At 71.6% G+C, this 113,914-nt stretch carries 97 protein-coding genes, 1 tRNA gene, 3 rRNA genes and 1 riboswitch (2 of these 102 only partly in view); of the genes, 42 read left to right on the forward strand and 59 right to left on the reverse strand.

Annotation, left to right across the window (positions count from 1 at the left end; genetic code table 11):
* The 3 genes from mtrB to mtnA form a co-directional block, all read right to left on the reverse strand.
* Positions 1–1,942 carry the 5' portion of an MtrAB system histidine kinase MtrB gene (mtrB, locus tag ACSU6M_RS13585; protein WP_437069893.1) on the reverse strand. 92 nt of this gene lie to the left of the window's left edge, so the window shows 1,942 of its 2,034 coding nt (coding positions 1–1,942); the start codon lies at positions 1,940–1,942; the stop codon falls past the left edge of the window.
* A gap of 1 nt (position 1,943) precedes the next feature.
* Positions 1,944–2,633 carry a two-component system response regulator MtrA gene (gene mtrA, locus ACSU6M_RS13590; RefSeq protein WP_198948386.1) on the reverse strand — a complete coding sequence of 230 codons (690 nt, stop codon included), beginning with the start codon at positions 2,631–2,633 and terminating at the stop codon, positions 1,944–1,946.
* Between the two features lie 225 nt (positions 2,634–2,858).
* A complete protein-coding gene (gene mtnA / locus ACSU6M_RS13595; protein WP_437069894.1) occupies positions 2,859–4,001 on the reverse strand; it encodes an S-methyl-5-thioribose-1-phosphate isomerase in 1,143 nt (380 codons plus the stop codon).
* Between the two features lie 140 nt (positions 4,002–4,141).
* On the opposite strand from mtnA, the gene ACSU6M_RS13600 reads away from it, so the two are divergent.
* The 5 genes from ACSU6M_RS13600 to ACSU6M_RS13620 are packed head-to-tail and all read left to right on the forward strand — an operon-like array spanning position 4,142 to position 9,824.
* Positions 4,142–5,416 (forward strand): glycerophosphoryl diester phosphodiesterase membrane domain-containing protein, encoded by a 1,275-nt coding sequence (locus ACSU6M_RS13600; RefSeq protein ID WP_437069895.1) that lies wholly within the window; start codon positions 4,142–4,144, stop codon positions 5,414–5,416.
* A gap of 4 nt (positions 5,417–5,420) precedes the next feature.
* The gene (locus ACSU6M_RS13605) at positions 5,421–6,332 is read left to right on the forward strand and encodes a DUF4129 domain-containing protein (RefSeq protein WP_437069896.1); all 912 of its coding nucleotides are present in this window, start codon (positions 5,421–5,423) and stop codon (positions 6,330–6,332) included.
* The gene (locus ACSU6M_RS13610; protein WP_437069897.1) at positions 6,329–7,525 is read left to right on the forward strand and encodes a DUF4350 domain-containing protein; all 1,197 of its coding nucleotides are present in this window, start codon (positions 6,329–6,331) and stop codon (positions 7,523–7,525) included. Before ACSU6M_RS13605 ends, ACSU6M_RS13610 begins: the two co-directional genes overlap by 4 nt.
* The gene (locus ACSU6M_RS13615; protein WP_437069898.1) at positions 7,525–8,514 is read left to right on the forward strand and encodes an AAA family ATPase; all 990 of its coding nucleotides are present in this window, start codon (positions 7,525–7,527) and stop codon (positions 8,512–8,514) included. The genes ACSU6M_RS13610 and ACSU6M_RS13615 overlap by 1 nt, the downstream gene beginning before the upstream one ends.
* Positions 8,514–9,824, forward strand: coding sequence for a DUF58 domain-containing protein (locus ACSU6M_RS13620; protein ID WP_437069899.1), 1,311 nt, complete (start codon positions 8,514–8,516; stop codon positions 9,822–9,824). The genes ACSU6M_RS13615 and ACSU6M_RS13620 overlap by 1 nt, the downstream gene beginning before the upstream one ends.
* Before the next feature lie 105 nt (positions 9,825–9,929).
* On the opposite strand, the gene rrf is transcribed toward ACSU6M_RS13620, so the two are convergent.
* The 4 genes from rrf to ACSU6M_RS13640 all read right to left on the reverse strand — a co-directional run bounded on the left by rrf (position 9,930) and on the right by ACSU6M_RS13640 (position 16,661).
* A 5S ribosomal RNA gene (gene rrf / locus ACSU6M_RS13625) occupies positions 9,930–10,046 on the reverse strand.
* Between the two features lie 87 nt (positions 10,047–10,133).
* Positions 10,134–13,256 (reverse strand): 23S ribosomal RNA (locus ACSU6M_RS13630).
* Between the two features lie 304 nt (positions 13,257–13,560).
* Positions 13,561–15,087, reverse strand: a 16S ribosomal RNA gene (locus ACSU6M_RS13635).
* The 16S, 23S and 5S rRNA genes sit together here, the layout of an rRNA operon.
* Before the next feature lie 566 nt (positions 15,088–15,653).
* Complete coding sequence (locus ACSU6M_RS13640) at positions 15,654–16,661, reverse strand: stage II sporulation protein M (RefSeq protein ID WP_437069901.1); 1,008 nt, start codon at positions 16,659–16,661, stop codon at positions 15,654–15,656.
* Positions 16,662–16,782: 121 nt separating this feature from the next.
* Here ACSU6M_RS13640 and ACSU6M_RS13645 point away from each other — a divergent pair, with 121 nt between their 5' ends.
* Positions 16,783–17,877 carry an RDD family protein gene (locus tag ACSU6M_RS13645; RefSeq protein ID WP_437069903.1) on the forward strand — a complete coding sequence of 365 codons (1,095 nt, stop codon included), beginning with the start codon at positions 16,783–16,785 and terminating at the stop codon, positions 17,875–17,877.
* A gap of 71 nt (positions 17,878–17,948) precedes the next feature.
* On the opposite strand, the gene ACSU6M_RS13650 is transcribed toward ACSU6M_RS13645, so the two are convergent.
* A complete protein-coding gene (locus ACSU6M_RS13650; protein ID WP_437069905.1) occupies positions 17,949–18,563 on the reverse strand; it encodes a hypothetical protein in 615 nt (204 codons plus the stop codon).
* Between the two features lie 175 nt (positions 18,564–18,738).
* Positions 18,739–20,196: an adenosylhomocysteinase gene (ahcY, locus tag ACSU6M_RS13655; RefSeq protein WP_437069907.1), complete on the reverse strand. Its 1,458-nt coding sequence runs from the start codon at positions 20,194–20,196 to the stop codon at positions 18,739–18,741.
* Positions 20,197–20,525: 329 nt separating this feature from the next.
* Between ahcY and lepB the strand changes: the two genes are divergently transcribed.
* Positions 20,526–21,221: a signal peptidase I gene (gene lepB, locus ACSU6M_RS13660; protein WP_437069909.1), complete on the forward strand. Its 696-nt coding sequence runs from the start codon at positions 20,526–20,528 to the stop codon at positions 21,219–21,221.
* A gap of 260 nt (positions 21,222–21,481) precedes the next feature.
* On the opposite strand, the gene ACSU6M_RS13665 is transcribed toward lepB, so the two are convergent.
* The 6 genes from ACSU6M_RS13665 to ACSU6M_RS13690 all read right to left on the reverse strand — a co-directional run bounded on the left by ACSU6M_RS13665 (position 21,482) and on the right by ACSU6M_RS13690 (position 27,472).
* Positions 21,482–22,459 carry a cation diffusion facilitator family transporter gene (locus tag ACSU6M_RS13665; RefSeq protein WP_437069911.1) on the reverse strand — a complete coding sequence of 326 codons (978 nt, stop codon included), beginning with the start codon at positions 22,457–22,459 and terminating at the stop codon, positions 21,482–21,484.
* Positions 22,460–22,603: 144 nt separating this feature from the next.
* Entirely contained in the window at positions 22,604–23,755 is a 1,152-nt protein-coding gene (gene manA / locus ACSU6M_RS13670) for a mannose-6-phosphate isomerase, class I (RefSeq protein ID WP_437069913.1), read from the reverse strand.
* 86 nt (positions 23,756–23,841) lie between these two features.
* Positions 23,842–24,972: an SIS domain-containing protein gene (locus tag ACSU6M_RS13675; protein WP_437069915.1), complete on the reverse strand. Its 1,131-nt coding sequence runs from the start codon at positions 24,970–24,972 to the stop codon at positions 23,842–23,844.
* Between the two features lie 71 nt (positions 24,973–25,043).
* Entirely contained in the window at positions 25,044–25,214 is a 171-nt protein-coding gene (locus tag ACSU6M_RS13680) for a Trm112 family protein (protein WP_007382472.1), read from the reverse strand.
* A gap of 335 nt (positions 25,215–25,549) precedes the next feature.
* On the reverse strand, positions 25,550–26,914 hold the full coding sequence (locus tag ACSU6M_RS13685) for a phosphomannomutase/phosphoglucomutase (RefSeq protein WP_437069918.1): 1,365 nt from the start codon (positions 26,912–26,914) through the stop codon (positions 25,550–25,552).
* A 138-nt stretch (positions 26,915–27,052) separates the two neighbouring features.
* Positions 27,053–27,472, reverse strand: coding sequence for a DUF3499 domain-containing protein (locus ACSU6M_RS13690; protein WP_437069920.1), 420 nt, complete (start codon positions 27,470–27,472; stop codon positions 27,053–27,055).
* A gap of 296 nt (positions 27,473–27,768) precedes the next feature.
* On the opposite strand from ACSU6M_RS13690, the gene ACSU6M_RS13695 reads away from it, so the two are divergent.
* Positions 27,769–28,218 (forward strand): metallopeptidase family protein, encoded by a 450-nt coding sequence (locus ACSU6M_RS13695; protein ID WP_437069922.1) that lies wholly within the window; start codon positions 27,769–27,771, stop codon positions 28,216–28,218.
* 3 nt (positions 28,219–28,221) lie between these two features.
* On the opposite strand, the gene ACSU6M_RS13700 is transcribed toward ACSU6M_RS13695, so the two are convergent.
* From ACSU6M_RS13700 to ACSU6M_RS13710, 3 genes are all read right to left on the reverse strand, one after another.
* Positions 28,222–29,694, reverse strand: a complete 1,473-nt coding sequence (locus tag ACSU6M_RS13700) for a DUF5719 family protein (RefSeq protein ID WP_437069924.1) — start codon at positions 29,692–29,694, stop codon at positions 28,222–28,224.
* Positions 29,691–33,266 carry a glycosyltransferase gene (locus tag ACSU6M_RS13705; RefSeq protein ID WP_437069926.1) on the reverse strand — a complete coding sequence of 1,192 codons (3,576 nt, stop codon included), beginning with the start codon at positions 33,264–33,266 and terminating at the stop codon, positions 29,691–29,693. Before ACSU6M_RS13705 ends, ACSU6M_RS13700 begins: the two co-directional genes overlap by 4 nt.
* Positions 33,267–33,451: 185 nt before the next feature.
* Positions 33,452–33,715 carry a WhiB family transcriptional regulator gene (locus ACSU6M_RS13710; protein ID WP_003975777.1) on the reverse strand — a complete coding sequence of 88 codons (264 nt, stop codon included), beginning with the start codon at positions 33,713–33,715 and terminating at the stop codon, positions 33,452–33,454.
* A gap of 718 nt (positions 33,716–34,433) precedes the next feature.
* On the opposite strand from ACSU6M_RS13710, the gene ACSU6M_RS13715 reads away from it, so the two are divergent.
* The 4 genes from ACSU6M_RS13715 to ACSU6M_RS13730 all read left to right on the forward strand — a co-directional run bounded on the left by ACSU6M_RS13715 (position 34,434) and on the right by ACSU6M_RS13730 (position 38,322).
* A complete protein-coding gene (locus ACSU6M_RS13715; RefSeq protein WP_437069928.1) occupies positions 34,434–34,928 on the forward strand; it encodes a cysteine dioxygenase in 495 nt (164 codons plus the stop codon).
* A 33-nt stretch (positions 34,929–34,961) separates the two neighbouring features.
* Complete coding sequence (cofD, locus tag ACSU6M_RS13720) at positions 34,962–35,921, forward strand: 2-phospho-L-lactate transferase (protein WP_437069930.1); 960 nt, start codon at positions 34,962–34,964, stop codon at positions 35,919–35,921.
* Complete coding sequence (locus ACSU6M_RS13725; RefSeq protein ID WP_437069932.1) at positions 35,918–37,219, forward strand: coenzyme F420-0:L-glutamate ligase; 1,302 nt, start codon at positions 35,918–35,920, stop codon at positions 37,217–37,219. Before cofD ends, ACSU6M_RS13725 begins: the two co-directional genes overlap by 4 nt.
* A gap of 95 nt (positions 37,220–37,314) precedes the next feature.
* The gene (locus ACSU6M_RS13730; protein ID WP_437069934.1) at positions 37,315–38,322 is read left to right on the forward strand and encodes a DNA-3-methyladenine glycosylase family protein; all 1,008 of its coding nucleotides are present in this window, start codon (positions 37,315–37,317) and stop codon (positions 38,320–38,322) included.
* A 628-nt stretch (positions 38,323–38,950) separates the two neighbouring features.
* Here the strand turns inward: ACSU6M_RS13730 and ACSU6M_RS13735 are convergent.
* Together ACSU6M_RS13735 and ACSU6M_RS13740 are read right to left on the reverse strand one after the other, a co-directional pair.
* Positions 38,951–40,033, reverse strand: coding sequence for a sugar phosphate nucleotidyltransferase (locus ACSU6M_RS13735; RefSeq protein ID WP_437069936.1), 1,083 nt, complete (start codon positions 40,031–40,033; stop codon positions 38,951–38,953).
* A 102-nt stretch (positions 40,034–40,135) separates the two neighbouring features.
* Positions 40,136–41,578: a peptidoglycan recognition protein family protein gene (locus ACSU6M_RS13740; protein WP_437069938.1), complete on the reverse strand. Its 1,443-nt coding sequence runs from the start codon at positions 41,576–41,578 to the stop codon at positions 40,136–40,138.
* A 151-nt stretch (positions 41,579–41,729) separates the two neighbouring features.
* Between ACSU6M_RS13740 and ACSU6M_RS13745 the strand changes: the two genes are divergently transcribed.
* The 4 genes from ACSU6M_RS13745 to ACSU6M_RS13760 all read left to right on the forward strand — a co-directional run bounded on the left by ACSU6M_RS13745 (position 41,730) and on the right by ACSU6M_RS13760 (position 47,757).
* Positions 41,730–42,488: a TIGR03089 family protein gene (locus ACSU6M_RS13745; RefSeq protein ID WP_437069940.1), complete on the forward strand. Its 759-nt coding sequence runs from the start codon at positions 41,730–41,732 to the stop codon at positions 42,486–42,488.
* A 337-nt stretch (positions 42,489–42,825) separates the two neighbouring features.
* The gene (locus ACSU6M_RS13750; protein ID WP_437069942.1) at positions 42,826–44,040 is read left to right on the forward strand and encodes an LCP family protein; all 1,215 of its coding nucleotides are present in this window, start codon (positions 42,826–42,828) and stop codon (positions 44,038–44,040) included.
* 254 nt (positions 44,041–44,294) lie between these two features.
* Positions 44,295–46,040, forward strand: coding sequence for an LCP family glycopolymer transferase (locus ACSU6M_RS13755; RefSeq protein ID WP_437069944.1), 1,746 nt, complete (start codon positions 44,295–44,297; stop codon positions 46,038–46,040).
* Between the two features lie 175 nt (positions 46,041–46,215).
* Positions 46,216–47,757, forward strand: a complete 1,542-nt coding sequence (locus ACSU6M_RS13760; RefSeq protein WP_437075125.1) for an LCP family protein — start codon at positions 46,216–46,218, stop codon at positions 47,755–47,757.
* A gap of 60 nt (positions 47,758–47,817) precedes the next feature.
* Here ACSU6M_RS13760 and ACSU6M_RS13765 read toward each other — a convergent pair whose 3' ends face one another.
* On the reverse strand, positions 47,818–48,855 hold the full coding sequence (locus ACSU6M_RS13765) for a glycosyltransferase family 2 protein (RefSeq protein WP_437069946.1): 1,038 nt from the start codon (positions 48,853–48,855) through the stop codon (positions 47,818–47,820).
* Between the two features lie 144 nt (positions 48,856–48,999).
* On the opposite strand from ACSU6M_RS13765, the gene ACSU6M_RS13770 reads away from it, so the two are divergent.
* Entirely contained in the window at positions 49,000–50,454 is a 1,455-nt protein-coding gene (locus ACSU6M_RS13770; RefSeq protein WP_437069948.1) for an LCP family protein, read from the forward strand.
* Positions 50,455–50,487: 33 nt separating this feature from the next.
* Here the strand turns inward: ACSU6M_RS13770 and ACSU6M_RS13775 are convergent, their stop codons facing one another.
* Positions 50,488–51,777: an LCP family protein gene (locus tag ACSU6M_RS13775; RefSeq protein ID WP_437069950.1), complete on the reverse strand. Its 1,290-nt coding sequence runs from the start codon at positions 51,775–51,777 to the stop codon at positions 50,488–50,490.
* A 119-nt stretch (positions 51,778–51,896) separates the two neighbouring features.
* Here ACSU6M_RS13775 and ACSU6M_RS13780 point away from each other — a divergent pair, with 119 nt between their 5' ends.
* Entirely contained in the window at positions 51,897–52,454 is a 558-nt protein-coding gene (locus tag ACSU6M_RS13780; RefSeq protein WP_437069952.1) for an acyl-CoA thioesterase, read from the forward strand.
* Between the two features lie 16 nt (positions 52,455–52,470).
* Here the strand turns inward: ACSU6M_RS13780 and ACSU6M_RS13785 are convergent, their stop codons facing one another.
* On the reverse strand, positions 52,471–52,917 hold the full coding sequence (locus ACSU6M_RS13785) for an ATP-binding protein (protein ID WP_437069954.1): 447 nt from the start codon (positions 52,915–52,917) through the stop codon (positions 52,471–52,473).
* A 224-nt stretch (positions 52,918–53,141) separates the two neighbouring features.
* Between ACSU6M_RS13785 and ACSU6M_RS13790 the strand changes: the two genes are divergently transcribed.
* The 9 genes from ACSU6M_RS13790 (at position 53,142) to ACSU6M_RS13830 (ending at position 58,102) form a co-directional block, all read left to right on the forward strand.
* Positions 53,142–53,993, forward strand: a complete 852-nt coding sequence (locus tag ACSU6M_RS13790; protein WP_437069956.1) for a helix-turn-helix domain-containing protein — start codon at positions 53,142–53,144, stop codon at positions 53,991–53,993.
* Between the two features lie 11 nt (positions 53,994–54,004).
* Positions 54,005–54,193: a DUF397 domain-containing protein gene (locus ACSU6M_RS13795; RefSeq protein ID WP_437069958.1), complete on the forward strand. Its 189-nt coding sequence runs from the start codon at positions 54,005–54,007 to the stop codon at positions 54,191–54,193.
* Between the two features lie 141 nt (positions 54,194–54,334).
* Positions 54,335–54,541, forward strand: coding sequence for a hypothetical protein (locus ACSU6M_RS13800; RefSeq protein ID WP_437069959.1), 207 nt, complete (start codon positions 54,335–54,337; stop codon positions 54,539–54,541).
* The gene (locus ACSU6M_RS13805; protein WP_437069961.1) at positions 54,525–55,046 is read left to right on the forward strand and encodes a DUF6879 family protein; all 522 of its coding nucleotides are present in this window, start codon (positions 54,525–54,527) and stop codon (positions 55,044–55,046) included. The genes ACSU6M_RS13800 and ACSU6M_RS13805 overlap by 17 nt, the downstream gene beginning before the upstream one ends.
* Positions 55,036–55,869, forward strand: a complete 834-nt coding sequence (locus tag ACSU6M_RS13810) for a helix-turn-helix domain-containing protein (RefSeq protein WP_437069963.1) — start codon at positions 55,036–55,038, stop codon at positions 55,867–55,869. Before ACSU6M_RS13805 ends, ACSU6M_RS13810 begins: the two co-directional genes overlap by 11 nt.
* Positions 55,870–56,143: 274 nt before the next feature.
* Positions 56,144–56,365 (forward strand): DUF397 domain-containing protein, encoded by a 222-nt coding sequence (locus ACSU6M_RS13815; protein WP_437069965.1) that lies wholly within the window; start codon positions 56,144–56,146, stop codon positions 56,363–56,365.
* A gap of 77 nt (positions 56,366–56,442) precedes the next feature.
* A complete protein-coding gene (locus ACSU6M_RS13820; protein WP_437069966.1) occupies positions 56,443–56,910 on the forward strand; it encodes a hypothetical protein in 468 nt (155 codons plus the stop codon).
* Between the two features lie 24 nt (positions 56,911–56,934).
* Entirely contained in the window at positions 56,935–57,576 is a 642-nt protein-coding gene (locus ACSU6M_RS13825) for a DUF5753 domain-containing protein (protein WP_437069968.1), read from the forward strand.
* Positions 57,557–58,102, forward strand: a complete 546-nt coding sequence (locus ACSU6M_RS13830; protein WP_437069970.1) for a DUF6879 family protein — start codon at positions 57,557–57,559, stop codon at positions 58,100–58,102. Before ACSU6M_RS13825 ends, ACSU6M_RS13830 begins: the two co-directional genes overlap by 20 nt.
* A 64-nt stretch (positions 58,103–58,166) precedes the next feature.
* Here the strand turns inward: ACSU6M_RS13830 and ACSU6M_RS13835 are convergent, their stop codons facing one another.
* Complete coding sequence (locus tag ACSU6M_RS13835) at positions 58,167–59,324, reverse strand: acyl-CoA dehydrogenase (protein ID WP_437069972.1); 1,158 nt, start codon at positions 59,322–59,324, stop codon at positions 58,167–58,169.
* A 203-nt stretch (positions 59,325–59,527) separates the two neighbouring features.
* Between ACSU6M_RS13835 and ACSU6M_RS13840 the strand changes: the two genes are divergently transcribed.
* Positions 59,528–60,871, forward strand: coding sequence for a UDP-glucose dehydrogenase family protein (locus ACSU6M_RS13840; protein ID WP_437069974.1), 1,344 nt, complete (start codon positions 59,528–59,530; stop codon positions 60,869–60,871).
* Positions 60,872–61,028: 157 nt separating this feature from the next.
* Here ACSU6M_RS13840 and ACSU6M_RS13845 read toward each other — a convergent pair whose 3' ends face one another.
* Positions 61,029–61,529 carry a CGNR zinc finger domain-containing protein gene (locus ACSU6M_RS13845; protein ID WP_437069975.1) on the reverse strand — a complete coding sequence of 167 codons (501 nt, stop codon included), beginning with the start codon at positions 61,527–61,529 and terminating at the stop codon, positions 61,029–61,031.
* Positions 61,530–61,646: 117 nt separating this feature from the next.
* On the opposite strand from ACSU6M_RS13845, the gene ACSU6M_RS13850 reads away from it, so the two are divergent.
* Positions 61,647–62,006, forward strand: a complete 360-nt coding sequence (locus ACSU6M_RS13850) for a VOC family protein (protein WP_437069977.1) — start codon at positions 61,647–61,649, stop codon at positions 62,004–62,006.
* A gap of 12 nt (positions 62,007–62,018) precedes the next feature.
* Here the strand turns inward: ACSU6M_RS13850 and ACSU6M_RS13855 are convergent, their stop codons facing one another.
* Together ACSU6M_RS13855 and ACSU6M_RS13860 are read right to left on the reverse strand one after the other, a co-directional pair.
* Complete coding sequence (locus ACSU6M_RS13855; protein ID WP_437069979.1) at positions 62,019–63,089, reverse strand: dipeptidase; 1,071 nt, start codon at positions 63,087–63,089, stop codon at positions 62,019–62,021.
* A 553-nt stretch (positions 63,090–63,642) separates the two neighbouring features.
* Positions 63,643–64,002 (reverse strand): MerR family transcriptional regulator, encoded by a 360-nt coding sequence (locus ACSU6M_RS13860; protein WP_437069981.1) that lies wholly within the window; start codon positions 64,000–64,002, stop codon positions 63,643–63,645.
* A 62-nt stretch (positions 64,003–64,064) separates the two neighbouring features.
* Here ACSU6M_RS13860 and ACSU6M_RS13865 point away from each other — a divergent pair, with 62 nt between their 5' ends.
* Entirely contained in the window at positions 64,065–65,195 is a 1,131-nt protein-coding gene (locus tag ACSU6M_RS13865; protein ID WP_437069983.1) for an alkene reductase, read from the forward strand.
* Here the strand turns inward: ACSU6M_RS13865 and ACSU6M_RS13870 are convergent.
* Genes ACSU6M_RS13870 through ACSU6M_RS13880 form a run of 3 tightly spaced genes read right to left on the reverse strand, consistent with a single transcriptional unit; the run spans position 65,144 to position 68,009 of the window.
* Entirely contained in the window at positions 65,144–66,334 is a 1,191-nt protein-coding gene (locus tag ACSU6M_RS13870; protein ID WP_437069985.1) for a dipeptidase, read from the reverse strand. The genes ACSU6M_RS13865 and ACSU6M_RS13870 overlap by 52 nt on opposite strands.
* Positions 66,331–66,852, reverse strand: coding sequence for a 5-(carboxyamino)imidazole ribonucleotide mutase (gene purE, locus ACSU6M_RS13875; RefSeq protein WP_437069987.1), 522 nt, complete (start codon positions 66,850–66,852; stop codon positions 66,331–66,333). The genes ACSU6M_RS13870 and purE overlap by 4 nt, the downstream gene beginning before the upstream one ends.
* Entirely contained in the window at positions 66,849–68,009 is a 1,161-nt protein-coding gene (locus tag ACSU6M_RS13880; RefSeq protein ID WP_437069989.1) for a 5-(carboxyamino)imidazole ribonucleotide synthase, read from the reverse strand. The genes purE and ACSU6M_RS13880 overlap by 4 nt, the downstream gene beginning before the upstream one ends.
* Positions 68,010–68,132: 123 nt before the next feature.
* Between ACSU6M_RS13880 and ACSU6M_RS13885 the strand changes: the two genes are divergently transcribed.
* The gene (locus ACSU6M_RS13885) at positions 68,133–68,654 is read left to right on the forward strand and encodes a GtrA family protein (protein WP_437069991.1); all 522 of its coding nucleotides are present in this window, start codon (positions 68,133–68,135) and stop codon (positions 68,652–68,654) included.
* Between the two features lie 6 nt (positions 68,655–68,660).
* On the opposite strand, the gene ACSU6M_RS13890 is transcribed toward ACSU6M_RS13885, so the two are convergent.
* Both ACSU6M_RS13890 and ACSU6M_RS13895 read right to left on the reverse strand, forming a co-directional pair.
* Positions 68,661–69,929: an ATP-binding protein gene (locus tag ACSU6M_RS13890; protein ID WP_437069993.1), complete on the reverse strand. Its 1,269-nt coding sequence runs from the start codon at positions 69,927–69,929 to the stop codon at positions 68,661–68,663.
* Between the two features lie 40 nt (positions 69,930–69,969).
* The gene (locus ACSU6M_RS13895) at positions 69,970–70,647 is read right to left on the reverse strand and encodes a response regulator transcription factor (RefSeq protein ID WP_086169818.1); all 678 of its coding nucleotides are present in this window, start codon (positions 70,645–70,647) and stop codon (positions 69,970–69,972) included.
* Between the two features lie 517 nt (positions 70,648–71,164).
* Between ACSU6M_RS13895 and ACSU6M_RS13900 the strand changes: the two genes are divergently transcribed.
* Positions 71,165–72,676: a peptide MFS transporter gene (locus ACSU6M_RS13900; protein WP_437069996.1), complete on the forward strand. Its 1,512-nt coding sequence runs from the start codon at positions 71,165–71,167 to the stop codon at positions 72,674–72,676.
* 100 nt (positions 72,677–72,776) lie between these two features.
* On the opposite strand, the gene ACSU6M_RS13905 is transcribed toward ACSU6M_RS13900, so the two are convergent.
* The 6 genes from ACSU6M_RS13905 to ACSU6M_RS13930 all read right to left on the reverse strand — a co-directional run bounded on the left by ACSU6M_RS13905 (position 72,777) and on the right by ACSU6M_RS13930 (position 77,867).
* Complete coding sequence (locus ACSU6M_RS13905) at positions 72,777–74,114, reverse strand: hypothetical protein (RefSeq protein WP_437069998.1); 1,338 nt, start codon at positions 74,112–74,114, stop codon at positions 72,777–72,779.
* Complete coding sequence (locus ACSU6M_RS13910) at positions 74,111–75,097, reverse strand: hypothetical protein (protein ID WP_437075127.1); 987 nt, start codon at positions 75,095–75,097, stop codon at positions 74,111–74,113. The genes ACSU6M_RS13905 and ACSU6M_RS13910 overlap by 4 nt, the downstream gene beginning before the upstream one ends.
* Before the next feature lie 46 nt (positions 75,098–75,143).
* Positions 75,144–75,983: a hypothetical protein gene (locus tag ACSU6M_RS13915; RefSeq protein WP_437070000.1), complete on the reverse strand. Its 840-nt coding sequence runs from the start codon at positions 75,981–75,983 to the stop codon at positions 75,144–75,146.
* Positions 75,984–76,014: 31 nt separating this feature from the next.
* A complete protein-coding gene (locus tag ACSU6M_RS13920) occupies positions 76,015–76,719 on the reverse strand; it encodes an LPXTG cell wall anchor domain-containing protein (protein ID WP_437070002.1) in 705 nt (234 codons plus the stop codon).
* Positions 76,720–76,874: 155 nt separating this feature from the next.
* A complete protein-coding gene (locus ACSU6M_RS13925; protein ID WP_437070004.1) occupies positions 76,875–77,351 on the reverse strand; it encodes an ATP-binding protein in 477 nt (158 codons plus the stop codon).
* A 138-nt stretch (positions 77,352–77,489) separates the two neighbouring features.
* On the reverse strand, positions 77,490–77,867 hold the full coding sequence (locus tag ACSU6M_RS13930; RefSeq protein WP_437070006.1) for an STAS domain-containing protein: 378 nt from the start codon (positions 77,865–77,867) through the stop codon (positions 77,490–77,492).
* A 250-nt stretch (positions 77,868–78,117) separates the two neighbouring features.
* On the opposite strand from ACSU6M_RS13930, the gene ACSU6M_RS13935 reads away from it, so the two are divergent.
* Together ACSU6M_RS13935 and ACSU6M_RS13940 are read left to right on the forward strand one after the other, a co-directional pair.
* Positions 78,118–79,023: an RNA polymerase sigma factor SigF gene (locus tag ACSU6M_RS13935; RefSeq protein ID WP_437070008.1), complete on the forward strand. Its 906-nt coding sequence runs from the start codon at positions 78,118–78,120 to the stop codon at positions 79,021–79,023.
* A 207-nt stretch (positions 79,024–79,230) separates the two neighbouring features.
* Positions 79,231–81,102 (forward strand): ricin-type beta-trefoil lectin domain protein, encoded by a 1,872-nt coding sequence (locus tag ACSU6M_RS13940; RefSeq protein WP_437070010.1) that lies wholly within the window; start codon positions 79,231–79,233, stop codon positions 81,100–81,102.
* A 6-nt stretch (positions 81,103–81,108) separates the two neighbouring features.
* Here the strand turns inward: ACSU6M_RS13940 and hutI are convergent, their stop codons facing one another.
* The 4 genes from hutI to hutU are packed head-to-tail and all read right to left on the reverse strand — an operon-like array spanning position 81,109 to position 86,550.
* Positions 81,109–82,284 (reverse strand): imidazolonepropionase, encoded by a 1,176-nt coding sequence (gene hutI / locus ACSU6M_RS13945; RefSeq protein WP_437070012.1) that lies wholly within the window; start codon positions 82,282–82,284, stop codon positions 81,109–81,111.
* Between the two features lie 53 nt (positions 82,285–82,337).
* Positions 82,338–83,675 (reverse strand): formimidoylglutamate deiminase, encoded by a 1,338-nt coding sequence (locus ACSU6M_RS13950; RefSeq protein WP_437070014.1) that lies wholly within the window; start codon positions 83,673–83,675, stop codon positions 82,338–82,340.
* Complete coding sequence (locus tag ACSU6M_RS13955) at positions 83,672–84,889, reverse strand: allantoate amidohydrolase (RefSeq protein ID WP_437070016.1); 1,218 nt, start codon at positions 84,887–84,889, stop codon at positions 83,672–83,674. Before ACSU6M_RS13955 ends, ACSU6M_RS13950 begins: the two co-directional genes overlap by 4 nt.
* Entirely contained in the window at positions 84,886–86,550 is a 1,665-nt protein-coding gene (hutU, locus tag ACSU6M_RS13960; protein ID WP_437070018.1) for a urocanate hydratase, read from the reverse strand. Before hutU ends, ACSU6M_RS13955 begins: the two co-directional genes overlap by 4 nt.
* Before the next feature lie 229 nt (positions 86,551–86,779).
* On the opposite strand from hutU, the gene ACSU6M_RS13965 reads away from it, so the two are divergent.
* Positions 86,780–88,153: a diaminopimelate decarboxylase gene (locus ACSU6M_RS13965; RefSeq protein ID WP_437075129.1), complete on the forward strand. Its 1,374-nt coding sequence runs from the start codon at positions 86,780–86,782 to the stop codon at positions 88,151–88,153.
* 46 nt (positions 88,154–88,199) lie between these two features.
* On the opposite strand, the gene ACSU6M_RS13970 is transcribed toward ACSU6M_RS13965, so the two are convergent.
* Entirely contained in the window at positions 88,200–88,724 is a 525-nt protein-coding gene (locus ACSU6M_RS13970; RefSeq protein ID WP_437070020.1) for a hypothetical protein, read from the reverse strand.
* 99 nt (positions 88,725–88,823) lie between these two features.
* A complete protein-coding gene (locus tag ACSU6M_RS13975) occupies positions 88,824–89,666 on the reverse strand; it encodes a MurR/RpiR family transcriptional regulator (protein WP_437070022.1) in 843 nt (280 codons plus the stop codon).
* Positions 89,667–89,854: 188 nt separating this feature from the next.
* On the opposite strand from ACSU6M_RS13975, the gene ACSU6M_RS13980 reads away from it, so the two are divergent.
* On the forward strand, positions 89,855–90,292 hold the full coding sequence (locus ACSU6M_RS13980) for a hypothetical protein (protein ID WP_437070023.1): 438 nt from the start codon (positions 89,855–89,857) through the stop codon (positions 90,290–90,292).
* Between the two features lie 513 nt (positions 90,293–90,805).
* On the opposite strand, the gene ACSU6M_RS13985 is transcribed toward ACSU6M_RS13980, so the two are convergent.
* Positions 90,806–92,194 carry a cystathionine beta-synthase gene (locus tag ACSU6M_RS13985; RefSeq protein ID WP_437070025.1) on the reverse strand — a complete coding sequence of 463 codons (1,389 nt, stop codon included), beginning with the start codon at positions 92,192–92,194 and terminating at the stop codon, positions 90,806–90,808.
* 149 nt (positions 92,195–92,343) lie between these two features.
* Here ACSU6M_RS13985 and ACSU6M_RS13990 point away from each other — a divergent pair, with 149 nt between their 5' ends.
* From ACSU6M_RS13990 to ACSU6M_RS14000, 3 genes are all read left to right on the forward strand, one after another.
* The gene (locus ACSU6M_RS13990; RefSeq protein WP_437070027.1) at positions 92,344–93,372 is read left to right on the forward strand and encodes an SGNH/GDSL hydrolase family protein; all 1,029 of its coding nucleotides are present in this window, start codon (positions 92,344–92,346) and stop codon (positions 93,370–93,372) included.
* Between the two features lie 235 nt (positions 93,373–93,607).
* The gene (locus ACSU6M_RS13995) at positions 93,608–94,828 is read left to right on the forward strand and encodes an acetyl-CoA C-acetyltransferase (protein WP_437070029.1); all 1,221 of its coding nucleotides are present in this window, start codon (positions 93,608–93,610) and stop codon (positions 94,826–94,828) included.
* Positions 94,829–95,101: 273 nt separating this feature from the next.
* Entirely contained in the window at positions 95,102–95,881 is a 780-nt protein-coding gene (locus ACSU6M_RS14000; protein WP_437070031.1) for a hypothetical protein, read from the forward strand.
* A 79-nt stretch (positions 95,882–95,960) separates the two neighbouring features.
* Here ACSU6M_RS14000 and ACSU6M_RS14005 read toward each other — a convergent pair whose 3' ends face one another.
* Positions 95,961–96,272 (reverse strand): hypothetical protein, encoded by a 312-nt coding sequence (locus tag ACSU6M_RS14005; RefSeq protein ID WP_437070033.1) that lies wholly within the window; start codon positions 96,270–96,272, stop codon positions 95,961–95,963.
* A 124-nt stretch (positions 96,273–96,396) separates the two neighbouring features.
* On the opposite strand from ACSU6M_RS14005, the gene ACSU6M_RS14010 reads away from it, so the two are divergent.
* Positions 96,397–96,624: a DUF4287 domain-containing protein gene (locus ACSU6M_RS14010; protein WP_437070035.1), complete on the forward strand. Its 228-nt coding sequence runs from the start codon at positions 96,397–96,399 to the stop codon at positions 96,622–96,624.
* Positions 96,625–96,726: 102 nt separating this feature from the next.
* On the opposite strand, the gene ACSU6M_RS14015 is transcribed toward ACSU6M_RS14010, so the two are convergent.
* Positions 96,727–97,620, reverse strand: a complete 894-nt coding sequence (locus tag ACSU6M_RS14015; RefSeq protein ID WP_437070037.1) for a Bax inhibitor-1/YccA family protein — start codon at positions 97,618–97,620, stop codon at positions 96,727–96,729.
* Between the two features lie 262 nt (positions 97,621–97,882).
* A tRNA-Leu gene (locus ACSU6M_RS14020) sits at positions 97,883–97,965 on the reverse strand.
* A 402-nt stretch (positions 97,966–98,367) separates the two neighbouring features.
* Between ACSU6M_RS14020 and ACSU6M_RS14025 the strand changes: the two genes are divergently transcribed.
* Together ACSU6M_RS14025 and ACSU6M_RS14030 are read left to right on the forward strand one after the other, a co-directional pair.
* Positions 98,368–99,138: an ABC transporter ATP-binding protein gene (locus ACSU6M_RS14025; protein WP_437070038.1), complete on the forward strand. Its 771-nt coding sequence runs from the start codon at positions 98,368–98,370 to the stop codon at positions 99,136–99,138.
* Positions 99,138–101,666 carry an ABC transporter permease gene (locus ACSU6M_RS14030; protein ID WP_437070039.1) on the forward strand — a complete coding sequence of 843 codons (2,529 nt, stop codon included), beginning with the start codon at positions 99,138–99,140 and terminating at the stop codon, positions 101,664–101,666. Before ACSU6M_RS14025 ends, ACSU6M_RS14030 begins: the two co-directional genes overlap by 1 nt.
* Before the next feature lie 55 nt (positions 101,667–101,721).
* On the opposite strand, the gene ACSU6M_RS14035 is transcribed toward ACSU6M_RS14030, so the two are convergent.
* The 11 genes from ACSU6M_RS14035 to ACSU6M_RS14085 all read right to left on the reverse strand — a co-directional run.
* Positions 101,722–103,008, reverse strand: a complete 1,287-nt coding sequence (locus ACSU6M_RS14035; RefSeq protein WP_437070040.1) for a class I SAM-dependent methyltransferase — start codon at positions 103,006–103,008, stop codon at positions 101,722–101,724.
* Between the two features lie 244 nt (positions 103,009–103,252).
* The gene (locus tag ACSU6M_RS14040; RefSeq protein ID WP_437070041.1) at positions 103,253–104,641 is read right to left on the reverse strand and encodes an NAD(P)/FAD-dependent oxidoreductase; all 1,389 of its coding nucleotides are present in this window, start codon (positions 104,639–104,641) and stop codon (positions 103,253–103,255) included.
* A gap of 484 nt (positions 104,642–105,125) precedes the next feature.
* Positions 105,126–106,013: a DUF2382 domain-containing protein gene (locus tag ACSU6M_RS14045; protein ID WP_437070042.1), complete on the reverse strand. Its 888-nt coding sequence runs from the start codon at positions 106,011–106,013 to the stop codon at positions 105,126–105,128.
* A 131-nt stretch (positions 106,014–106,144) separates the two neighbouring features.
* The gene (locus tag ACSU6M_RS14050; RefSeq protein WP_437070043.1) at positions 106,145–107,086 is read right to left on the reverse strand and encodes a Ppx/GppA phosphatase family protein; all 942 of its coding nucleotides are present in this window, start codon (positions 107,084–107,086) and stop codon (positions 106,145–106,147) included.
* Positions 107,083–107,613, reverse strand: a complete 531-nt coding sequence (locus ACSU6M_RS14055; protein WP_437070044.1) for a DUF501 domain-containing protein — start codon at positions 107,611–107,613, stop codon at positions 107,083–107,085. Before ACSU6M_RS14055 ends, ACSU6M_RS14050 begins: the two co-directional genes overlap by 4 nt.
* Before the next feature lie 52 nt (positions 107,614–107,665).
* Positions 107,666–108,142 carry an FtsB family cell division protein gene (locus tag ACSU6M_RS14060; protein WP_437070045.1) on the reverse strand — a complete coding sequence of 159 codons (477 nt, stop codon included), beginning with the start codon at positions 108,140–108,142 and terminating at the stop codon, positions 107,666–107,668.
* A 115-nt stretch (positions 108,143–108,257) separates the two neighbouring features.
* Positions 108,258–109,538, reverse strand: a complete 1,281-nt coding sequence (eno, locus tag ACSU6M_RS14065; protein WP_437070046.1) for a phosphopyruvate hydratase — start codon at positions 109,536–109,538, stop codon at positions 108,258–108,260.
* Between the two features lie 225 nt (positions 109,539–109,763).
* On the reverse strand, positions 109,764–110,447 hold the full coding sequence (locus tag ACSU6M_RS14070; RefSeq protein WP_437070047.1) for a transglycosylase family protein: 684 nt from the start codon (positions 110,445–110,447) through the stop codon (positions 109,764–109,766).
* 5 nt (positions 110,448–110,452) lie between these two features.
* A riboswitch (cyclic di-AMP (ydaO/yuaA leader) is annotated at positions 110,453–110,620 on the reverse strand.
* A 183-nt stretch (positions 110,621–110,803) separates the two neighbouring features.
* On the reverse strand, positions 110,804–111,817 hold the full coding sequence (locus ACSU6M_RS14075) for a transglycosylase family protein (RefSeq protein WP_437070048.1): 1,014 nt from the start codon (positions 111,815–111,817) through the stop codon (positions 110,804–110,806).
* A 364-nt stretch (positions 111,818–112,181) separates the two neighbouring features.
* Positions 112,182–113,507 (reverse strand): cytochrome P450 family protein, encoded by a 1,326-nt coding sequence (locus ACSU6M_RS14080; RefSeq protein WP_437070049.1) that lies wholly within the window; start codon positions 113,505–113,507, stop codon positions 112,182–112,184.
* A gap of 212 nt (positions 113,508–113,719) precedes the next feature.
* Positions 113,720–113,914, reverse strand: the final stretch of a protein-coding gene (locus tag ACSU6M_RS14085; RefSeq protein WP_437070050.1) for a nucleoside triphosphate pyrophosphohydrolase. The gene runs 837 nt beyond the window's last position; only the last 195 of its 1,032 coding nucleotides appear in the window; its start codon lies beyond the right edge, outside the window; the stop codon is at positions 113,720–113,722.

Genomic DNA, 113,914 nt, shown 5'->3' on the forward strand with positions numbered 1-113,914 from the left:
GCGCCCCGCCCGCGGACCGGGGCACCACGCGCGTGCCGTTGCCGGGCAGCGCGGTGGGATCGGCCGCGGGCACCGCCGTGGCCGGCCGGGTGGCTATCCGGTTCAGCGGGGCGGGGCCGGGCGGCTGCTGGGCGGGCACCGTGGCGCTCTTCTCGCCGCGCGGCGCACCCGCCGCGTCCAGCCCGCGGTTGCGCCGCGAGTCCTTGGGCTCCAGCGGTATCGGCGAGCCCCGCAGCGGTTCGTCCGCCGTACGCGGCAGCGTCAGCCGGAACTGCGACCCGCCGCCCGGCTCGCCCCACGCCTGCAGCCAGCCGCCGTGCAGCCGGGCGTCCTCCAGCGCGATGGACAGCCCGAGCCCCGTACCGCCGGTGGTACGCGCGCGTGCCGGGTCCGCCCGCCAGAACCGGTTGAAGACCCGCGTGGCCTCCCCCGGCTTGAGTCCTACGCCGTAGTCGCGCACCGCGACCGCGACCGCCCCGCCCGCCGCGGCGAGCTTGACCACGACGTCCTTGCCCTCGCCGTGCTCCACGGCGTTGACGACGAGATTGCGCAGCACCCGCTCCACGCGCCGGGCGTCCGCCTCGGCGACCACGGGCTGCTGGTCGCCCACGACGCGGATCTCGCTGCCCTTGCGCTCCGCGAGCGGTGCCGCCCCGCTGACCACCCGCCGCACGACCTCCCTGAGGTCGATCGGCTCGGCCTCCAGCGCCGCCGCGCCCGCGTCGAACCGGCTGATCTCCAGCAGGTCCGCCAGCAGCGACTCGAACCGGTCCAGCTGGTCGGCGAGCAGCTCGGCCGACCGCGCGGTCACCGGATCGAAGTCCTCACGCGCCTCATGGATGACGTCGGCGGCCATCCGCACGGTCGTCAGCGGCGTGCGCAGCTCGTGCGACACGTCCGACACGAACCGCCGCTGCATCCGTGACAGATCCTCCAGCTGCTGGATCTTCAGCGAGAGGTTCTGCGCCATCTTGTTGAATGCCTCGCCCAGACGCGCGATGTCGTCCTCGCCGGTGACCTTCATCCGCTCCTGGAGCCGCCCGGCCGACAGCCGCTCGGCGACCCCGGCCGCCATCCGCACCGGCGTGACCACCTGGCGCACCACCAGCCACGCGATCGCCCCGAGGAGGACGACGACGAAGACCCCGGCGGTCGCCAACGTGCCCTTGACCAGGCTCAGCGACTTCTCCTCCTGCGTGAGCGGGAAGAGGTAGTACAGCTGGTAGGGGTCGCCGTTGGGGTCGTTGACCTCCTTGCCGATGACGAGCGCGGGCTGGGACTCCTTGCCGCGTTCGCTGTAGAAGACCCGCGTGTACTTCTGGGCGGCCTCGCCGTCCCCGATGCGCTCGCGCAGGTCCTCGGGAATGCTCTTGTCGGGCTTCACACCGCCTGAGGCGCGCGGACTGCGCCCGCTGCCGCCGTCGTCGCCGACGGGCATGGTCACCACGTCGAAGGCGCCCTGACCGCCGCTGGAGAGCGAACCGACGAGGTTGCTCATCCACTGGATGACGTTCTGCTCCGGCCGGCCGTCCGCGCCCGGCGCCTCCTCGGCGCTGGCGGCCTCCTCGGCCTTCTGCTTGGCCACCGTGAACCCGCCGGTGGCCTGGCTCTGCGCGGCCTTCACCTTGGCGTCCAGCAGGCCGTTGCGCACCTGCCCGATCACCACGAAGCCGAGCAGCAGCACCACGCCCAGCGACATCAGCAGTGTCGTGACGACCACCTTGAGCTGGATGTTGCGCCGCCACAGCCGCATCACCGGCAGCAGCGGACGGCGCACCCAGCGCATGAACAGCCGCAGGACCGGGCTGCCCTGCACTCCGCCCCGCAGCAGCCCGCCCTCAAGGAACCGTGCCCAGTGCGAGGCCGCCGCCCTCCGGCCGACAGGCCGCCTCGGACGGGCCCCGGACCGGCCGGGAGCCGAAGCGGCACTGTCCCGGGTCATGTCAGCTCGGCCCGGCCTTGTAACCGACACCACGGACGGTCACCACGATCTCCGGCCGCTCCGGGTCCTTCTCGACCTTGGAGCGCAGCCTCTGCACATGCACGTTCACCAGACGGGTGTCCGCCGCGTGCCGGTAGCCCCACACCTGCTCCAGGAGGACCTCGCGCGTGAACACCTGCCACGGCTTGCGCGCCAGCGCCACCAGCAGATCGAACTCCAGCGGCGTCAGCGCGATCGACTGCCCGTCCCGCTTCACCGAGTGCCCGGCCACGTCGATGACCAGGTCGCCGATGGCGAGCTGCTCCGGCGCCGGCTCCTCCGACCTGCGCAGCCGCGCCCGGATGCGGGCCACCAGCTCCTTCGGCTTGAACGGCTTGACGATGTAGTCGTCCGCCCCGGACTCCAGCCCCACCACCACATCGACGGTGTCGCTCTTGGCCGTCAGCATCACGATCGGCACCCCGGACTCCGCCCTGATCAGACGGCAGACCTCGATGCCGTCCCGCCCGGGCAGCATCAGGTCCAGCAGCACCAGATCCGGCTTGGTCTCACGGAATGCGGCCAGCGCCTTGTCGCCGTCGGCTACGAAAGACGGCTCAAACCCTTCCCCGCGCAGCACGATGCCCAGCATCTCGGCCAGTGCGCTGTCGTCGTCGACGACAAGGACTCGTCCCTTCATAAACGACATCATCCCATTCTCATAACGGCGACAGAGACGCTGGTGAGCGAGGTCACTGACCAGTGACGATAGTCGTACGAGGCCGTCACTGTCTGCCCGCGCCCGCCGACGCCGCTGTCGGCCCCGGATGTCGGCTGGGCGGGCGTCGCCACCCGGCCTACAGCTGACACCCTCCAGCCGACCCGCACACCGCCCCACGCCACCGCGCCCAGCGCCGTCCGGCCCCCGGCTGCGGCCCTAGCCGATCGGCACGTGACGGGACCTCGCGCACAGCTCGGCCAGCCCTTCGCCGGTCACCGGCGACACGACCCCCTCCTCGGTGACGATCGCCGTCACCAGCTCCGGCGGTGTCACATCGAACGCCGGGTTGTACGCCTGGGTCCCCAGGGGCGCCACCGCGATCCCGCCGCCCGCTCCGGCCCCCGGCACCTGGGGCGCCACGACCTCGGTCACCTCGAAGCCGGCCCGCTGCTCGACCTCGATCGACGCCCCGTCCGGCGTCCCCGGATCCACCGTCGTCACCGGCGCCACCACGATGAACGGCACATGGTGATACCGCGCGAGCACCGCGAGCGGATAGCTCCCCACCTTGTTCGCCACCGAACCGTCCGCCGCGATCCGATCCGCCCCGATCAGCACCGCGTCCACCTCACCGGCCGCGAACAGCGAACCCGCCGCGTTGTCCGTGAGCAAGGTGTACGCCATGCCGTTGCGCGCCGCCTCGTACGCCGTCAGGCGAGCCCCTTGCAGCAGCGGCCGCGTCTCGTCCACCCACAGCCGCCGCAGCCGCCCCTGCCGGTGCGCGGCCAGCGCCACCGCGAACGCCGTCCCCTCACCGCCCGACACCAGTGCCCCGGTGTTGCAGTGCGTGAGGATCCGGTGCCCACCGCCCGGCAGCAGCTCGTCCAGCAGCGCCAGCCCGTGCTCGGCCATCCTGGCGCTCGCCTCGGCGTCCTCCCGGTGCAGCTGCCGCGCCGCCGCGAGGGCGGCCACCGCGGCCTGATCCGGACCTCCACCACGGGCGAGCGCCGCCCGATGCGCGGCCTGGGCCCGCCGCACGCCCACGGACAGGTTCACCGCCGTCGGCCGGGCACCGGCCAGCGACGCCGCGGCCTCGTCCACGTCGAAGCCCCGGGCGGCGGCGAGCGCGACCCCGTAGGCGCCCGCGATCCCCAGCAGCGGCGCCCCGCGCACGGCGAGCGAACGGATCGCCTCCACCAGCGCGGGCGCGTCCGTGCACACCAGCTCCACCTCCTCGGCGGGCAGCCGGGTCTGATCGAGGAGGACCACGACGGGCCCCTCGGGCGGCTCCTCCCAACGGATGACAGGTATTCCGGTCGGCCGGCCGTCCTCGCCGGATCGCGCGTACTGATCAGCCATGCGGTCAGTCTGCCCCGTATCCGGCGGACAATTGAAGGTGCACAGCCCCTACCGCGGCCGGTCCCTCCCGCAAGGCCCCATGGCACGATGTTGGCCAACCCGCCGCCGCGACCGCGGACGGGCACCGTGAAGGAGCGACGATGAACGACACTCCGGGCTGGGCCTCGCCCGGATCCGCCCCCTCCGACGGACAACCCGGCGCGTCCGGCTCCCCCGAGCCCGCCGACCGCCCGTCCCCCGCGCAGCCGGGCGACCAGCCATCGGCACCCGGCGCGAAGTGGTCGCAGCAGCAACCGCCACCCGGCCAGTGGTCCGCACCCACGGGCGGCCCCGGCCAGACCCCACCGCCCCCGCCGCCCGGCCCGAACCGGGGCACCCCGCCCCCCGGCGGCCCGGCCGGATACGGCGGCTGGGGCACCCCCTGGGGCGGCCCCCCGCCCGCCGCCAAGCCCGGCGTGATCCCGCTGCGCCCCCTCGGCGTCGGCGAGATCCTCGACGGCGCCGTCTCCACCATGCGCACCTACTGGCGCACGGTCCTCGGCATCTCCCTGACCGTCGCGGTCCTCACCGAGATCGTCAGCATCCTGCTCCAGGGCTTCGTCCTGGACGACACCACCGGCACCGACAACCTCGGTGACCCCGACGCCAGCCTCGAAGAGGCCACCCGCGCCCTGGGCGAGGCACTGCTCGGCACCGCCCTGCTGTCCCTGGTGACCCTGATCGGCACCGTGGCGGTCACCGCCCTGCTCACCGCCGTCACCAGCCGAGCCGTGCTCGGCAGGCCCGTCACCGCCAAGGAGGCATGGCGGGACGCCCGCCCGCAGGTCTTCAAACTGCTGGGTCTGCTCCTGCTCCTCCCGCTCATCGCCGCCGGCATCTTCGCCGTCGGCCTGCTCCCGGGCGTCCTGGTCCGCGTCGCCGGCTCCCCCGATGCCGGAGCCGCCCTGGTCTTCCTCGGACTCGCCGGCGCCGGCGTCGTCGTGATCTGGCTGATGATCCGCTTCTCCCTCGCCTCGCCCGCGCTGATGCTGGAGAAGCAGGGCATCAAGAAGGCCATGAGCCGCTCCGCCAAGCTCGTGCGCGGCTCCTGGTGGCGCGTCTTCGGCATCCAGCTGCTGGCCCTGATCATCGCGAGCGTCGTCGCCATGGTCATCGCCATCCCCTTCGCCCTGATCGCCATGCTCGTCAGCGGAGACGGTCTCGGCGCCTTCCTCACCGGCGACGCCGAGATCGGCTGGACCTACCTCATCGTCAGCGGGATCGGCGCGGTCATCGGCTCCATGATCACCTTCCCGATCACGGCCGGAGTCATCGTGCTTCTCTACATCGACCAGCGCATCCGCCGCGAGGCCCTCGACCTCGACCTGGCCCGCGCCGCAGGCGTCCAGGACTACGGCACCAGCGCCGGGAGCTGATGCCGTGAGCCCGACGGGGGGAGTCCTCACAGCGGCGCTGCAGAACCTGCCACGTACCGCCGACACCATGGCGACGGCCGCCCTGCACGCCACCGACACCGCGGCACAGGCCCTGCGCCACCTCACCGGCACCGCGGTCCGCACCGCCCAGGCCGTGCTGCGCCCCGGCGACCCCTTCGCGCTGCCTCGCGCCGCCGAAGCCCCGTCGCCAGGCCCCGGCAGCGCCCACCCCCTGCTCTTCCTGGCGCCCACGGGCGACACCGAGCCGCCCCTGACCGTCCCGCGCGACCCCGCGCGGGAGGCGGCCCGGCGCGAACTGTCCAAGCGCATGTACCACGAGAACGAACCGAGCCTGCTGGAACGCGCCTTCGACGCCTTCTGGGACTGGCTCGGCAGCGCTTTCGAAGCCGCCGGCGGACTGGCCCCCGGCGGCACGGTCGGCCTCCTCGTCATCGTCCTGGCCGTCCTCGCCGTACTCGGCGCCCTGTGGTGGCGCCTCGGCACCCCGCGGCGCGGCCCCGTCTCCGCCCCCGCCCTGTTCGACGAGCGCCCCCGAAGCGCCGCCGAACACCGCGCCGCCGCCGAGGCACACGCCGCCCAGGGCCACTTCGCCCAAGCCGTCCAGGAACGCATGCGGGCCATCGTCCGCTCCCTGGAGGAACGCGCCCTGCTCGACATCCGCCCCGGCCGCACCGCCGACGAAGCGGCCGCCGACGCGGGCCGCGCCCTGCCCGCCCACACCGACCGACTGCACGCCGCCGCCCGCGACTTCGACGACGTCACATACGGCGGCCGCACGGCGAGCCCGGAGTCGTACCAGCGCATCACCGCACTCGACCGCGACCTGGAACGGACCAAGCCCCGGCTCACCGAGACCGGCCCGGCCGACAACTCCCGCCCCGGAGCCGCCGGATGACGCCCGACGCCCCGCTCCCGGCCACCTCGACCTCCCCCACCGCACGCCAGGTGTGGACGCGCGCGCGAGGCATCGCCCTGGCACTCGCGGTCCTCGTCGCCGGAGCCCTGGTCCTCGCCCTCGTCCGCTCCGACACCCGGCACGGCGCCCTCGACCCCCGCTCCGCGGACCCCCAGGGCAGCCGAGCCGTCGCCGAACTCCTCGCCGACCGCGGCGTGGACACCCGTACCGTCACCACCCTCGACGAGGCACGGGCCGCAGCCGCCCCCGACACCACTCTCCTGGTCGCCGTCCCCGACCTGCTGACCGACCGTCAACGAGCCCTGCTGCGCTCCACCGTCACCGCCTCCGGTGGCCGCACCGTCCTCGTCGCCCCCGGCGCCGCGTCCACCGAAGGACTCGCCCCCGGAGTCACCGCGGACCCCGCAGCCGGCCTCGACACCACGCTCGACCCCGAGTGCACGCTCCCCGCGGCCCGGCGCGCGGGCGACGCCGACACCGGCGGCATCCGCTACACCGTCACCCACCCGAACGCCGACACCTGCTACCCCAGCGACGGCCTGCCCACCCTCGTCCGGCTCCCCGACACCTCCGGGGACGGCGACACCGTCGTCATCGGCGCCACCGACATCTTCGTCAACGACCACCTCGACGAGCAGGGCAACGCCTCGCTCGCCCTCCAACTCCTTGGCTCCCGCCCCCATCTGGTCTGGTACCTCCCCTCACTGTCCGACAGCTCGGCCACCGCCAACGGCGACGAACGCGGCTTCTTCGACCTGATCCCCTCCGGCTGGCTCTGGGGCACCCTGCAGCTCTTCCTCGCCGCGGCCCTCGCCGCCCTGTGGCGGGCACGCCGACTCGGCCCACTCGTGCCCGAACGACTCCCCGTCGCGATCCGCGCCTCCGAGACCGTCGAAGGCCGCGCCCGCCTCTACCGCAAGGCCAACGCCCGCGACCGCGCGGCCGCCGCTCTCCGCTCCACCACCCGCACCCGCCTCGCTCCCCTCGTAGGCATCCCCGTCGCCCAGGCACACGCGCCCGAAGCCCTGCTGCCCGCCCTGTCCGCCCACCTCCACCGGGACGGACAACCCCTGCACACCCTCCTCTTCGGCCCGCCGCCCGGCGACGACGCCGCACTCATCGCACTCACCGACCAACTCGACGCCCTCGAAAGCGAGGTACGCCGTCCATGATGGACCCGACCACTGACAATGCCGGGCACACCGGGCACCCGGGCGATCCACGGGCCGCCCTGGAAGCCCTGCGCGCCGAGATCGCCAAGGCCGTGGTCGGCCAGGACCCCGCCGTCACCGGCCTCGTCGTCGCCCTTCTCTGCCGCGGACACGTTCTCCTCGAAGGAGTCCCTGGAGTCGCCAAAACGTTGCTCGTCCGCGCCCTGGCATCCACCCTGGAACTCGACACCAAGCGGGTCCAGTTCACCCCCGACCTCATGCCGAGCGACGTCACGGGCTCCCTCGTCTACGACGCCCGCACCGCCGAGTTCTCCTTCCAGCCCGGCCCGGTCTTCACCAACCTCCTCCTCGCCGACGAGATCAACCGCACCCCGCCGAAGACCCAGTCGTCCCTGCTGGAAGCCATGGAGGAACGCCAGGTCACGGTCGACGGCACCCCCCGCCCGCTCCCCGAGCCCTTCCTGGTCGCCGCGACCCAGAACCCGGTCGAGTACGAGGGCACCTACCCTCTCCCCGAGGCCCAACTGGACCGCTTCCTCCTCAAACTGACCATCCCCCTGCCCTCCCGGCAGGACGAGATCGCCGTCCTCACCCGCCACGCCTCCGGCTTCAACCCGCGCGACCTCAAGTCCGCCGGCGTACGCCCCGTGGCGACCGCCGCCGACCTGGAAGCCGCCCGCGCCGCCGTCGCCAAGACGACCGTCTCCCCCGAGATCACCGCCTACGTCGTCGACATCTGCCGCGCCACCCGCGAGTCGCCCTCCCTCACCCTGGGCGTCTCCCCCCGCGGCGCCACCGCCCTCCTCGCCACCGCGCGCGCGTGGGCATGGCTCACCGGCCGCGACTACGTCATCCCCGACGACGTCAAGGCCCTCGCCCTGCCCACCCTCCGCCACCGCGTGCAGCTGCGCCCGGAGGCCGAGATGGAGGGCGTGACCGCCGACTCGGTCATCACCGCGATCCTGTCCCACGTCCCCGTCCCCCGCTGATGGCACTCACCGGACGCGCCGCCCTCCTCGCGGCCCTCGGCTCCCTCCCCGTCGGCATCTGGGAACCCAGTTGGACCGGCATTCTCGCCGTGAGCGCTCCCCTGGCCCTGGCCTGCGCCTGCGACGCCGCGCTGGCCGCCCCCGTACGCCGCCTCCGCCTGACCCGCTCCGGCGACACGACCGTCCGTCTGGGCGAGACGGCCGACGTCACCCTGACGATCACCAACCCGTCCCGCCGCCCCCTGCGCGCCCGCCTCCGCGACGCCTGGCCCCCCAGCAGCTGGCACCCGGGCACCGAGGTCGACGCCTCCCGCCACGACGTCCGGATCCCGCCCGGCGAACGCCGCCGCGTCACCACCCGCCTACGCCCCACCCGCCGCGGCGACCGCCACGCCGACCGCGTCACGATCCGCTCCTACGGCCCCCTCGGCCTCCTCACCCGCCAAGGCACCCACGTCGTCCCCTGGACGGTCCGTGTGCTCCCACCGTTCACCAGCCGCAAGCACCTGCCGTCGAAACTCGCCCGCCTGCGCGAACTCGACGGCCGCACCAGCGTCCTGCAACGCGGCGAGGGCACCGAATTCGACAGCCTGCGCGAATACGTCCCCGGCGACGACACCCGCTCCATCGACTGGCGAGCCACCGCCCGCCAGTCCACCGTCGCCGTCCGCACCTGGCGCCCCGAACGCGACCGCCACATCCTTCTCGTCCTCGACACCGGCCGCACCTCCGCGGCCCGCGTCGGCGACGCCCCACGCCTCGACGCCTCCCTGGACGCCGCCCTCCTCCTGGCCGCCCTGGCCTCCCGAGCCGGCGACCGCGTCGACCTCCTGGCCTACGACCGCCGCATCCGCGCTCTCGTCCAGGGCCGAACGGCCGGAGACCTCCTCCCGTCCCTGGTCGACGCCATGGCCGCGCTGGAACCCGAACTCGTCGAGACGGACGCCCGCGGCCTCACGGCAACGGCTCTACGGTCCGCCCCGCGCCGCTCGCTGATCGTCCTGCTCACCACTCTCGACGCCGCCCCCATCGAAGAGGGCCTCCTGCCGGTCCTGGGCCAACTCACCCAGCGCCACACGGTCCTCCTGGCCTCGGTGGCGGACCCCCACATCGCCCAGATGTCGAAGGCCCGCGGAAATACCGAGGCGGTCTACGAAGCTGCGGCGGCCGCCCAGGCCCAGTCCGAGCGGAACCGCACCACAGAACAGCTCCGCCGCCGGGGCGTAACGGTCGTGGACGCCACGCCGGAAGAACTCGCACCAGCACTGGCCGACGCCTACCTGGCCCTCAAAACAGCCGGCCGTCTGTAGGGAGGGGCCCTCAAAAAGGGCCCCTTTCCAGAACAGGAGCGCAGAACTGCCCTGAAACGCAGAAAAGGCCCACACCATAAGGTGTGGGCCTCTTCTTGAATAATTGTTCGGCGGCGTCCTACTCTCCCACAGGGTCCCCCCTGCAGTACCATCGGCGCTGTAAGGCTTAGCTTCCGGGTTCGGAATGTAACCGGGCGTTTCCCCTACGCTATGACCACCGAAACACTATGAAACTGTCAACCGGAGCCGTAGCCATGACTACAACGGTTGTTCGTGGTTTCAGAACCAACACAGTGGACGCGAGCAACTGAGGACAAGCCCTCGGCCTATTAGTACCGGTCAACTCCACACGTTACCGTGCTTCCATATCCGGCCTATCAACCCAGTCGTCTACTGGGAGCCTTACCCCATCAAGTGGGTGGGAGTCCTCATCTCGAAGCAGGCTTCCCGCTTAGATGCTTTCAGCGGTTATCCCTCCCGAACGTAGCCAACCAGCCATGCCCTTGGCAGAACAACTGGCACACCAGAGGTTCGTCCGTCCCGGTCCTCTCGTACTAGGGACAGCCCTTCTCAAGACTCCTACGCGCACAGCGGATAGGGACCGAACTGTCTCACGACGTTCTAAACCCAGCTCGCGTACCGCTTTAATGGGCGAACAGCCCAACCCTTGGGACCGACTCCAGCCCCAGGATGCGACGAGCCGACATCGAGGTGCCAAACCATCCCGTCGATATGGACTCTTGGGGAAGATCAGCCTGTTATCCCCGGGGTACCTTTTATCCGTTGAGCGACGGCGCTTCCACAAGCCACCGCCGGATCACTAGTCCCGACTTTCGTCCCTGCTCGACCCGTCGGTCTCACAGTCAAGCTCCCTTGTGCACTTACACTCAACACCTGATTGCCAACCAGGCTGAGGGAACCTTTGGGCGCCTCCGTTACCCTTTGGGAGGCAACCGCCCCAGTTAAACTACCCATCAGACACTGTCCCTGATCCGGATCACGGACCCAGGTTAGACATCCAGCACGACCAGACTGGTATTTCAACGACGACTCCACCTGAACTGGCGTCCAAGCTTCACAGTCTCCCAGCTATCCTACACAAGCCGAACCGAACACCAATATCAAACTGTAGTAAAGGTCCCGGGGTCTTTCCGTCCTGCTGCGCGAAACGAGCATCTTTACTCGTAGTGCAATTTCACCGGGCCTATGGTTGAGACAGTCGAGAAGTCGTTACGCCATTCGTGCAGGTCGGAACTTACCCGACAAGGAATTTCGCTACCTTAGGATGGTTATAGTTACCACCGCCGTTTACTGGCGCTTAAGTTCTCAGCTTCGCCTGGACGAATCCAAGCTAACCGGTCCCCTTAACGTTCCAGCACCGGGCAGGCGTCAGTCCGTATACATCGCCTTACGGCTTCGCACGGACCTGTGTTTTTAGTAAACAGTCGCTTCTCGCTGGTCTCTGCGGCCACCCCCAGCTCACGGAGTAAATCCGATCACCAGGAATGGCCCCCCTTCTCCCGAAGTTACGGGGGCATTTTGCCGAGTTCCTTAACCATAGTTCACCCGAACGCCTCGGTATTCTCTACCTGACCACCTGAGTCGGTTTAGGGTACGGGCCGCCATGAAACTCGCTAGAGGCTTTTCTCGACAGCATAGGATCATCCACTTCACCACAATCGGCTCGGCATCAGGTCTCAGACTGTATGCAAGGCGGATTTGCCTACCTTGCGTCCTACACCCTTACCCCGGGACAACCACCGCCCGGGATGGACTACCTTCCTGCGTCACCCCATCACTCACCTACTACCAGCTCGGGTCACCGGCTCCACCACTCCCCTTCACCCGAAGGATCCGGGGCGGCTTCACGGGCTTAGCATCACTGGATTCGATGTTTGACGCTTCACAGCGGGTACCGGAATATCAACCGGTTATCCATCGACTACGCCTGTCGGCCTCGCCTTAGGTCCCGACTTACCCTGGGCAGATCAGCTTGACCCAGGAACCCTTAGTCAATCGGCGCAAACGTTTCTCACGTTTGTATCGCTACTCATGCCTGCATTCTCACTCGTCAACCGTCCACGACTACCTTCCGGTGCCGCTTCACCCGGCAGACGACGCTCCCCTACCCATCAACACACCCGTTGGGGCTATATGTGTCAATGACACGACTTCGGCGGTACGCTTGAGCCCCGCTACATTGTCGGCGCGGAATCACTAGACCAGTGAGCTATTACGCACTCTTTCAAGGGTGGCTGCTTCTAAGCCAACCTCCTGGTTGTCTGTGCGACTCCACATCCTTTCCCACTTAGCGTACGCTTAGGGGCCTTAGTCGATGCTCTGGGCTGTTTCCCTCTCGACCATGGAGCTTATCCCCCACAGTCTCACTGCCGCGCTCTCACTTACCGGCATTCGGAGTTTGGCTAAGGTCAGTAACCCGGTAGGGCCCATCGCCTATCCAGTGCTCTACCTCCGGCAAGAAACACACGACGCTGCACCTAAATGCATTTCGGGGAGAACCAGCTATCACGGAGTTTGATTGGCCTTTCACCCCTAACCACAGGTCATCCCCCAGGTTTTCAACCCTGGTGGGTTCGGTCCTCCACGAAGTCTTACCTCCGCTTCAACCTGCCCATGGCTAGATCACTCCGCTTCGGGTCTTGAGCGTGCTACTAAAAACGCCCTATTCGGACTCGCTTTCGCTACGGCTTCCCCACCCGGGTTAACCTCGCAACACACCGCAAACTCGCAGGCTCATTCTTCAAAAGGCACGCAGTCACGAGAATGGAGCAAGCTCCATTCCGACGCTCCCACGGCTTGTAGGCACACGGTTTCAGGTACTATTTCACTCCCCTCCCGGGGTACTTTTCACCATTCCCTCACGGTACTATCCGCTATCGGTCACCAGGGAATATTTAGGCTTAGCGGGTGGTCCCGCCAGATTCACACGGGATTTCTCGGGCCCCGTGCTACTTGGGTGTCTCTCAAACGAGCCGCTGACGTTTCGACTACGGGGGTCTTACCCTCTACGCCGGACCTTTCGCATGTCCTTCGCCTACATCAACGGTTTCTGACTCGTCCTGTCGCCGGCAGACGACAGAAGAGAGATCCCACAACCCCGTATGCGCAACCCCTGCCGGGTCTCACACGCATACGGTTTGGCCTCATCCGGTTTCGCTCGCCACTACTCCCGGAATCACGGTTGTTTTCTCTTCCTGAGGGTACTGAGATGTTTCACTTCCCCTCGTTCCCTCCACACTGCCTATGTGTTCAGCAGTGGGTGACAGCCCATGACGACTGCCGGGTTTCCCCATTCGGAAACCCCCGGATCAAAGCCTGGTTGACGACTCCCCGGGGACTATCGCGGCCTCCCACGTCCTTCATCGGTTCCTGGTGCCAAGGCATCCACCGTGCGCCCTTAAAAACTTGGCCACAGATGCTCGCGTCCACTGTGCAGTTCTCAAACAACGACCAACCACCCGTCACAACCCACCGAAGCAGATTTTTACCGGGGCCGGCATCACGAGGGGGTTCATTCCCTCAGATACCCAACAGCGTGCCCGACCAGACTCTGTCCGGAGATCGTGCGTTCCACGCTCTTGCGAGCAGTACTAGCAGCCTCCGACCCAGAACCAGGCCGAGTAGTCAACGTTCCACCCATGAGCAACCAGTGCGAGACGTTCGCTCGCATGCTGGCCTCTGGACAACCTTGCGGCTGCCTAGAAGTGCTCCTTAGAAAGGAGGTGATCCAGCCGCACCTTCCGGTACGGCTACCTTGTTACGACTTCGTCCCAATCGCCAGTCCCACCTTCGACAGCTCCCTCCCACAAGGGGTTGGGCCACCGGCTTCGGGTGTTACCGACTTTCGTGACGTGACGGGCGGTGTGTACAAGGCCCGGGAACGTATTCACCGCAGCAATGCTGATCTGCGATTACTAGCGACTCCGACTTCATGGGGTCGAGTTGCAGACCCCAATCCGAACTGAGACCGGCTTTTTGAGATTCGCTCCACCTCGCGGTATCGCAGCTCTTTGTACCGGCCATTGTAGCACGTGTGCAGCCCAAGACATAAGGGGCATGATGACTTGACGTCGTCCCCACCTTCCTCCGAGTTGACCCCGGCGGTCTCCCGTGAGTCCCCAGCACCACAAGGGCCTGCTGGCAACACGGGACAAGGGTTGCGCTCGTTGCGGGACTTAACCCAACATCTCACGACACGAGCTGACGACAGCCATGCACCACCTGTACACCGACCACAAGGGGGCACCTATCTCTAGGTGTTTCCGGTGTATGTCAAGCCTTGGTAAGGTTCTTCGCGTTGCGTCGAATTAAGCCACATGCTCCGCCGCTTGTGCGGGCCCCCGTCAATTCCTTTGAGTTTTAGCCTTGCGGCCGTACTCCCCAGGCGGGGCACTTAATGCGTTAGCTGCGGCACGGACAACGTGGAATGTTGCCCACACCTAGTGCCCACCGTTTACGGCGTGGACTACCAGGGTATCTAATCCTGTTCGCTCCCCACGCTTTCGCTCCTCAGCGTCAGTATCGGCCCAGAGATCCGCCTTCGCCACCGGTGTTCCTCCTGATATCTGCGCATTTCACCGCTACACCAGGAATTCCGATCTCCCCTACCGAACTCTAGCCTGCCCGTATCGAATGCAGACCCGGGGTTAAGCCCCGGGCTTTCACATCCGACGCGACAAGCCGCCTACGAGCTCTTTACGCCCAATAATTCCGGACAACGCTTGCGCCCTACGTATTACCGCGGCTGCTGGCACGTAGTTAGCCGGCGCTTCTTCTGCAGGTACCGTCACTTTCGCTTCTTCCCTGCTGAAAGAGGTTTACAACCCGAAGGCCGTCATCCCTCACGCGGCGTCGCTGCATCAGGCTTGCGCCCATTGTGCAATATTCCCCACTGCTGCCTCCCGTAGGAGTCTGGGCCGTGTCTCAGTCCCAGTGTGGCCGGTCGCCCTCTCAGGCCGGCTACCCGTCGTCGCCTTGGTGAGCCGTTACCTCACCAACAAGCTGATAGGCCGCGGGCTCATCCTGCACCGCCGGAGCTTTCCAGCCTCCAAGATGCCTTGGAGGCTCGTATCCGGTATTAGACCCCGTTTCCAGGGCTTGTCCCAGAGTGCAGGGCAGATTGCCCACGTGTTACTCACCCGTTCGCCACTAATCCCCTCCCGAAGGAGGTTCATCGTTCGACTTGCATGTGTTAAGCACGCCGCCAGCGTTCGTCCTGAGCCAGGATCAAACTCTCCGTGAATGTTTACCGGTGATCCGGTGCAACACCACGAGAGCGGAACGTCAGGAGGAATAGTCCTGACGTTCACAGCGTCCTCGCTGTGTTTTTTCAAAGGAACCTCGTCCCAGCTGATGCTGGAGACGGGGTATCAACATATCTGGCGTTGACTTTTGGCACGCTGTTGAGTTCTCAAGGAACGGACGCTTCCTTTGTACTCACCCTCTCGGGCTTTCCTCCGGGCGCTTCCCTTCGGTCTTGCGTTTCCGACTCTATCAGATCTTTTCTCGATCCGATTTCCTCGGTGCTTTCCAGGTTCCCGCTTCCGCGTTTCCCTTTCCGGCGGTTCCGACTTTATCAGAAGCTTCGGGCCGGACTGACCGGCCATCCATTTCCGATTTCATCGGGGGGGGTGGCTTCATTCATATCGATGAGATCGACATTTCAAGAAGCTCGTAGATACTAACCCGTCGCCGACCGGTCCATGTCCAGTCCAGGCAACTGTTCGAATCTACCTCCCCGTGGACTCCGTGTCAACGGCTCCCGCGGGGCGAAGAGGAGACTAGCAGCTCAGCAGACCTTTCCGCACATCAGGCGGCGGTCGGCACGGCGGCGCTGCGTTCGGTGGCGTCGAGGTCCCCTGTCGCGCCCTCGCGGGCGGCGCGGCCGCCGAGGACGTAGACGTACAGGAGGAACGCCAGCTCGGCGGCGATGCCGATGGCGATGCGGGCCCAGGTGGGCAGTCCCGACGGGGTGACGAAGCCTTCGATGGCACCGGAGATGAAGAGGACCAGGGCCAGGCCGATGGCCATGCCCACGGCGGCGCGGCCTTCTTCCGCGAGCGCGGTGCGGCGGGTGCGGGGGCCGGGGTCGATGAGGGTCCAGCCGAGGCGCAGACCGGTGCCGGCGGCGACGAAGACCGCGGTCAGTTCGAGGAGCCCGTGCGGGAGGACAAGGCCGAGGAAGACGTCGAGCCGGCCCGCCGAGGACATCAGGCCGATGCCGACGCCGAGGTTGAGCATGTTGAGGAAGAGGATCCACAGGACGGGCAGGCCCAGGAAGATGCCCAGGACCAGGCACATCGCGGCGGCCTGGGCGTTGTTCGTCCAGACCTGGGCGGCGAAGGACGTCGCCGGGTGGCTGGAGTAGTACGTCTCGTACTCGCCTCCCGGCCGGGTCAGCTCGCGGAGTTCGCCGGGGGCTCCGATCGTCGCCTGGACGTCGGGGTGGGTGCCGATCCACCAGCCCAGGAGGGCGGCGACCAGGGTGGAGAGGATGGCCGTGGGTATCCACCAGTGGCGGGAGCGGTAGACGGCCGCGGGGAAGCCGTGGAGGAGGAATGCCGTCACGTCGCGCCACGAGGCGCGGCGGGTGCCGGTGACGGCGCTGCGCGCGCGGGCCACCAGTTGGCTGAGACGGCCCGTGAGCTGCGGGTCGGGGGCGCTGGACTGGAGCAGCGAGAGATGCGTCGCGGTGCGCTGGTAGAGGGCGACCAGTTCGTCGACCTCGGCGCCGGTGAGGCTGCGTCGGCGCCGGAGCAGGGCGTCGAGGCGGTCCCACTCCGCGCGGTGGGCGGAGACGAAGACGTCGAGGTCCATCGGTGTGCCTGCTCCTCGTCAGCGGCTCGTCGCGGATGTCAGCTTGTCGTACCGGGGCGCGATGTGACCTCAGCTTGGCAGACTGGCGGTTCTCGGGGCAGGTCAGGGAAGGACGGCGGGCGTGAGTGAGCTGGTGACGGGCGAGGCGGTGGCTCTGGAGCTGCGCCCGGCGAAGCTGCCGAGCAGGGCGCTGGCCGTGCTGCTCGACCTGATCGCGGTCGGGGCCGCCTACACCGCCGTGTCGATCACCCTGGCGGTGGCCACCGCCTCGCTGGACGACGCCGCGCAGATGGCCGTGTCCATCGCGTCGTTCCTGCTCGTGCTGGTGGGCGGGCCGATCGCGGTGGAGACGCTCAGCCATGGGCGGTCGCTCGGGAAGATGGCGTGCGGTCTGCGGGTCGTACGGGACGACGGCGGGCCGATCCGGTTCCGGCACGCGCTGGTGCGCGGTGCGGTGGGTGTGGTCGAGATCCTGGGGACCTTCGGCGTGGTCGCCTGCATCGCCTCGCTCGTGTCGGCGCGTGGGCGGCGGCTCGGTGATGTCTTCGCCGGGACTCTGGTCGTGCGGGAACGGGTGCCCGTGGCGCGGAGCGGTTATGTGCCGCCGCCTCCGCCCTGGCTGGCGGGACGTTTCTCCGGGCTCGATCTCTCCGCGGTGCCGGACGGGCTGTGGCTGGCCGTCCGCCAGTACCTGACGCGGATGCAGCAGCTGGACCCGCAGGTCGGCGCGGGCATGGCGGGACGGCTCGCGGCGGATCTCGCGGCGCGGACCGGGACTCCGGTGCCGCAGGGCGTTCCGCCGGCCGCCTATCTGGCGGCGGTCCTGCAGGAGCGGCAGGTGCGGGAGGCGCAACGGGCTTTCGGGACGGCCGCGACTTCCGGGGCGTGGGTGCCGGGAGGGTATGGGTCCGGGAACGGGCAGGGCGGTCCGGCCGGGGCGTATGGGGCTCCGGTGCCGACGGCCGGTTCGTACGGGCCTCAGGCCCCGCCCGCCGGTTCGTACACGCCTCCCGTCCCGCCCGCAGACTCATACGGGTCTTCGGTCCCGCCCGCCGGCCCGTACATGCCCCCCGTTCCGCCCGCCGGCCCGTACGGTTCCGGGCCAGGGCCTGCGGCCGCGCCTGTGTCGGCGGCTGCGCAGCCCGTGCGGGAGAGTCCCGAGCGTGGCGGAGCGTCGGGGGACCGGCCTGCCGGGGGTTTCGTACCGCCGGCGTGATCTGGGCGGCCGCGGCGGTCTCCCCCGAGGGCTGCTCGCAGCCCTTGCCGGGTGAGCCCGGCTGGGGCGGCTCAGTCGAACCGCGAGGGTGGGCTCTCCAGGTCCTCCAGCTCGATGCCGGGTGCCGCCAGGACCACGTCACCGGCGATGTGAACGGCGTGCTGTTCGCCTGTGTCCAGGGCTGTGACCTGGTATTCGTCCACGGTCAGGGGGCCGTTGTCAGTGGCGTGTGCTTCTCTGTCCACCAGGGCCCAGGACTGGTCCACGGTGCGGGGGGCGAGGACCGGGTCCGTGAAGGTGACGAGGCGTACGCGGGTGGCTTGTCCGGAGGGGGTGAGGCGCAGAAGACGGGCCGTGGCGACGAGGAACGCGGGGGACGTGCCGGTGAAGGCGTGGGCGCGCACATTGCCTTCCGTGGCATGGATGCCGGTGGGGTCCGTGCGGACCCAGGTGACGCCGTCGAGGGCGGCGCCGCGCACCTGCCAGCCGCCCGCGTGGAGTTCCAGGCGGATGGGGCGGCCCAGCTCGTCGAGGGCCAGGTCGACGGAGCCGTGGTGGTCTCCCGCCGGAGTGGTCAGCTGGGAGACGTAGCGCCAGCCGGAGGGGCCGGGGGCGCAGTGGAAGTGTTCGAGTGCGAGGGGGGTGTGATCGTGCGGATCGTGGAGCGAATAGCGGCCGCGGGGCATGGGGGTCCTGGGTTCTGACTGCTCGGGCTGCGGTGCCTCGCCGAGGCGGCCGGCCCGGTCCGGGAAAGGGGCAGGCCCCCGGCACGGGGGTGCGGGGGCCTGCCTCCGAGGACGGACCTGGCGCCGCGGTGTGCGTCAGTGCACGGACGCACACGCGGCGGACAGGGTGCCGGTCTCAGTAGCGGTAGTGGTCCGGCTTGTACGGGCCGTCGACCTCGACGCCGATGTAGGCGGCCTGCTCCGGGCGCAGCTTGGTGAGCTTGACGCCGAGCGCGTCCAGGTGGAGGCGGGCGACCTTCTCGTCCAGGTGCTTGGGCAGGGTGTACACGCCGATCGGGTACTCGGCCTGCTTGGTGAACAGCTCGATCTGGGCCAGGGTCTGGTCCGCGAAGGAGTTGGACATCACGAAGGACGGGTGGCCGGTGGCGTTGCCCAGGTTCAGCAGGCGGCCCTCGGAGAGGATGATGATCTTCTTGCCGTCCGGGAAGGTCCAGGTGTGGACCTGCGGCTTGATCTCGTCCTTGACGATGCCGGGGACCTTGGCGAGGCCGGCCATGTCGATCTCGTTGTCGAAGTGGCCGATGTTGCCGACGATGGCCTGGTGCTTCATCTTGGCCATGTCGCCGGCCATGATGATGTCCTTGTTGCCGGTCGTGGTGATGAAGATGTCGGCGGTCTCGACGACCTCGTCCAGGGTGGTGACCTGGTAGCCGTCCATCGCGGCCTGCAGGGCGCAGATCGGGTCGATCTCGGTGATGATCACGCGGGCGCCCTGGCCGCGCAGGGACTCGGCGCAGCCCTTGCCGACGTCGCCGTAGCCGCAGACGACGGCGGTCTTGCCGCCGATCAGGGTGTCGGTGGCGCGGTTGATGCCGTCGACGAGGGAGTGGCGGCAGCCGTACTTGTTGTCGAACTTCGACTTGGTGACGGCGTCGTTGACGTTGATCGCCGGGAAGAGGAGGACGCCGTCGCGCTGCATCTCGTAGAGACGGTGGACGCCGGTCGTGGTCTCCTCGGTCACGCCGCGGATCTCCGAGGCGAGCTGGGTCCACTTCTGCGAGCCCTCGGAGATGGTGCGGTGGAGGAGCTCGAGGATGACGCGGTGCTCCTCGTTCTCGGCGGTGTCGACCGAGGGGACCTTGCCGTCCTTCTCGTACTCGACGCCCTTGTGGACGAGGAGGGTGGCGTCACCACCGTCGTCCAGGATCATGTTGGGGCCGCCGGTGGGGGTGTTCGGCCAGGTCAGGGCCTGCTCCGTGCACCACCAGTACTCCTCCAGGGTCTCGCCCTTCCAGGCGAAGACCGGGACGCCCTGGGGGTTGTCCGGGGTGCCGTTCGGGCCGACGGCGATGGCGGCGGCCGCGTGGTCCTGGGTGGAGAAGATGTTGCAGGAGGCCCAGCGGACCTGCGCGCCGAGGGCGACCAGGGTCTCGATCAGGACGGCGGTCTGCACGGTCATGTGCAGGGAGCCGGTGATGCGGGCGCCCTTCAGGGGCTGCGCCTCGGCGTACTCCTTGCGGATCGCCATCAGGCCGGGCATCTCGTGCTCGGCGAGGGTGATCTCCTTGCGGCCGAACTCGGCCAGGGAGAGGTCGGCGACCTTGAAGTCCTGTCGGTTGTCGACAGTCGTCATGCGAGCTGCTCCTCGGGGTTGGGTCGAGGTCTGGGTACGGCTGGTCTGCGCGGCGGCGGACAAGGATGTCCGAACGGGACACGGTCATGCCCCCGTGCGCGCAGCGCAGTCCGTCGGAGGCCCTCTCTCCCTCGGTCGGTCCGCTGGGGACCGCCCGACCGCCATCAGCAGCGACGTCTGGCTCCACTCCAAGCTACACCGGGGACCCCGGCCGACCCCAGTCCGTCCTCGATCACATCGAGCCGATCGCGAGCCCGGCCCGAGTCGGGGTGTGGTCCCGTGAGCGCTACTCTCGGCCGCCGTACGAGCGGTCTGTGGAGGGGTGGGGCATGGGTTCGGTGCGGCGACTGTCGGTGACCGGATGGATTCTCGGGGTGACCGGGCTGGTCCTGGTGGCCGGGGGTCTGGGCTGGTCGTGGGGCGGGCAGGAGAGGTTCACGGTGGGCGGGGACGCCATGGAGCCGACCTACGCCGCCGGCGACCGGGTGGTCGTCGAGGAGGTGCCGGGCGGGGAGATAGGCCGGGGCGATGTGGTGATCTACTCGGCGCCGGAGGTGCAGGGGTTCGACGATCCGGTGATCAAGCGGGTCGTCGGGCTGGGCGGTGACCGTGTCGTGTGCTGTGTGGGCGCCGGGACGGGGCAGCGGCTGCTGGTCGACGGGCGGCCGTTGGCGGAGCCGTATGTGGCGGACGGGATCGTGGACGGGCGGGTTCCGGGCGGTGGGAACGAGCCGTACGAGGTGACGGTGCCCGAGGGGCGGCTGTTCGTGCTCGGGGATCAGCGGGCGAACTCGAACGACTCGCGCAGTTATGGGGGCGGTGGCGCCGAGGGGACCGTGCCTGTGGAGGCGGTGCTGGGGCGCGTGGTGGACGAGCGGGCGGTTCCGGTGGGCTCGATCGTGCTCGCGGGGGCCGGGGTGGTGGCCGCCGTCCTGGGGCTGCTGCTCGGTCTGCGGGCGAGGGGGATGCGGCGGCGGGCCGGGGTGCCCGCTCCGGTGTGGCCGACGGGGCCGCAGGGGGTGTGAGGAGAACGCGGCGGGCCCGCCGAGAGGATCGGCGGGCCCGTCGGTGTCGTACTGCGGCCGGCCCGTGAGGCGTCGTACGACGGCTGGTCCGTGCGGCCCGTGGGTGTCGTACGGGATGGGGCGGACGGCCGGCTGTCCCCACCGGCGGCCGGCCGTGGCCGCGGTGACCCCTGGTGGCCGTGGCCGTGGTGCCCCAGTGGCCCGTGGCCGCAGGCCGGCGGTGACCCCCGGGGGCCGTGGCCGCCGGCCGGCGTCCGTCGTCAGTGGGCGGTGGACGGAGTGGGGCCGCCCGGGCTGGCGTCGCGGTCGGCGCCCTTGGCGGCCTCGGCCTCGCTGTAGATGTCGGGCTCGAGGTAGATGACGCGGGCGATGGGGACGGCGGCGCGGATGCGGGCCTCGGCGGCGTCGATGGCGCGGGCGACCTCGGCGGCGGTGTTGTCGTGGCGCACGGCGATCTTCGCGGCGACGAGGAGCTCCTCGGGGCCGAGGTGGAGCGTGCGCATGTGGATGAGGCCGGTGACGTCGTCGCCGTCGACGACGGCGTTCTCGATCTTGCGGACCTCTTCCAGTCCGGCGGCCTCGCCGAGGAGCAGCGACTTGGTCTCGGCGGCCAGGACGATGGCGATGACGATGAGCAGGACGCCGATGCAGAGGGTGCCGATGCCGTCCCAGACGCCGTCACCAGTGATGAGCGCAAGGCCGACGCCGCCGAGGGCGAGGATCAGGCCGACGAGGGCGCCGAGGTCCTCCAGGAGGACGACGGGCAGCTCGGGGGCCTTGGCGTGGCGGACGAACTCCTTCCAGGACTTGTTGCCGCGCAGGGCGTTGGACTCCTGGATGGCCGTACGGAAGGAGAAGGTCTCGGCGATGATCGCGAAGACCAGGACGCCGACCGGCCAGTACCAGTGCTCGATCTCGTGCGGGTGCTTGATCTTCTCGTAGCCCTCGTAGATGGCGAACATACCGCCGACGGAGAAGAGGACGATGGAGACCAGGAAGGCGTAGATGTAGCGCTCACGGCCGTAGCCGAAGGGGTGCTGCGGGGTGGCCTCGCGCTGGGCCTTCTTGCCGCCGAGCAGGAGCAGGCCCTGGTTGCCGGAGTCGGCGAGGGAGTGCACCGACTCGGCGAGCATCGAGGACGAGCCACTGAAGATGAACGCCACGAACTTCGCTGCCGCGATCGAGAGATTGGCGAGCAGTGCCGCCACGATCGCCTTGGTACCGCCTGACGCGCTCATGTGTTCGCGTTGTCCCTTCTTACGCAGCCGTGGGCATCGCCCGCGGCTTTGCCCGTCCTTTGCGGTGGGTCATTGTTGCAGCCCGCTCGGGCAGCGGCGCGCCAGGCTGTGGATGACGTCCGGTCAGGCGGCGCGCGCGGGCGGTCAGACGACCACGGTCGCGCGGAACAGCGTGCCCGCGCCGGACGCCTCGGCCGTTTCACCCGCGGGGACGAACACGGAGGCGCCGGGCGTGAGTTCGTGCTCGCCGACGCGGATCGCGCCGGCCGTGCAGAGCAGGATCTGCGGGGTGGCGCGGGTCAGGTCGTGGGTGGCGCCGCCGGGCGGGAGGACGTACCGGGAGAGCCGGAACTCGTCGATGGGGGTCTCGTAGACCTCCTCGCCGTCGGGGGCGGCCTCGGGGCGCAGCACGCCGGGGTCGGCGGCCTCGAAGCGGACGATCCGGAGAAGTTCGGGGACGTCGACGTGTTTGGGCGTCAGACCGCAGCGAAGCACATTGTCCGAGTTGGCCATGATCTCGACGCCGAGGCCGCTGAGGTAGGCGTGCGGGATGCCGGCGCCGAGGTAGAGGGCCTCGCCGGGCTGGAGGCGGACGTGGTTGAGCAGCATCGCGGCGAGGACGCCGGGGTCGCCCGGGTAGTGGTGGGCGATGCCGGCGTACGGCGTGTAGGCGCCGCCGAGGCGGGTGCAGGCGGCGGTGACCTCCGCGACCGTACGGGCCATCTCCTGCGGGTCGGCGCTCAGCACGGCGGTGAGCATCTCGCGCAGGGCGGCGTCCTCGGGGTGGGCGTGCAGCAGATCGACGTACGGCTTGAGGGAGTCGACGCCGAGGCCGTCGAGCAGGTCGGCGGTGCGCACCGGGTCCCGGAAGCCGCACAGGCCCTCGAACTCGGTGAGGGCGCAGATCAGTTCAGGCTTGTGATGGGGGTCCTTGTAGTTGCGGTGCGGGGCGTCCAGGGGGACCCCGCGGCGCTCCTCGTCGGCGTACCCCGCGCGCGCCTGCTCCAGGTCCGGGTGGACCTGGAGGGACAGCGGTGCCCCGGCGGCGAGGATCTTGAACAGGAAGGGCAGCCGCGGCCCGAACCTGGCGACGGTCGCCTCGCCCAGCTCCCGCGCGGGGTCCGCGTCGATGACCTCGACGAGCGTGCCGCGGCCGGTGCGCGAGGGCGCGCCGGGGTGGGCGCCCATCCACAGCTCCGCCTGCGGCTCACCGGTCGGTTCGACACCGAGCAGCTCGGGGATCGCGGTGGTGGAGCCCCAGGCGTAGGGGCGGACGGTGTTGTCGAGGCGGTCCATGCGCGTTCTGTCTGCTCTCTCTTCGTACGACGCGTGGGACGCGGAGCGGCTTTCCGCGTACGACGGTCAGGGCGTCCTGGGTTACATCAGGCTCCCGAGGCGAGCGCCAGGTAAACGGCGGCGAAATCCGTGATGGCGATCAGTTCCGCGAGGGTCTCCAGTTCGTCGCCGGACTCCGGTTCCAGCTCGCTGATCGGCGTGTCGTGGCTGAGGGCCAGGTCACGGGCGGCGGGGGCGGCGGTGAGGCTGCCGATCGGGCGGTCGCGCAGCAGCACCACGCGCGCGTGCAGGGCCGGGGGCTCCTCCACGCGGTCGCGGAAGAAGTCCTCCGGGTCGGCGCCGGCGGCCAGCGGGCCTGCCAGCAGGGCGCTGTGCGAGGCGAGCGCCTCGGGCAGTTCGGCGACGACCGCGGGGACGCCGGACAGTTCGGCGAGGGCGGCGGCGAAGCGGCGGCCGGCCGGGCCCGCGGAGGTGCCCTCGGTCCAGATCAGGGGCAGGGCGTCGGCGAGTTCGGCGGCGAGGGTCTTGGCGGGGTTGCTGTACGTGGCGATGGCCGGGCCGCAGCGTTCGGCGACCTGGTCGAGGCGGTCGGCGACCTTCTCCAGGGCGTCGGCGGGGGCGTCGACCAGGCCGACGCGGTCCAGCAGGGCGAGCAGCGGGGTGAGCAGGGCCCACAGCACTCCGGGGGCGGAGGCGGTGAGAGGCGGCTCGTCCTGTTCGTAGGGGGCGGTCGCCATGGGCACGAAGAGGCCGTGCGCCTTCGCCACGGCGTCGCTGAGCGGGGTGCCGGCGGGGGCGACGGCGACGACCGTGCAGCCGCGGCGGTATGCCTGCTCGGCGAGGAGGGACAGGCCCGGTTCGGTGCCGTCGGGGGTGGCGATGAGCAGCAGGTCGACGGAGCCGGTCCAGCCGGGCAGTTCCCAGCGCAGGGCGCCGGCCGCGGGGGCGACGCCGGTGGGCGCCAGGCGGATGACCGGGCTGCCGGCGCCGGCGAGGGTGCCGAGGAGGTCGGCGGCGCAGATGGCCGCGGCGCCGGGGCCAGCGATCAGTACGGCGCGGGGGCGGCCGTCGGGCGTCAGCCGGCCCACGCCGGCCTCGGCGGCGTGCCGGGCGGCGGTACGGACGCGGGCGCCGGCCTCGGCGGCGCCGCGCAGCAGCAGGCGCCTGTCGGCCTCCGCCAGGGCGTCCGGGGTGTCGAGCAGCGATTCGTCGAGCATGGGCGGGGGCCTCCGTCGCCGGGGTCGGTGCGTGGGCGCTGCGCTGGCCTGCGGGGCTGGGACGGGGGCCGTTACGCCGGGCGGCGGGCCTCGTCCACGAGGAGGACGGGGATGCCGTCGCGGACCGGGTACGCCAGGCCGCAGTCCTGACCGGTGCAGATCAGCTCCGTGTCCTGCTCCTTGAGCGGGGCGTGGCAGGCCGGGCAGGCGAGGATCTCCAGGAGGCCGGCTTCGAGCGGCATGGGGGCGTCCCTTCGGGGCGGTTGCTGTGTGTGCGTATGTGCCTGGTCAGCGTACCGCCGGAGGGGGTGCGGTGCGGGGGTACGGCGGGATGGGCGAGGTGGTGGGGGCGCGGGTGGCTGCTGCCGGCCGGGGGCGTTCGCAGGTGCAGGTGGGTGGGGCCGACGGGGGACGGGCGCGCGGCCCGGCGCGACGGGGTGCCGCTGCGCGTGGCGGCATCGGCGGGACCCATCTCCACGCCGGCCGCACGTCCCTGAAGGGGCGCGGGGAACTGCGCGACCGGCCACACGCCACCCGCACCCGCGCAGCCCCCGTGGCGCCACCCCGTGGGCGGACCTCAGCCCCGGATGATCGCCAGGGCCTCGTCGCGGACCTTGGTCATCGTCGCCTCGTCGCGGGCCTCCGCGTTCAGCCGCAGCAGCGGTTCCGTGTTGGAGGGGCGGACGTTGAACCACCAGTCGGCGGAGGCGACGGTGAGGCCGTCGAGGTCGTCCACGGACACGCCGTCGCGGCCTTCGTACGCGGAGCGGATCGCGGCGAGGCGGCCCGCCTGGTCGTCGACCGTGGAGTTGATCTCGCCGGAGCCCGCGTAGCGGTCGTAGGCGGAGACGAGGGCGGACAGGGGGCCGTCCTGGCCGCCGAGGGCCGCGAGGACGTGCAGCGCGGCCAGCATGCCCGTGTCGGCGTTCCAGAAGTCGCGGAAGTAGTAGTGGGCGGAGTGCTCGCCGCCGAAGATCGCGCCGGTGCGGGCCATCTCGGCCTTGATGAAGGAGTGGCCGACGCGGGTGCGGACGGGCGTGCCGCCGTTCTCCTCGACGACCTCGGGGACGGTCCAGGAGGTGATGAGGTTGTGGATGACCGTGCCCCGGCCGCCGTTCCTGGCGAGCTCGCGCGCGGCGACGAGGGCGGTGACGGCCGACGGCGAGACGGGGTCGCCGTTCTCGTCGACGACGAAGCACCGGTCGGCGTCGCCGTCGAAGGCGATGCCGAGGTCGGCGCCCTCCTCGCGGACGCGCGCCTGGAGGTCGACGAGGTTGGCCGGGTCCAGCGGGTTGGCCTCGTGGTTGGGGAAGGTGCCGTCCAGCTCGAAGTACATCGGCACCAGGGTCAGGGGCAGGCCCTCGAAGACGGTGGGCACGGTGTGGCCGCCCATGCCGTTGCCCGCGTCGACGACGACCTTCAGCGGGCGGATGGAGGTCAGGTCGACGAGGGAGCGCAGGTGGGCCGCGTACTCCTGCAACGTCTCGCGTCGCGTGACGGTTCCCGGCTTCCCGGCCGGCTCCGGTGCGCCCGACTCGCTCCACCGCTCGACGAGTTCGCGGATGTCGGCGAGACCGGTGTCCTGGCCGATCGGGGCGGCGCCCGCGCGGCACAGCTTGATTCCGTTGTACTGCGCGGGGTTGTGCGACGCGGTGAACATCGCGCCGGGCAGGTTCAGCGCGCCCGAGGCGTAGTACAGCTGGTCCGTGGAGCACAGCCCGATCTCGGTGACGTCGACGCCGAGCGCGGCCGCGCCGCGTGCGAAGGCTTCCGCGAGGCCGGGCGACGAGGGCCGCATGTCGTGCCCGACGACGATCGCGTCCGCCCCGGTCACCTGGGCGAAGGCGGCTCCGAAGAGCTCGGCGAGGGACTCGTCCCACTGGTCGGGGACGACCCCGCGCACGTCGTACGCCTTCACGATCTGCGACAGATCAGCAACCACGGCCAGCCTTCCTGAAAGTCCTGTCGGTCACCTCAAACTACCCGTACCGCAGGACGGCGCGCTGTGCGCTCCCGTCGCCGGACGCCCGGCGGGAGACAGCGGTTCAGAAGGGGTCGGTCAAGTGCGGGCGGGGCGGCGTCAGTTGTCCGGCGAGCGCAGGACCCGCAGGTGGCCGCGGCGGGCGACCTCCATCGGGTCGGCCGCGCGGGCGCCACCGGCCTGGGCGGCGCGCTCCTGCGGACGGGCCGCCTCGCGCACGGCGTTGGCGAGGGCCTCCAGGTCGTCGCCGCTGGGGCGGGCCGGGGCGGAGCCGTCGAGCAGGCGGACGACCTCCCAGCCGCGCGGGGCGGTGAGGCGCTCGGAGTGCTCGGCGCACAGGTCGTAGCAGTGGGGCTCGGCGTAGGTGGCGAGCGGGCCGAGGACCGCGGTCGAGTCGGCGTAGACGTACGTCAGCGTCGCGACGGCGGGTCGGCCGCAGGCGGTGCGCGAACAGCGACGTACAGGGCTCACGACGTTGGACGGTACCGCACTCTTGAGCGGGCCGCGACGACTCTCCACCAGGTCACCCCACCGTGTCGTGTTACGAAACGTCCCACAAGACCCATCTGTCATACCCCGCTGACCTGCACCGACATGCATATTCAGCGAATCCCGCAGCATCGGGTCCGGTCACCAGTCGGCACAAACCCCGTCATTTGCCTTGGCTTCGACGGTCTCGTAGAGATACGGAATCGAGCCCAAGCTTGGCTGGAATGGTCACTTGGCGACACGCCGAGCGGTGTGGCCGGATGCGGTCCGCGGCGGCGCGTGGGCGCCGGGCGCCCCGCGCGGGCGGGGACTACGCTTCGTCAGTGATGGACACCCCCGTACCGCCCCGTGCCACCGGCCCCGGGCCCCGCCGCCGCGACCGTCACGGCCGGGGCATGCGCGGCCCGATCGCGCCACCGCAGGTGCCGCTCGCGGCGAGCCGTGCCGAGTTGTTCGCGGATCTGGTGCAGGACTCCGTGGAACGGCTGGAGCGCCGCTGGCCGCAGCTCGCCGAGATCGACTTCCTGGTGCTGGAGGTGCCGCGGCCGGCCGCTCCCGGTGAGGGCTGGCAGGACGAGCCGGTGCCGCTGGGCGGCACGATTCCCGCGCGCGAGGGACGCCGCGCGCGCGTGGTGGTCTACCGGCGGCCGGTGGAGATCCGCACCAAGGGGCGCGACGAGCGCGCCGCCCTGGTGCACGAGGTCGTGGTCGAGCAGGTCGCCGAGCTGCTGGGGCTCACCCCGGAGACGGTGGACCCGCGCTACGGCGAGGACTGACCCTCAGCGCTGCAGCACCGACAGGTCCTGTTCCGCCTCCGGTACGGCGACCGTGCCGCGGTCGTCCGACAGGGTCTGCACGGTGAACGCGGGCAGGTCGTCCTGGGGCGCCCGCAGGGTCCGGGAGGCGTAGACGGGGCCGCCCGACACCGTCTCCACGGTCAGGGCGTAGGTGCCCTTGAGGCCGTCCGGCACGGGCAGCTCGACGTCCTGGGTGGTCCCGGCCTTCAGGCTGTACGTCTCGGTCACGGGTGTGCCGCCCTCGGTGCCGGCCGACGCGGTCACCTCGACCTTGGCCTCGCCCTCGGGCGCGGTCAGCGACAGGGTGGTGCCCTTGGCGGTGTTGGCGAGGACACTCGCGCGCGTGCCGACGGGGCGGGCGGCGGTGACGAACGCCGTCTCCTGGTCCTCGCCCTTGCCGCGGACGACCTGTACGGCGGCGACGACCGGCGCGGAGCGGTCCGTCGGGGTCAGCACCAGCGAGCCGGCCTCCCCGCGCGTGATGTCGCCGAGGTCGACGGCGGCGGTCATGCCCGCCTTCACATGCAGGGTCTCCTGCCCGGCGGGGGTGATCAGGCCGGACGGGGAGGCGAGGCGGACCTTGAGGTCGGCGTCGGCGCCCTCGGGGGCGAAGGCGGTCAGGCGCACCGAGGTGGCGTCCTTGGGGATGCCGGGCACGACGAGGCCGGCGGCGGGGTCGGCGGACGCGGCGAGCCAGTCGCCGCCGAGCTTGTCGTCCAGGGCGAGCAGCGCGGCGCCGACCCGGCCGCCGCGCACCTTGACGTGCACGGTCAGGTCCTGGTGCGCGCCGTCGACGACGGGGGGCAGCCGGACCGGCTCGGTCGACCGGGGGTCGACCGTGATGCCCTCGGCCTCGGCCTTGTGCACCGCGCCGTCCGGGCCGTAGACCTCGATGTCGACCTCGGCCGCGGTGTCGTCGGGGTTGGTGAGGTGGACGTAGTCCGTGCGGCCCGCGGCGGTGCTGGCGCCGGGGAACCAGAACTCGGTGTCCGGTTCGGTGCAGTTGACGCCCTGGAGGCCGCGGCCGAGGCCGGCGGTGACCTCGGTGGTCTGCTGGACGGTCCAGCCGGGCGCGGCCTTGCCGTCGGCGGTGCCGATCAGCGCGGGCGCCTGGGCGCCGGAGGTGTCGCCGCTGACGGGCGTGCCGGGTTCGCCGGGCCGCACGACGGGTTCCTTCCCGCCCTTGCCGAATGCCTTCCCGCTCGCGGGCAGCAGCTGTGCCGCGCCGTCCTTGCCGGTGCCCTGGGTGACGGGCGTGAACGACGTGTACGTCGTCTCGGCGAGGTCGGAGCCGCTGGGCTGCGGGCACAGCAGGGTGGAGCGCTCCACCGGCAGATAGGCGGCCGCGCGGGCGGTGCCGCTGCCGGGGGCGTCGGGGGCGGTGAGCGCGCCCAGGCCGGTGACGGCGGCGAGCGCGGCCGTGGCGGCGATCAGGGACAGGGTCGTGCGGTTCACTGCTGGCTCCCGTCGGGGCGCTCACTGCCGGTGTGGTGCGGGTGCGCGGGGTCGTACGCCTGGTCGTAGCCCTGGGGGTAGCCCTGGTCGTACGGCGCGGTCTGCGGGGTGCCGCCGTAGGCGTACGGGTCGTACTGGCCGGCCTGGTAGGGGTCGGTCCGGTAGGCGCCGGTGTAGGCGCCCTGCTGGTACTGGCCGGCGTACGGGTCGGCGGTCTCCCAGCCGTCGTAGGGCTGCTGCTCGGGCACGGTCGGCGCGGTCTCGGGCGGGGCGGCCGGGAACTCGTCGACGGGGGCGGGTTCTTCGGCCTCGGCCTGGGCGCGCAGGCGGCGGGCGCGGCGGCCCTCGCCGGCGGCTGCCTGGGCGGGGACCGGCGGCTCCTCGGGCAGGTCGTCGTCGATGTCGCGGCGGCGGCCGGGCAGGGCGAGGACGACGAGGACGAGGGCGAGGAAGCCCTGGGCCCACAGCCAGGCGGTGTGGCCGAGGGGGTCCTCGTAGGTGACGTCCAGGCGGCCGCCCTCGGCGGGCAGTTCGAAGCCCTGGGCCCAGCCGTCGACGGTGGTGCGGGTGAGGGGGGTGCCGTCGAGGGTGGCGGTCCAGCCCTCGGCGGCGGTGTCGGCCAGGCGCAGGACGCGGCCGTCGGGGCCCTCGGGCACGGTGGTGTGGATCTCGACCGGGCCGGCGGCGACGGGCACCGGCTCGCCGCCCTTGGGCGGGACGATCGTCGCGCGCGCGACCTCCCGGTCGACCTGCCACAGCGCGGTGCCGTTCTCCTCGCTGCGCCGGCTCAGACCGGGCGTGGCGTCCAGGACGCGGCTCACCTCGCGCGGGGAGCCCTTGCGGACGAGGACGTAGCAGACCGCGAAGTCGCCGAGCTGGTCGGCCTGGTCGGCGCCGGAGCCAGCGACGAGGTTGGCGACGACCTTGTCCAGGCCGGGGTTGGACCCCTGGGCGGCGGCGAGTTCGGCGTCACCGAGGCGGACGCCGGAGCCGCGGACCAGGGTGTAGGAGACGTGGGCGGCGGAGTCGCTGTCGATGACCAGGGTGCGCGGCAGGGCGCAGTCGGGGCCGTCCTCGGCGACGAACGCGGGCACGTGCGTGGGGGACCGGCGCTCCAGCGGGCCGTCGGCGCCGCGGATCATCCAGCCGGCGGCGACCAGCAGGGGGCCCGCGGCGGAGGCGAAGGCGATCAGCGCGGCGACGGGCTGGCGCCAGCCGAAGCTCTGCTCGGCCACGCGTGCGCGTGCCCCGTCGGCGCCGAGGACGGCGGCCCCGAGCAGGGCGAGGCCGTAGACGAGGGTGGCCGGGCCGGCCCAGGCGGAGCGGTTGGCCAGGACGGCGATGGCCAGACCGACCAGGGCGATGACCCAGGCGGTCAGGATGGCGGGGCGGCGCTCGGCGCGCAGCAGGGCGGCCAGTGCGGCGAGGACGATGCCGATCAGCATCAGCCCGTCCACGGTGCCGGGCCCGCCGGGGCTCGCGCCGAGCAGGTCGAGCGCGGAGGCGGTGGAGGCGCCGTGGTCGAGGCCGGCCTCGGTGAGGAAGCCGAACGGCAGCAGGGTCAGCGACCAGGGGGCGAGGACCAGCAGGGGCGTGCCGAGCTGGGCGAGCAGGCGCAGGCCCTGGGCCACGATGTCGTGTCGGCGCACCCCGAGCAGGAGGAGGCCGAGGACGAGGGCGGCGGGCCACACGACCGGCGTGAACGCGGTGGCGACGGTCAGCAGCAGGGCGTAGGCCCAGGTGGCGCGCCAGCTGCCGCGCGTGCCGGAGGCGAGGCCGCCGGCCGCGATGCCGGCGCGCGCGATGAGCGGCAGCAGCACGGCGAGGACGGCGGTGCCGAGGCGGCCGCCGGCGAGGGCGCCGGTGACGGCGGGCAGGAAGGCGTAGGCGACGGCGGCCCAGGCGCGCAGCAGCCGGGAGGTCACCAGCGGGCGGGAGGCGAAGTAGGCGCTGAGGCCGGCCAGCGGCACGGAGGCGACCAGCAGGACGGTGACGGCGAGCCCGGTGGAGCCGAGCAGCAGCGAGGACAGCAGGGCCACGATCGCCAGATACGGAGGTGCCGTGGGCGTGCCTCCGGCGCCGACCGGGTGCCAGGAGTCGAGGTATCGCGACCAGAGCTCACCGGCCGTCGCGGGCACGGGCAGCAGGGCGCCGCCGGCGAGCGCGCCGCCGCCGAGCAGGGCGCGGCAGGCGACCAGCGAGACGAGCAGCAGCACCAGGAACAGCACCGGGCCGGGCTTGCGGGCGATGCGCTTGAGCCGGGCGAACTGCTCGATCTCCAGGAAGTCGGCGTCGTCGCCGGGTCCGGACTCGACCGCGCCGCCGTGCCGTCCGGCGCCGGGGGCGGAGTCGGTGTCGGAGCCGCCCAGGAGGTTTCCGGCGACCTGTTCGACGGTGACGCGGACGGTCGCGCCGGGCGGCGGGAAGAGCGCTCTGAGTTCGCCCTTGTCGATCCGGGGACGGCCGCGGGTGCGCCGGCCGGCGATGATCCGCTCGGGCCGCAGCAGGACGCCGAGCAGGCCGCGGATCTCGTCGACGGCCTGTCCGGGGACCTTGCCGACGAGGTAGGCGAGGGTGCGCAGCAGGGTGCCGAGGACGATCCGGAGCAGGACCCAGGGAAGGGCGGCGGTGCGGGTGTTGACGAGCAGGGTGTAGACGGCGCCGGCCTTGTCGACCTTGTGCGGGGAGGCGCTGGTGCGGCCCGCGCAGTCGACGGTGCGACGCTCGCGGGAGGCGGCCTCGGCGTGTCGTACGACGGCGTCGGGGGCGACGAGGACGCGGTGGCCGGCGGCGTGGGCGCGCCAGCACAGGTCGACGTCGTCGCGCATCAGGGGCAGACGGCGGTCGAAGCCGCCGAGCTGTTCGAAGACGTCGCGGCGGATGAGCATGCCGGCGGTGGACACCGACAGCGCGGGCCGGACGTGGTCGTGCTGGCCCTGGTCCTGTTCGCGGCGGTCCAGGCCGGTCCAGCGGCGGCCGGAGTTGGCGATGGAGACGCCGACCTCCAGCAGCTGCCGCTTGTCGTACCAGCCGCGCAGCTTGGGGCCGACCACGGCCACGTCGTCGCGGCCGAGCTCCAGTTCGTTCTCCACGACGCGCAGCAGCTGGGCGAGGGCGTCGGGTTCGGGCGCGCAGTCGTCGTGCAGCAGCCACAGCCATTGGACGGGCTCGCCGTGCGGCAGCTCGGGCAGGTCGTAGGTGTCGTCGCGCCACTGGCGGGTGACCGGGTCCCAGCCGCTGGGCCGCTTCAGGTAGGGCAGGTCCTCGGGGGTGAGCCACGGGGCGGTGCGGTGGGCCTCCTCGACGGCCTGGCCGAAGCCGGTGCGGCGGGCGAGGTGGAGCACGCGGTCGGGGCCGAGGGCCTCGGTGAGCCGGGCCGCGGAGTCGTCGGCGCTGCCGGTGTCGGCGGCCACGGCGTACTGGACGGGGCGCTCCTGGCCGAGCAGGCCGGCGAGTGCGTCGGGCAGCCAGCGGGCACCGTCGTGGGCGACGATCACCGCGGTCACGACATGACGCGGGAACTCTGGTGTGGCAGCGCCGTTCTGCGCCGCCGTGTGGCTGTGCACGGACATCGAGGTACGGGCCCCGGTTCGCTTGGACTGCGGTGGACGCCTCCGTTCCCCTTGGGGGTGGCGAGGCGTCTCGGACGAGCGCCCACACTATCGGCTGGCCATGACGGCGGCCCGCCGCCTGTGGACAACCCACCTGCGACGGGCCGTTGGGACCGCGTCCTCGTACGCGCGTTTGACGCCTCGGTTCAGACGGCGGCCTTCTTCAGGCGGCGGCGCTCCCGCTCGGACAGGCCGCCCCAGATGCCGAAGCGTTCGTCGTTGGCGAGGGCGTACTCAAGGCATTCGGAGCGGACTTCGCAGGCGAGGCAGACCTTCTTGGCCTCGCGGGTGGAGCCGCCCTTCTCGGGAAAGAAGGACTCGGGGTCGGTCTGGGCGCACAGCGCGCGCTCCTGCCAGCCGAGTTCCTCGTCCGCGTCGTCGACCAGCAGTTGCTGCACCAGCTCGGTCATGTGCGCCCCTCGTCTGTCTTTCGCGTCCCCGTGATGTAGCCGTTACCGATTTCGGCTGAACGACACGAGTGAAATTACAAGTGTGCTGCTCCGGGCGAGTCAAGCCGAGATCTGCTATTGGGCCCCTTATTCACTCTGCGGAACCAAGGCCATGCGGAAAGTGTTCAAATCGCCATAAACCTTGACAGCACGCAAGGGCACCCAGGGGCCTCCGGCCCCGCACACACCTGTACGGAGAAGGACGGCCGGACGTTCGATCTCGTTCCGACACGCGGACCGAAGCGAACCGGATCACAGTCGGATCACGGGATCGCAACGGGGCCCGCGCGCCCGGTTGTGCGCCATGTGTCCCGAGGGACCGCTGAACAAACCTTTCACCACTCAGATGAACCGGATGAGGTGAAACGTGTCCCACATACCGGGCGTCGAGTTGACAGTGAAGGTGTGAACCGCTGTGCTTGTGGGCATGCTCGCGAACTTGGCACTCACCTCGACCCGCTCCGCCGGGTCCCCCGGTGCTGCCCCCGTTCGCCGTAGCTGTTGCTGTTGTCCCAGCTGTTGAGCCCGACGCGCGCTCCGGCTGCCCCCTGAGTCCACCGCGACTCGGCTGCTTGTTCCCGCCGCCCGCACCCTGGGCACCCCTGTCCCCCCGCGACCCGGGCGGACGGCCCGCGACACCCAGCCATCCCCCACACTTCCGCCGAGGAACCACCCACCCATGAACAGCGACAGCGACCTCCAGATCGCCGGCGACCTCCTCGAAGTCCCGCACCTGCTCCAGCCCCCGCGCGAACACCCGGCCACCGTCGCCGAGTTCGTGGGCCTCGCCCGCTCCATCGCCGCCGACCGCTCCCAGTGGGAGCACCTGGTCGAGTACGACGCCACCACGCGCTGGTACCACCGGCTGCGCACCGGCCCCGGCTACGAGGTGTGGCTGCTGTCCTGGCTGCCCGGACAGGGCAGCGGGGCGCACGACCACGGCCCCTCCTCCGGGGTGCTGACCGTCCTGGACGGCACGCTCACCGAGCGCACGCAGCGCGGCACGCGCGCGTTGACCGCCGGTACCCAGCGGGTGTTCGCGCCGGGCTACGTCCACGAGGTCGTCAACGACGCCCTGGAACCGGCCGTCAGCCTCCACATCTACACACCGGGCCTGACCGAGATGCCCATGCACACCTCCCTCGCCTGCGAGGCGCGCCCGGTGACCGCCTGACGCGTTGTCGGACCCGCCTGCCAGACTTGGCCCATGCGCATTGTGGTTCTGGCAGGCGGCATCGGCGGTGCCCGTTTCCTGCGCGGTCTGAAGCGGGCCGCGCCGGACGCGGACATCACGGTCATCGGCAACACCGGGGACGACATCCACCTCTTCGGGCTGAAGGTCTGCCCGGACCTCGACACGGTGATGTACACGCTCGGCGGCGGCATCAACGAGGAACAGGGCTGGGGACGGGCGGACGAGACCTTCCACCTCAAGGAGGAGCTGGCGGCCTACGGCGTCGGCCCCGACTGGTTCGGGCTCGGCGACCGGGACTTCGCCACGCACATCGTGCGGACCCAGATGATGGGCGCCGGCTACCCGCTCAGCGCGGTCACCGAGGCCCTGTGCGACCGCTGGCAGCCCGGCGTGCGCCTCCTCCCCATGACCGACGACCGCGTGGAGACCCATGTGGCGGTCGAGCTGGACGGCGAGCGCAAGGCGATCCACTTCCAGGAGTACTGGGTCCGGCTGCGCGCCTCGGTCCCCGCCCACGCGGTCGTCCCCGTCGGCGCCGAAGGGGCCAAGCCCGCGCCGGGTGTCCTGGAGGCCCTCGCCGAGGCGGACGTGATCCTCTTCCCGCCGTCCAACCCGGTGGTGTCGATCGGCACGATCCTCGCCGTGCCCGGCATCCGTGAGGCCATCGCCGACGCGGGCGTGCCGGTGGTCGGCCTCTCCCCCATCGTCGGGGACGCGCCGGTGCGCGGCATGGCCGACAAGGTGCTCGCCGCGGTGGGCGTGGAGTCCACGGCCGCGGCGGTCGCCGAGCACTACGGCTCGGGCCTGCTGGACGGCTGGCTCGTGGACACCGTCGACGCGGCCTCCGTGGAGCGCGTGGAGAAGGCCGGGATCCGCTGCCGTGCCGTACCGCTGATGATGACCGACCTCGACGCGGCCGCGCGGATGGCCCAGGAGGCACTGACGCTGGCCGAGGAGGTGCGGGCCGCGTGACCGCGCAGGGCTACCGCGTCTGGGCCGTGCCCGGCCTGCCCGAGATCGGGCCCGGCGACGACCTCGCCAAGCTGATCGCCACGGCCGAGCCGGACCTGCGGGACGGGGACGTCGTCCTCGTCACCTCCAAGATCGTCTCCAAGGCGGAGGGCCGGATCGTCGAGGCCGCCGACCGGGAGGCGGCGATCGACGCGGAGACGGTCCGCGTGGTGGCCCGCCGCGGCACGCTCCGCATCGTCGAGAACCGCCACGGCCTGGTCATGGCCGCCGCCGGGGTGGACGCCTCCAACACCGCCCCCGGCACCGTCCTGCTGCTGCCCGAGGACCCCGACGCCTCCGCCCGCGCGATCCGCGAGGGCCTGCGCACGCTCCTCGGCGTCAACGTCGGTGTCGTCGTGACCGACACGTTCGGGCGACCCTGGCGCTCGGGGCTCACGGACGTGGCGATCGGCGCCGCCGGCGTGCGCGTCCTGGACGATCTGCGCGGGGGCACCGACGCCCACGGCAACCCGCTCGTCGCGACCGTCGTGGCCACCGCGGACGAACTGGCCGCGGCCGGCGACCTGGTCAAGGGCAAGACGGCCGGCCGCCCCGTGGCCGTGGTCCGGGGGCTGCCGCACACCACCTCACCCGAGGACGGCGAAGGCGCCCGCGCCCTGGTGCGCGGCGCCCGCGACGACATGTTCCGCCTCGGCACCTCGGAGGCGATCCGCCAGGCGGTCACCCAGCGCCGCACGGTCCGCGCCTTCACCGACACCCCCGTCGACCCCGGCGCGGTACGCCGCGCGGTCGCCGCCGCCGTCACCGCACCCGCCCCGCACCACACCACCCCCTGGCGCTTCGTCCTCCTGGAGTCCGCCGAGTCCCGCACCCGTCTCCTCGACGCCATGCGCGACGCCTGGATCACCGACCTGCGCCGGGACGGCAGGACGGAGGAGTCCATCGCCAAGCGCCTCCGCCGCGGCGACGTCCTGCGCAACGCGCCCTACCTCGCCGTCCCCTGCCTCGTCATGGACGGCTCCCACACCTACGGCGACCCCCGCCGCGACGGCGCCGAGCGCGAGATGTTCGTCGTCGCCACCGGCGCCGGCGTACAGAACTTCCTGGTCGCCCTCGCCGGGGAACGGCTGGGCTCGGCATGGGTGTCCTCGACGATGTTCTGCCGGGACGTCGTACGGGACGTCCTCGACCTCCCGTCCCACTGGGACCCGATGGGCGCCGTCGCCATCGGTCACCCCGCGGAGGAACCCCGGCCGCGCGCCGAGCGGGACGCGGGAGCGTTCATCGAAGTGCGGTGAGCGATGTGTCGTACATCTATGCCCGAGAGGGGGGTGACGGGGCGCGCGGGCTCGTACGCTCGTAGAACCCGACCGGCTTCCCAGGGACCCCACTCGTGGCAGGACGCTTCGCTCCCCGACCCACGCGCACGACGGTGCGCGGCGGCCATGTCGCCCTGCCCGCCGCCGGGGTCCCACGCCCCGCCGAGGCACCGGCCCGCGTACGGACCTACGTCCCACCCCACCCCCTCGACCTCGGTCTGGTCCTGGGACCCCTGCGGCGCGGTCCCGCCGACCCCACCTTCCGCGCCCTGCCCGACGGTTCCGTCTGGCGCGCGAGCCGGACGCCCGCCGGGCCGGGCACGCTGCGGGTGTCGGCGCGGGCCGGTGAGGTGCGGGGCGAGGCGTGGGGGCCGGGGGCCGAGTGGCTCCTCGACCGGCTGCCGGACCTGCTCGGCGCCGCGGACGACCCCGACGCGTTCGCACCGCGGCACCGGCTGCTGGCGATGGCCCGGCACCGGCGTCCGGGGCTGCGGCTGACCCGGACCGGGCTTGTCCTGGAGTCCCTCATCCCCTCCGTCCTCGAACAGAAGGTCACCGCCGACGAGGCGTACCGGGCGTGGCGGCTGCTCGTCCGCCGGTTCGGCGAACCGGCACCGGGGCCTGCGGCCGGCGGGCGGCTGTACGTCATGCCCGCGCCGCGGACCTGGGCGCTGATCCCCTCCTGGGAGTGGCACCGGGCCGGCGTCGACGACAAGCGTGCCTCGACGATCCTGCGGGCCGTCCGCGTCGCCCCGCGGCTGGAGGAGGCCGTCTCCCTGGCCCCTTCCGCCGCGCAGGCCCGGCTGGAGCTGGTGCCGGGCATCGGGCCGTGGACCTCGGCGGAAACCGTACAGCGCAGTCACGGTGCGCCGGACGCGGTGACCGTCGGGGACCTTCATCTTCCGGGCATCGTCGGGTGGGCCCTGGCGAACGACCGCCACGCCGACGACGCGGAGATGCTGCGGCTGCTGGAGCCGTATGCCGGGCAGCGGCATCGCGCGGCCCGGCTGATTCTGCTCAGCGGCAAGATTCCCGCGCGGCGGGCTCCTCGCATGCCGAAGGGCGACATCGGGCGCCTGTAGCTGCGCAGGCCCGCCGTCTCGCCGTGACCGGTTCCGCCGTACGCGGCTGCGGGTGGTACGTGGCTGGTCGCGCAGTTCCCCGCGCCCCTGACTACGTACACCTGCCCGACGCCAGGAAGGACCGCCCGCACCCGCCCACGACGAAAAGCCCCCACGCACCGTGGGCGGCGGTCAGCCGCCGCCGGCGAGAAGCCACCACACACCGTGGGCTGGAAAGCCGCGGACGGCGGGAAGGCACCACGCACCACGGACCGGTCAGCCGCCGACAGCGAGAAGCCACCACACACCACGGGCCCGGAAAGCCGCCGACGGCGAGAAGCAGCCACCGCCGGTGGGCGTCGGTCAGCCGCCGACGGCGAGAAGGCACCACGCACCGTGGGCCCGGTCAGCCGCCAACGGCGGGAAGGGGACGTGCCGGGGGGTGTCCGCCCGCAGCGGCCGGCGTCCGTCAGGCAGCCACCCTAAGTCCCGAGAGCACCGCCGGACCGAGGACGGACACCCCCCGGCGCGGCCCCGACCCACCCACCACCCGGCATGCGCTACGCCCGCCCCCACCGGACACCAGCAGGCCGCCGCAGGCATCCACCCACCCACCCGCACCCGCACCCGGACACGAGGCCCGCAGGCGCTACTGGTCGGAGGAGAAGCGCAGGGCGGCGGCCGGGATGCGCGCGTCGCACCAGACCCGCGCACCGTCACGGAGTTCGTTGTCGGCCCCGACGACCGCCCCGTCGCCGACGACGGCGCCGGTGAGGACCGAGCGCGTGCCGACGCGGGCGCGGGTGCCGATGAGGGAGTCGGTGATGACCGCGCCGGGCTCGATCACCGCACCCGGCAGGATCGTCGAGCCGAACACCCGCGCGCCCTCCGCCACGAACGCGCCCTCGCCCACCACCGTGCCGCCCGACAGCTTGGCGTCCGGCGCCACCCTGGCCGTGGGAAGGACGAGACGGTCACCGCAGCGCCCCGGCACCGCGGGCGACGGCGCCCGGCCGAGGACCAGGTCCGCAGAGCCCCGTACGAACGCCGCCGGCGTGCCCAGGTCCAGCCAGTACGTGCTGTCGACCATGCCCTGGAGGTGCGCCCCCGCAGCCAGCAGATCCGGGAACGTCTCCCGCTCCACCGACACCGGCCGCCCCGCCGGAATCGCGTCGATGACCGAGCGCCGGAAGACGTACGCGCCCGCGTTGATCTGGTCGGTGACGATCTCCTCCGGCGTCTGCGGCTTCTCCAGGAAGGCCAGGACGCGGCCCGTCTCGTCCGTGGGGACCAGCCCGTACGCCCGCGGATCCGTCACCTTCGTCAGGTGCAGCGAGACATCCGCGCCGGTCCGCTCGTGCGTGTCCACCAGCGCCCGGATGTCCAGCCCCGTGAGGATGTCGCCGTTGAAGACCAGCACCGGGTCGTCCGGCCCCGAGTGCAGCCGCGAGGCCACGTTGCGCAGCGCGCCGCCCGTGCCGAGCGGCTCCTCCTCGGTGACGTACTCGATGCGCAGCCCCAGCGACGCCCCGTCGCCGAAGTACGGCTCGAAGACCTCCGCCAGATACGACGTCGCCAGCACGATGTGCTCGACCCCCGCCGCCCGCGCCCTCGCCAGCTGGTGCGTGAGGAACGGCACGCCCGCCGCCCTGACCATCGGCTTGGGTGTGTGCACGGTGAGCGGACGCAGCCGGGTGCCCTTGCCGCCGACCAGGAGGATCGCTTCTGTCACCTGTCGTCTCTGCTTCCTGCCGGGACCGGCCGAACTGTCTTTCGGCCGGCCAGTGTATGCAGACCCTGTCTCTCGGCAGACGCCCCGGCAGTCGCGCCCGGTTCAGCGGCCCTGGTACTCCGCCGCCTTCCAGCGGGCCGTGCCGAGCTTGCCGTACAGCTGCCCTCCCGGACACAGCGTGGCGTAACCGTCCCGGTGACCGGAGATCGCGTTGAGTCGTACGTTCCTGCCTTTCGGGTAGCGGTTCCCGCCGCCGGACTTGAGATAGGTCTTGCCGCGGGGATTCACCCCGTAGATGCCGAGTTTCCAGGCCGTCAGCCGGGCGATGGCCTGCACCGCGGAGGCGGACGGCTTGGAGTGGTTGAACGTGCCCAGGACGGCGATCCCCGTGCTGTTGGTGTTGAAACCGAGAGTGTGGGCGCCCAGGACCGGCTTGGCCACCCCACCGGCACGGCCCTCGTAGATGTTTCCGCACCTGTCGACGAGGAAGTTGTAGCCGATGTCCCGCCAGCCCATGCTCTTGACGTGGTAGCGGTAGATACTGCGGATGACGGACGGGGCCTGCGAGCAGCGGTAGGTGTTGCCGGTCGCGGTGTGGTGCACGAAGGCCGCCTTGACCCGCTTGGTGTAACCGAACTTCTTCTCGCGCAGCTTCTCGTCGGCGCCCCAGCCGCGCCGGGTGACGATTCTGGGCCGCGGGCCGATCTTGGGTTTGGCGTACGCCTTGAGGTCCCCGTCCTCCGCCGTGTCGTCGGACTCCGACTCCGCCCGCAGCAGCGCCGCCAGTTCGGCCTGTGTCGCGGCGCGGCCGAGGGCGGGGATCTCGGTCGCCCCGAGCGGGGCGAGCCCGGCGTTGGCGCGGGAGGCGGCGGCGACCTCGGGGCTGAGCGGCCCGGTCTGCGGTGCGTCGGCGGGGACGGCGCCCCGCGTGGGCGTGTCGTCGGCACGGCCGGGATCGACCAGCTCCACCCGCAGTCCGGAGGGCAGCGCGGCCTCGGCCCCGGCGGTTCGGTCCCCCTCCTCCCGATGGCCGGCGCTCTCCCCCGCGCCGACGCCTTGCACGCGGATCTCCACCCCGTCCGACTCCCCGACCCACAGCGGAGCGGTGGCGCCGCGGATCCCGCGGGAGGTGCGCTCGGCGGAGTCGAGGTCGGGCGCGTGTTCGGCGTAGTGCGTCTCGACGTCCTGCCAGCCGGTCCACTCCCCGGTGGCGGTGAGGCGGGTGCGGACCTGGACGCGGCCGTGCAGTTCGGCGGCGGGGTCGTCCCAGACGACGCCGACCAGGGAGAAGCGCCGTACGTCCCGTGGGGGCAGCCCTTGTACGGCGCTGGAGCCGAGGGCACGGTGGCTGGCGAGCGGGAGCAGCGGCAGGGACTGGGTCTCCCCGGGGACGGCACCGTCCGTTCTCCCGGTCAGGGATCTGTCGTCGGCCCGCCCCACGGCCGGCGCCGGTCGGGCCGTCGCCGTGGTGGCGGGCAGGGTCAGCGGCAGGGCGAGAGCGGCCGCACAGGTGACGCCGATCGAGGAGGCAAGGAATCCACGCATGCCCCTGATCCTGGACATGAGCGGATAAATCTGTCCATCTGGGAATTGACGGACCGTCTGCCGCCGTTGCGCCGAACCGGTGGCGGCGGTGGGCCGAACCGGTGGCGGTGCCGCCCGGCGGGGGCGAGCGGGCCCGCGTACGCTTGCGCGGGTGAATGCGACCGACCGCACCCCTGCCGACCTGCTGCGTTCCGCGCTCGCCGAGGACCCCGCGCGACCGCTGGTGACCTTCTACGACGACGCGACCGGTGAACGCGTCGAACTGTCCGTGGCCACGTTCGCCAATTGGGTGGCCAAGACCGCCAATCTCCTCCAGGACGGGATGTCCGCCGAACCCGGTGAGCGGGTGGCGCTGCTGCTGCCCGCGCACTGGCAGACGGCGGTGTGGCTGCTGGCCTGTTCCTCGGTCGGGGTGATCGCCGACGTCGAGGGCGATCCCGCGCGGGCGGACCATGTGGTGGCCGGGCCGGGGCGGTTCGACGACGGGCTCGCGTGCGGCGGCGAGCGCTATGCGCTGTCGCTGGCGCCGCTGGGCCGGCGGTTCCTGGAGGGGCCTCCGGCGGGGTACGCCGACTACGCGGTGGACGTGCCGAGTTTCGGGGACCGGTTCGCCCCGTACGCGCCGGTGGATCCGGAGGCGCCCGCGCTGGTCGTCGCCGGGGCGGAGTTCACCGGCGCGGAGGTCGTGGAGCGGGCCCGGTCCGAGGCGGCGGCGCTGGGGCTGACGGGTCCCGGCTCGCGGCTGCTGTCCGGGCTGCCGTACGCCACCTGGGAGGGGCTGAGCGCGGGCTTGTACGGGCCGCTCGCCTCCGGCGGTTCCGTGGTGCTGTGCCGGAATCTCGACCAGGCCACGGAGGAGACGGTGGCCAAGCGCATCGAGAGCGAGCGGGTGACGGCCACGGCCAGGTGACCCAGGGGCAACGGCACCCGTGCCCGGGTGATCCACGGGCACGGGTGCCGCGTCCCCGCCCTACGGGCCCCCGCGGCATCACGCCATCCCCGCCCTACGGGCCCCCGCGGCACCAGGCCACCCCCGCCCTACGGTCCCCCGCCGCACCAGGCCACCCCCGCCCACAGGCCCCCGCCGCACCAGGCCACCCCCGCCCCACGGAACCCCCGCCGCACCAGGCCACCCACCCGGCACTGTCCCCCGTTCGGCCTACCCCCACCCCCCGCCCCGCCCCCATCCACGGCATCGTCGTAACGGCAGGACGACACGCCCGTACGCCGTGAGGGGGTGGCTCGACGTGACCGACACCGCAGACCCGCGTTGCGCCCGTCCGGGTGTGACGGGCGCCGGGGCGTCGGCGTCGGGGACCGGGCTCATACGCCGGCGCAGAAGGCGATGGCTGCACGGCACGGCGCTGGCCGCGGCCCTGGTCTCGCTCGCCGCCCTCGGCACCGGCTGGGCCGTGTACGCCAAGCTCGACGGGAACATCACGGCCGACGAGGCCGCCGCCGCGGAGCTCGCCCGCTACGAGAAGGACCGCCCGACGGCGCTGGTGAAGGACGCGCGGAATCTGCTGCTGATCGGCTCGGACTCCCGCGCGGGCGCCGGCAACGGCAAGTACGGGCGCGATCCGGGCACCGAACGCTCGGACACCACGATCCTGCTGCATCTGTCGGCGGGGCGGCGCAGCGCCACCGCGGTGTCCCTGCCCCGCGACCTGATGGTGGACGTGCCGTCCTGTCTGCGGCCCGACGGCACCCGCACCGAGCCGATGTTCGCGATGTTCAACCACGCCTTCGAGACCGGCGGCTCGGCGTGCACGATCCGGACGGTGGAGAAGCTGACGGGGATCCGGATCGATCACCACATGGTGGTCGACTTCAGCGGGTTCAAGAAGATGGTCGACGCGGTGGACGGCGTGGAGATCTGCCTCGCCGAGCCGATCCGCGACAAGCCCGCCAAGCTGCGGCTGCCCGCCGGGCGCGTGAAGCTCGACGGGGAGCAGGCGCTCGGCTATGTGCGGGCCCGCAAGTCTCTGGGCAACGGCAGCGACACCGACCGCATGGACCGCCAGCAGCGCTTCCTCGGGGCGCTCGTCAACAAGGTGCGCAGCAGTGACGTCCTGCTGAACCCGGCGAAGCTGTATCCGGTGCTGGACGCGGCGACGTCCTCGCTGACCACCGACCCGTCGCTGGCGAGTCTGCGCGGTTTGTACCACCTTGTACGCGGGCTGCGCGGGATCCCCACGGAACAGGTGCAGTTCCTGACGGTTCCGAGGGAGTCGTACGTCTACAACGCCAATCGCGACCAGCTCGTGGAGCCCGCCGCGGAGACGCTTTTCGCCCGCCTCCGGGCGGACCTGCCGATCGCCGTCGCCCGGCAGGCCCCGGATTCCACCGCACAGGGCGGTACGGATCCGGGGTCGGCCGAGCACGCTGCGTACGGAAGTGACGATCCCTCCCGTGCCCCCATGTTCCGCGGAAACACCGCCGCTCAGGACGACTGCGGGTAAAGCGAAGCCCAAGACGGCGGGCGCGGGCGAACGCACGTTCAAAGAAATGGGTGGTATTGCCCGGTTGTAGGTACGTGGAATTTGTCACCGCCGTCGCCCCACGCTGAACTGGGCGGATAGTGTGAGCGCTTCCGGTGCCCCCGGCCCGGAGGTCCGACGAGGTCCTCCTCCGGGGTCGCGCACTGTTTGTACGAGACCCGAGCGCCTTTGAGGGGGAAGGCGCCGCGTGGCCCCGACGGAGGATTCGGACAACCGTGGACGCGCAAGGCCGTGGGCGGGCGGACAACATCGACCCCGCAGACCAGTGGGTGCTCAATCCGAACACCGGCGAATACGAATTGCGACTGGGTGATTCCCCAGCGCAGTCGCCTGCGGGCGTTCCCGGACCGCGCAGCGCCGCGCGCCGCGCCGAGGGCGCGGTCCGCTCCCGTACCGCCGCGCCGCGCCGCGGCACACCCGAGGCGCCCGCCCGGGACGTACCGTCGCCGCGCCGGCGCCGCGGGGCGCCCGAGGAGCCGCCGCCGGGACGGCGGGGACGGCGCCCGGCGAAGAAGGCGGGCAAGGCCAAGAAGATCGTGATGTGGACCGGCGGCAGCATGGCGCTGGTCGTGCTCGTCGCCGGTGTGGGCGGCTACCTCTACCTCAAGCACCTCGAGGGCAATGTCGACACGACCGACATCGGCACCGCGGGCTCCAGCCACTTCCGCAAGGACGAGGCGTTCAACATCCTGCTGATCGGCACGGACAAGCGCACCGGCGAGGGCAACGAGAGCTACGGCGACAAGGAGAACACCACCGGTCACGCCGACACCACGCTGCTGCTGCACGTGGCCAAGGACCGCACGAACGCCACCGTGCTGAGCATTCCGCGTGACATGAAGGTGGACATCCCGGACTGCGACACCAAGCAGGAGGACGGCTCCTTCGCGACCATTCCGGGCGTCGAGGACGAGCGCTTCGGCTACAGCCTCGGCGTCGCCGGCCGGGACGCGGGCTGCACCATGCGCACGGTCCACGAACTGACCGGCATCAAGCCGGACCACTTCATGATGGCCGACTTCAACGCCATCAAGACGCTGACCACGGCCGTGGACGGCGTCGACGTGTGTGTCGAGAAGGCCGTGAACGACAAGAAGTCCGGCCTGGTGCTGCCCGCGGGCCCCTCCACGGTCGAGGGCGAGCAGGCCCTGGCGTTCGTCCGCACCCGGCACGCCTGGGGCAACGAGGGCGACCTGGACCGCATCAAGGTGCAGCAGCAGTTCCTGGCGTCCCTGATGCGCAAGATGTCCTCCAGCGACACGCTGACCAACCCCAAGAAGCTGGTGAAGCTGGCGGAGGCGGCGACCGAGGCACTGACCGTCGACAAGGCCATCGGCAAGGTCGGCACGCTCAAGGACATCGCGCTGGAGATCAAGAAGGTCCCGACGAAGAACATCTCCTTCACCACCGTGCCGGTGAAGGACAACCCCAACGAGACCATCAAGGTGACCGTGGTCCCGGACGAGGTGAAGGCGCCGCCGATCTTCGAGGCCATCAAGAACGACGTCTCCTTCACCGAGGTCAAGCAGAAGCAGAAGAAGGAGAGGGCGGCCGTCGCGGCCCGTCTGAAGGGCACCAAGGCGCCCGCCTCCGAGGTGCGGGTGCAGATCCTCAACGGCAGCGGCAAGGACGGCGCCGCGCAGAGCACGCTCAGCTGGCTCCAGTTGGAGAAGGGCGTCAGCAAGTCGGAGAACGGCGGCAACGCGCCGGCCGGCCTGGCGAAGACCACGCTGGAGTACGCGCCCGAGCAGGCCGACCAGGCCCGCGCGCTCGCTGCGATGATGGGGCTGTCCGGTGCCGCGATGAAGCCGGGCGAGAGTGTGACCAACGCCCAGGGCCTGCCGACGATGACACTGACCCTGGGCCGGGACTTCAAGGGGGCGGGCATCCCGCTGACGGGCCCCGCGAAGATCGACGTGGCGGACAAGACCACGGCAGACAAGGTTCAGTGCGCCAGCTGAGCGTACGCAGGAGACCGAGCGGGCCTGCCGCGCGTCCTAAAGGGCGAGCGGCAGGCCCGTTCGGCGGCCCAGGGGTGGGGAGGACTCAGAGGTGACGCAGAACAGCGTGCAGGAGGGGACGGCCGAACAGGCCCGGCACGCTCACCGCGACGACGGAGGCGACGACACGCCGTCCGTGGACGCGGCGGGCGACCGCAGACGCGGCAGACGCCGCGCCCCGCGCAGACACCGGGTGCTGAGGTGGTCGGCGGGCACGCTGGCGGTGCTCATCGTGGGCACGGCCGGGGCGGGTTACCTCTACTACCAGCACCTGAACAACAACATCGACAAGGGCAAGCGCAACTCCGGCGACTCCAAGGCGACCAGGACCGCGCCGAACGCCGCCGGGCAGACGCCGCTGAACATCCTGCTCATCGGCTCCGACAGCCGTAACTCCGACGAGAACGTGGCACTGGGCGGCAGCAAGGACAACCGCGGCAACCCCCCGCTGGGCGATGTGCAGATGCTGATCCATCTGTCCGCGGACCGCGAGAGCGCCGCCGTGGTGAGCATCCCGCGCGACACCCGCGTCGACATACCCAAGTGCACGGACCCTGAGACGGGCACGGAGTACGCGGCGACCAACGACATCATCAACCAGTCGCTGGCGCACGGCGGCGCGGGCTGCACCCTGGCCACCTGGCAGAACCTCACCGGCGTCTACATCGACCACTGGATGACGATCGACTTCGCCGGCGTGGTCGACATGGCCGACGCCGTCGGCGGCGTCGAGGTGTGCGTGAACCAGAACGTGCACGACCGTCCGCTGCCCGGTGTGCCCGGCGGTTCGGGCCTGAAGCTGACCAAGGGCCCGCACCGGATCAAGGGCGAGGACGCGCTGCGCTGGCTGCGGACGCGGCACGCCTTCGGCAGCGACATCCAGCGGGCCAAGGCCCAGCACATGTACATGTCGTCCATGATCCGCGAGCTGCGGAAGCAGAACGTGTTCACCGACACCGGCCGCCTGATGGACCTGGCCGAGGCGGCGACCGACGCGCTGACGGTGTCCGAGGAGATCGGCACGGTCAAGAAGCTCTACGACCTGGGCATGGAGCTGAAGTCCGTACCGCCGGAGCGGATCACCATGATGACCATGCCGTGGGCCGAGGACCCCCAGAACCGCAACCATGTGGTCCCCAAGGGCGACGCAGCCGAGCGGGTCTGGGAGATGCTCCGCGACGACGTGCCCTTCGACAAGAACGGCACCGAGAAGCCGGCGACGCGGAAGCCGAAGGAAGTCCTGTCCTCCGACCCGGCCGCCCCGGCCGGCGAGATCGGTGTGCTGGTGCAGAACGCCACCCGCTCCGAGACGCTCGGCGTGGTCGACGGCCGGGCGGGCGCACTCGCGCAGGCCCTGGTGCAGAAGGGGTTCACGCTGGCGGCGGCGGACACCTCGGGGTCGTACGCCGAGGAGCTGACCGTGGTGCGCTACCCCAGCGCGGACCTGCAGGGCGACGCCCAGCGGGTCGCCAAGTCGCTGGGCATCCCGCTGAGTTCGGTCAAGCGCTCGCCCGAGGTCTCCGGGGTGACGGTGGTGGTGGGTGCCGACTGGCGCTCGGGCACGGCCTATCCGAAGAAGACCCCGCCGAAGGCCGGTGACCTCCCCGCGGACGCCGACGCGCTCAACGGCGCGGACAGCGGTAAGTGCATGGACGTCTACGAGCCCTACCGCTTCTGACGGCGGCCCGCCCGGCGGTGGTCCCTACTGCGGGGAGCGCACCACCGCCGGCGCCGATCTTCAGCGGGTGCCGGCCTCCGCCTTCACGGCCGGGCGCCGGCTCGCGATCACCTTGCGGGCCAGCGACCTGGGGCTGGTCAGGAAGCCCCAGCCCCACGACATGTGCATGGTGGCGAGGGCCACGGGGATCTGCAGCCGCGCCTTGAGCGGCAGCCCCTTGCCCGCCGGCACCGAGCCCGCGACGATCGCCCCGAGATACCCGCCGGGGATCACGAAGCCCCACGGCGTCAGCGCCGCGCCCACCACGATCCCTGCCGCGATCGCGCACACCGCCACCGGCGGCGCGAGATAGCGCAGGTTGATGGAGCCGGAGTGGTAGCGGGCCACGACGTGCCGCCAGCGCCCGTAGTCCTTGTACTGCTTGGCCAGCGCCTTCACGCTCGGCCGCGGCCGGTACGACACCCGCAGCTCGGGCGAGAACCAGATCAGCCCGCCCGCCTCACGGATACGGAAGTTCAGCTCCCAGTCCTGGGCGCGGATGAACTCCTCGTTGTACCCGCCCTGCTGCTCCAGCGCCTCGCGCCGGAAGACCCCGAGGTACACGGTCTCGGCGGGACCGGCCTGGCCTCCGGTGTGGAAGGCGGCGTTGCCGACGCCGATCTTCGAGGTCATCGCGGCCGCGACCGCGTGCTCCCAGTCGTTCTCGCCCTCGGCGTGCATGATGCCGCCGACGTTCTGCGCGCCGGTCTCCTCCAGGAGCCGTACGGCCGTCGCGATGTAGTCCGGCGAGAGCATGCCGTGGCCGTCGACGCGGACGACGACCGGATGCCGGGACGCCTTGATCGCCGCGTTCAGCGCGGCCGGGGTGCGGCCGCTCGGGTTGGGCACGGTGTGCACGCGAGGGTCCTCGCGCACCAGCTCGGCCGCGATCTCGTCGGTACGGTCCGTGGACGGACCGAGGGCGATCACGACCTCCATCTCGCCGGCGTACTCCTGCGCGAGGATCGCCTGGACGGCGTGACGCAGATGCCGCTCCTCGTTGAGGACGGGCATGATCACAGAAACGGCGGGGAGCTGCACGTCGGAGTTGGCATTCATAGGGGGCTCACGTTACCGCGAACGGGGGACACCGGTGCGCCCCGGCCGTGGTGCCGCCCCGGACCGCAGATCGTATGGGCCTACGGTGCTCACGATCCGCGTACGGCCTCGCCCGGAGGTGTCCCTCTCGCCCGGAGGTGTCCCTTGCCCACGCCGCCCAGGTCCCCCGGCCGGCCACAGCCCCGCCCGCGGCCGCCCCGCCGCGCACCCCGCACCAGACGGCCCCGCTGGGCCATGCGGGTGGCCACGAGCCTGTCGGTGGTGGTGCTCGCCGCCGCGGGCATCGGGCACACCGTCGTCACCAGCCTCGACGCGGACATCGCCCGCGTGGACCCGTTCAAGGACATGAAGAACCGGCCGCGCGCCGGGCACGGCACGAACATCCTGCTCGTCGGCACCGACGGCCGCGACCGGATCACCGAGGACGAGCGCCGCAGGTACCGGCTCGGCGGGGCCCCCTGCCACTGCACCGACACGATCATGATCGTGCATATCTCGGAGGACCGGGAGCGGGCCAGCGTCGTCAGCCTCCCCCGCGACTCCTACGCCGAGCTGCCCGCCCACACCGACCGCACCACCGGCGAACGGCACGACCCGCACCCGGTGAAACTGAACGCGGCTTACGCCGAGGGCGGGCCGCAGCTGACCGTGCGCACGGTCGAGCAGATGACCCGAGTGAAGATCGACCACTATCTGGAGGTCGACTTCACCAGCTTCATGAAGACGGTGGACGTGCTGGGCGGGGTGCGCATCTGCACGGCCGACCGCCTCACGGACTCCTACACCGGCCTCGACCTGCCCCCCGGTGAGCACGATCTGAGCGGCGGCCAGGCCCTCCAGTACGTCCGCGCCCGCCATGTCGACGGCGCCTCCGACCTCGGCCGGATGCAGCGCCAGCAGCGCTTCCTGGCCGCGCTGGTGGAGCGGGCGACCTCCTCCGGGGTCCTGCTGAACCCGCTGAAGTTCCGTGACGTCACCCGCGCGGTGCTCGGCTCGGTCCGCGCGGACCGGGGCTTCGGCACCGACGAGCTGCTCGACCTGGGCCGCGCCATGCGCAACTTCTCCCCCTCCTCCTCGGAGTTCGCCACCGTCCCCATCGGGCGGATGGGCTACGCCGTGGAGGGCATCGGTTCCACCCTGAAATGGGACCCGGTCAAGTCGGCCCGGCTGTTCCAGTCCCTGCGCGACGACAAGCCGCTGGCCGCGCACCGCCCCCGCACCGCCCCCGCGGCCCTGGTGCCGGTCGCCCCCCAGCAGATCCGCGTCCAGGTCGAGAACGGCACCGCCACCCCCGGCCTCGGCCGCCGTGTCGACGCGGCCCTCGCCGCGACCGGCTTCCGCACCACCCGCCAGCCGGCCAACGCCGCCCGGCCCGACGTCAAGCGCACGATCGTCGCCCACGACCCCCGCTGGGACCGCTCCGCCCAGTCCCTCGCCACCGCCCTCCCCGGCAGCGAACTCCGCCCCGTCCCCGGCCAGGGCCCCACCCTCAAGGTCATCGTCGGCACCGACTGGACCAAGGTCCGCAAGGTCCGAGCGGAGAACGCCCGGCAAGGGGAGTTCGGGGTGGTGCGGGGGGACGAGGTGGGGTGTTCGTAGCCTGCGGGCCGCCATCGGCGGCGGCCCCGTCGCTCAGTCGCCCGAGACGGTGACCTTCTCGTCGTTCTTGAGCTGCTCGACCAGCGTCTTGACCTTGTCCTTGTCCCAGAGCAGGTTGCCGCCGGTGGAGCCGGCCAGGGGCATGTTCATGGACTTGCCGTCGCCGCCGCTGACGCCCTTCATGGCCCAGAACATGTCGGCGAGGTCGAACAGGCCCATGTCCTTGTCGACGATGAGGGAGTCCAGGCCCGCGCCCATGGTCGGGTAGAGCTTGAAGGGATTGAGGACGGTGCCGGGGGTGGCGACCTGGTTGGCGAGGGCGGAGAGGAACTTCTGCTGGTTCTTGGTGCGGTCCAGGTCGGAGCCGGCCAGCGCGTAGCGGGTGCGGACGAAGGCGAGGGCCTCCTGGCCGTTGAGGGTCTGCTTGCCCTTCTTGAAGTCCGCGCCGGACTTGGTGTCCTTGATGTCCTGCGGGATGTCCATCTCGACGCCGCCGACCGCGTCGACGATGTTCGCGAACCCGGCGAAGCCGATCTCGACGTAGTGGTCGATGTGCAGGCCGGTGTTGTACTCGACGGTCCGCACCAGCAGCTCGGGGCCGTCCTCGGCGTACGCGGCGTTCAGCTTCACGTGTCTGCCGGTGCCCTCGTAGAGCTTGCCGGACTCGGAGCCCTTGTAGCTGGGGATCTCCACGTCCGAGTCACGGGGCAGGGAGATCAGCGTGGGGGCGCCGTCGCCGGTGTGCAGGATCATCATCGAGTCCGTGCGCTTGCCCTCGGAGGAACCGGTGTGCAGTTCCTTCTTCTGCTCCGAGGTCATGCCGGCGCGGCTGTCGGAGCCGACGATGAGGTAGTTCGTGCCCTCGCCCGCCTCCGGCCGCTCGATGACCTTGGAGAGGTCGACCTCGCGGTTGAGCTTGGAGTCGGCCCAGAAGTACGTGCCGACCGCTGTGACGACCAGCACGGTCGTGACCGTGATCGCGGTCCACTTGATACGGCGGCGCCAGTCGGGCCGCGGGCCGCCGGTGTGACCCGTCCCACCCGGACCGCCCGGACCGCGGCCGGCGGGGCTGCCGTAGACCTGGCCGGTGTTGTAGCCGCTGTCGTAGCCGCCGAAGTCGTCACCGCCGCCGTTGACGTACGACGGCTGCTGCGGGACTCCGGGATGCTGCGGCGGCGCCTGGTAGCCGCCCGCGGGCTGCCCGCGCCGGACCTGCGGCATCACCCGCGCGCCCTCGGGCTGTGCGCCGGCGCTGCCGCGACCGTAGCGGGGGCCGCGGTTGTCGCGGTTCTGGTCGGACCATCCCTCGGGCCAATCGTTCATGGGCCCCAGTGTGCCGGGCGCGGAGGTGTGCTTTACAAGAGAGGGAGGAAAACGGGGGCAGTGCTGTTGCCAACCTGACACAAATTCCCCGCTTGTCGGTTCGGCATAAGGTGGAGGCCATGACAGACCAGGCCAGCACCGCCGACACGAGCCATCCGGACATCCCGGGCAAGCCCACGTCGGCGTCCCGCACCACGCTCAGCCACATCATGACCCACAACGACACCAACCTCCTGGGTACGGTGCACGGCGGCGTGATCATGAAGCTGGTGGACGACGCGGCGGGCGCGGTCGCCGGCCGCCACAGCGGCGGCCCGGCCGTGACCGCCTCCATGGACGAGATGGCCTTCCTCGAGCCGGTCCGCGTCGGCGACCTGGTGCATGTGAAGGCCCAGGTCAACTGGACCGGCCGCACCTCCATGGAGGTCGGCGTACGGGTCCTCGCGGAACGCTGGAACGAGTCCGCCCCGCCGACCCAGGTCGGTTCCGCCTACCTCGTCTTCGCCGCGGTCGACGCCGACGGCAAGCCCCGGCTGGTCCCGCCGGTCATCCCCGAGACCGACCGCGACCGCCGCCGCTACCAGGAGGCCCAGATCCGCCGCACCCACCGCCTGGCGCGGCGGCGCGCGATCATGGAGCTGCGGGAGAAGAGGGCGGCGGAGGGGTACGAGGACTGAAGCCGGCCGGCGCCGGTCAGGGGCGCCGATCCCGCACCTCGAACCACAGCAGCTTCCCGGCGCCGCGCGCCTCGCCCCCGAGGGAGAACGCGCCCCACGAGTCGGCGCACTCCTGCACGAGGCGCAGCCCCCGCCCGCCGACCGCGTCGGGTGGGGCGGCGGGGACCCGGCGGCCGGGCGGCTCGCCGAAGGGCGCGGGAATGCGCGGATGGCTGTCCCACACACCGACGCGCAGCCGTCCGTCGCTCAGCCCGGTGAGCCGCACGGAGCAGGGGCCGCGGGTGTGCCGGTAGGCGTTGCCGACCAGCTCCGACGTCAACAGCTCGACGGTGTCGATCAGTTCATGCCTGCCGTGCCCGCCCAACGCCGCCCGAACGGTCATGCGTGCGACGCGTGCGGCTCTGGGGTCATGCGGCAGGCGCAGGGCGTACACCCAGGTGTCGGGCAGGGATACGGTGCCCATGGAGACCTCCGGGAGGAAGGGGATGCGGGCTGACCCAACGGCCGCGCCGTGCGGTGGCAGTGCCTGGGGTGGTGCGCTTCCGGCTTATGGGGCGGGGAGTTGGGCGGCAGAGCACAACATAGCGGCGCAGTTGTAAGTTCTTCCATTGGATCTCCGAAGATCTACCAATAGCCACCCGTGTGAGTGACGCTGTGAGCCCACGCCGAGGAGAGAAGCGACGCGCCATGCCCCCAGCCCCCACCACGACCCTGCGCCAGCAGCGCCTCGGCGCCGAGCTGCGGAAGCTGCGCGAACGCGCGGGACTCACCTCGACGGCAGCCGCCGCACTGCTCGGCGGCCCGCAAGCACGGATCAGCAACATCGAGGCCGGCCGGTACGCCGTGAGTGCCGATCGCGTACGCACGCTGGCGCGCAACTACAGCTGTCCCGACGAGGCGTACGTCGACGCCCTCGCCGGAATGACGGGCGCCCGGACACGGGGGTGGTGGGAGGAGTACCGCGACAACCTTCCCTCCGGCCTCCTCGACCTCGCCGAACTCGAACACCACGCCGGTGCGATGCGCGTCGCCGTAACGGTCCACATGCCGGGCCTGCTGCAGACGCCGGAACACGCCCGCGCCACCATGCGCGAAGCGGTCCCGCCACTGCGCCCGTACGAGATCGAGCACCGCGTCTCGTACCGGGTGAAACGCCAGTCCGTTCTTTTCGAGGGCACCCCCACGCCGTACACCGCCGTCGTCCACGAGGCGGCCCTGCGCATGGGTTTCGGCGGCCCGGACATCTCCCGCGCCCAGCTCCGCCACCTCCTGGCGATGAGCGAGGAGCCCACCGTCACCGTGCGGGTGATCCCCTTCGGCCAGACCGGCTTCCCTGCCTCGGGCCAGCCGATCACCTACGCGACCGGCCCGGTCCCCCAGCTCGACACCGTCGTCCTGGACACTGACCATGGCTGCGAATTCCTGGACGCCGAAGCCCAGTTGGACCGGTACCGCTCAGTGCTGGACCGCATGGAGTCGCGCGCCCTGCCCGAGCCCGAGTCCCGTGACCTCATCCGCCGCATCGCCAAGGAACTGTGAGGAGTCCTGCCATGTCCGAACTCACCTGGCGGAAGTCCACGTACAGCGCGGAGGCCGCCAACTGTCTTGAGATAGCCACCTCCCCCACCACCATCCACATCCGCGACTCCAAGTCCGCCACCGGCCCCCACCTCGTCTTCCCTTCGGCCTCGTGGGCGGACTTCCTCCCGTTTGCGACGGAAGCCGCTTCCCGCTCCTGAGGGGCCCGCCCTCCCGAGTCGCGACCAAGATCCTTACCCGACAACGCAAATATTGGCGATCCTTCATGGACGGAGGCGAGTCACCCTCGTACGGTCGTCTCGAGGAGGCCCCACCGGGGGCCGGCCATAAGGGGGTTCGGCATGCCGCGCGAAGAACTGACCCGGCTCACCGGTAACGGAAACGGGGAGTGCAACCAGAACGACTGCCCCAACGTCTACCGGACGGCAAGCGGTTCGATCATTGTTCAGGGCGACCTCTCCTCCGCCTTCCGACCTCCGGAGGGTGAGGCCCTGGTGGAGATCCCCGAAACGGTTCTCAGGGAGGCTGTTCGTGCTCTTGGATGGTGACGCCTGGCAGGCCAAATTCCGGGACTTCGAACACGAGGCGTGGCGACTGGAAACCCTTCCCGCCTACAACGTCCCCCAGGAGGAAGAAGAGATCCGGGCCTACCTGGCAGGTGAACGCATCGACCCTCACACCCACTCAAACGCCTACACCGAGGATTTGAGGAGGGTGCGCCGAGAAGGAAAGAGCAAGGGCCGCGTCCACATCGTCACCCGCCCCCTCTCGACCTACCTTCAGTACGAGTTCATGTACTACCGGCCGCATGTGTGGGCCGGCGAGGACATCAGAATCATGGATGTGACCGGCAGGGACAATCCTCTGGCCGGAGTCCAGGACTTCTGGATGTTCGACAAGAAGGAAGTCGTGCTGATGAACTACGAGCCCGACGGCACGCAGATCAGCCGAGAAGTGTACGAGGGTGACGTGGCACCCTTCATCGAATACCAGCGCATCGCGCTGGCCGAGTCGGTGCCCTTCGAGGAGTACGTGAAGGGCCTTGACGTTTGAACCGAACGAGCTGGGCCAGTCCAGGGCAGACCTGGCTGAGATGCTCAATGCGCTCCGCAAGCGAGCCGGGATCACGCAGATCCGGCTCGCTCAGCGCTGCAACATGTCCCAGACCAAGATCAGCAATATCGAACGCGGGAAGCTGACACCGACCCTCGTTGATGTCGAGCTGATTCTCAGAGCACTGGAAGCACCCCCTGATCTTGCCTCCCGCATAGCGGAACTGGCCCGCACCGCCAACACCGAGTGGCAAGACGTCTGGTCTCAGCGCCGAACAGGTCTGGAAAAGAAGCAAAATGAACTGGCCGGGTTCGAGCGATCTTCCAGTGAATTTCGTTATTTCCTTCTGTCCATGGTGACCGGCCTGCTCGCAACCCCGGAGTACGTCCGGGCCAGCCTGGCTCACATTCCCGGAGACCACAGCAAGGCGATTGCGAAGAAGCTGGAACGGCAGTCGGTCCTCTACGACACCTCCAAACGCTTCACTTTCATCCTGACGGAACAGGCAGTGCGATGGCCCTTCCTTCCCGCCCCAGCCATGGCCGTGCAAGTGGACAGGCTTATATCGCTCAGTTTGCTGCCCAACATCCGACTCGGAGTCATTCCATTGGAGGGCTACCTGCCCACGGCGCCGCTGAACACCTTCACGGTCTATGACTCACGGATAGCGACAGTCGAGACGCAGACCGGTGCGATGATTTTCCGTGACCACCGGGACGTATCCGCATACCTGACCGAATTCGCCGTGCATGAAGGATCCGCCTCGTTCGGAGACGAAGGTCGAGAGCTACTCTCCGAATGGGCTCATCGGTTTCGATCATGACCTTTACCCGACTACGCCAATAAAGCTGGGCATCTCTCTTGCTGCGCACCATCATGAGTGGGGCATCGAATGAGGGAGGGATCCATGGCAGGCACCGGGATACCGCAAGGAAAAGGCGACCACAGCGCTGCTTCCCAGGGAATGCCGAGCTTCGTCGACACCACGCGGAAGCGCACTTGCCGTGAGGCGCCTGTCTCCCCTCCCCTGACGTGCCGTTCGGAACCCGCGGCGGCGGTCAGCGCCAGCCGCGGTCAGCAGCGCAGAAAGGACAGCGATGAACGTGACCGACGTGTACGACCTCGACATCACCACGGTCGACTTCGTCCAGGCATGCGGCGGCCCCTGCACCGAGGGATGTGTCGTCCTCGCCCGGATCGCCGACGGCGTCTGGGCTCTCGGGGACAGCAAGCGGCCGGAGTTGGAGCCGCTGCGCTTCACCTCGGCGGAGTTGGCGGCGGCCGGTATCGACCCGGCGCGGTTCGGGCTGAGTGCCTGACACGTCCCACCCGGTCGGCCCCTCTGTCTTTTCCGGCGGGCCGGCCGGACCGCACCCTGCGCCCAGGGGAACGACCTGTGCACCATCACGGCTATCTGTGGACCGGACCGAAGGAGCGCTTCGACCAGGAAGCGTTACGGCGGCCCCCGCACCCCGAGCCGCCTCCCCCCGGCAGCAAGCCGGAGCTGGCCCAGCGCTACCGGGAGGTCGCGGCGGAGTTCCCCGTCTCGGACCTGCCCCCGATCGAGACGGCGTACTGGCTCGTCAAGCCCCGTTCGCTGATCCGTGGCACCTGGGACGAGGCCAAGGAAGCAGCGGCCTGGCTCGGCGAGTGCCTGGCCGAGTACGCGCACCGGTTCACCTCCGAGAGGGACCGCGATGTCGTCCGCATTGCCTCGCTGGTCGACTCCGCGGCGGCGAGGCTGGGATCGGGAGGCGACGTCTCCCTCGGCCTCTATCTCGAACGTCCGTCGTATCTGTCGCTCGCGGTGGTGACATGCTCCCCGAACCGCTCGAATCCCGAACTCCCTTGCCCAGTAAGGTGAGTTGGCTACCAGAGGAGGAGATCAGTGACGATCCCGATGCCGTGGCGACAGCGGCTGTCCACCGGTACTGAGGACATTCAGGATGAGGTGATCCGCTGGTACCGGGAGACCCGGCACGGCAAGGCGTACGTTCCCGGCATGATCTGGGGCACGCTCCAGACCGAGGCGTACGCGACCGTGGTCCTCCGCCAGGTCGTCGACTTTCTCGGTGTCCCGGACGACGTGCCGGCCGGGGTCGCGAAGCGCATGGAGCGCCAGCAGGTTCTCCATGACGGCGAGCACCGCTACGACGTGATCCTCGGCGAACAGGCCCTGTACACGAACATCGGGGGACCCGAGGTGATGGCCGAGCAGATGGAACGGCTCCTCCGTGACATCGAGCTTCCCTCACTCAACCTGGGGATCCTGCCTGCCACCGCCGAGACGGGGGTGCTCCCGATGCCGGGCTTCAACATGTTCGAGGGAGGCCGCGTCCACTACGAACTCGTCTCCTCAGGCGTGGACATCACCGACCCGGTCGAGATCGCCCTCCATCACAAGGCGTTCGACGCCGTGAGCGAGGCGGCGTCGTACGGCGGCGCCGCCAAGGAACTGATCGGCAAAGCCCTGGCCTTCTGGAACAGGGCGCACCGGACGGAGGCTGACCGTGCCCGACCCCGAGGCTGAACCTGTGTACCTGGACGGCGACGAATGGAAGGCGTACTTCCGGGACTTCCAGCGGTCCGCCTTCCGGCTCGAAACGCACCAGACGTACACCATGCCCGGCGAGAACACGACCTTCAGTGCCTTCAAGGCGGGGGAACCGATGCCCGAGGGCTTCAATGCCAGGTGGCACGGGATCATCAAGGGGCACGTGGAAGCGGGGCGGACGATGACCCGCGCCAAGATCGTGCGGCGGCCGCTCACGCCGTACAGCCGGTATCTCTTCTCCTGGGCAGTGCCCACGAACGTCGCCGCCGGGGAGGACTACCGCATCATCGACCTGACCGATCGGCCGAATCCCGGACTGCCCGAGCAGGACTTCTGGATGTTCGACGAGACGACCGTCGTCGAGCTCAACTACCGCCCCGACGGCACGCAGATCAATCGTGAGCTGATCACGGGCGACATCACCCCGTACCTGGAATGGCGGCGCATCGCGCTGGCGGCTTCCGTGCCCTTCGAGGAGTACGCGAAGGCCCTCGAAATCTGACGGCGAGGACGGCGAAGCCCCGGCCCGCTGGGGTGGTGGCCGGGGCTTTCCCTGAGCGGAGCCGTTACGGGAGGTTGCGCGCCATCACGATGCGCTGGACCTGGTTCGTGCCTTCATAAATCTGGGTGATCTTGGCGTCGCGCATCATGCGCTCGACCGGGTAGTCACGGGTGTAGCCGTAGCCGCCGAGGAGCTGGACCGCGTCCGTGGTGACCTCCATGGCCACGTCGGAGGCGAAGCACTTGGCCGCCGCGCCCAGGTACGTGAGGTCCGCGTCGCCACGCTCGGAGGCGGCTGCCGCCTGGTAGGTCAGGGCGCGGGCCGCCGAGATCTTCATGGACATGTCGGCGAGCATGAACTGGATGCCCTGGAAGTCGGCGATGGGCTTGCCGAACTGCTTGCGCTCCTGGACGTAGCCCTTGGCGTAGTCCAGTGCGCCCTGGGCGACGCCGAGGGCCTGGGCGGCGATGGTGATGCGGGTGTGGTCCAGGGTCTTCATCGCGGTGGCGAAGCCCGTGCCCTCCTCGCCGATCATGCGGTCGGCGGGGATGCGGACGTTGTCGAAGTAGACCTCGCGGGTCGGGGAGCCCTTGATGCCGAGCTTCTTCTCGGGGGCGCCGAAGGAGACGCCCTCGTCGGACTTCTCGACGACGAAGGCGGAGATGCCCTTGCTGCGCTTCGTCGGGTCCGTGACGGCCATCACCGTGTAGTACTCGGACACGCCCGCGTTGGTGATCCAGCGCTTGACGCCGTTGAGGACGTAGTGGTCGCCGTCGCGGACCGCCTTCGTCTTCATGCCGGCCGCGTCGGAGCCCGCGTCCGGCTCGGAGAGGCAGTACGAGAACATCGCGTCGCCCTTGGCGAGCGGGGTCATGTACTTCTTCTTCAGCTCCTCGGAGCCGGAGAGGATCACCGGGAGCGAGCCCAGCTTGTTCACCGCGGGGATCAGGGAGGAGGAGCAGCACACGCGCGCCACCTCCTCGATCACGATCACCGTGGCGAGGGCGTCCGCGCCCGCGCCGCCGTACGTCTCCGGTACGTGGACGGCGTGCAGGTCGCTGGCGACCAGCGCGTCCAGCGCCTCCTGCGGGAAGCGCGCCTCCTCGTCCACCGCGGCGGCGTACGGCGCGATCTTCGCCTCGGCCAGGGAGCGGACGGCGTCGCGGAGCATGTCGTGCTCCTCGGACGGGCGGTACAGGTCGAAGTCAGCCGATCCGGCCAAGGTCACTCACGCTCCAAAGACGCTGTGGTGCTGACGCTAATTACCGTTAAGTAACCCAAATTTTAGTGCCCCCGCTCACTTCAGTGATACGTGAGCTAGGCGACAGCCGGGAAGAGCAGGGAGAAAGTGCCCGCGGAGGAGTGCCCGCGCGCCCCGGATATGCTCGGGCAGCGCATCACCTTCGGCACACCTCTGGAGCGTCCATGGCCCTGAAGATCACCGTGATCGGCACCGGTTATCTCGGCGCCACCCACGCAGCCGCCATGGCGGAGCTGGGTTTCGAGGTGCTCGGGCTCGATGTCGTCGAGGAGAAGATCGACCTGCTGCGGCAGGGCCGGGTGCCGATGTACGAGCCGGGGCTGGAGGAGCTGCTGCGCCGGCATGTGGCCGGGATCGAGGGGTCCTCCGGGCGGCTGCGGTTCACCACCGACTACGCCGAGGCGGGCGCCTTCGGTGACGTCCACTTCGTCTGTGTGAACACCCCGCAGCGGCACGGCGAGTACGCGGCCGACATGTCGTACGTCGACGCCGCCTTCGCCTCGCTCGCCCCGCATCTGAAGGGCCCCGCCCTCGTCGTCGGCAAGTCGACCGTCCCGGTCGGCTCCGCCGAGCGGCTGGCCGCCTACCTCGCCGAGCACGCGCCCGCCGGGGCGGACGCCGAGGTGGCCTGGAACCCGGAGTTCCTGCGCGAGGGCTTCGCCGTGCAGGACACCCTGCACCCCGACCGCATCGTGGTCGGCGTGCGCAGTGAGCGCGCGGAGAAGCTGCTGCGCGAGGTGTACGCCACACCGATCGGCGACGGCTCGCCGTTCGTGGTCACCGACTTCCCGACGGCCGAGCTGGTGAAGACCGCCGCGAACTCCTTCCTCGCGACGAAGATCTCCTTCATCAACGCGATGGCCGAGGTGTGCGAGGCCGCGGGCGCCGATGTGGCGAAGCTCGCGGAGGCCATCGGGTACGACGACCGGATCGGCGCCAAGTTCCTGCGGGCCGGCATCGGCTTCGGCGGCGGCTGTCTGCCGAAGGACATCCGGGCGTTCATGGCGCGCGCCGGCGAGCTGGGCGCGGACCAGGCGCTGACGTTCCTGCGCGAGATCGACTCGATCAACATGCGCCGGCGCGGCCAGATGGTGGAGATGGCCCGCGAGGCCCTCGGCGGCGGCTCCTTCCTGGGCCGGCGCGTGGCGGTGCTCGGCGCGACCTTCAAGCCGGACTCGGACGACGTACGGGACTCCCCCGCGCTGAACGTCGCCGGGCAGATCCACCTCCAGGGCGGCCAGGTCACGGTGTACGACCCGAAGGGCATGGCCAACGCCCGCCGGCTGTTCCCCACGCTGGGCTACGCCGACAGTGCGCTGGAGGCCGTGCGCGGCGCGGACGTCGTACTGCATCTGACGGAGTGGCGGGAGTTCCGCGAGCTGGACCCGGAGGCGCTGGGCGAGGCCGTGAAGGAGCGGGTGCTCCTCGACGGGCGCAACGCGCTGGATCCGGAGGTATGGCGGCGGGCCGGGTGGACGTACCGGGCGATGGGGCGTCCGGCGGCCTGATCGCCGTACGCGGCGCACAGCCGTACGCGCACAGCCGTACGCGCGTAGGCGTGCACGCACACGAGAACTGGCGACGCCGGTTCGGCCGAGGCTCAGTCGGCCGAACCGGCGTCTTCTCGCATTCTGCCGCAGATACGTCCTCCGGCAGGGCGACTCGCTATTTCGCGCGATAGCGGCGCATCTTGGCGCGGGCCCCGCACACCTGCATCGAGCACCAGCGACCGCGTCCGGCGGGGCTGCGGTCGTAGTACGCCCAGTGGCAGGTGGGCGCCTCGCACGCCTTGAGGCGAATCCAGGTGCCGGCGACCAGTGCCTCGGCGACGGCGGCGGCCACGCGGGAGAGCAGGGGGCCGTCGTCGGCGGGGGCGAGGCGGGCGGAACCGTCGCTGTCGTCGACCGCGACCAGCAGGGGGGCCGCCCCGAGGAGGGTGCCGAGCGGGGTGACCTGGCGGTGCGGGGGGTGCCCGGCGTGGGCGAGGAGCGCGGCGCGCAGGGACTCGCGCAGTTCGCGGGCGCGGGGCAGGTCCTCCTCGGTGAGCCCGAGACGCGCCCGGCCGTCCGCCGTGTCGAGGGCGTCGGCGCCCGACTCGATGTCCAGGGTGTTGACCAGGGACTCGATCAGGGCGAGGCCGCCGGGCGCGGGTGATCTCTCGCTCATGGCTGCACGCTACCTCCCCGCTTCTCCCTTGCGACGTTACCGCCAATGGGGGAGCATGGGGTAACGGTTACCGGTTACCAGCGTCTAGCGGTAACCCCGTATTCCCGAGGAGGAGTCATGGCCGTCGCCAAGCTGGGTGTCGTCGTCCTGGACTGTCCCGACCCCGCCGCGCTCGCCGGTTTCTACGCCGGTGTCCTGGGCGGCAGCGTCGAGGGTGAGGGCGAGTGGGTGGACCTGAAGGTGCCGGGCGGGCAGTCGCTGGCGTTCCAGGCGGCACCGGGATACGTGCCGCCCGCGTGGCCGGCCGCCGACCACTCGCAGCAGTTCCACCTCGACCTGAACGTCGAGGACCTGGACGCGGCCGAGAAGGAGGTGCTGGCGCTCGGTGCCCGTCCGCTGGACACCGAGGACCGCTCGCGCGGCTGGCGGGTGTACGCCGACCCGGCCGGGCACCCGTTCTGTCTGTGCGCCTGCTGAGAACCGCGGAGGTCAGCCGTCCAGCTCGGCGATCCGGGCCGTGGACGGCTCGCGGCGCTGCTGGGCGGCGCGGGCGGTGAAGTCGGCGGTGCGCAGGACGCGCTGGACGTTGCCCCAGGTCAGCAGGGCGAGGTCGGCCTCGGACCAGCCGCGGCGCAGCAGCTCGGCGATCAGGCGCGGGTAGCCGGAGGCGTCGGGCAGGTCCTGGGGGTGGGCGGTACCGGAGTCGTAGGTGCCGGACAGGCCCACGCTGCCGGCGCCGGCGACGGCCCGCACATGGTCGAGGTGGTCGGCGACGTCCCGTACCGTCGGCCCCGTCTGCTCGGCGGTCAGCGGCACCATGCACAGGCCGCCGGCCGCGCCCAGCTCGGCGAGCAGATCGTCGGGCAGGTTGGCCGGGTGGGGACGCAGGGCACGGGCGGCGGACCGGGTGCACATGACCGGCGTCCGGGACACGGCGAGGGTGCGGGCGACGGTCGCCTCGGAGGCGCCGGAGAGGTCGGCGATCACCCCGAGCCGGTTCATCTCGCGCACCACCTCCTCGCCGAACCGGGTCAGCCCGGCCTCGCTGGCCCAGGAGGTGCCGGTGAGCGTGAGCACCCGCAGTCCGAGGCTGTGCAGCACGCGCAGGATGCCGATCGAGTCGTCCAGTGCGGCGGCCGCGGCGGGGCCGACCAGCACGGCGACACGGCCGCAGTTGCGGGCGTCGATGACCTGTCCGGCGGTATGGGCCAGGCGCAGGCCCTCCGGATGGCTGACGGTCACCGTGCGCACCAGGTCCAGCTGTTCCAGGGTGGCGCCCACGGCCCGGTCGGCGGCGAGCCCCTCGGGCAGGTGCAGCGCCCAGAACAGCGCGCCGACCCGGCCCTCGCGCAGCCGCGGCACATCGGTGTCCACCGCGCTCTCGCCGAGCTGGAGGTCGTACCAGGGCAGGTGCCGCAGCGCCCACGGGAGCCCGCTGTAGCCGTCGGCGACGGGGTGCTCGGCGAGGAGGGTGCGCGCGCGCCGCAGGGGGTCCGGCGGGCCCTCGGGCGCGGTCGCGTCCGCGGAGTCTTCGGGGGCGTCCGGGGATGGGCCTTGCAAGACGCCAGGGCCTTCCAGTACGCCAGGGCCTTCTGGTACGTCAGAGCCGTCCAGTACGTCTGGGCCTTCCAGTACGTCTGGGCCGTCCAGTGCGCCACGGCCGTCCAGTGCGTCAGGGTCCAGTACGTCCGCCGGGGCACCCTCCCGTACGTCCCCCGGCGAACCCCGCCCCGCCTCCGTGGCGGAACCCTCCCCTGCGTCCGCGGGTCCCGAGGGCCCCGGGGACCCGGAAGGCTGGGAAGGGCCCAAGGGCTCCAAGTCCCCCGTGGGCTCCGCGAGGGGCGGCTCGCCGAGCCTGGTGCCGGCGTGCAGGTCGTCCTGGAGGTCGGCCATGGCGGTCTCCGTACGTCGTGAGTACGGTCACCGTCGCACGGAGGGCGGGGGCGTTTCCTGGTGGGCGAGGCGTTCGGGGGTACGCCGGTCACCGCGGGCGGGGTACGTCAGCCCTCGCCCGGCCACTCCGCTCGCCCCCGCGTCAGTCCCCGCCCGGCCACCCCGCTCGCCCCGCGTCAGCCCCCCGCCCGGCCACCCCGCTCGCCCCGCTCGCCCCGCCTCAGCCCCCGCCCGCCGTCCGGATCACCTCGTCCAGCGTCTCCCGTGACCGCATCAGGTCGGCGATCATCCGGTCGATGCGCTCGCGCTCGACGGTGAGGTCGGCGACCAGCCGGGGCGTGGCCCGTGTGGAAGGCCCGCCGTCGGCGTCCCGCATGCAGGGCAGCAGCTGCCGGATCTTGTCGCTGTGCAGGCCGGCCGCGTACAGCTCCTGGATGCGGATGACCCGGTCGACGGCCGCCTCCGGGTAGTCGCGGTGCCCGCCGGGGGTGCGGTCGCTGCGCAGCAGCCCCTGGGTCTCGTAGTAGCGCAGGGAGCGCTCGCTGACGCCCGTGCGCCGGGCCAGTTCGCCGATCCGCATGTCCGCCTCCACCGGAAAGAGGGCTTGAATCTGACACCGGTGTCAAGTTCTACCTTCTCGGCATGACGCAGACAACGGACTTCCTCGCCCCGGCCCGGCTCGGCCGCCTCACCCTCCCCAACCACCTCGTCATGGCCCCGCTGACCCGCAACCGCGCGGCGGCGGACGGCACCCCGAGCGACCTGATGGTCACCCACTACGCCCAGCGGGCGTCGGCCGGGCTGATCATCGCCGAGGGGACCACGCCCAACGCGGTCGGGCAGACGTATCCCGACATCACCGCCCTGCACACCGACCGGCACCAGGCCGGCTGGCGGCGGGTCACCGACGCGGTCCGGGCGGCCGGCGGGCGGATGTTCCTGCAGCTCCAGCACGGCGGCCGGGTCAGCCACCCGGCGACGACGGGACTGACCCCCGTCTCCGCCTCCGCCGTCCCGCTGCCGGAGACGATCTTCACACCGGGCGGGCACCGGCCGGCCGCCGTGCCGCGCGAGATGACCGCGGACGACATCCGCGCCACCGTCGCCGACTTCGCCACCGCCGCGCGCCGGGCCGTGGACGCCGGTTTCGAGGGCGTGGAGGTGCACTCGGCCAACGGCATGCTGCTGCACCAGTTCCTGGCGGCCAACACCAACCACCGCACCGACGCCTACGGCGGCTCGGTCGAGCGCCGGGTGCGCTTCGCGGTGGAGGTGACCGAGGCGGTGGCCGACGCGATCGGCGCCGAGCGGGTGGGCATCCGGGTCTCCCCCGGCAACACCGTGAACGGCATCCAGGAGGGGGAGACGCAGGAGCTGTACCCCGCGCTCGTCGAGCGGCTGAAGGGCATTGCGTATCTGCACCTGGTGTGGGCGGACCCGGACAGCGCGCTGTTCCGGCGGCTGCGCCGGGAGTGGCCGGGCACCCTGATCGGCAACCCGGTCCTGACGGACCTGACCACGCGGGCCGTGCGCGAGGGCTCGGAGCGGATGCTGGCCGCCGGCGCGGACCTGGTCGCCCTCGGGCGCCCCTTCCTCGCCAACCCGGACCTGGTCGAGCGGCTGCGCCGGAACGCGCCGCTCAACCCGGTCCGGGACCGGTACTTCATGTACGTGGGCGGGGCGGCCGGCTACAACGACTACCCCACCCTCGCCGAGGCCCCTCAGCCGTCCAGCGACTCGATCGTCGCGTTCGACGGCGCCCGCGTCGCCTGAAGGCCACGCGCTACGTCCTCCGCCGCGCCCAGCACCCGTACCGCGTTCTGCCAGGTCAGCTTGGCCAGATCGGACCTCGACCAGCCGCGGTCCAGCAGCTCGGCGATCAGCCGGGGGTAGCCGGAGACGTCGTTCAGGCCCTCGGGGGTGAAGGCCGTGCCGTCGTAGTCGCCGCCGATGCCGAGGTGGTCGATGCCGGCGACCTCGCGCATGTGGTCGAGGTGGTCGGCGACCGTGGACACCGTGGCGACCGGGCGCGGGTGGGCCTCCTCGAAGGCGCGGTGCACCTTCATCGCCTCGGGGGTGGTGTCGAGGTGGTGGAAGCCGTGGGCGCGCATGTTGTCGTCGGCGGCGGCCGTCCAGTCGACCGCCGCCTGGAGCACGAACTTCGGCACGAACGTCACCATCGCGATGCCGCCGTTGGCGGGCAGCCGCTCCAGGACGTCGTCGGGGATGTTGCGCGGGTGGTCGCAGACCGCGCGGGAGGAGGAGTGCGAGAAGATCACCGGCGCGGTGGAGGTGTCCAGCGCGTCCCGCATGGTCGTCGCCGCCACATGGGAGAGGTCGACGAGCATGCCGAGCCGGTTCATCTCCCGGACCACCTCACGGCCGAACGCGGTGAGTCCGCCCGCCCTCGGCTCGTCGGTCGCGGAGTCCGCCCAGTCCACGTTGTCGTTGTGGGTGAGCGTCAGATACCGCACGCCGAGCGCGTACAGACCGCGCAGGGTGCCGAGCGAGTTGGCGATGGAGTGCCCGCCCTCGGCGCCCATCAGGGAGGCGATACGGCCCTCCGCCCGCGCCGCCTGGAGGTCCGCGGCCGTCAGCGCGGCCCGCAGCTCCCGCGGATGGCGCTCGATCAGCTGCCGTACACAGTCGATCTGCTCCAGCGTCGCCGCGACCGGCTCGGGCAGGTCGGTCCGCACATAGACCGACCAGTACTGCGCGCCGACCCCGCCCTCGCGCAGCCGCGGCAGGTCGGTGTGCAGATGCCCGTCCTGCCGTACGGAGATGTCGCGGGCGGCGAGGTCGTAGCGGACCTGCTCGCGCAGCGCCCACGGCAGGTCGTTGTGGCCGTCGACGACCGGGAACTCGGCGAGGAGTTCCCGGGCGGCCTCCAGGGAGGAGGTCACGGGCGTCACTTCCCGAAGCCGAAGCCGTTGGACCCCTCGACCTTGGCGCGCAGCCGCTTGCCCTTCTCGGTGGCCTGGTCGTTGAGGTCCTGCTGGAAGTCGCGCATCTTCGCGAGCAGGTCCTCGTCGTGCGCGGCGAGGATGCGGGCGGCCAGCAGACCGGCGTTGCGGGCCCCGCCGACGGACACGGTCGCGACGGGCACACCGGCCGGCATCTGCACGATGGACAGCAGGGAGTCCATGCCGTCGAGGTACTTCAGCGGCACGGGCACGCCGATCACCGGCAGCGGGGTGACGGAGGCGAGCATGCCGGGCAGGTGGGCGGCGCCACCCGCCCCGGCGATGATCACCTTCAGGCCGCGGTCGGCGGCCTGCTCGCCGTAGGCGACCATCTCGCGCGGCATGCGGTGCGCGGAGACGACGTCGACCTCGTAGGGGATCTCGAACTCGTCGAGGGCCTTGGCGGCGGCCTCCATGACCGGCCAGTCGGAGTCCGAACCCATGACGATGCCAACAACGGGGCTCATTCGGTGATCGTGCCTCTCAGGTAGTCGGCCGCGTGGCGGGCGCGCTCCAGCACGTCGGCCAGGTCGTCGCCGTAGGTGTTGACGTGACCGACCTTACGTCCGGGCTTCACGTCCTTGCCGTACATGTGGATCTTCAGCTGGGGGTCGCGGGCCATGCAGTGCAGGTACGCGGAGTACATGTCGGGGAAGTCGCCGCCGAGGACGTTGGCCATGACCGTCCACGTCGCCCGCGGGCGCGGGTCGCCGAGCGGGAGGTCGAGGACCGCGCGGAGGTGGTTGGCGAACTGGCTGGTGATCGCGCCGTCCATGGTCCAGTGCCCGGAGTTGTGCGGGCGCATCGCCAGCTCGTTGACGAGGATGCGGCCGTCGCGGGTCTGGAACAGCTCGACGGCGAGGTGGCCGACGACGCCCAGTTCCTTGGCGATGGTCAGGGCCATCTGCTCGGCCTTCAGCGCCAGGGCCTCGTCCAGGTCGGGCGCCGGGGCGATGACCGTGTCGCAGACGCCGTTGACCTGGCGGGACTCCACCACCGGGTAGGCGACCGCCTGGCCGTGCGGGGAGCGCACCACGTTGGCGGCGAGCTCGCGCACGAAGTCGACCTTCTCCTCGGCGAGCACGGGCACACCGGCGCGGAAGGGGTCCTCGGCCTCCTCGACGGAGTCGACGACCCACACGCCCTTGCCGTCGTAGCCGCCGCGGACGGTCTTGAGGACGACGGGGAAGCCGTCCCCCTCGGCTCCTTCGGGGAGTCCTTCGGCCGCGAACGCCGCCACATCGGCGGGATCGCTCACGATCCGGTGCCGTGGACACGGCACACCGATCTCCACGAGCCTGGCGCGCATCACCCCCTTGTCCTGGGCGTGCACCAGCGCGTCGGGGCCGGGGCGCACGGGGATGCCGTCCGCCTCCAGGGCCCGCAGATGCTCGGTGGGAACGTGTTCGTGATCGAAGGTGATCACATCGCACCCGCGCGCGAACTCGCGCAGCGTGTCGAGATCGCGGTAGTCGCCGATGACGACATCGCTCACGACCTGCGCCGCGGAATCCTGAGGGGTGTCACTGAGAAGCTTGAACCTGATGCCCAGCGGGATGCCCGACTCGTGTGTCATACGAGCGAGCTGGCCCCCGCCGACCATGCCGACTACCGGGAACGTCACGCTCCCAGGGTATCGGCCCCCGGAGGATGGCCGGATTCAGCTCCTCCCGTCCGTAAGCGATCACGAATGGGGGGTGGTTAGCATGAGGAGTTGACGATTTCCGACGGACGGGGCCTTCTTCACATGGAACGTGGTTCCTCGGGGCTTCGCTCCGCGCAGCCCAGCGCCTTGCGGATGCGCGTCGACCGGCTCGTCCGTGAGGTCGCCAAGTTCGGCGCGGTGGGCGGTGCCGGCCTCCTCGTGAACCTCGGCGTGTTCAACCTGGTGCGCAGTGTCACCGACCTGCAGGTGGTGCGGGCCAGTGTCATCGCCACGGTGGTGGCCATCGTCTTCAACTACGTCGGGTTCCGGTACTTCACCTACCGTGACCGTGACAAGAGCGGCCGCACCCGTGAGATGACGCTGTTCGTCGTGTTCAGCGCCATCGGGCTGGTCATCGAGAACGGTGTGCTCTACGCGGCGACGTACGGGTTCGGCTGGGACAGCCCGCTGCAGAGCAACATCTTCAAGTTCCTCGGCATCGGCGTCGCGACGCTCTTCCGGTTCTGGTCCTACCGCACCTGGGTCTTCAAGGCGCTGCCTCCGCAGGCGCCCGCCGCCGAACCGGTGCGGCCGTCCGGGCAGCGGGTCGGGCAGCGGGTCTGAGCCGCCTCAGCGCACGGTGGGCGAACCGTCCTGCGGCTTGCGCGGGGTGGTGCGGGACAGGAAGAGGCCGAAGACCGGGGGCTGGGCCTGGAGCATCTCCAGGCGGCCGCCGTCGGCCTCGGCGAGGTCGCGGGCGACGGCGAGGCCGATGCCGGTGGAGTTGCGGCCGCTGATGGCCCGCTCGAAGATGCGCGCGCCGAGGTCGGCCGGGACGCCGGGGCCCTCGTCGGTGACCTCGATGACGGCCTGGTTGCCGGTGACACGGGTGCGCAGGGCGACCGTGCCGCCGCCGTGCATGAGGGAGTTCTCGATCAGCGCCGCCAGCACCTGCGCCACCGCGCCCGGTGTGCCCACCGCCTCCAGGTGCCGCTTGCCGGAGCTGACGATGGCCCGGCCGGCGCTGCGGTAGGCGGGGCGCCACTCGGCGAGCTGCTGCTGGATGACCTCGTCGAGGTCGAAGGTGACGGCGGAGCCGTTGCGCGGGTCGCGGGAGTTGGTCAGCAGCCGTTCCACGACGTCCGTGAGGCGTTCCACCTGGCTGAGCGCGATGGTCGCCTCCTCCTTCACCGTCGCCGGGTCGTCGGTGAGGGTGATCTCCTCCAGCCGCATCGACAGCGCGGTCAGCGGGGTGCGCAGCTGGTGGGAGGCGTCGGCGGCCAGGCGCCGCTCGGCGGTGAGCATCCGGGCGATGCGCTCGGCGGAGGCGTCCAGCACATCGGCGACCCGGTCCAGCTCGGGGACGCCGTAGCGCTTGTGGCGCGGCCGGGGGTCGCCGGAGCCCAGGCGTTCGGCGGTCTCGGCGAGGTCGGTGAGCGGGGAGGCGAGCCGGTTCGCCTGGCGCAGGGCGAGGGCCACCGCGGCGATCACCGCGAGCAGGGCCACCGCGCCGATGATCAGCAGGGTGCGGCCGACCTCGCGGGTGATGGCCGAGCGCGGCTCCTGGACGGTGACCGTCTCGCGCTCCTCGCCGGTGGCGGTGTACTCGATGACCTCGCCCTCGGGCTTCTCGCCGATCTCGATCGGCGCCTTGCCGGGGATGCGGACGACGGCGTACCGGTCGTCGCCGACCTGTTCGCGCAGCACCTCCGCGGTGATCTGCTCCCGTCCGAGGATCCGCCCGTCGACGATCCCGGCGAGCCGCACGGCCTCGGAGTTCACCCGCTCCTGGGCCGTGGTGCTGATCGTCCGGGTCTCGACGATCACCAGGGAGACGCCGAAGACGGCGATGACGACGAGCACCACGGCGAGCGTGGACTGGATCAGTCGGCGGCGCATGTCCCTCTACCTGTGCCGGAGCCCGTACGGCCCGCCGGGCTCAGCTCTTCTCGAAACGGAAGCCGACGCCCCGGACCGTGGCGATGTACCGGGGGTTCGCCGCGTCGTCGCCGAGCTTCTTGCGCAGCCACGAGATGTGCATGTCGAGCGTCTTGGTCGAGGACCACCAGGTGGTGTCCCAGACCTCGCGCATCAGCTGGTCGCGGGTGACGACCCGGCCCGCGTCGCGCACCAGCACCCGCAGCAGGTCGAACTCCTTGGCGGTGAGCTGGAGCTCCTCCTCGCCCATCCACGCCCGGTGCGACTCGACGTCGATGCGCACCCCGTGGGTGGCCGGCGGCTGCTGGGGCTCCGCGGAGCCGCGCCGCAGCAGGGCCCGGACCCGGGCGAGCAGCTCGGCGAGGCGGAACGGCTTGGTGACGTAGTCGTCGGCGCCGGCGTCCAGGCCGACGACCGTGTCCACCTCGTCCGCGCGGGCGGTGAGGATCAGGATCGGCACGGTGTGACCCTCGGCACGCAGCCGGCGGGCGACCTCCAGACCGTCCATGCCGGGCAGGCCCAGGTCCAGGACGACCAGATCGACTCCGCCCTGGATGCCCGCGTCCAGCGCGGTGGGGCCGTCCTCGCGGACCTCGACCTCGTACCCTTCCCGGCGCAGCGCGCGGGCCAGGGGTTCCGAGATGGACGCGTCGTCCTCGGCGAGCAGTACACGGGTCATGACCTGATGGTAGTCCGCCCCGCAGCGGCGCCGAGGTGGGATCACGCCCTCCGGATTCCTACCGTCCCAGTCATCCGGAAAGTCCGGTACACCCGATACATGCATGCATGATGAACCTATGATTCAGGGATGCGATCCTAGTGATCACACAGGAAACAACCCCTGCGGTTCCTTGATCACCTGTGATCCATCTCTCAAGTCCTTCCATATCCGGCACTGCACTGCCGTATGGTGATTCAACGCCTGTAGCACCACGGGGACCTTTGGCGGCCGTTCGACGCCGAAGGTCTCTTTTGTGTGCGGGCCGGCCCTCGCCGGCCTCGAAAGGAATGACCTGTGGCCGGGCCTCACGCGCGACGCGCGCCGAGGCGTGGATCCCGGTGGTCGCCGTCCGCCGCTCCGTGATCCGGGGCGGCACCTCCCCCGGGCGTGGGGCGGACGGCCCGACGCGCCGGTGCCGGCCCCCCACAGGGCGCGCAACGCTCCACCGCGCGTCCCGACCAGCAAGGAACGACCCATGGCGTCCAGCCTGACGAAGGACTCGGCCCGACCGGGCACCCCCGGTTCCGAGAAGACCTTCTTCGGCCACCCCCGCGGTATGGCCACCCTCTTCATGACGGAGATGTGGGAGCGCTTTTCCTGGTACGGAATGCGCGCCATCCTCACCCTCTACCTGGCCGCGGCCGTCCTCGACGGCCCCCTGGAGGACCGGCAGGCCCTGGCCGCATCGATCTACGGCGTCTACAACGCGGTCGTCTACATGGCCGCCATGCCGGGCGGCTGGGTCGCCGACCGGCTCTGGGGCGCCCGCAAGGCCGTGCTGGTCGGCGGCATCGTCATCGCGCTCGGCCACTTCACCCTGGCGATCCCCTCGGACGCCTTCTTCTTCCTCGGCCTGGGCCTGATCGCGGTCGGCACCGGCCTGCTGAAGCCGAACATCTCCGCGATGGTCGGCGGCCTCTACGAGGGCCAGTCCAGCGCCCGCCGCGACGCCGGCTTCACGATGTTCTACATGGCGATCAACGTCGGCGCCATGGTCGCCCCGCTGGTGGTCGGCTACCTCGGTGAGCACGTCAACTGGCACCTCGGCTTCGGTGTCGCCGGTGTCGGCATGACCCTCGCCGTCGTCCAGTACGTCCTCGGCGGCCGTCACCTCGGTGACATCGGCAAGGAGCCCGGCACCCCGGCCACCCCGGAGGAGAAGCGGGCCGTGCTGCGCAAGGCCGCGCTGTGGGGCGGCATCGCCGTCGCCGCGCTGCTCCTGGACGTGGCGCTGGGTACGTACGACATCGAGCACGTCGTGAACGCGCTGGCGGTCCTCGGCATCGTCGTCCCGGTCGTCTACTTCGTGGCGATGTACCGCAACCCCGCCCTGACCAGCCAGGACAAGCCGAAGATCCAGGCGTTCGTGTGGTTCTTCGCCACCGCCGTGCTGTTCTGGATGATCTACGACCAGTCCGGCTCGCTGCTGACGATCTTCGCCGACGGCAAGACCGACCGCGTGATCGCCGGCTGGGAGTTCCCGGCCTCCTGGTACCAGTCGGTGAACCCGGCCATGGTCATCGTGCTGGCCCCGCTCTTCGCCGCCCTGTGGGTGAAGCTGGCCCAGCGCAACCGTGAGCCCAGCACGCCGATGAAGTTCGCCCTGGCGATGCTCCTCATCGGTGGCTCCTTCGGCATCATGGGCCTGGCCGGCGCCGCCGCCGCGAACAGCGAGACCGGCAAGGTCACCGTCTTCTGGCTGCTGAGCGTCTACCTGGTGCAGACCATCGGTGAGATGTGCCTGTCGCCGGTCGGCCTGTCGCTGTCGACGAAGCTGGCGCCGAAGCAGTTCGTGGGCCAGATCATGGGTCTGTGGTTCCTGGCCACCGCGACGGGCAACGCCCTCAACGGCTGGACCACCAAGCTGAACGCGCCGCTGGGCGACGCCGTCTACTACACGCTGTGGGCGATCATCGCCGTCGCGGCGGGGCTCGCCTTCATGACGGCGGGCCGCAAGATCCGCGCGCTGATGGGCGACGTGCGCTAGCGCGCCGCGCGAGCCGGCGGGGCCGCCGGGATCCAGGTGGATCCCGGCGGCCCCGTCGCTTCTCAGGGCTGTGCGCGGTTCCTGGCGCCTCAGAGGCGGGTCACCTGAGCCTCCGCCCCGGCCGTCCCGGCCGTCCCGGCAGGAAGGTGAACACCGCGCCGCCCAGCAGGACCGCCGTCCCGGCCACCAGGCCGAGGGCCTTCAGGGTGCCGTGGCCGTCCGCGCCGGTGTCGGCGAGGCCGCCGCCGCTCGCCGTGCCGCCTGTGGAGGAACCCGAGCCGCCCGTCGCGGATCCCGAGCCGCCGCCGCCCGCCGCTCCGCCGGGCTGGGCCGTGGTGTCGAGGGTGAGGGAGACCTCCGTCCTCCTCGGGGTGCAGGTCGTCGTCGTACCGAGCGCCTCGATCGTGAGGACGCCCGGGGACAGCGTGGACTCGCCGCTCGCACCCGGCTTGTACGTGCCGGTCAGGTCCGGGATCTCTATGGGGTCGCCCGCCTTGATCTCCTCCTTGTTGGTGGGGCCCTCGACACGGACGGTGCCGCGGTCGGCGCCGCCCAGCACGACCTCCATCGACGGCTTGACCGAGTCCTCGGGGATGGTCGCGGGGCTGTCCATCACGGACTTCTTGAAGCGCACCGTGAGGTCGAAGTCCGCCCCGTCCCGCTTGGCGTCGATCTGGACCGGCGAGGTCGCCTCACGGTCGCCGATGGGCGTCTTGCAGGCGTAGGGGACCTGGACCTCCTTGCCCTTGACGTCGGAGGCGGGGGCGCTCGGACCGGACGGCCGCGCCGTCGTGGGGGGCGGGGTGGTCGCCGGGGGCGGGGTCGTGGCGGGGGGCGGGGTCGTGGTCGGGGGTGGGGTCGTGGTCGGGGGTGGGGTCGTGGTGCCGCCGCCCGCCGTCACCGTGATCGTCGCGGCCGCGCCCACCGGCTCCTTTGGGGTGCACCTGGTGTCCGTCGACATGGCGTTGATGGTGTACGCGTCCGGGGTGAGCCTCAGTTCGCCGGGGGCCGTCGGCGTGAGGGTGCCCTTCATGTCGGGCAGCACCATGGCCCCGCCCTTGGGGATGGGCGGGTTCTTGCGCGGCCCCCGCATCGCCAGGTCCGCGGTCTGCGCCCCGGACACCTTCAGGACGCCGCTCGGCTGCACCGAGTCCGCGGGCAGATCGATCAGGTCGGGGTTCTTGGAGGCGGCCTGGACGAACCTCCACACCACCTCGACCGGCTCGCCCACCTTCGCGGTCGCCGGGGCGGTGATCTCCACCTTGCTGGTGCCGTGCACCGGAGGCAGCCCCGAGATGGCCGGCGGCACGCACTCGGTGGCGTACGAGACCTCCGCGGCCCGCGCGGGGACGGCGGCCAGGGCGAGCACGACGCCCGCCCCGGCCACCAGGGCGATACCGCGCCCCGCGGCCCGTGTGCCTCTCCTTCGCTCCTTCACGTGCTTCCCTTCCTGGTAGCGGGATCGTCGTCGTGCGGTGCGGAGAGTGCGCCGGGACCGGCGTCCGGCGTGAACCACGGCAGGGCCGGCCGCGCCGGCTCCGGGGGCGGCGCCGGCCGCCTCGGCGGGGACAGGTGCAGGGCGGGCACGGACAGCAGCGGCCCCCGCCGACGCGCGCCGCCGTGCGGCCGTACCCGGTCCACCACGGCCATCCCGGCGCGGAACAGCGCGGCCGGCACGACCAGGCAGAGCAGGACCCAGAACAGGGTCACGCCCCAGGGGCGGCCCACCGCCCAGGGCTGTTCGGCCATCACCTTGCCGCCGTACTTCAGCGAGACGCTGTAGTCGCCGTGCGCCCCGGCGGCGAGCTCCACGGGCAGTTCCACCCGCGCCCGGCGGCCCGGTCGGATCGTGCCGCGCCACTGCCGCTCCTCCCACTGCGGGGCGAACACACCGTGGGAGGTGCCGACCTGGAACACCGGGTCCCGTACGGCCGTCGTGCCCACATTGCCGACCGTGAAGACCAGCGTGCGGGCGGGCGGCGCGCCGAACCACGTCAGCAGGCCGCTCGACCCGTCGAGGCGGGTGTCGGTGAGGACCGCCAGCCGTCCGCCCCCGGACTCCGGCGGCAACGGCTCGACGGGGTGCCCGGCGACCTGGAAGACCACGTCGGCCTGCGCCTTCGGGCCGGTCACGGTGGCCACGTGCACCACGCAGGGGCACGGCACCGGCGGCTCGGCCACCGGCAGCCGCCGCTCGAAGCGCCCCTCGGCGTCCGTGGTGACGGCCCGGCCGTCGGCGTTGGCACAGGAGTTGGTGCCGCCCACCACCCCGCGCGAGGGCACGGACCGGCCGCAGACCAGGATCATCAGCAGCGTGCGCGCCCGCCAGCCGCTCCCGGAGACGGTGACCGAACCCCCCGTGCCCGCCTGCGCCTCGGACACCTCCACGACGGGCCGCTCCGCCGCCTCCGCGCCGGGCATCAGCAGGGAGGCGGCCAGCACCCACGCCACCAGTCGGCCTCTCACCTCAACACCCCCCGGCCCCGCGGGACCTGCGCCTGCGGACGACGAGCAGAGCACCGGCCGCCAGCACTCCCCCGGCCCCCGCCGACGCGGCCGGCCACGGCACGAACCGCGCCGTCACGCTCGCGGTGTCCCGGGCACCGCCCGCCGCGGTGACGGTCAGCCGCACCTCCACCGCGTCCAGCGCCGGCCGCCCCGGCCACGGCTCGGTCAGCCGCATCCGGCGGCCGGGCGGCAGCTCGACGGGCAGCGTGCGCGGCGCCCGGTCGAGGACCGGCCCCAGCAGCCCCTGCGCGCGCACCGCGAGCCGCGGCACCAGGGTGGTCGTCCCGCGGTTGACCAGCTCGTACGTGATCCCGTCCGCGCCCACGGCGACCTGCTCGACGGTCAGCGCGGACAGCCGGGGCCCGCCGATCCTCAGCAGCACCGCCACGCTCGCCGTGCGCCCGGCGCCGTCCCGGACGGTGATCGTGCCGGTGCGGTCGCCGGGGGCCGCGCCGGGCGGGACGGCCACGGTGAAGGGCACGTCGGCACGGGTACGGGCGGGCACCCTGACCCTCCGGTCGGCGAAGGCGAGCGGGACGCCGGTGCCGGTGAGCCGTACCGTCACCGGTCCGGCACCCCGGTTGGTGACGGACAGGGTGTCCTGGAGGACGGCTCCCGGAACGCCCTCGGCGTAGACGGACGGGCGGCCACCGCCCGAGGGCGCGGCGGACCAGCCGTCGGCGGCCGGGACGGGGGCGGCGGACCTGCCCTCGGCCGCCGAGACGGCCGGGGCGGCCAGGGCGAGGGCGAGGGCGAGCAGCGAGAGGGTCGGGGGCAGGAGGCGTACGGCGTACGGCATCGGCGGCTCCAGCGCTGGTGCGTCCGGGAGGTCAGCGGCGGGCGCGGGCCTGGTTCCGCCGGGTCAGCCACAGGGCTCCCGCCGCGCCGGTGAGCAGGACGGTGCCGCCGAAGGTGCCCAGGGCGATCGCGGAGTCCGCGGGGCCGGTCTGCGGCAGGCCGCCGCCGGAACCGCCCGAACCGCCCGAGCCGCCGGAATCGCCCGAGCCGCCCGAGCCGCCGGGCCGGGGCGCGCCGCCGCCCGCCGTCGTGACGTCGAGGGTGAGGGAGGGGCCGGGGTCGCCGGTCGGGGTGCAGGTCGTGGTCGTCCCGAGGGCCTTGATGGTCAGGACACCGGCGGTGAAGGTGACCTTCCCGGACCTGCGCGGGGTGTACATGCCGCTCAGGTCGCTGATCTTGATGGGCGTGTCGGCCGGGATCGCGGCCTGGTTGGGCGGCCCGGTCACCGTGAGGCTGCCGCTGTCCGCGCCGCCGATCTCGACCGTCGCGCTGGGGTCCATCGCCCCCTTGCCCAGTTCGACGGGGCTGGAGGACACCCCTTTCTGCCAGGACATGGTGATCCGGTAACCGCTGCCGCTCTTCACGCCCTTGATGTCGATCGGCGAGACCGCGCTCTTGTCCCCGATCGGTGTCCTGCACCGGTAGTTGACGTCCACGACCTCGGCACGGGCGACGGGAGTGCCCATCAGGACAGCCGATCCGGCCAGGACGGCGACGACGCGTTTGCGGTACGACACGGCCGTACCCCCATTTCTGACGGCACATCAGATCGGCCGTCAAGGTACGCCCGCGCACAAGAAGAGGGAAGAGAAAGACGCCCGGGGGCGCGGGGAACCGCGCGAGAGGCGAGCGCGAGCCGTACCCGCGGGGCAGGACAGGCCCCGGGGCCTGTCTAGGCGGGGGCCCCCAACTCCGCCCACACGGTCTTCCCGGCCACTCCGGGACTGCGTACGACCCCCCAGTCCAGGCACAGCCGCTGCACGATGAACATCCCGTGCCCACCGGGCCGCCCCGCCCGGTGGGGGCTGCGCGGTGCCGGCTGCCCGGTCCCCCGGTCGGCCACCTCGATCCGGATCACCTTGTCGTCACAGGAGATCCACATCTCGTCCGGGCCCTCCGCATGGAGACACGCGTTGGTGACCAGCTCGGACACGACGAGCAGCACGTCCTCCGCCGCCGCCCGCCGCTCCGCGGACGCGGCCGGCAGCCAGCCCCACGCGTAGAGCGCCTGCCGGGCGAAGTCGCGGGCCAGCGGCACGACACCCGCCTGGCCCTCGAAGTCCAGCCGACGGACCCGCCGACCCTCACCGGCACCGGAAGCGCCGCTGGGCTCTTCGGAGCCCGGCGAGTACGGCCGGGTGGTGCTCATCAGCGCTTCACCTCACCGATTCACCAGATCACGATTCACAAGTCACTGCAGAAACCCGCAACGCGGTGGTCGCCGCCGCACACGTCCAGAAGGTTCTCCTGCCCCGGCAGCGCGACGAAACACCCGCCTTCTTCCGGCTCAACCGGATTCGTCGGCGAGGGCCGCCTCAAGGGTGTCATGGACGGTGAAAACCGCCTCCGCACCCGTGATCTCGAACACCCTCGCCACCACCGGCTGCATGCCGACGAGATGCACCCCGCCACCGGCGGCCTCCGCCTTCAGCCGGGCGCCGAGGAGGACGTTCAGCCCCGTGGAGTCGCAGAACTCCAGCCGGGAGCAGTCGACGACCAGACGGCTCAGCCCCTTGTCGAGGCAGTCCTCAAGGGGGTCGCGGAGCAGGTCGGCCGTGTGGTGATCCAGCTCACCCGCCGGAGTCACGACGGCATTGGAGCCCTCCTGCCGCACCTCCACCAGAAGCCGGCCAGACTGCGCGCTGCCGACCGTCCCGTGGTCCATGCCGTCTCTCTCCCGAGGTCGTGGCTTGCTGACGTACGCCCTCGAACACTACGCCTTCCTCACACTCTCCGACACCCGAACAACCGCCAAGAAACGGACATTACGCCGCATATCGCACTTGCAGTGGTCGTCGGAAAGCGGGTAGGGCTAGAAGAGACACGTAACCGACACGGCCGGCTTTGGAGGCGCCGCACACCGCAGTGCACGTACTGGCCCCGGCAGCCATATGCCGAGAACGATGGAGGACATCATGTCACCCCGGCTCGACGCATCGCATACCCCCACAGCGACGTCGACACCCACTCCGGAACATCTGGACACCATCGCCCCCACGACCGCGGGCGACGACGCGCTCGCCGGTCTTCCGGAGATCCCCCCGTACGACGAGGTGGGGCCGGTCGACGCGCGGGCCCTGTCCAAGACCCTCTTCGAGCGGCTGGAGTCCCTCGAGGAAGGCACGCACGAGTACGCGTACGTACGCAACACGCTCGTCGAACTCAACCTCGCGCTCGTCAAGTTCGCCGCCTCCCGGTTCCGCTCCCGCAGCGAGCCGATGGAGGACATCGTCCAGGTCGGCACCATCGGCCTGATCAAGGCGATCGACCGCTTCGAACTCGCCCGCGGAGTCGAGTTCCCCACTTTCGCGATGCCGACCATCGTCGGCGAGATCAAGCGTTTCTTCCGCGACACCTCCTGGTCCGTGCGCGTCCCGCGCCGCCTCCAGGAGCTGCGGCTCGACCTGGCCAAGGCCGGTGACGAGCTGGCCCAGCGGCTGGACCGCGCCCCGACCGTGCCCGAACTGGCCGAGCACCTGGGGATCAGCCACGACGAGGTCGTCGAGGGCATGGCCGCGTCCAACGCGTACACCGCCAGCTCGCTGGACGCCCAGCCCGAGGAGGACGACTCCGAGGGCGCGCTCGCGGACCGCATCGGCTACGAGGACCACGGACTCGAAGGCATCGAGTACGTCGAGTCGTTGAAGCCGCTGATCGCCGAACTCCCGCCGCGCGACCGGAAGATCCTCTCGCTGCGCTTCGTCGCCGGCATGACCCAGTCGGAGATCGGCGAGGAACTGGGCATCTCGCAGATGCATGTCTCCCGGCTGCTGTCACGGACGTTGGGACGGCTCCGCAAGGGGCTGACCGTCGAGGAGTGACACCCTGGGCCGTACGGCTCCTCGGGGGTGGTTCGATCCGTCGGACCACCCCCGCCGCCGTTACCGGACCGCGCCCTTCTCCCCCTCGGTTACCGGGGGAAACGTCTTTTCCCCTCCGTCTCCGTCCATCACTATGGGCACCCCCAAACCGACTGGTACGTAAGCGACTTGGCCGGCGGGCCGACGGGGACGCGAGGAGGCGGACGAATGGCGCGGGCCGAGGGAACCGACAACGATGCCGGGACCGTGGGCGGCGGGGACGGCGCGTACGCGAGCGCGTCCGACGCCCGGCTGACGGAACTGCTGCGCACCCGCAGCGTCACCGCGTACCCCGCCCTGCAGGAACTGCGCGCCCGCCACCGGGAGTCCGTCCTCGCCTACGCCCGCCTGTGCACCGTCGGCGACACGGTGGCCCGCCAGCTCGCCGCCCACGCCTTCACCGAAGCCGCCCGCGAGGCCGCCCGCGGCACCGAGCCGGCGACGCCCGTGCGGCACCGGCTGCTGCTCCTGGCCGGCGAGGTCGCCGCGCGGTGGGCGGCCGACGAGCGGGCCGCCGGGCTCGACGCGGGCCTGCGGCAGACGCTCACCGCGATGGTCTCCGAGCCCGCGCTGCTGCGCGCGTTCCGCTCGCTGCCCCCGCGGGTCCAGGGCCTGGTCTGGTACGGCCTGGTCGAGGCGGAGCCCGAGGAGCGCACCGCGCTGCTGCTCGGCCTGAGCCCCGCCGACGTGGCCTTCGGCACGGCCCCCGCGCTCCAGACCCTGTCCCGCACCGCCCTGCACACCCGTCTCGCCGACTCCGACGGCCCCGACTGCCAGGACTTCCGCCGCCTGATCGAGGAGTCCGTACGCCCCGACTCGCCCCGGCACAGCCCCGACCTGTCCGCCCACATGGCCCACTGCGCCCACTGCACGGCGGCCTACGAGGAGCAGTGCGCCCTGCACGACGACCCGCGCCGGGCCCTGGCGGAGGGACTGCTGCCGTGGGCGGGGGCGCGGTATGCGGGCCGTGTGCGGGGGGCGGAGCCCGGCGAGGGATGGCCGGGGGCTCGCCGGGGGGCCGGCTCGCGGGGGCGCGGGGCGGGCTCGCGCGGGAGCGTGGCGGGGGCGGGCTCGCGTGGACGCGTGGCGGGGGCCGGTTCGGGCGGGGCGGGACAGGGCGGGGGCCTCGGGGCCGCCGCGGCGGGGGCGGGCTCTGCGGTCTGGGGTGCCGAGGCGGCCGGTGTCGGGCGGGCCGGGTGGCGGGCCTGGGCCGGGTCGGGGGTGAGCGGCCGGGCGGGCCGGGGTTCCGGTGCCGGGTCCGGCGGGGCGGGCCGGTTCGTCTGGGGTTCCGTCGACGAGGCGGGGCGCGCGTGGCCCGCGTCGCGGCGGCTGGCGCTGGCCTCGGCGGCGCTGGGCGTGGCCCTCGTACCGCTGCTGGTGTTCCTGCTCGCGCCGGGTGAGCCGGCCACGGAGCAGGCCGCCTCGCACACCGTGCGCACCCCGCCGGCCCCGCCGCCGGTGACGGTGACCGCGACCGTGTCGGTGACGCCCTCGCCGTCCGCGTCCCCCTCCCCGTCGAGGACCCGCACGTCACCGCCGCCGTCGCCGTCCCCCACCCCGACCCCGGAGCCGTCCCGGACCTCGGCCCGGCCGACGCCCTCCGCGACGCCGAAACCGCCCCCGCCGCCTCCGGCGCACCCGCCGAACGGCACGTTCGCGCGGGTCGTCAACGTGGCGACCGGCCGGTGCCTGGACGTGCGCGACGGCTGGTTCGACAACGGCGTCGACGTGATCACCGCCCCCTGCTCCGGCTCCCCCACCCAGCGATGGCGCTACGACGCCGAGCGCGCCGTCCTGCAGTCGGCCGCCGACCGGGACTTCTGCCTGGACAGCCGCGGCTCGGTGGACCGGGGCGTGGGCATCTGGACCTGCGACTCGGTCTACGGGCGCAACGGCGTGAACCTGATGTTCGCGGTGGACGGCGCCGGACTGATCCGCCCGTACATCGCGCCCGGCACCGCCGTCACCCCCGTGGGCGGCGACGCCCTGTGGCTCGGCGGGGTCGAGGGGAGTGAGCGGCAGCGGTGGCGGGCGGGCTGACCGGGCTCACACCACCTTGACGCCCGCGCGCCAGACCTGGGTGACCAGCGGGACGCCCGGCCGGTAGGCGAGGTGGACGTGGCTGGGCGCGTCCAGGACGGCGAGGTCGGCGCGGGCGCCGGGGGCGAGGCGGCCGATGTCGTCGCGGCGCAGGGCCGCGGCGCCGCCCGCGGTGGCCGCCCAGAGCGCCTCGTCGGGCGTCATCCGCATGTCCCGTACGGCGAGCGCGATGCAGAACGGCACGGACGAGGTGAAGGACGAGCCGGGGTTGCAGTCGGTGGACAGGGCGACGGTCACACCCGCGTCCAGGAGCCGCCGCGCGTCCGGCCACTCGGCGCGGGTGGAGAACTCGGCGCCGGGCAGGAGGGTGGCGACGGTACGGCTGTGGGCCAGCGCGTCCACGTCGGCGTCGGTCAGGTGGGTGCAGTGGTCGGCGCTGGCCGCGTCGAGCTCCACGGCGAGCTGGACGCCGGGGCCGTAGGAGAGCTGGTTGGCGTGGACGCGGGGGTGCAGGCCCCTGGCCCTGCCCGCGGTGAGGATCGCGCGGGCCTGGTCGCCGTCGAAGGCGCCCTTCTCGCAGAACACGTCGATCCAGCGGGCGTGCGGCGCGCAGGCGTCCAGCATCTCGCCGGTGACCAGGGCGACATAGCCGGCCGGGTCGTCGGCGTAGTCCGGGGAGACGATGTGGGCGCCGAGGTAGGTGACCTCGTCGGTGTGCGCGGCGGCGATCCGCAGCGCGCGGGCCTCGTCCTCGACGGTGAGCCCGTAGCCGGACTTGGTCTCGAAGGTGGTCGTGCCCTGGCGCAGCGCCTCGGCGAGCAGACGGGTGAGGTTGGCCTCCAGCTGCGCGTCCGTGGCCGCGCGGGTGGCCGCGACGGTCGTGCGGATGCCGCCCGCGCTGTAGGAGCGGCCGGACATCCGGGCGTTGAACTCCTGGGTGCGGTCGCCCGCGAACACCAGGTGCGAGTGGGAGTCGACGAAGCCCGGGATCACCGCCCGGCCGCCGGCGTCGACCCGGTTGTCAGTGGCGGGTGCTTTGCTTGCCTCACCGGTCCACGCGACGCGGTCGCCGTCGATGACGACGGCCGCGTCCTGGATCAGGCCGAGGGGGGAGCCGTCACCGAGGGAGGGGTCGTTGGTGACCAGCGTGGCGATGTTGGTGATGACGGTGCTGCTGCTCATGGTGTCCTCGTGGGCGTGGCGGGCGGCGGGGGCTGCGGCTTCGGGCGCGGCGGTCAGTCGCGCAGGGCTGCGACGGCCTGTGCGAGGGCCTGCGGCACATCGGGGACGAGCGTGTGCGCCCCGTCGCGCACGACGTGCCGTCCGCCCACGATCGTGTGCCGCACGTCCGCCGCGGTCGCCGCGAAGACGGCCGTCTCGGCGCCGAGGCGGGGCGGCGGCCCCGCTGTCCTGACCGAGTCGAGCGCGAGGGTGGTGAGGTCGGCGAGTGCCCCGGCCTCGATGCGTCCGGCCTTGTCCCAGCCGAGGGCGGCGTGGCCGTCGGCGGTGGCCGCGCGCAGCAGGGCCGCTGCCGTCCAGTGGCCGCGGGTGCGGGTGCGCAGCCGCTCGTCCAGCTCCATCGCGCGGGCCTCTTCGAGCAGGTCGATGACGGCGTGGCTGTCGGAGCCGAGGGAGAGCGGGGAGCCCGCCCGTTGCAGGGCGAGGGCGGGTCCGATGCCGTCGGCGAGGTCCCGTTCGGTGGTGGGGCACATGCAGGTGCCGGTGCCGGAGCCGCCGATCAGGGCGATGTCCTCGTCGGTGAGGTGGGTGTTGTGGACGCCGGTGGTGCGCGCTCCGAGGACGCCGTGCTCGGCGAGCAGCTGGGTGGGTGTGCGGCCGTGGGCGGCGAGGCAGGCGTCGTTCTCGGCGGTCTGCTCGGACAGATGCACATGCAGCGGGGCCCGCCGCGCCTCGGCCCAGCCGGCGACCGTGGCGAGCTGGTCCGCGGGGACCGCCCGCACCGAGTGGATCGCGGCCCCGATCCGTGCGTGATCCCGTTCCTTGAGAACTGAACAGCGTTCGGCCCACTGCTGCGCGCTGCCGTCGGAGAAGCGCAGCTGGTGCCGGTTGGGCGCCTCGCCGAAGCCGGAGGACAGGTAGCAGGTGTCGAGGAGGGTGATGCGGATCCCGGCCTCGGCGGCGGCCGCGATCAGTGCCTCGCCCATGGCGTTGGGGTCGGCGTAGGGGGTGCCGCCGGGGGCGTGGTGGAGGTAGTGGAACTCTCCTACGGAGGTGATGCCGGCGAGGGCCATCTCGGCGTACACCGCGCGGGCGAGGGCGTGGTAGCTGTCCGGGGTGAGCCGGTCGGCGACGGAGTACATGACCTCGCGCCAGGTCCAGAAGGTGCCGGAGCCGACCTGGACGGTGCCGCGCAGTGCGCGGTGGAAGGCGTGGCTGTGCGCGTTGGCCAGACCGGGCAGGGTCAGCCCGCGCAGCACCTCCGCGCCAGGGGGCGGTGCGTCCACGCCCGTGCGGACGGCGGTGATCCGGCCGTCGGCCACGTCCACGGTCACCCCGGGCTCGACACGGTCGCCGAGCCAGGCGTGCTCCAACCAGTAGGTGCCCTTGGTCACTTGCCGGCCAGTCCTTCCAGTACGTCGGCGAGGGCGGTCACCCCGGCCAGGCAGTCGTCCTCGGCCGCGTGCTCTGCCGGGGAGTGCGAGACGCCGGTGGGGTTGCGCACGAACAGCATGGCGGTCGGGATACGTCCGGACAGGATCCCGGCGTCGTGTCCCGCCCCGGTGCCGAGCACGGGGACGGTCAGGCCAGTGTCCTTGCCCAGGATGCGGCCCAGTTCGTCGCGCAGGGCGTGGTCGAACTCCACGACGGGCGTGAAGGACTCCCGGACGATGTCGAGCTCGACGCCGTGCCGCTCGGCGTACTCCAGGGCGGCCTTCTCGATCCCCGCGGTGACGGCGTCGAGGGTGCCCTGGTCCGGGGCCCGGCTGTCGAGCCAGCCGCGCACCAGGGAGGGGATGGCGTTGACGCCGTTGGGTTCGACGGCGATCTTGCCGAAGGTGGCGACGGCTCCGGCGAGTTCGGCCTCGCGGCGGGCGGCGAGGACGGTGTCGGCGTAGGACAGCATGGGGTCGCGCCGGTCCACCAGCCGGGTGGTGCCCGCGTGGTTGGCCTCGCCGCGGAAGTCGAACCGCCACCGTCCGTGCGGCCAGATGGCGCTGGCGATGCCGACGGCGTCCCCGGTGAGGTCCAGCGCCCGCCCCTGCTCGACGTGCAGTTCGACGAACGCGCCGATGCGGTCCAGCCGCTCGGGGTCGGCCCCGATGGCGTCGGGGTCGTAGCCGGCGGCCTCCATGGCCTGCGGCAGCGTGATGCCGTCGGCGTCGGTGAGCCGGTGCGCCTGCTCGACGGTGAGCGCGCCGGAGGTCAGCCGCGAGCCGACGCAGGCCAGCCCGAACCGGGCGCCTTCCTCGTCCCCGAAGTTGACGATGGCGAGCGGCTTGGCGAGGGTGACGCCCCGCGCCCGGAGCTCGTCGAGCGCGGCGAAGGACGACACGACCCCGAGGGGTCCGTCGAAGGCGCCGCCGTCGGGCACGGAGTCCAGGTGCGAGCCGGTGACGACGGCGTCCCCGGCGGCGGGGTCACCGAGCCAGGCCCACTGGTTGCCGTTGCGGTCGACCTCGTAGGTCAGTCCGCGTGCCTCGGCCTGCTCCTGGAACCAGGCGCGGCAGTCGGCGTCGGCCCCGGTCCAGGCGAAGCGGCGGTAGCCGCCGGAGGCGGAGCTGCGGCCGACCGGCAGCAGCTCCGCCCACATGCTGTGGAAGGTCACGCCTGGTCACCCTCGCGCATCGGCACCCGCACGCCCTTGGCGTCGGCGACCGACTCGGCGATGTCGTAGCCGGCGTCCACGTGCCGGATGACGCCCATGCCGGGGTCGTTGGTGAGGACGCGGCGGATCTTCTCGCCGCCGAGCTTGGTGCCGTCGGCCACCGTGACCTGCCCGGCGTGGATGGAGCGGCCCATGCCGACGCCGCCGCCGTGGTGGAGGGACACCCAGGACGCGCCGGAGGCCACGTTGACCATGGCGTTGAGCAGCGGCCAGTCGGCGATGGCGTCGGAGCCGTCGAGCATGGCCTCGGTCTCGCGGTAGGGGGAGGCGACGGAGCCGCAGTCGAGGTGGTCGCGGCCGATCGCCAGGGGGGCCGCCAGCTCGCCGCTCGCCACCATGTCGTTGAAGCGCTCGCCGGCCTTGTCGCGCTCGCCGTAGCCGAGCCAGCAGATACGGGCGGGCAGGCCCTGGAAGTGGACGCGCTCACCGGCCATCTTGATCCAGCGGGCCAGGGACTCGTTCTCCGGGAAGAGGTCGAGGATCGCCTTGTCGGTCTTGGCGATGTCGGCGGGGTCGCCGGACAGGGCGGCCCAGCGGAAGGGGCCCTTGCCCTCGCAGAACAGGGGGCGGATGTAGGCGGGGACGAAGCCGGGGAAGGCGAAGGCGCGGTCGTAGCCGGCGAGCTGGGCCTCGCCGCGGATGGAGTTGCCGTAGTCGAAGACCTCGGCGCCGGCGTCCATGAAGCCGACCATGGCCTCCACGTGCCGGGCCATGGACTCGCGGGCCTTCTGGGTGAAGCCGGCCGGGTCCTTGGCGGCGGCGTCGGCCATGTCCTCGAAGGCCACGCCGACCGGCAGGTAGGACAGCGGGTCGTGGGCGGAGGTCTGGTCGGTGACGATGTCGATGGGCGCGCCCATGGCCAGCAGCTGCGGCACCAGCTCGGCGGCGTTGCCGAGGACACCGATGGACAGCGGTCGGCGGGCGTCGCGGGCCTCGGTGGCGAGCTGGAGGGCGTGGTCGAGGGAGTCGGCCCTGACGTCCAGGTAGCGGTGCTCGATGCGGCGCTCGATGGCGCGCGGGTCGCAGTCGATGCAGATCGCGACGCCGTCGTTCATCGTCACGGCCAGCGGCTGGGCGCCGCCCATGCCGCCGAGACCGGCGGTGAGGGTGATGGTCCCGGCGAGGGTGCCGCCGAACTTCTTCGCGGCGACGGCGGCGAACGTCTCGTAGGTGCCCTGGAGGATGCCCTGGGTGCCGATGTAGATCCAGGAGCCCGCGGTCATCTGGCCGTACATGGTCAGGCCGAGCTGCTCCAGGCGGCGGAACTCCTCCCAGTTGGCCCAGTCGCCGACCAGGTTGGAGTTGGCGATGAGGACGCGGGGGGCCCATTCGTGGGTCTGCATGACGCCGACGGGACGGCCGGACTGCACCAGCATCGTCTCGTCCTGCTTGAGGGTGCGCAGGGTGCGGACCATGGCGTCGAAGGACCGCCAGTCCCGCGCGGCCTTGCCGGTGCCGCCGTAGACGACGAGCTTGTCGGGGTGCTCGGCGACCTCGGGGTCCAGGTTGTTCTGGAGCATCCGCAGGGCGGCCTCCTGCTGCCATCCCAGGGCGCTCAGTTCCGTACCGCGCGGCGCTCGGACGGGGCGGGGTCCTGACATGGTCTGCCTCCTAGTGGGGGTGCTCCCTGCGGAATGTTGCATCTGTTATTCACATCCTGGCCCTATGAATAGAACTAGTCAATACGTCGGTCTTCCGGCGCGCCCGCGCCGGGGATGTTTGGCTGGATGTATGAAGCCCGGCATCGACCGGGCAGAGGATGCTGGGCGCAGGGATGCCGGGCGTGGAGGATGCCGGGCGCGGCGGTGACATCACGGGGGCGACGTGGAGATGGGCGGTCGGGAGGAGCGGGCGGCCCGCCGGGACGAGGCCGTCCGGGCGGCGGTGGAACAGGGCCTGCTGGGGCCCGAGGAGCCGATCGTCGGGCTGCTGGACGTCACTGGCGTGCGCGAGTCGGCGGCCGAGCTGCGGGCGGCGTTCGACGCGGTGGTGGCGCCGGGCACCCCGGTGCTGCACGCCTTCGCGGTGAAGGCGTCCCCGCTGGTGCCGGTGCTGCGGCTGCTGCACGCGCAGGGCATCGGCGCGGAGGTGGCGAGCCCCGGCGAGCTGGCCCTGGCACGGGCGGCCGGGGTGCCGCCGAAGGACACGGTGCTGGACTCCCCGGCCAAGACGCCGGCCGAGCTGCGCGAGGCGCTCGCCCTCGGCATCGCGGTCAACGCCGACAACCCGCAGGAACTGGACCGCATCGACGCCCTGATGAGGTCCGCGCCCAGCCGCTCCCCGCTCGGCATCCGGGTCAACCCGCAGGTGGGCGGCGGCGCCATCGAGGCACTGTCGACCGCCACGGCCACCTCGAAGTTCGGTGTGCCGCTGCGCGACGAGGGCGCCCGCGACTGGGTGGTCCGCGCCTTCCAGGACCGTCCCTGGCTGACCCGGCTGCACACCCACACCGGCTCCCAGGGCGTCCCGCTGTCCCTCATGGCGCAGGGCGTGGCGGAGACGTACGCGCTCGCCGAGGAGATCAACCGCCGCATCGGCCGCCCCCAGATCGACACCGTCGACATCGGCGGCGGCCTCCCGGTGAACTTCACCTCCGACGCCACGACCCCGACGTACGCCCAGTACGCCCGGCTGCTGCGCGAGGTGGTCCCCGGTCTGTTCGACGGCCGCTACGGCCTGGTCACCGAGTTCGGCCGCTCCCTGCTCGCCAAGCACGGCACGATCGTGGCCCGCGTCGAGTACACCAAGACCGCGGGCGGCCGCCCCGTCGCCGTCACCCACGCCGGCGTCCAGGTCGCCACCCGCACGGTCTACGCCCCCGCCTCCTGGCCGCTGCGCCTCGCCGCCTACGACCCCAAGGGCCGCCCCAAGGACGCCCCGCAGGCCGTCCAGGACGTGGCGGGCCCCGCCTGCTTCGCCGGCGACCTCCTGGCCACCGCGTACTCCATGCCGCGACTGGACCAGGGCGACTACGCGGCCGCCCTGGACACCGGTGCCTACTACTTCGCCCACCACTACGCGTACAACTCCCTGCCGCGCCCGGCCGTCTACGGCTACGCGGCGGACGGCCGGGGCGGCATCGCGTTCGCGACGGTCCGCAGGGCCCAGACGCTGGAGGAGATCGTGAGGGAGTCGGGCGGGGGGCACGCATCCGGACTGACGGACCTGCCACGCCGTCAGGGGCGCGGGGAACCGCGCGAGTGACCACGGGCAGCCCGCGCCCGCCACACGACGGGCACCCCTACGGCGGTCACCGCCCCGCGGCCACCCCGGTCTTCCGGTACTCCCCCGCCTGGGCCGGACGCCAGTCCACCGGCACCCACAGCAGCGCGTCCCGCTCGAACCGCCGCCGGATCCACGCCGCCTTCACCCACAGCCCGACGCCGCACCCGGCCAGCACCATCCCTCCGGCGGCCGGTACGGCGAGGGAGCTGCCCAGCGCGACGAGAAACGCCAGCAGCAGCCACCACCGACGCTCCCTGCGCCACTTCCGCATCGTCACCGCGCGGTCCTGCAGGATGTCGTAGCGCCCGGCCCGCTCCGCCGTCCCGGCGAGCGCCGCATACCGTCGTCCGCGCACCACGGCGACGACAGCCGCCGCCACCAGAAACGCCGCGGCCCCGGCGAGGACCCCGATCCGCCGCCCGGTGAACCCGGGGACCAGCGTCCCGAGGCCCGCCGCGAGCACCCCCAGCCACCACAGGGGCGCCGCACCCGCTCGTACGACGAAGACCACCCGAGCCAGTCCCTGACCTCCACGACCCGCACGCGCCACGTTCCGCCTCCTTGTCGTCCCGGCGCCGTTGTGTCGGCGGCGTAGGTTAGCGAGCGAAGCTGAGACGAACGTGAGAAGACACCACGGGAACGGGACGGCTCAGTCGACGAAGAGCCCCCGCGCCGCGGCCTTGGCGTCGAACTCCTCCAGCCGGGCCTGCGCGTCGGGCAGTTCGTCGGCCATGGCCTCCAGCAGCACCCGCCCGAGCAGCATCGGCGCACAGGCGGTGTCGAAGGCCAGCCCCGTGCCGACGGCGGCGGGCAGCAGCAGGTCGGACACCTTGGCGACGGGCGCGAACGCGGAGTCGGCGACGGTGACGACGGTCAGCCCGGCCTCGCGGGCGTAGGCGAGGGTGTCGACGACCTCGCGGGGATGGCGCGGCAGCGCGAAGCACAGCAGGGCGCTCGCGCCCGCGCGCACGGCGCCGTCGATCCGGTCGTGGATCATCGTGCCGCCCTCGTCGAGGAGGCGTACGTCGGGGTGGACCTTGGCGGCGAAGTAGGCGAAGCCGTATGCCTGGGCGGCGGCGGCGCGCAGGCCGAGGACGGGCAGCGGGCGGGAGGCGGCGAGGACGCGTCCGGCCCGTGCCACGGGGGTGGGGTCGGCGAGGGCCTCGGCGAGATGGCGGAGGTTCTCGATCTCGGCCTCGACGGCCTGCTGGTACTCGTTGGCGACGGCCGCGTCCGGCGCCTGCTCGGCCGGGGCGACCTCGCGCAGATGGCGGCGCAGCGCCGGGTAGCCGTCGAAGCCGAGGGCGACGGCGAAGCGGGTCACCGACGGCTGGCTGACGCCGGCCAGCTCGGCGAGCTCCACGCTGGACAGGAACGGCACGTCCGCGGCGCGCCGCACCATGCTGTGCGCGATGCGCCGCTGGGTGGGCGTGAGCCGGTGCCCCTCGAAGAGCGCCTGCAGTCGGGCCGCAGGGCTGTCGGTCACGCTCATGACGTGCTTCCCCTCCAGAGGTCCGGGTCGGTGCGAGGTCCGCGCTATTCAGCTGTCAAGAACTCTGCATGCTCCTATGCAGCCGGGCAAGTGCCGTCTCATCCCGTGCGCACCTGCGGCCCGCCCGAGGACGACAACGGGGGCTAACCCCAATGCGCGCGCCGGGCCCGCTGCCTACGGTGAGGGGCATGACCGGAATGGACGGGCGGGACACCGACCTGAAGAAGGAACTCGACGCCACGCTGCAGGCCCGCAGGGAGCTGGGTGAGGAGTACGACTCGGCGCTGGTGGAGTCGTTCCTGGAGAAGGTCGATCAGCGCATCGACTCGGCGGTGGAGCGCCGGGTGCGGCGGCAGATGGCGGAGCAGCAGATGGCGGCGGCCCGCGGCAGCCGGTCGCCGGAGGGCACCGACTCCTGGGGCGAGCGCTACGGCTTCGGCATCGTGTCGCTGGTGCTGGCGATCCCGCTGTCCGCGATCGGCGGCGGGGTGGGGCATCTGCCGGGCCTGCTGATCGCCTGGGCGGGCATCGTCGGGGTGAACGTGGTCCAGGCGGCCCGGACGAAGCCGGACCTGTTCCGCGGCCGCGGGAAGGGCAGGGCGGGCGAGTCGGACTGGGAGGACTGACTGCTTTTCCGGTTGTCCGGCGACCTGCTTCTCCGGTTGTCCGGCGACCTGCTTCTCCGGTTTTCCGGCGACGACGGCCGCGGCCGTCCATCGAGGAACCCCGACGGCGGACAACCGGGCCCGCGAGAGCGGCGGCGGTTCAGGCGCAGAGGGGGCTCCCGCCGTGGGAAGGCTTGCGCGGGGACCGCCGCACCCCCGTGAACCGGGGGGCGGGACGACGGCGGTCCCCGCGAGGGATGCGGGTCAGGCCGCGCATCCTGGCGTCCATGGAGGTCCGGGAGCCGCTCCGGAGGTCCTTGGACGTTCGGCGCCGGTCCGGGAGGGGAGCCTCCCAGTGCTCAACGCCTGGGTGGTACCCCCACTTCCCTGCCGACATCCACTACTGTGCCGGACGCGTGTTAAGCCGGTGCTGCGCGCACGTGACACGCTCGTACCACTTCCGCGAAGTCCGTCACCGCGTCGGCTGAACCGCAAGTACGCCCGGTGAACCGGGAGTTCACCGGGCGTTCGCCGCTACTTCCCGCTCTTGGCGAGGAAGGCCAGCAGGTCCTGACGGCTCACCACGCCGGTCGGCTTGCCCTCGACGAGGACGATGGCCGCGTCGGCCTTGCCGAGCACGTTCATCAGGTCGCCGACGGGCTCGCCGGAGCCGACCTGCGGCAGCGGGGCGGACATGTGCTTCTCCAGCGGGTCCTCCAGCGAGGCGCGCTTGCTGAACAGGGCGTCCAGGAGCTCGCGTTCGACGACCGAGCCGACCACCTCGGCGGCCATCACATCGGGGTGACCGGCGCCGGGCTTGACGACCGGCATCTGGGAGACGCCGTACTCGCGCAGCACCTCGATGGCCTGGCCGACGGTCTCCTCGGGGTGCATGTGGACCAGCGACGGCATGGCGCCGTGCTCCTTGTCGCTGAGCACGTCGCCGACGAGGGCGCTGGAGCCGCTGTCCTCCAGGAAGCCGTAGTCGGCCATCCACTCGTCGTTGAAGATCTTGCTGAGGTAGCCGCGGCCGCTGTCCGGCAGCAGCACGACCACCACGTCGTCCTCGGTGAGGCGCTCGGCGACCTTCAGCGCGGCGACGACCGCCATGCCGCAGGAGCCGCCCACCAGCAGGCCCTCCTCCTTGGCGAGGCGGCGGGTCATCTGGAAGGAGTCCTTGTCGGACACGGCGACGATCTCGTCGGCGACCGTGCGGTCGTAGGCGGTGGGCCAGAAGTCCTCACCGACACCCTCGACCAGGTACGGCCGGCCGGAGCCGCCGGAGTAGACGGAGCCCTCCGGGTCGGCGCCGATGACCTTCACCTTGCCGTCGGACGCCTCCTTCAGATAGCGGCCGGTGCCGGAGATGGTGCCGCCGGTGCCGACGCCCGCCACGAAGTGGGTGATCCGCCCCTCGGTCTGCTCCCACAGCTCGGGGCCGGTGGAGTGGTAGTGGGAGAGGGGGTTGTTGGGGTTGGAGTACTGGTCCGGCTTCCAGGCGCCCGGCGTCTCGCGCACGAGGCGGTCGGAGACGTTGTAGTAGGAGTCCGGGTGCTCGGGGGCGACGGCGGTCGGGCACACGACCACCTCGGCGCCGTAGGCCCGCAGGACGTTGATCTTGTCCGTGGAGACCTTGTCGGGGCACACGAAGATGCACTTGTAGCCCTTCTGCTGGGCCACGATGGCGAGCCCGACACCGGTGTTGCCACTGGTCGGCTCGACGATGGTGCCGCCGGGCTTGAGCGCGCCGCTCTCCTCCGCGGCCTCGATCATGCGCAGGGCGATGCGGTCCTTCACCGACCCGCCGGGGTTGAAGTACTCCACCTTGGCGAGGACGGTCGCCTTGATGCCCTTGGTCACGCTGTTGAGCCTCACCAGCGGGGTGTTGCCGACGAGGCTGATCATCGAGTCGTGGAATTGCACCGTTGTCTCCGGATGCTGCAAAAAGATGTGGTCGTAGTGGTTCCGCCAGCCTACGGCTCTTGAGGGCCGTTCACTCACTGTTGCGATTGGCCGACCTCCCGTACGGGGCAAGGAGTGGGTGTACGGGCAAGAGGAGGTGGCGGCGTCTCATGACGAGGATGTCGAGGGCGAGGGTGGCCCGGCGCATCGCGGCCGGGGCGGCGTACGGGGGCGGCGGTGTCGGGCTGGCCGGCGTGGCCGTCATGGGGCTGCTGCTGGCGGAGGCGCGGCTGGCCCGGCGGCACGTGGGCAACGGTGCGCTGCCGCATGTGCCGAAGGCGCAGGGCCTGTACGGCGCCGGGTACACGGTGCCGGGGCAGCCGCCGCTCAGGCTGACGCTGCTGGGGGACTCCACGGCCGCGGGCCAGGGCGTGCGCCGCTCCGGTCAGACACCGGGCGCGCTGCTGGCCTCCGGGCTCGCCGCGGTCGCCGAGCGGCCGGTGGATCTGCGCAACGTGGCCCTGCCGGGCGCCCGCTCCGACGACCTGGACCGCCAGGTGTCGCTCGCGCTGTCGGACCCCGGCCGTGTCCCCGACATCTGCGTGATCATGATCGGTGCGAACGACGTCACCCACCGCATGCCGCCCACCCGATCGGTGCGCTGTCTGGCGACGGCGGTACGGCGGCTGCGCACCGCCGGTGCGGAGGTCGTCGTCGGCACCTGCCCCGACCTGGGCACGATCGAGCCGGTGCAGCAGCCCCTGCGCTGGCTGGCCAGACGCGCCTCACGGCAGCTCGCGGCCGCCCAGACCATCGGCGTCGTCGAGCAGGGCGGCCGCACCGTCTCCCTGGGTGACCTGCTGGGCCCGGAGTTCGCGGCCAACCCGCGCGAGCTCTTCGGCCCCGACAACTACCACCCCTCCGCCGAGGGCTACGCCACCGCGGCGATGGCCGTCCTTCCCACCGTCTGCGCCGCTCTCGGCCTCTGGCCCGAGGAGGAGCGCCCCGACCTCACCCGCCGCGAGGGCTTCCTGCCCGTGGCCAAGGCGGCCGCCGAGGCGGCGTCGGAGGCCGGCACGGAGGTGACGGCGGCGATGACGACGGGCCCGAGGGGCCCCTGGGCGTTGCTGAAACGCAGGCGCAGGCGCCGGGTGCAGGAGCCGGGGCCGGCGCAGGCCCCGTCGGCCCAGCCGTCCTAGGCGCCGGGGAGCGCCCCGGCGTCCGCGGCGCCCCGAGTGGCGTGCCGGAAGGCACCCCGCGGCGAAGGGCGTCCCGCAAGGCACCCCGCGGCGGAGGGCGTCCCGCAAGGCACCCCACACCCCTAAGCAAGCGCTTGGAAAAGAGGTCCGCATCACACGGCGATTCCAGTGACCGCACGCCTACGTACCGGTAATTTCGCCGACGTACGCCATAACGACGCCGTCTGGAGCCGTGATGCCCGAAGCCGTGATCGTCTCAGCCGCCCGCTCCCCCATCGGCCGCGCCTTCAAGGGCTCCCTGAAGGACCTGCGCCCGGACGACCTGACCGCCACGATCATCCAGGCCGCCCTCGCCAAGATCCCCGAGCTGGACCCGAGGGACATCGACGACCTGATGCTCGGCTGCGGCCTCCCCGGCGGCGAGCAGGGCAACAACCTCGGCCGGATCGTCGCCGTGCAGATGGGCATGGACCACCTGCCGGGCTGCACGATCACCCGCTACTGCTCCTCGTCGCTGCAGACGAGCCGCATGGCCCTGCACGCCATCAAGGCGGGCGAGGGCGACGTCTTCATCTCGGCCGGCGTCGAGATGGTCTCCCGCTTCGTCAAGGGCAACTCCGACAGCCTGCCCGACACGCACAACCCGTTCTTCGCGGAGGCCGAGGCGCGCACCGCCGAGGTCGCCCAGCAGGAGGGCACCACCTGGCACGATCCGCGCGAGGACGGCCTGGTGCCGGACGCGTACATCGCGATGGGGCAGACCGCCGAGAACCTGGCGCGCTGGAAGGGCGTCACCCGGCAGGAGATGGACGAGTTCGGCGTCCGCTCGCAGAACCTCGCCGAGGAGGCCATCAAGAACGGCTTCTGGGAGCGCGAGATCACGCCGGTCACGCTGCCCGACGGCACGGTCGTCTCCAAGGACGACGGCCCGCGCGCCGGCGTCACCCTGGAAGGCGTCCAGGGCCTCAAGCCCGTCTTCCGCCCCGACGGCCTGGTCACCGCCGGCAACTGCTGCCCGCTGAACGACGGCGCCGCGGCCCTGGTCATCATGTCCGACACCAAGGCGCGCGAGCTGGGCCTGACCCCGCTCGCCCGGATCGTCTCCACCGGCGTCTCCGGCCTGTCCCCCGAGATCATGGGCCTCGGCCCGGTCGAGGCGTCGAAGCAGGCCCTGGCCCGCGCCGGTCTGACGATCGGCGACATCGACCTGGTCGAGATCAACGAGGCGTTCGCCGCGCAGGTGATCCCCTCCTACCGTGACCTGGGCATCGACCTGGACAAGCTGAACGTCAACGGCGGCGCCATCGCCGTCGGCCACCCCTTCGGCATGACCGGTGCCCGCATCACCGGCACGCTCATCAACTCCCTGCAGTTCCACGACAAGCAGTTCGGTCTGGAGACCATGTGCGTCGGCGGCGGCCAGGGCATGGCGATGGTCATCGAGCGCCTGAGCTGACCGACTTGGGGTGACCGCCGGGGCACCCAGCGTCACGCATCGGCCCGGAGTCCGAGAACCTTTCGGACTCCGGGTCGATTTGTGATCCAATCTCCCTCATGATGTGACCTACCTCCCTCCCGAAGGGATTTACGCAGCTCAGAGCCGTTTCTGCACCGGGCCCCCGACCCAAAGTCCTGTCCGTTTCGTGACGTTACGCACTGACAGCTGGATAGTCCGCCCTTCAAGCTGATGTAGGAAGTCGGGGGTCGACTTTGAACCGGGAGTACGTCAGTGAGCGCCATGCCGATCGCCTTGCTGGTCACCACGGCCGCCACCGGCGCCGTGGGCGTCGCCGTCCTGCGCACCCTCGTGGGGCTGCGCCGTCAGGTCGCCGCCCTGCGCACCGAGCTCGCTGAGGGCCGCGCCGGCGTGCGCACCCTCGTGCCCGCCGCCCGCGGCGCGGCCGACACCGACGAGATACGCGCCGCCGTCGCCGAGGCCCTGGCCGAGGAGCGCGAGCGCGAGCTCGCCGAGGCCCGCGCCTTCTGGGCCGCCCAGGAGGCCCGTGACGCCTCCGACACGCCCTCCCTGCTGGGTCTGGCCGACAGCGACCTGTTCCTGCCCCGGCAGGCCGATTTCGCGGGCCTGGAGCCGGTGTCCGAGGCCGCGCCGGAGGCCGACGAGTTCGCCGGGGAGTCCCCCGAGCTCGCCGCGGCCCGTCGCCGCCACCCCTCGCACCCGGACTTCGTCCCGGTCGCGTCCCCCGTCATGGGCGACCACGAGCGCACCATCACCACCCTGGAGGACCTCGCCACCTCCCGCGTGGAACTGACGGACGTCCGCCCCGGCCCGCTGGGCACCCTCGACGTCTACGTCTTCGCCGACGGCACCACCCTGTGCATGACGCCGGGTCACCGGGAGACCGCGGAGCGTCTGGCCTCCGCCCTGAACGCGGGCGACAAGCCCCATCTCCTGGGCGGCTCCGGCATCTCGGGCGCGTACACCCTGACGTTCCGGTGCGGCGAGGAGAACGTCTACGTCCTGGCCGACCGGGTCATAGCGTCCCTCTAGGGGCGCGGGGCTGTATCGATATGCGGCTCCGCCGCGTGGGCGCGACCGGCCACGCCGGACCGCGGGACGCGAACGGAGCTCAGATCCCCGCCCGCTTCTGCGCCTCTTCGACCAACCGCACGGCCTCGGCGACATCCGCGTCACTGGGCAACACCACGGCCAGATCCCGCCCCGCGACAGTCACCTGATCCGCCGCCGCGAACATCCCCGCGTCCGGCATCACCCGGGGCTCCGCCCCGGGCGACTCCAACTCCTGCGCCCACCGGGCGAGGGCCCGGGCCAACTCCAACGCCTCCGCCGCCGCCCCCCTCTGCAGCCGGCTCTGCGGAGCGGCCCGCAACCGGTCGGCGAAGTGATCCACGGCCCGGACGAGTCCCGTCGTATCAACCACCCCGCGAGACTACGCGCCCGCGCGGGAAGGCCGCCAATACCCGAGCGCACTGTTGCCAATACGCGAACGCTCAGGCACGGTGACCTGAAGGACCGGCTTACATCCCATGCATCCGGAGGCGCCGATGTCCCATGTCCTCTCCGAGGAGACCCACCGCAACCTGCTCGCCCGCATCCCCCACTGCACCGGTCGTGAGATCTCCGACTGGCTGCGCACCGTCGAGGAAGGCCCCTCCCTCCGCTTCGAGGAAAAGGTCAGCTGGCTGCGCCACGAGTACAACCTCGCGTACGGCCACGCCAAGGCGATCATCCACGAGTACGACCTGAGGAGGGCCGCGCGCAAACTGCTCTGAGCGCGCACGACGGACCGGTACGGCACCCAGACACGACGAAGGGCCCCGGGGCGAACCCGGGGCCCTTCTCGACGGTCACGGAGCCGGCGTCCGCCGGTCCGGTCAGTCGTCGCCGCTGAAGATGGCGACCAGCCGCAGCATCTCGACGTAGATCCAGACCAGGGTCATGGTCAGGCCGAACGCGGCCAGCCAGGACTCGTCGCGCGGGGCGCCGTAGGCGATGCCGTCCTCGATCTGCTTGAAGTCGAGGGTCAGGAAGAACGCGCCGAGCACGATGGCGATGATGCCCACGATCGCACCGAGCGGGCCGAAGCTGCGCAGTCCGCCGTCCTCGGCGGCGCCGAAGGCGACCATGAGCAGGTTGACCGCCATCACCAGGATGAACGCCAGGGCGATGGCCATGCCGATCCGGGCGTAGCGCGCGGTGACGCGGACCCAGCCGGCCTTGTAGACGACCAGCGTGGCGGCCGAGACGGCCATGGTGCCGAGCACCGCCTGGAAGGGGGCGCCGGACCAGCGGCTGTTGAACATCTCGCTGATCACGCCGAGGAAGACGCCCTCAAGGGCGGCGTACGACAGGATCAGCGCGGGCGATGCCTTGCGCTTGAACGACTGGACCATCGCCAGCACGAAGGCGACGAGTCCGGCGCCGACGGCAAGGCCGTAGCTGGTGGACGACACCGGCAGGAGGGCCCACGCGAGCACGGCGCCGAGGGCGACGGTGCCGAGCGTGATGCCGGTGCGCATGACGACGTCGTCCATCGTCATCCGGCCGGTGGTGACCGGGGCCTGCGGCGGCGCGCCGTACTGCAGGTCCTGCTGGGCGTACGGGTTCTGCGCGTAGGGGTTCTGCGCGTACGGGTTGGCACCCGCCGGCTGGGCGTACGGGTTGCCCTGCGTGCCGACAGCCCCGGCCTGCGGCGCGGTGTTGAAGCCCGCGTAGCCGTTGTCGCGGCTGAACCCCCGTCGCGAGAAGACCGGGTTGCTGCTCCTCATTTCACTCCTCCATGGCCACACTGCGCAGCCTTGGCTCAAGAGTAATAGAAAGGCAAAGGAATGACCCTAGTGCTTGGGGAGGATCTTTCCCCTGCTGTGCTGCGCAACACGCTACGCGGCCCGGTGATTCCCGCCACTGGCGGGTCGTACTCATGACGAAGCCGGTACACATCCGGAACCGGCCGGAGATCGCCGCCCGGCCCCCGGAGCGAGCCGGGCTGTCGAACGAAGGTTCGTTCGCGGGGGCGGAACGGCGTGGAGGTGCCCGGAACCGGACTCGAACCGGTACGCCCGCGAGGGGCAGCGAGGTTTAAGCTCGCCGTGTCTGCATTCCACCATCCGGGCAGGCCATGGGCTCCGCTTCGGCTGTCGAGCCTATCGGGGCGCGCCCCCCGAACAGCTGAGTCGCGAACCCATGTTGTCTTATTTTATTGACGTCTGAGGGAGCATCAGCCCGTGGTACGGGCCATCCGCACTTGCCACTAGCCTGACGCGCGGTGACGCACGGCGTATGCGGAATGACGGAATTTCACCGCCCCGGACGGGCCCCCCGCAAGGGCGCCCGAGACGCCCTCGACCAGGGCTTGAGTCGGGGTCGCCCGTCATCCCCAGGTATGACGGCCAGGCGCCCGGTCCGACCGGAGACGGCCCCCGGAACCGGCGCAGCGGCTGACTACAGGGCTCCGCCCCGGCTGGACGATGGATCGAGTCCTTCGCACATCCCCGTCCCGACAGGAGCGCCTTCCCGTGACCACGACACCCCTCGCCGGCCGCGCCACCGCGGTGGCCGCACGCGCCACGGAGCTGTCCAAGATCTATGGACAGGGCGAGACCCAGGTGGTCGCCCTCGACCGGGTCTCCGTCGAGTTCCGCCAGGCCGAGTTCACCGCGATCATGGGTCCCTCCGGCTCCGGCAAGTCCACGCTGATGCACTGCGTGGCCGGACTCGACAGCTTCTCCTCGGGCTCGGTGCGCATCGGCGACACCGAGCTGGGCTCCCTGAAGGACAAGCAGCTCACCAGGTTGCGCCGGGACAAGATCGGCTTCATCTTCCAGGCGTTCAACCTGCTGCCGACGCTGACCGCGCTGGAGAACATCACCCTGCCGATGGACATCGCGGGCCGTAAGCCGGACAAGCAGTGGCTGGACACCGTCATCGAGATGGTCGGCCTGTCCGGGCGGCTCGGCCACCGCCCCTCGCAGCTCTCCGGCGGCCAGCAGCAGCGCGTCGCGGTCGCCCGCGCGCTCGCCTCCCGGCCCGACATCGTCTTCGGCGACGAGCCCACCGGCAACCTCGACTCCCGCTCCGGCGCCGAGGTGCTGGGCTTCCTGCGCAACTCGGTGCGCGAGCTGGGCCAGACCGTCGTCATGGTCACCCACGACCCCGTCGCCGCCGCCTACGCGGACCGGGTGGTCTTCCTCGCCGACGGCCGGATCGTGGACGAGATGTACGGCCCGAGCGCCGACGGCGTCCTCGACCGTATGAAGCAGTTCGACGCGAAGGGCCGTACCTCCTGATGTTCCGCACCGCCCTGCGCAACGTCCTCGCGCACAAGGCCCGGCTGATGATGACCGTCCTCGCCGTGATGCTCGGCGTGGCCTTCGTCTCCGGGACACTGGTGTTCACCAGCACCATCTCCGACGCCTACCAGAAGAGCTTCGCCAAGGGCTTCGACCAGGTCGACGTGGCCGTGGAGCCCGAGCACCGGGAGGCGTCCGGCGACCGGGTCGGCAAGACGCCCGAGCTGCCCCAGTCGCTGCTCGAGCGGAGCACCGAGGTCCCCGGCGCCGCCTCCGCGATCGGCGTGGTCACCGGCTACACCGCCCTCGCCGACAAGGACGGCAAGCTGATCGGCGACGGCTTCCAGTCCCAGGGCGGCAACTACTGGGGCGCCGAGGACCCGCGCTACCCCCTGACCGCCGGACGCGCCCCGCACGGCACCGGCGAGGTGCTGCTGGACGAGAAGACGGCCGAGCGCGCCGGGTACGAGGTCGGCGACACCGTCCGCCTGTCCGTGGACGGCCCCGTGCTCACCCCGAGGATCACCGGCGTCTTCACCACCGACGACGGCAATGTCGCCGCGGGCGGCAGCCTCGCCCTGTTCGACACCGCCTCCGCGCAGAAGCTGTTCGGCAAGCCGGGCACGTACGACCAGATCGACGTCAAGGCGGCGGCCGGCACCTCCCAGGAGCAGCTGAAGGCCGCCCTCGACAAGGCGCTGCCCCGGGATCTGGTGGAGACCACGACCGGTCGGCAGCTCGCCGACGACCAGGCCGAGCTGATCGCCTCCTCGATGAGCGGTCTGAAGCAGGGCCTGCTGGTCTTCGCCGGGATCGCGCTGTTCGTCGGCACCTTCATCATCGCCAACACCTTCACCATGCTGGTCGCCCAGCGCACCAAGGAGCTGGCGCTGCTGCGCGCCGTCGGCGCCTCCCGCCGGCAGGTGACGCGGTCGGTGCTGGTCGAGGCGTTCGTGGTCGGCGCGGTCGCCGGTGTCACCGGTCTGCTCGCCGGTGTGGGCATCGGCGCGGGCCTCAAGGCGCTGATGGGCACCCTGGGCGCGACCGTCCCGGACGGCCCGCTGGTGATCGCGCCCAGCACGGTCGTCACCGCCCTCGTGGTGGGCATCGTGATCACCATGCTGGCCGCGTGGCTGCCCGGCCGCCGGGCCGCGAAGATCCCGCCGGTGGCGGCGATGAGCAGCGTGCACGCCAAGGCCACCACCAAGTCGCTGGTGCTGCGCAACACCATCGGCGCGCTGTTCTCCGCGGCCGGTGTGGCGGTCGTCCTCGGGGCGACCACGATGAGCGGCTCCGACGGCCAGGCCCCGATGGGGCTGGGCGCGGTCCTGCTGATCATCGGCGTGTTCGTGCTGACCCCGCTGCTGTCGCGTCCGCTGATCGCGGCCGCCGCCCCGCTGCTGCGCGCCTTCGGCGTCTCCGGCAAGCTGGCCCGGCAGAACTCGGTGCGCAATCCGCGCCGTACCGCCGCCACCGCCTCCGCGCTGATGATCGGCCTGACGCTGATCACCGGTATGACGGTGATGGCGGGCAGCCTGCAGAAGTCGATCGACAAGATGGCCTCGGCCTCCCTGAAGGCGGACTACGTCGTCTCGATGGCCAACGGCAACAGCCTGTCGCCGGACGTCGAGCGGAAGCTGAAGCGGGTCGAGGGCGTCACCGCGACCAGCCCGATGCGCAACTCGCCCTCCCGGATCGGCGGCGAGACGGAGTACCTGACCGGCGTCGACGGGCCCGTCATCGCCGAGCTGACCGACCTCGCCGTCGACGAGGGCTCCTTCACGGTCGCCGGACGCGAGGTCGTGGTCGACGACGGCACGGCGGCGTCGCACGGCTGGCGCGCCGGTTCGTCGTTCACGGTGGCCTACGAGGACGGCGCCCGGCAGCGGCTGACCGTCGCCGGGGTCTACCAGGGCAACGACATGATCAACGGCATCCTCGTGGACAACGCCGCGCTCGCCCCGCACCAGGACGAGCCGAGCGACATGACGGTGCTGGTGAAGACGGCCGGCGGCGCCTCGCAGGCGACCGAGGACCGCCTGGAGCGGGCCCTGGGCTCCAACCCGGCGATCAGCGTCCAGGACCAGAAGGACATCTCCCGTGAGATCGCGCAGATGTTCACGCTGATGCTGAACATGCTCTACGGCCTGCTGGCCATGGCGGTGATCGTGGCGGTCCTCGGTGTCATCAACACCCTGGCCATGTCGGTGTTCGAGCGCTCCCAGGAGATCGGCATGCTCCGGGCGATCGGGCTGGACCGCCGTGCGGTGAAGCGGATGGTCCGCCTGGAGTCGCTGGTGATCTCCCTGTTCGGCGGGGTGCTCGGCGTCGGGCTCGGGGTGTTCTTCGGCTGGGCGGCCGGTGAGCTGCTGGGCACGCGCATGGCGACGTACGAACTGGTGCTGCCGTGGGGCCGGATGGCCGTGTTCCTGCTGCTGGCCGCGGGGGTCGGCATGCTGGCCGCGCTGTGGCCGGCCCGGCGCGCGGCCCGGCTGAACATGCTGACGGCCATCAAGTCGGAGTAGGCGTACGGCAGGAAGGGCCCCGTTCTCCTGGAGAGCGGGGCCCTTTGGCGTTCCGTCAGTTCCAGGTGCGCGAGCGCAGCGGCATCCCGGAGGCGCCCGAGGCGGGGGTGCGCACCGCGAGGACCTGGTTGACGCCGATGCGGTGGTGCTCGAAGGCGAGGGCGGAGGCGGCCATGTACAGCCGCCAGACCCGGGCCCGCCCGGCGCCGGCGAGCCGGGCGGCGTGTTCCCAGTGCTCCTCCAGGTTGGCCACCCAGCGGCGCAGGGTGAGGCCGTAGTGCTCGCGGATCGACTCCAGGTCGCGGACCTCGAACCCGGCCCGCTCCAGGGCCGCCACGGTGGCGCCGACGGGCTGGAGTTCGCCGTCGGGGAAGACGTAGGCGTCGATGAAGGGGTCCACGCGGTAGGAGCCCTCGTCGCTCTGCGGGCGGCGCGCGATCTGGTGGTTGAGGAGCCGTCCGCCGGGGGCGAGCAGGCCGTGCAGATGGCGGGCGTACTCCAGGTACCGCTCGGCGCCGACGTGTTCGGCCATGCCGATGGAGGAGATCGCGTCGTAGGGGCCGTCGGTGACGTCCCGGTAGTCCTGGACGCGGATCTCCACCCTGTCGGTCAGTCCCTCGTCGGCGACGCGCTTGCGGGCGTAGGCGGCCTGTTCCTGGGACAGGGTGATCCCGACGACGCTGACGCCGTGCTCGCGGGCCGCGTGGATCGCCATGGACCCCCAGCCGCAGCCGACGTCGAGGAGCCACTGACCGGGCCTCAGGGCGAGCTTGCGGCAGACGAGTTCGAGCTTGTCGCGCTGGGCGTCCTCCAGCGTCCCGCCGTCCTGCCAGTAGGCGCAGGAGTACACCATGGACGGGCCGAGGACGAGTTCGTAGAAGTCGTTGCCGACGTCGTAGTGGTGGCTGATGGCGCGCCGGTCGGTGCGGCGGGTGTGCAGATGGCCGGGGCGGCGCACCTCCTCGGGCGGCGGCGCGGGCGGCAGCGGGAGCCCGCCGAGCCTCACCAGCGCGGCGGCGGCGGCGCGTGCCTCGGGGTCGGCGAGGGCCTGGCGCAGGGTCCGCGCGTCCTCGCCGCGCTCCCAGACCAGGCCCGCCATCCGGTCCAGGACGGCGTACAGATCGCCCTCGACCTCCAGGTCCCCGGCGACCCAGGCGCGGGCCAGGCCCAGCTCGCCCGGTTTGAACAGCAGCCGCCGCAGGGCACGGCGGTTGCGCACCACCAGCGCGGGGGCGTCCGGGGGGCCGGCCTCGGAACCGTCCCAGGCGCGGATACGGACCGGGAGTTCGGCTCCCAGCACCTGTTCGAGCAGGCTCTTCAGCCGCGGCGCGACGTCGGCCATGGCGCACACACCTCCGATAGGGGCCTCTCCGGCTCGGCGGAGGGCGCCGGCCGGGGAAGTGCGTTCCGGGTGTCTGACTCCACGTAAACACCTGGGCGCCCGGCCCGCAGTCCCCCACGCGCGTCATATCCGCGCAAATACTCCGGGCAGGCGGCGGCCGCCGGACAACGCCGAAGGACCTCCCGCACCACGGATGGCAGGAGGTCCTTCGGCGTTGTGACCGTGTGGTCGGACGGGCCCTGGGTCAGGATGCCTTGGCCCGCTCCTCGGTCTTCGGGGCGACGGCGGCCGGGGCGGGCGCCGGCTTGGCGGCCTCGTAGAACTCCTCGCGGGGAGTCTCCAGGGCGCCGAGCGAGACGACCTCGCGCTTGAGGAACATGCCGAGCGTCCAGTCCGCGAAGACGCGGATCTTGCGGTTCCAGGTCGGCATGGCCAGACCGTGGTAGCCGCGGTGCATGTACCAGGCGAGCCGGCCCTTGAGCTTGATCTTGAACTTGCCCAGGACGATCATCGCGACGCCCTTGTGCAGGCCGAGACCCGCGACCGCGCCCTTGTTGGCGTGGCTGTACTCCTTCTGCGGGAAGCCCCGCATGCCGGAGATCACGTTGTCGCCGAGGACCTTGGCCTGGCGCAGCGCGTGCTGGGCGTTGGGCGGGCACCAGGCGTTCTCGTTGCCCGCCTTGCGGCCGACGAGGTCCGGGACCTGGGCGTTGTCGCCGGCGGTCCAGATGTAGTCGGTGCCCTTGACCTGGAGGGTGGGCTCGGCGTCGACGTGACCGCGGGGGCCGAGCGGCAGGCCGAAGCGGGCGAGCGCCGGGTTGGGCTTGACGCCGGCGGTCCACACGATGGTGTTGGAGTCGACCTCCAGGCCGTTCTTCAGCACCACGTGGCCGTCGACGCAGGAGTCCATGGAGGTGGAGAGGTAGATCTCCACGCCACGGCTCTCCAGGTGCTCCTTGCCGTACTGGCCGAGCTTGGGGCCGACCTCGGGGAGGATCTTGTCGGCGGCGTCGACGAGGATGAAGCGCATGTCCTCGCGGGACACGTTCTTGTAGTACTTGGCCGCGTCGCGGGCCATGTCCTCGACCTCACCGATCGTCTCCGCGCCGGCGAAGCCGCCGCCGATGAAGACGAAGGTGAGCGCCTTGCGGCGGATCTCCTCGTCGGTGGTGGAGTCGGCCTTGTCCAGCTGCTCCAGGACGTGGTTGCGCAGGCCGATGGCCTCCTCGATGCCCTTCATGCCGATGCCCTGCTCGGCGAGGCCGGGGATCGGGAAGGTGCGGGAGACGGCGCCGAGCGCGATGACCAGGTAGTCGAAGGGCAGCTCGTACGCCTCGCCGACCAGCGGGGCGACGGTGGCGACCTTGCGGTCCTGGTCGATGGTGGTGACCCGGCCGGTGAGGACCTCCGCCTTGGGCAGCACGCGTCGCAGCGGGACGACGACGTGACGCGGGGAGATGCTGCCGGCGGCGGTTTCGGGGAGGAAGGGCTGGTAGGTCATGTACGACCGCGGGTCGACGACCGTGACGGTCGCCTCGCCGTAGCGCATCTTCTTCAGGATGCGCCGAGCTGCGTACAGGCCTACGTACCCACCGCCTACTACGAGGATCCTGGGACGCTCCGTGGTGCTCATGCCATCGAGTATCCACCCGCCTCAGGGGGGTCGCTCGTGCGCCCCTTCACAAGCTTCGGTGGACCCCGTGTTACACTCCGCCGCCCACGTGACCCAGGCCACGCTACGGATCGGGAACCGGGCGGTGGCCTGGACCGTTGTCCATAGCGCGTGAGCTGCCTCTCCTGCGCTCGGAAACCGTCGTGAGGGCGCTGCGGACCCCCTGGGTGCCACCCCCTGAGAAGACGCCTCGTCTCGCATTCGAAGGCTTCAAGGGCCCCTGGAACGGCCTATCGGAGGCCCCTGAGCCCCCGTCGGAACCGAATTCCTTGTGAAGAACTTCACGAACTTTTCCGCGGCGGCGTCTCCGAGAGTCCCTTCGGGGCGCTCAAACGGGGCGCTGACCTGCTCAACAGAGGTGCCCGGCGGGGGCGGTGGGGGTCCGGCGAGAGCGCCGCCGGAGCCGTCGGCGGCGCTCATTGCCGAGGGGGGTGGGAGGGCTGCGCTAGCGGCCGTAGCCCGGCTCGTCGGGGTCGTCGATGGTGTCGGCGTCACCCTCGATGCGCTCCTTGCGGACCTGCCCGCGCACGGTCTCCTGCTCGGTGTGCTCCTCGGTGGTCAGCCGGACCCGTTCCTTCGGGACGACCTCGGTCTCCACGACCGGCCGCTCCTCGTGCAGCACGACCTCGTGCTCGGCCTCGCTGATCTCCGGACCGGACAGGGCTGCGTCCCGGTTGGCCTCGGTGATCGGCTCGCGCTCGACGCGCACTTCCTCGTGCCGCAGCGGAACGGTGCGCTCCTCCTCCTCGGCCACGACGTACTTGCGCAGCCGGGCGCGGCCCACCTCGCGGCGCTCGACGCCGACGTGCATCTCCTCCTCGGAGCGGGTCATGGCGTCGTCCTGGTAGCCGGGACCGGTCCGGCCGGCCTGCTCGCCGGTACCCATGCCGGTGCCCGCCGCCGTGCCCGCGGCGCCGGCCATGCCCGCGGCACCCGCCGCGCCGGCCGTGCCCGTGGTGTCCTGGCGGGCCCAGCCGCCCTCGCCGGGCTCGTTGGCGCGCGCCCAGGACTCGTCCCAGCGCATGCCGTAGTACTCGTAGAGCCGGTGCTCCTCGGACTCCGAGAGGTGCCCGCCGGCGTCGACGTCCACATGCGGGGCGTCCTTGACCTTGCTCTTGGAGTACGGGACCTCGATGTGGTCGTCCACGAGCGAGGCGTCCCGGATCGGCACGAAGGACTCGCTGGTGCCGAACAGGCCGGTCTTCACCGAGGCCCATTCGGGACGCCCCGTGGCGTCGTCGAGGAAGACGTGCTTGGCCTCACCGATCTTCTTGCCGCCCTCGTCGAGGACCGGATGGTCCAGGACCGCGGGAATCTGCTCTTTGGTGATCATGCTTGCTTCACCCTTCTTCCGGAGCGATTCCCATCACGGGTTTACGCCACAAAAGTGACGAAACTACCCATGGGCCACAAAAGGGCACATTCTTTCCGTAAGTGCTATCCCTGCACGTCAGAGAACTGGCGTCACACGACCGACCAGGCGATGCCGTCCAGGATGTCGTGCTCGCTGACCACGACCTCCTCCGCACCGATCCGTTCCATGATCGACAGCAGCACGAGCGCGCCCGCGGCGATCACGTCCACCCGCCCGGGGTGCATGGACGGCACGGCGGCGCGCTCGGCGTGGGTGGAGCGCAGCAGCCACTCGGTGATCTCGCGGACCCGCTGCCGGGAGATCCGGGAGTGGTGGATGGCCGTCGAGTCGTACGCGGGCAGCTCCTGGGCGATCGCCGAGACGGTCGTCACCGAGCCCGCCAGGCCCACCAGGGTGCGCGCCTCGCGCAGCGGGACCGTGCGCTCGGCGAGGTCGAGGGCGGCCTCGATGTCGGCGCGCATCGCGGCGATCTGCTCCGCGGTGGGCGGGTCGGTGACCCGGCCCTCGCGCACCAGGTGCCGCTCGGTCATGCGGACGCAGCCGACGTCCACGGAGCGCGCCGCGCGCACATGGTCCTCGCCGACCACGAACTCCGTGGAGCCGCCGCCGATGTCCACCACCAGGTAGGGGCCGGGGAGGTGGTCGTGCCCGGACAGCTCCCTGGTCGCCCCGGTGAAGGAGAACTCGGCCTCCTGGTCGCCCGAGATGACCTCGGGCTCGACGCCCAGGATGTCCATGACCCCGCGCACGAACTCGTCGCGGTTCTCGGCGTCGCGGGAGGCGGAGGTGGCCACGAACCGCAGCCGCTCGGCGCCGTGCTCCTTGACGACCGCCGCGTACTCGCGGCAGGCGGCGAAGGTCCGCTCCAGCGCCTCGGGCGCCAGCCGCCCGGTGCGGTCGACGCCCTGGCCGAGCCGCACGATCGTCATACGGCGGTCCAGGTCGGTCAGTTCACCGGTGGCCGGGTCGCAGTCGGCGACCAGCAGGCGGATGGAGTTCGTACCGCAGTCGACGGCGGCCACACGGGTCACTGGGCGTCCTCCTCGGGGAGCGTCACACAGGCGCCCTTGCTCCACCACTCGGGCAGCATCGCGAGGGCCTCGTCGCCCAGCGGGTTCACGCCGGGGCCGGCGGCCAGCGAGTGGGCGACCAGGACGTGCAGGCACTTGACGCGGTCCGGCATGCCGCCCGCGCTCGGGAAGTTCTTCAGCTCCTCGATCTCGTCGCGGCGCCGGATGTAGTCCTCGTGCGCGGCGCGGTAGGCGGCGGCGAGCTCCGGGTCGGACTGGAGGCGCTCGGTCATCTCCTTCATCACGCCGTTCGCCTCCAGCGTGCCGATGGCCGAGTTGGCCTTGGGGCACGTCAGGTAGTACAGCGTCGGGAAGGGGGTGCCGTCGGGCAGCCGCGGGGCCGTCTCGACGACGTCCGGCTGACCGCACGGGCACCGGTGCGCGATGGCGCGCAGCCCGCGCGGCGGGCGGCCGAGCTGCTGCTTGAATGCCTCGACGTCCGCGTCGGTGGGCTCGGTGCGAGGTGTGGTCGGCGGGGGCGTTTCCATGCCTGTCTTTCTCTGACGGTCGGTTCGGTGGGGCGGGCGGGCTGTCGGTCGGTCACCGGTCGGCGGCGTCCGCCTTGTCGACGCCGTCCCAGACGTTGGAGTACCAGGGGCGGTCGGCCGCCCCCTGGTCGGCGCGGGACTGCTCGGCCGCGTCCGGGTCGATGACGACGTAGCCGGTCTCCCCCGGCATCACATAGTGCAGCCGTTCCCGGATGCGCTGCTCGGCGTACGCGTCGTCCTGCCAGCGCGCCTTGAGGTCGCGCAGCTGTTCGACGCGCTCCTGGGCCTGGCGCCGCTCCCGCTCCATGTCGGCGATCTCGGCGCGCTGGGCCACGTACTGCCGCATCGGGTAGGCGAGGGCCACCACCAGCGAGCACACGACCAGCGCCAGCAGGGCGGCGCGGCCGGTGAGCCGGGAGCGGCGGGCCTGGCGGCGGGTCTGGGAGCGGTAGACACGGGCCGCGGTCTGCTCGCCGAGCAGCCGCAGTCTGGTCGCGGTGGAGAACCGGTCCCGGTCCTTCACGGCCATGTTGCCCGCCTCCCGTTCACGCGCGTACGTCCCCGCACACGGTACGGGACCGAGTACGGGGACGTACGTACGACTGGCTGACCCCGTGGTGAGGCTCAGCCCATGAAGCCGCTTGTCAGCCCTTGAAGCGCGGGAAGGCGCTGCGGCCGGCGTACACCGCGGCGTCGTCGAGGATCTCCTCGATGCGCAGCAGCTGGTTGTACTTGGCGACGCGCTCGGAGCGGGCCGGGGCGCCGGTCTTGATCTGGCCGCAGTTGGTGGCGACGGCCAGGTCGGCGATGGTGACGTCCTCGGTCTCGCCGGAGCGGTGGGACATCATGCACTTGAAGCCGTTGCGCTGGGCCAGCTCGACGGCGTCCAGGGTCTCGGTGAGCGAGCCGATCTGGTTCACCTTGACGAGCAGGGCGTTGGCGGCGCCCTCCTCGATGCCGCGGGCCAGGCGCTCGGGGTTGGTGACGAACAGGTCGTCGCCGACGAGCTGGACCTTGTCACCGAGCTGGGCGGTGATGGTCTTCCAGCCCTCCCAGTCGTCCTCGAACAGCGGGTCCTCGATGGAGACCAGCGGGTAGGCGTCGACCAGCTCGGCGTAGTACTCCGTCATCTCGGCGGCGGAGCGCTCCTTGCCCTCGAAGACGTACACGCCGTCCTTGTAGAACTCGGACGCGGCCACGTCGAGGGCCAGGGCGATCTGCTCGCCGGGGGTGTAGCCGGCCTCCTTGATGGCCTCGAGGATGAGGTCGAGGGCCTCGCGGTTGGAGCCGAGGTTCGGGGCGAAGCCGCCCTCGTCGCCGAGGCCGGTGGCCAGGCCCTTGTTCTTCAGGACCTTCTTCAGTGTGTGGTAGACCTCGGCGCCCCAGCGCAGGGCCTCGGAGAAGGACTCCGCGCCGATCGGGGCGATCATGAACTCCTGGATGTCCACGTTGGAGTCGGCGTGCGAGCCGCCGTTCAGGATGTTCATCATCGGCACCGGCAGCAGGTGCGCGTTGGGGCCGCCCAGGTAGCGGAACAGCGGCAGGTCGCTGGCCTCGGAGGCGGCGTGGGCGACGGCGAGCGAGACGCCGAGGATGGCGTTGGCGCCGAGGGAGCCCTTGTTGTCGGTGGCGTCCAGGTCGAACATGGCCTGGTCGATCAGCCGCTGCTCGGTGGCGTCGTAGCCGACCAGCTCCGGGCCGATCTGCTCGATGACCGCGAGGACGGCCTTCTCCACGCCCTTGCCGAGGTAGCGGTTGGAGTCGCCGTCGCGGAGCTCGATGGCCTCGAAGGCGCCGGTGGAGGCGCCGGACGGGACGGCGGCACGACCCGTGCTGCCGTCGTCGAGGCCGACCTCGACCTCGACCGTGGGGTTGCCTCGGGAGTCCAGGATTTCCCGGGCTACGACGACGTCGATGGACGGCACGAGCATCTCCTTCGTGGATGTGACGCGGTGGGCAGAACCGCGGGTGTGGCTCTGCGAGACGAGCCTAACCGGCTCGGGGGGATCGGCCATCCGACCGCCCACCCCGTGGACGGAACCGAGCGTAAATTGTTTCCTAACGGAACAAAGACTGTTTCACAAAAAGCCCCGCCCCGGTGCGCACGGGGGAACACGCACCGGGGCGGGGAGCCCTGCGGGCCCTGCTGCCTACTTCAGGTGCAGCTGCTGGCCCGGGTAGATGAGGTCGGCGTCCTCGACGATGTCCTTGTTGAGCTGGAACAGCTTCTCCCAGCCGCCCTTGACGTCGTGCTCCTCGGCGATGGTGCTGAGGGTGTCGCCCTCGACGACCTTGTACTCGCCGTCGCCCTTCTTGACCTTCTTGCCGGTCGGGGTGGTGACGGTCTTCTTGGCGGCCGGGCGCTCCTGCGAACGGGAGGCGGGCTGCTCGGTCTCGCGCGGGGCGGGGGCGGGGGCCTCGGCCTGGGGCTCGGCGGGAGCGGCGGAGCCACCGTCGTAGGCGGCGTTGGACAGGCCCACGCCGCAGACCGGCCAGGCGCCCTTGCCCTGGCCCGCGAGGACCTTCTCGGCGATCTCGATCTGCTGGGCCTTGCTGGCCTGGTCGGCGGTGGCGGCGTACTGCGTGCCGCCGTACGCGGCCCAGGTGGAGGCGGAGAACTGCAGACCGCCGTAGTAGCCGTTGCCGGTGTTGATGGACCAGTTGCCGCCGGACTCGCACTGGGCGACGGCGTCCCACTCGGAGGCGGTGGCGGCGGAGGCGTTGCCGGCCGCCATCAGCGGGGCGGCGACGGCGGCGCCGGTCACACCGGCGATGGCGATGGCGCGAGTGGCCTTGGACGGACGACGGTGCTTGCCCTTGCCGGAAAACAGCATGGTGGAGATCCCCTCACCGACGCCTGCGAGGTGAGCTGTCGGGTTCGGGCCGGTTGAGTTGCCCGGCCGCGGCTCTTGCGAACCGCGGCTTCACCCCAAGCCGAGCCAGCTTCAACTGCTGGGCCCGGCACTTACCTTGGGTCCCCCGCTCCTGCCTACGGCGCATGACGCGACGACTGTTCCCTGGCCGCCACTGGCAGGATTCGGCGTTGCGGCGGCCGGGGCTCGCATTGGCGAGCGGTCATGACCGTAGACACGCGATCGGCCGAATTTCAAAGACGATCAGGGCCTCTGAGACTCATCCCACACTTTCGCCAAAACGGACATTAGCCATCGAACCGTGACGCTAACTCCCGCTACTTTTCGCCCGTTTCGCCCCCGAGGGCAAGCGTCTGACCGGGAAGGATGAGGTCCGGGTCGGCGCCGACCGTCTCACGGTTCTCGGCATACAGCTCCGACCATCCGCCCTGGAGCTCAAGGGAGTCGGCGATGCCCCACAGGCTGTCGCCCTCACGGACGACGTACTCGCCGTCCACGACGCCCCGCGCGTCCGCGCCGCTGCGCGAGGCGTGACGGCCCGTGGAGTCGGCGCCGCGGCCGTCCGCGGCGGACCCGTCCGCGGTGCCGCCCGCGCCCTCCTCGGCGCTGCTGCCGCGGTGGCGGCCGGTGCCGGGCTCGGTCGCGGGGTCCGAAGGCGGGGCGGTCCGACCGGAGTTGTCCGGGTCGTCCCCGGAGGTCCCCGTCGACGCGCCACCGGATTCCTGGGTGGCGTCCGGCGAGGGGGAGGTGGTGGAGGTGCCACTCGGGTCCGCCGTGGAGCCGGAGGTCGAGGCGGAATCGGAGGAAGTGTCCCTCTTGGTGGTATTGGTCGGATCGTCCGTCTCGGCGCCGGTCGCGCCGGCCGCACCGGTCGCCCCGGCCGACGGGTCGTCAGTCGTGAGGGAGGGCGAAGGGGACGGATCGGAGGAGTCGGACGAGCCGGACGAACCGGAGCCGCCCGTCAGTCCGGGAACGAGCGGCGCGTCCTCGGCGACGCCCGTGTCGACGTCGGCCGGCGCGGAGTCGTGGCCCAGACCCACCAGCGGGCCGCACGTCGGCCACGCCGCGATGCCCTGGTCCGCCAGGATCCGCTCGGCCACGGCTATCTGCTGCTGGCGGCTCGCCTGGTCGGGGCTCGGGGCGTAGTCCAGTCCGCCGTAGTTCTCCCAGTCGGTCTGCGACAGCCTGAGGCCGCCGTACTCGCCGTACCCGTGGTTCGCGCTCCACGCCCCGCCGGTCTCGCACTCCGCGACGCTGTCCCACGTCGCGCCGTCCGCCGCGCTCGCGCCCGAGGCGCCGAGCAGCGGGATGGCGATGGCGGAGCCGGTCACTCCGGCCGCGACGAGGAGAGCCGGAGCCTGACGGGGGCGACGGTGTCGACCGTTCCCGGAGAGCATGCGGAGACCTTTCGGGCGACAGCAATGACCGCGCGGCGCCTGGGCGCCGTGCTGATGGGTGAACGTATAGGCAGACGATCACTTGTCACAAGTTCATGCCGCGCAGATCACGTGAAGATCACAGACTTGAGGGCGTGTCACGTTTGCCCGCGTCAGGGTCGCGTGGTGGGGGGTTCCTTGGTGTGCCGGGTGCTGGGAGGGGAGGCGGCCGACCGGTCGGGCGAGCGGTCGGGTGGGTGGCCGGGCCGGTGGCCGGGTGGGTGGCCGGGTGGTGGTCGTGCGCCGGTCGGGTGGGGGGTCAGGCCGTTGGGGTGAAGCTGACCGGGAGGGTGCGCAGGCCGCGCATGATGAGGCCGCCGCGCCAGCGCAACTCGGCCGGGTCGACGGCCAGTTGGAGGTCCGGGAGCCGGGTCAGGAGCGTGGCCAGCGCGGTCTGCCCCTCCAGCCGGGCCAGCGGCGCGCCCAGGCAGTAGTGGATGCCGTGCCCGTATCCCAGGTGCTGGTTGTCGCGCCGGGACAGGTCGAGCGTGTCCGGGTCGGCGAACCGCGCCGGGTCCCGGTCCGCGGCGGCCAGCACGACCAGCACGGGGTCGCCCGGCGCGATGTCCTGCCCGCCGATGGTCAGCGGCCGGGTGGCGAACCGCCAGGTGGCCAGCTCCACCGGGCCGTCGTAGCGCAGCAGTTCCTCCACCCCGGTCGCGAGCAGCTCCCGCTCCCCCGCGGCGAGGGAGCGCTGCAGACGCTCCCGCTGGCCGGGGTGGGTGAGCAGGGCGTACGTGCCGTTTCCGATGAGATTGACGGTGGTCTCGAACCCGGCGAACAGCAGGATGAACGCCATCGCCGCCGCCTCGTTCTCGGTGAGGTGCTCACCGTGGTCCGAGGCGCGGATGAGCCCGGAGATGAGGTCCTCGCCGGGAGCGGGTTCGGCGGGCAGGGCCTCCCGCTTGCGGTGGATGAGCTCGGCGAGGTAGCCGCGCATCTTCTTCACCGACCGCGCGACCCCGCCGCGCGGCCCGCCGCCGTGCCGGATCATCATGCCCGCCCAGTCCCTGAAGTCGTCCTGGTCCTCGCGCGGGACGCCCAGCATGTCGCAGATGGCGTAGATGGGCAGCGGGAAGGCGAACTCGTGGATGAGATCGGCCTCGCCCTTCGCCGCGAACCGGTCGATCAGCTGGTCGGTCAGTTCCTGCACCCGCGGCGCGAACTCGGCGACCCTGCGCGGGGTGAACGCCTTGCTCACCAGCCGCCGGAGCCTGGTGTGGTCCGGCGGGTCGATGTTGAGCAGATGCGTCATCAGCTCCGCCTTGCGCTCGCCGGGGATACCGGTCTTCCCCTTGGCGTGCGCCGGCTCGTCGTGGTGCTCCGGGTTCTTGGACAGCCGGGCGTCAGCGAGGGCCTGCTTGGCGTCCGCGTAACGGGTGACCAGCCACGCCTCCACCCCGCTCGGCAGCCGCGTCCTGTGCACGGGCGCGTGCTCCCGCAGCCAGGCGTAGGCGGGGTAGGGGTCGGTGGCGAACTCCCAGGTGAAGAGCTCGGGCGCCGGGGGGACGGGGGCGGCGGGGTTGTCGGGGTTGTCGGGGGCGGCGCCGGCGGGGTCGTCGGTCGGGTGGGGGTGGTTGGTCACCGATCGACGGTATCCCGTCGGGGGTGGGCAGGTGGGGGGTGGGCAGGTGGGGGCGGGCACGCGGGGGGCACGTGGGGGGGCGGGCAGATGGGGGGCGGGCAGGTGGGGTGGCGGGCTCCCGCTCCCGCGCAGTCGACCGCCCCCGTCGCCGGGCGGGTGTCCTGCCGGTCCCCGGCAGTCGACCGCCTGCGATCGCGGGGCTGGTGTCCTCCTTACTCTTGAGCGTCCGCGCTCGTGTCCCGGTCGGCCCCCGTCTCCGCCGCCCGTATCGCGTCGCGGTAGGCGCGGGCCGCTGCTCTCAGGGCTGCCTCGGGGTCGATGCCCTCGGATTCGGCTCGGGCGGCCAGGGCGAGGAGTTCGTAGCCGATGCCCTCGGTGGTGGGCAGGGGGACGTCGAGGCCGGCCGT

Source organism: Streptomyces sp. enrichment culture, assembly GCF_964272895.1.
Lineage (GTDB): Bacteria > Actinomycetota > Actinomycetes > Streptomycetales > Streptomycetaceae > Streptomyces.

What these genes read in the sequence shown, in the direction of transcription:
- mtrA (WP_198948386.1), bottom strand. Translation starts at nt 2,633, where the DNA reads ATGATGTCGTTTATGAAGGGACGAGTCCTTGTCGTCGACGACGACAGC.
- mtnA (WP_437069894.1), bottom strand. Translation starts at nt 4,001, where the DNA reads ATGGCTGATCAGTACGCGCGATCCGGCGAGGACGGCCGGCCGACCGGA.
- ACSU6M_RS13600 (WP_437069895.1), top strand. Translation starts at nt 4,142, where the DNA reads ATGAACGACACTCCGGGCTGGGCCTCGCCCGGATCCGCCCCCTCCGAC.
- ACSU6M_RS13610 (WP_437069897.1), top strand. Translation starts at nt 6,329, where the DNA reads ATGACGCCCGACGCCCCGCTCCCGGCCACCTCGACCTCCCCCACCGCA.
- ACSU6M_RS13615 (WP_437069898.1), top strand. Translation starts at nt 7,525, where the DNA reads ATGGACCCGACCACTGACAATGCCGGGCACACCGGGCACCCGGGCGAT.
- ACSU6M_RS13620 (WP_437069899.1), top strand. Translation starts at nt 8,514, where the DNA reads ATGGCACTCACCGGACGCGCCGCCCTCCTCGCGGCCCTCGGCTCCCTC.
- ACSU6M_RS13640 (WP_437069901.1), bottom strand. Translation starts at nt 16,661, where the DNA reads ATGGACCTCGACGTCTTCGTCTCCGCCCACCGCGCGGAGTGGGACCGC.
- ACSU6M_RS13650 (WP_437069905.1), bottom strand. Translation starts at nt 18,563, where the DNA reads ATGCCCCGCGGCCGCTATTCGCTCCACGATCCGCACGATCACACCCCC.
- ahcY (WP_437069907.1), bottom strand. Translation starts at nt 20,196, where the DNA reads ATGACGACTGTCGACAACCGACAGGACTTCAAGGTCGCCGACCTCTCC.
- lepB (WP_437069909.1), top strand. Translation starts at nt 20,526, where the DNA reads ATGGGTTCGGTGCGGCGACTGTCGGTGACCGGATGGATTCTCGGGGTG.
- ACSU6M_RS13665 (WP_437069911.1), bottom strand. Translation starts at nt 22,459, where the DNA reads ATGAGCGCGTCAGGCGGTACCAAGGCGATCGTGGCGGCACTGCTCGCC.
- manA (WP_437069913.1), bottom strand. Translation starts at nt 23,755, where the DNA reads ATGGACCGCCTCGACAACACCGTCCGCCCCTACGCCTGGGGCTCCACC.
- ACSU6M_RS13675 (WP_437069915.1), bottom strand. Translation starts at nt 24,972, where the DNA reads ATGCTCGACGAATCGCTGCTCGACACCCCGGACGCCCTGGCGGAGGCC.
- ACSU6M_RS13680 (WP_007382472.1), bottom strand. Translation starts at nt 25,214, where the DNA reads ATGCCGCTCGAAGCCGGCCTCCTGGAGATCCTCGCCTGCCCGGCCTGC.
- ACSU6M_RS13695 (WP_437069922.1), top strand. Translation starts at nt 27,769, where the DNA reads ATGGACACCCCCGTACCGCCCCGTGCCACCGGCCCCGGGCCCCGCCGC.
- ACSU6M_RS13705 (WP_437069926.1), bottom strand. Translation starts at nt 33,266, where the DNA reads ATGTCCGTGCACAGCCACACGGCGGCGCAGAACGGCGCTGCCACACCA.
- ACSU6M_RS13710 (WP_003975777.1), bottom strand. Translation starts at nt 33,715, where the DNA reads ATGACCGAGCTGGTGCAGCAACTGCTGGTCGACGACGCGGACGAGGAA.
- ACSU6M_RS13715 (WP_437069928.1), top strand. Translation starts at nt 34,434, where the DNA reads ATGAACAGCGACAGCGACCTCCAGATCGCCGGCGACCTCCTCGAAGTC.
- cofD (WP_437069930.1), top strand. Translation starts at nt 34,962, where the DNA reads ATGCGCATTGTGGTTCTGGCAGGCGGCATCGGCGGTGCCCGTTTCCTG.
- ACSU6M_RS13740 (WP_437069938.1), bottom strand. Translation starts at nt 41,578, where the DNA reads ATGCGTGGATTCCTTGCCTCCTCGATCGGCGTCACCTGTGCGGCCGCT.
- ACSU6M_RS13765 (WP_437069946.1), bottom strand. Translation starts at nt 48,855, where the DNA reads ATGAATGCCAACTCCGACGTGCAGCTCCCCGCCGTTTCTGTGATCATG.
- ACSU6M_RS13775 (WP_437069950.1), bottom strand. Translation starts at nt 51,777, where the DNA reads ATGAACGATTGGCCCGAGGGATGGTCCGACCAGAACCGCGACAACCGC.
- ACSU6M_RS13780 (WP_437069952.1), top strand. Translation starts at nt 51,897, where the DNA reads ATGACAGACCAGGCCAGCACCGCCGACACGAGCCATCCGGACATCCCG.
- ACSU6M_RS13785 (WP_437069954.1), bottom strand. Translation starts at nt 52,917, where the DNA reads ATGGGCACCGTATCCCTGCCCGACACCTGGGTGTACGCCCTGCGCCTG.
- ACSU6M_RS13790 (WP_437069956.1), top strand. Translation starts at nt 53,142, where the DNA reads ATGCCCCCAGCCCCCACCACGACCCTGCGCCAGCAGCGCCTCGGCGCC.
- ACSU6M_RS13795 (WP_437069958.1), top strand. Translation starts at nt 54,005, where the DNA reads ATGTCCGAACTCACCTGGCGGAAGTCCACGTACAGCGCGGAGGCCGCC.
- ACSU6M_RS13800 (WP_437069959.1), top strand. Translation starts at nt 54,335, where the DNA reads ATGCCGCGCGAAGAACTGACCCGGCTCACCGGTAACGGAAACGGGGAG.
- ACSU6M_RS13815 (WP_437069965.1), top strand. Translation starts at nt 56,144, where the DNA reads ATGAACGTGACCGACGTGTACGACCTCGACATCACCACGGTCGACTTC.
- ACSU6M_RS13840 (WP_437069974.1), top strand. Translation starts at nt 59,528, where the DNA reads ATGGCCCTGAAGATCACCGTGATCGGCACCGGTTATCTCGGCGCCACC.
- ACSU6M_RS13845 (WP_437069975.1), bottom strand. Translation starts at nt 61,529, where the DNA reads ATGAGCGAGAGATCACCCGCGCCCGGCGGCCTCGCCCTGATCGAGTCC.
- ACSU6M_RS13850 (WP_437069977.1), top strand. Translation starts at nt 61,647, where the DNA reads ATGGCCGTCGCCAAGCTGGGTGTCGTCGTCCTGGACTGTCCCGACCCC.
- ACSU6M_RS13860 (WP_437069981.1), bottom strand. Translation starts at nt 64,002, where the DNA reads ATGCGGATCGGCGAACTGGCCCGGCGCACGGGCGTCAGCGAGCGCTCC.
- ACSU6M_RS13865 (WP_437069983.1), top strand. Translation starts at nt 64,065, where the DNA reads ATGACGCAGACAACGGACTTCCTCGCCCCGGCCCGGCTCGGCCGCCTC.
- purE (WP_437069987.1), bottom strand. Translation starts at nt 66,852, where the DNA reads ATGAGCCCCGTTGTTGGCATCGTCATGGGTTCGGACTCCGACTGGCCG.
- ACSU6M_RS13885 (WP_437069991.1), top strand. Translation starts at nt 68,133, where the DNA reads ATGGAACGTGGTTCCTCGGGGCTTCGCTCCGCGCAGCCCAGCGCCTTG.
- ACSU6M_RS13890 (WP_437069993.1), bottom strand. Translation starts at nt 69,929, where the DNA reads ATGCGCCGCCGACTGATCCAGTCCACGCTCGCCGTGGTGCTCGTCGTC.
- ACSU6M_RS13895 (WP_086169818.1), bottom strand. Translation starts at nt 70,647, where the DNA reads ATGACCCGTGTACTGCTCGCCGAGGACGACGCGTCCATCTCGGAACCC.
- ACSU6M_RS13900 (WP_437069996.1), top strand. Translation starts at nt 71,165, where the DNA reads ATGGCGTCCAGCCTGACGAAGGACTCGGCCCGACCGGGCACCCCCGGT.
- ACSU6M_RS13910 (WP_437075127.1), bottom strand. Translation starts at nt 75,097, where the DNA reads ATGCCCGGCGCGGAGGCGGCGGAGCGGCCCGTCGTGGAGGTGTCCGAG.
- ACSU6M_RS13915 (WP_437070000.1), bottom strand. Translation starts at nt 75,983, where the DNA reads ATGCCGTACGCCGTACGCCTCCTGCCCCCGACCCTCTCGCTGCTCGCC.
- ACSU6M_RS13925 (WP_437070004.1), bottom strand. Translation starts at nt 77,351, where the DNA reads ATGAGCACCACCCGGCCGTACTCGCCGGGCTCCGAAGAGCCCAGCGGC.
- ACSU6M_RS13930 (WP_437070006.1), bottom strand. Translation starts at nt 77,867, where the DNA reads ATGGACCACGGGACGGTCGGCAGCGCGCAGTCTGGCCGGCTTCTGGTG.
- ACSU6M_RS13935 (WP_437070008.1), top strand. Translation starts at nt 78,118, where the DNA reads ATGTCACCCCGGCTCGACGCATCGCATACCCCCACAGCGACGTCGACA.
- ACSU6M_RS13940 (WP_437070010.1), top strand. Translation starts at nt 79,231, where the DNA reads ATGGCGCGGGCCGAGGGAACCGACAACGATGCCGGGACCGTGGGCGGC.
- hutI (WP_437070012.1), bottom strand. Translation starts at nt 82,284, where the DNA reads ATGAGCAGCAGCACCGTCATCACCAACATCGCCACGCTGGTCACCAAC.
- hutU (WP_437070018.1), bottom strand. Translation starts at nt 86,550, where the DNA reads ATGTCAGGACCCCGCCCCGTCCGAGCGCCGCGCGGTACGGAACTGAGC.
- ACSU6M_RS13965 (WP_437075129.1), top strand. Translation starts at nt 86,780, where the DNA reads ATGGGCGGTCGGGAGGAGCGGGCGGCCCGCCGGGACGAGGCCGTCCGG.
- ACSU6M_RS13975 (WP_437070022.1), bottom strand. Translation starts at nt 89,666, where the DNA reads ATGAGCGTGACCGACAGCCCTGCGGCCCGACTGCAGGCGCTCTTCGAG.
- ACSU6M_RS13980 (WP_437070023.1), top strand. Translation starts at nt 89,855, where the DNA reads ATGACCGGAATGGACGGGCGGGACACCGACCTGAAGAAGGAACTCGAC.
- ACSU6M_RS13990 (WP_437070027.1), top strand. Translation starts at nt 92,344, where the DNA reads ATGACGAGGATGTCGAGGGCGAGGGTGGCCCGGCGCATCGCGGCCGGG.
- ACSU6M_RS13995 (WP_437070029.1), top strand. Translation starts at nt 93,608, where the DNA reads ATGCCCGAAGCCGTGATCGTCTCAGCCGCCCGCTCCCCCATCGGCCGC.
- ACSU6M_RS14010 (WP_437070035.1), top strand. Translation starts at nt 96,397, where the DNA reads ATGTCCCATGTCCTCTCCGAGGAGACCCACCGCAACCTGCTCGCCCGC.
- ACSU6M_RS14015 (WP_437070037.1), bottom strand. Translation starts at nt 97,620, where the DNA reads ATGAGGAGCAGCAACCCGGTCTTCTCGCGACGGGGGTTCAGCCGCGAC.
- ACSU6M_RS14030 (WP_437070039.1), top strand. Translation starts at nt 99,138, where the DNA reads ATGTTCCGCACCGCCCTGCGCAACGTCCTCGCGCACAAGGCCCGGCTG.
- ACSU6M_RS14035 (WP_437070040.1), bottom strand. Translation starts at nt 103,008, where the DNA reads ATGGCCGACGTCGCGCCGCGGCTGAAGAGCCTGCTCGAACAGGTGCTG.
- ACSU6M_RS14040 (WP_437070041.1), bottom strand. Translation starts at nt 104,641, where the DNA reads ATGAGCACCACGGAGCGTCCCAGGATCCTCGTAGTAGGCGGTGGGTAC.
- ACSU6M_RS14045 (WP_437070042.1), bottom strand. Translation starts at nt 106,013, where the DNA reads ATGATCACCAAAGAGCAGATTCCCGCGGTCCTGGACCATCCGGTCCTC.
- ACSU6M_RS14055 (WP_437070044.1), bottom strand. Translation starts at nt 107,613, where the DNA reads ATGGAAACGCCCCCGCCGACCACACCTCGCACCGAGCCCACCGACGCG.
- ACSU6M_RS14060 (WP_437070045.1), bottom strand. Translation starts at nt 108,142, where the DNA reads ATGGCCGTGAAGGACCGGGACCGGTTCTCCACCGCGACCAGACTGCGG.
- ACSU6M_RS14070 (WP_437070047.1), bottom strand. Translation starts at nt 110,447, where the DNA reads ATGCTGTTTTCCGGCAAGGGCAAGCACCGTCGTCCGTCCAAGGCCACT.